99 protein-coding genes, 7 tRNA genes, 1 other RNA gene and 3 pseudogenes (2 of these 110 running past the window's edge) are annotated in these 115,343 nt (G+C 40.2%); 48 read left to right on the forward strand and 62 right to left on the reverse strand.

Annotated elements, in window-relative coordinates; genetic code table 11:
* From AC4CU0_RS10490 to AC4CU0_RS10500, 3 genes are all read left to right on the forward strand, one after another.
* Positions 1–566: the 3' portion of a hypothetical protein gene (locus AC4CU0_RS10490; RefSeq protein WP_490743105.1), read on the forward strand. Its footprint begins 202 nt before the window's first position; 566 of the gene's 768 nt are visible here — the last part of the coding sequence; the start codon falls outside the window, past its left edge; the stop codon is at positions 564–566.
* 65 nt (positions 567–631) lie between these two features.
* Positions 632–784 (forward strand): hypothetical protein, encoded by a 153-nt coding sequence (locus AC4CU0_RS10495; RefSeq protein ID WP_180036011.1) that lies wholly within the window; start codon positions 632–634, stop codon positions 782–784.
* Positions 785–912: 128 nt separating this feature from the next.
* Positions 913–2,340: an amino acid permease gene (locus AC4CU0_RS10500; RefSeq protein ID WP_490743106.1), complete on the forward strand. Its 1,428-nt coding sequence runs from the start codon at positions 913–915 to the stop codon at positions 2,338–2,340.
* 156 nt (positions 2,341–2,496) lie between these two features.
* On the opposite strand, the gene AC4CU0_RS10505 is transcribed toward AC4CU0_RS10500, so the two are convergent.
* Positions 2,497–3,189 carry a hypothetical protein gene (locus AC4CU0_RS10505; RefSeq protein WP_180108778.1) on the reverse strand — a complete coding sequence of 231 codons (693 nt, stop codon included), beginning with the start codon at positions 3,187–3,189 and terminating at the stop codon, positions 2,497–2,499.
* A gap of 107 nt (positions 3,190–3,296) precedes the next feature.
* On the opposite strand from AC4CU0_RS10505, the gene AC4CU0_RS10510 reads away from it, so the two are divergent.
* From AC4CU0_RS10510 to AC4CU0_RS10535, 6 genes are all read left to right on the forward strand, one after another.
* Positions 3,297–3,372 (forward strand) — tRNA-Glu (locus tag AC4CU0_RS10510).
* Between the two features lie 123 nt (positions 3,373–3,495).
* On the forward strand, positions 3,496–4,914 hold the full coding sequence (locus tag AC4CU0_RS10515; protein WP_078189154.1) for an amino acid permease: 1,419 nt from the start codon (positions 3,496–3,498) through the stop codon (positions 4,912–4,914).
* A gap of 109 nt (positions 4,915–5,023) precedes the next feature.
* Positions 5,024–5,929, forward strand: coding sequence for an alpha/beta fold hydrolase (locus AC4CU0_RS10520; protein WP_180074167.1), 906 nt, complete (start codon positions 5,024–5,026; stop codon positions 5,927–5,929).
* 132 nt (positions 5,930–6,061) lie between these two features.
* Positions 6,062–6,137: transfer RNA gene (locus AC4CU0_RS10525), tRNA-Glu, on the forward strand.
* Between the two features lie 24 nt (positions 6,138–6,161).
* A tRNA-Glu gene (locus tag AC4CU0_RS10530) sits at positions 6,162–6,237 on the forward strand.
* Positions 6,238–6,295: 58 nt separating this feature from the next.
* A tRNA-Glu gene (locus tag AC4CU0_RS10535) sits at positions 6,296–6,371 on the forward strand.
* Between the two features lie 66 nt (positions 6,372–6,437).
* On the opposite strand, the gene AC4CU0_RS10540 is transcribed toward AC4CU0_RS10535, so the two are convergent.
* From AC4CU0_RS10540 to AC4CU0_RS10570, 7 genes are all read right to left on the reverse strand, one after another.
* Entirely contained in the window at positions 6,438–7,082 is a 645-nt protein-coding gene (locus tag AC4CU0_RS10540) for a YiiX family permuted papain-like enzyme (RefSeq protein WP_306669437.1), read from the reverse strand.
* Positions 7,083–7,125: 43 nt separating this feature from the next.
* Positions 7,126–8,370: an NADH:flavin oxidoreductase/NADH oxidase family protein gene (locus AC4CU0_RS10545; RefSeq protein ID WP_490743107.1), complete on the reverse strand. Its 1,245-nt coding sequence runs from the start codon at positions 8,368–8,370 to the stop codon at positions 7,126–7,128.
* Between the two features lie 112 nt (positions 8,371–8,482).
* Positions 8,483–10,084 (reverse strand): ABC transporter ATP-binding protein, encoded by a 1,602-nt coding sequence (locus AC4CU0_RS10550; protein ID WP_490747088.1) that lies wholly within the window; start codon positions 10,082–10,084, stop codon positions 8,483–8,485.
* Complete coding sequence (locus AC4CU0_RS10555) at positions 10,059–11,072, reverse strand: ABC transporter permease (protein WP_490743108.1); 1,014 nt, start codon at positions 11,070–11,072, stop codon at positions 10,059–10,061. The genes AC4CU0_RS10550 and AC4CU0_RS10555 overlap by 26 nt, the downstream gene beginning before the upstream one ends.
* Positions 11,072–12,139 (reverse strand): microcin C ABC transporter permease YejB, encoded by a 1,068-nt coding sequence (locus AC4CU0_RS10560; RefSeq protein ID WP_490743109.1) that lies wholly within the window; start codon positions 12,137–12,139, stop codon positions 11,072–11,074. The genes AC4CU0_RS10555 and AC4CU0_RS10560 overlap by 1 nt, the downstream gene beginning before the upstream one ends.
* A 33-nt stretch (positions 12,140–12,172) precedes the next feature.
* Positions 12,173–13,975 carry an extracellular solute-binding protein gene (locus AC4CU0_RS10565; protein ID WP_490743496.1) on the reverse strand — a complete coding sequence of 601 codons (1,803 nt, stop codon included), beginning with the start codon at positions 13,973–13,975 and terminating at the stop codon, positions 12,173–12,175.
* A gap of 62 nt (positions 13,976–14,037) precedes the next feature.
* Complete coding sequence (locus AC4CU0_RS10570) at positions 14,038–17,364, reverse strand: LysM peptidoglycan-binding domain-containing protein (RefSeq protein ID WP_490743110.1); 3,327 nt, start codon at positions 17,362–17,364, stop codon at positions 14,038–14,040.
* A gap of 206 nt (positions 17,365–17,570) precedes the next feature.
* On the opposite strand from AC4CU0_RS10570, the gene dnaQ reads away from it, so the two are divergent.
* The 3 genes from dnaQ to nudC all read left to right on the forward strand — a co-directional run bounded on the left by dnaQ (position 17,571) and on the right by nudC (position 21,519).
* Positions 17,571–18,971 carry a DNA polymerase III subunit epsilon gene (dnaQ, locus tag AC4CU0_RS10575; RefSeq protein WP_490743111.1) on the forward strand — a complete coding sequence of 467 codons (1,401 nt, stop codon included), beginning with the start codon at positions 17,571–17,573 and terminating at the stop codon, positions 18,969–18,971.
* A 128-nt stretch (positions 18,972–19,099) separates the two neighbouring features.
* Positions 19,100–20,746, forward strand: a complete 1,647-nt coding sequence (locus tag AC4CU0_RS10580; RefSeq protein ID WP_490743112.1) for a chemotaxis protein — start codon at positions 19,100–19,102, stop codon at positions 20,744–20,746.
* Entirely contained in the window at positions 20,746–21,519 is a 774-nt protein-coding gene (gene nudC / locus AC4CU0_RS10585) for an NAD(+) diphosphatase (RefSeq protein ID WP_490743113.1), read from the forward strand. The genes AC4CU0_RS10580 and nudC overlap by 1 nt, the downstream gene beginning before the upstream one ends.
* Before the next feature lie 83 nt (positions 21,520–21,602).
* Here the strand turns inward: nudC and AC4CU0_RS10590 are convergent, their stop codons facing one another.
* From AC4CU0_RS10590 to AC4CU0_RS10605, 4 genes are read right to left on the reverse strand one after another with little or no spacing between them, the layout of a single operon-like run.
* A complete protein-coding gene (locus AC4CU0_RS10590; RefSeq protein WP_490743114.1) occupies positions 21,603–22,475 on the reverse strand; it encodes an alpha/beta hydrolase in 873 nt (290 codons plus the stop codon).
* A gap of 25 nt (positions 22,476–22,500) precedes the next feature.
* Positions 22,501–23,199, reverse strand: a complete 699-nt coding sequence (locus AC4CU0_RS10595; RefSeq protein WP_078192932.1) for a BON domain-containing protein — start codon at positions 23,197–23,199, stop codon at positions 22,501–22,503.
* A 60-nt stretch (positions 23,200–23,259) separates the two neighbouring features.
* On the reverse strand, positions 23,260–23,667 hold the full coding sequence (locus AC4CU0_RS10600; protein WP_078193291.1) for a YraN family protein: 408 nt from the start codon (positions 23,665–23,667) through the stop codon (positions 23,260–23,262).
* A 46-nt stretch (positions 23,668–23,713) separates the two neighbouring features.
* Positions 23,714–24,658 carry a penicillin-binding protein activator gene (locus AC4CU0_RS10605; protein ID WP_180170273.1) on the reverse strand — a complete coding sequence of 315 codons (945 nt, stop codon included), beginning with the start codon at positions 24,656–24,658 and terminating at the stop codon, positions 23,714–23,716.
* A 10-nt stretch (positions 24,659–24,668) separates the two neighbouring features.
* Here AC4CU0_RS10605 and rsmI point away from each other — a divergent pair, with 10 nt between their 5' ends.
* On the forward strand, positions 24,669–25,511 hold the full coding sequence (gene rsmI, locus AC4CU0_RS10610) for a 16S rRNA (cytidine(1402)-2'-O)-methyltransferase (RefSeq protein ID WP_078189168.1): 843 nt from the start codon (positions 24,669–24,671) through the stop codon (positions 25,509–25,511).
* Between the two features lie 105 nt (positions 25,512–25,616).
* The gene (locus AC4CU0_RS10615; RefSeq protein ID WP_490743115.1) at positions 25,617–26,039 is read left to right on the forward strand and encodes a hypothetical protein; all 423 of its coding nucleotides are present in this window, start codon (positions 25,617–25,619) and stop codon (positions 26,037–26,039) included.
* A gap of 113 nt (positions 26,040–26,152) precedes the next feature.
* On the opposite strand, the gene AC4CU0_RS10620 is transcribed toward AC4CU0_RS10615, so the two are convergent.
* The 6 genes from AC4CU0_RS10620 to AC4CU0_RS10645 form a co-directional block, all read right to left on the reverse strand.
* The gene (locus AC4CU0_RS10620) at positions 26,153–26,401 is read right to left on the reverse strand and encodes a hypothetical protein (RefSeq protein WP_078189169.1); all 249 of its coding nucleotides are present in this window, start codon (positions 26,399–26,401) and stop codon (positions 26,153–26,155) included.
* 174 nt (positions 26,402–26,575) lie between these two features.
* Positions 26,576–27,820 carry an FAD-dependent monooxygenase gene (locus tag AC4CU0_RS10625; RefSeq protein WP_490743116.1) on the reverse strand — a complete coding sequence of 415 codons (1,245 nt, stop codon included), beginning with the start codon at positions 27,818–27,820 and terminating at the stop codon, positions 26,576–26,578.
* On the reverse strand, positions 27,817–29,025 hold the full coding sequence (gene ubiH / locus AC4CU0_RS10630; protein ID WP_490743117.1) for a 2-octaprenyl-6-methoxyphenyl hydroxylase: 1,209 nt from the start codon (positions 29,023–29,025) through the stop codon (positions 27,817–27,819). Before ubiH ends, AC4CU0_RS10625 begins: the two co-directional genes overlap by 4 nt.
* A 382-nt stretch (positions 29,026–29,407) precedes the next feature.
* Positions 29,408–30,583, reverse strand: a complete 1,176-nt coding sequence (locus AC4CU0_RS10635; RefSeq protein ID WP_168378079.1) for a tetratricopeptide repeat protein — start codon at positions 30,581–30,583, stop codon at positions 29,408–29,410.
* Positions 30,584–30,791: 208 nt separating this feature from the next.
* A complete protein-coding gene (pepP, locus tag AC4CU0_RS10640) occupies positions 30,792–32,126 on the reverse strand; it encodes a Xaa-Pro aminopeptidase (RefSeq protein ID WP_490743118.1) in 1,335 nt (444 codons plus the stop codon).
* A 102-nt stretch (positions 32,127–32,228) separates the two neighbouring features.
* Positions 32,229–32,846, reverse strand: a complete 618-nt coding sequence (locus AC4CU0_RS10645) for a UPF0149 family protein (protein WP_490743119.1) — start codon at positions 32,844–32,846, stop codon at positions 32,229–32,231.
* 64 nt (positions 32,847–32,910) lie between these two features.
* Here AC4CU0_RS10645 and AC4CU0_RS10650 point away from each other — a divergent pair, with 64 nt between their 5' ends.
* The 3 genes from AC4CU0_RS10650 to ssrS all read left to right on the forward strand — a co-directional run bounded on the left by AC4CU0_RS10650 (position 32,911) and on the right by ssrS (position 34,034).
* Positions 32,911–33,462, forward strand: a complete 552-nt coding sequence (locus tag AC4CU0_RS10650; protein ID WP_180135624.1) for a hypothetical protein — start codon at positions 32,911–32,913, stop codon at positions 33,460–33,462.
* Between the two features lie 2 nt (positions 33,463–33,464).
* Positions 33,465–33,752 carry a cell division protein ZapA gene (locus AC4CU0_RS10655; protein WP_168378082.1) on the forward strand — a complete coding sequence of 96 codons (288 nt, stop codon included), beginning with the start codon at positions 33,465–33,467 and terminating at the stop codon, positions 33,750–33,752.
* A 99-nt stretch (positions 33,753–33,851) separates the two neighbouring features.
* Positions 33,852–34,034, forward strand: a non-coding RNA gene (gene ssrS, locus AC4CU0_RS10660) — 6S RNA.
* A 472-nt stretch (positions 34,035–34,506) separates the two neighbouring features.
* Here ssrS and AC4CU0_RS10665 read toward each other — a convergent pair.
* The 3 genes from AC4CU0_RS10665 to AC4CU0_RS10675 form a co-directional block, all read right to left on the reverse strand.
* Positions 34,507–34,974: a hypothetical protein gene (locus AC4CU0_RS10665; protein ID WP_490743120.1), complete on the reverse strand. Its 468-nt coding sequence runs from the start codon at positions 34,972–34,974 to the stop codon at positions 34,507–34,509.
* 85 nt (positions 34,975–35,059) lie between these two features.
* Positions 35,060–36,259, reverse strand: coding sequence for a YncE family protein (locus AC4CU0_RS10670; protein ID WP_490743121.1), 1,200 nt, complete (start codon positions 36,257–36,259; stop codon positions 35,060–35,062).
* A gap of 260 nt (positions 36,260–36,519) precedes the next feature.
* Positions 36,520–40,179 (reverse strand): cadherin-like domain-containing protein, encoded by a 3,660-nt coding sequence (locus tag AC4CU0_RS10675; RefSeq protein WP_490743122.1) that lies wholly within the window; start codon positions 40,177–40,179, stop codon positions 36,520–36,522.
* On the opposite strand from AC4CU0_RS10675, the gene AC4CU0_RS10680 reads away from it, so the two are divergent.
* The 3 genes from AC4CU0_RS10680 (at position 40,170) to lon (ending at position 44,351) form a co-directional block, all read left to right on the forward strand.
* A complete protein-coding gene (locus AC4CU0_RS10680) occupies positions 40,170–41,054 on the forward strand; it encodes an OmpA family protein (RefSeq protein WP_257227092.1) in 885 nt (294 codons plus the stop codon). The genes AC4CU0_RS10675 and AC4CU0_RS10680 overlap by 10 nt on opposite strands.
* Before the next feature lie 135 nt (positions 41,055–41,189).
* Positions 41,190–41,777 (forward strand): 5-formyltetrahydrofolate cyclo-ligase, encoded by a 588-nt coding sequence (locus AC4CU0_RS10685; RefSeq protein ID WP_490743123.1) that lies wholly within the window; start codon positions 41,190–41,192, stop codon positions 41,775–41,777.
* 147 nt (positions 41,778–41,924) lie between these two features.
* Entirely contained in the window at positions 41,925–44,351 is a 2,427-nt protein-coding gene (lon, locus tag AC4CU0_RS10690; RefSeq protein ID WP_233944388.1) for an endopeptidase La, read from the forward strand.
* Positions 44,352–44,768: 417 nt separating this feature from the next.
* On the opposite strand, the gene AC4CU0_RS10695 is transcribed toward lon, so the two are convergent.
* Positions 44,769–45,731, reverse strand: coding sequence for a M20/M25/M40 family metallo-hydrolase (locus tag AC4CU0_RS10695; RefSeq protein WP_180024149.1), 963 nt, complete (start codon positions 45,729–45,731; stop codon positions 44,769–44,771).
* A 152-nt stretch (positions 45,732–45,883) separates the two neighbouring features.
* On the opposite strand from AC4CU0_RS10695, the gene rlmH reads away from it, so the two are divergent.
* The 5 genes from rlmH to AC4CU0_RS10720 all read left to right on the forward strand — a co-directional run bounded on the left by rlmH (position 45,884) and on the right by AC4CU0_RS10720 (position 49,077).
* Complete coding sequence (rlmH, locus tag AC4CU0_RS10700; protein ID WP_078189858.1) at positions 45,884–46,366, forward strand: 23S rRNA (pseudouridine(1915)-N(3))-methyltransferase RlmH; 483 nt, start codon at positions 45,884–45,886, stop codon at positions 46,364–46,366.
* A gap of 136 nt (positions 46,367–46,502) precedes the next feature.
* The gene (locus tag AC4CU0_RS10705; RefSeq protein WP_180024148.1) at positions 46,503–47,279 is read left to right on the forward strand and encodes a dioxygenase family protein; all 777 of its coding nucleotides are present in this window, start codon (positions 46,503–46,505) and stop codon (positions 47,277–47,279) included.
* 168 nt (positions 47,280–47,447) lie between these two features.
* Positions 47,448–48,224, forward strand: coding sequence for an META and DUF4377 domain-containing protein (locus tag AC4CU0_RS10710; RefSeq protein ID WP_180024147.1), 777 nt, complete (start codon positions 47,448–47,450; stop codon positions 48,222–48,224).
* A gap of 78 nt (positions 48,225–48,302) precedes the next feature.
* On the forward strand, positions 48,303–48,875 hold the full coding sequence (locus tag AC4CU0_RS10715; protein WP_180024146.1) for an META domain-containing protein: 573 nt from the start codon (positions 48,303–48,305) through the stop codon (positions 48,873–48,875).
* 46 nt (positions 48,876–48,921) lie between these two features.
* Positions 48,922–49,077 carry a hypothetical protein gene (locus tag AC4CU0_RS10720; protein ID WP_490743124.1) on the forward strand — a complete coding sequence of 52 codons (156 nt, stop codon included), beginning with the start codon at positions 48,922–48,924 and terminating at the stop codon, positions 49,075–49,077.
* Between the two features lie 79 nt (positions 49,078–49,156).
* Here the strand turns inward: AC4CU0_RS10720 and gdhA are convergent, their stop codons facing one another.
* The gene (gene gdhA / locus AC4CU0_RS10725; RefSeq protein WP_227591817.1) at positions 49,157–50,503 is read right to left on the reverse strand and encodes an NADP-specific glutamate dehydrogenase; all 1,347 of its coding nucleotides are present in this window, start codon (positions 50,501–50,503) and stop codon (positions 49,157–49,159) included.
* 330 nt (positions 50,504–50,833) lie between these two features.
* Here gdhA and AC4CU0_RS10730 point away from each other — a divergent pair, with 330 nt between their 5' ends.
* Positions 50,834–51,628: an RnfABCDGE type electron transport complex subunit B gene (locus AC4CU0_RS10730; protein ID WP_490743125.1), complete on the forward strand. Its 795-nt coding sequence runs from the start codon at positions 50,834–50,836 to the stop codon at positions 51,626–51,628.
* Between the two features lie 2 nt (positions 51,629–51,630).
* Positions 51,631–52,320 (forward strand): endonuclease III, encoded by a 690-nt coding sequence (gene nth / locus AC4CU0_RS10735; RefSeq protein WP_490743126.1) that lies wholly within the window; start codon positions 51,631–51,633, stop codon positions 52,318–52,320.
* A 56-nt stretch (positions 52,321–52,376) separates the two neighbouring features.
* Here nth and AC4CU0_RS10740 read toward each other — a convergent pair whose 3' ends face one another.
* The 4 genes from AC4CU0_RS10740 to AC4CU0_RS10755 form a co-directional block, all read right to left on the reverse strand.
* Complete coding sequence (locus tag AC4CU0_RS10740) at positions 52,377–52,574, reverse strand: hypothetical protein (protein ID WP_180026662.1); 198 nt, start codon at positions 52,572–52,574, stop codon at positions 52,377–52,379.
* An 86-nt stretch (positions 52,575–52,660) separates the two neighbouring features.
* Positions 52,661–53,320, reverse strand: coding sequence for an adenylate kinase (gene adk / locus AC4CU0_RS10745; RefSeq protein WP_078189866.1), 660 nt, complete (start codon positions 53,318–53,320; stop codon positions 52,661–52,663).
* Between the two features lie 84 nt (positions 53,321–53,404).
* Complete coding sequence (locus tag AC4CU0_RS10750; protein ID WP_168378316.1) at positions 53,405–54,721, reverse strand: DUF445 domain-containing protein; 1,317 nt, start codon at positions 54,719–54,721, stop codon at positions 53,405–53,407.
* Between the two features lie 64 nt (positions 54,722–54,785).
* Complete coding sequence (locus AC4CU0_RS10755; RefSeq protein ID WP_490743127.1) at positions 54,786–55,304, reverse strand: hypothetical protein; 519 nt, start codon at positions 55,302–55,304, stop codon at positions 54,786–54,788.
* 234 nt (positions 55,305–55,538) lie between these two features.
* Here AC4CU0_RS10755 and mrdA point away from each other — a divergent pair, with 234 nt between their 5' ends.
* Together mrdA and rsmD are read left to right on the forward strand one after the other, a co-directional pair.
* Positions 55,539–57,581 (forward strand): penicillin-binding protein 2, encoded by a 2,043-nt coding sequence (gene mrdA, locus AC4CU0_RS10760; RefSeq protein WP_490743128.1) that lies wholly within the window; start codon positions 55,539–55,541, stop codon positions 57,579–57,581.
* 3 nt (positions 57,582–57,584) lie between these two features.
* Entirely contained in the window at positions 57,585–58,136 is a 552-nt protein-coding gene (rsmD, locus tag AC4CU0_RS10765; protein WP_078189870.1) for a 16S rRNA (guanine(966)-N(2))-methyltransferase RsmD, read from the forward strand.
* Between the two features lie 56 nt (positions 58,137–58,192).
* Here rsmD and AC4CU0_RS10770 read toward each other — a convergent pair whose 3' ends face one another.
* A complete protein-coding gene (locus AC4CU0_RS10770) occupies positions 58,193–58,675 on the reverse strand; it encodes a hypothetical protein (protein ID WP_490743129.1) in 483 nt (160 codons plus the stop codon).
* 199 nt (positions 58,676–58,874) lie between these two features.
* Here AC4CU0_RS10770 and AC4CU0_RS10775 point away from each other — a divergent pair, with 199 nt between their 5' ends.
* Both AC4CU0_RS10775 and AC4CU0_RS10780 read left to right on the forward strand, forming a co-directional pair.
* Positions 58,875–59,612, forward strand: a complete 738-nt coding sequence (locus tag AC4CU0_RS10775; RefSeq protein ID WP_180131111.1) for a sulfite exporter TauE/SafE family protein — start codon at positions 58,875–58,877, stop codon at positions 59,610–59,612.
* 190 nt (positions 59,613–59,802) lie between these two features.
* Positions 59,803–60,132 (forward strand): hypothetical protein, encoded by a 330-nt coding sequence (locus AC4CU0_RS10780; protein ID WP_490743130.1) that lies wholly within the window; start codon positions 59,803–59,805, stop codon positions 60,130–60,132.
* 94 nt (positions 60,133–60,226) lie between these two features.
* Here the strand turns inward: AC4CU0_RS10780 and AC4CU0_RS10785 are convergent, their stop codons facing one another.
* Positions 60,227–60,805, reverse strand: coding sequence for a 1-acyl-sn-glycerol-3-phosphate acyltransferase (locus AC4CU0_RS10785; protein ID WP_171262613.1), 579 nt, complete (start codon positions 60,803–60,805; stop codon positions 60,227–60,229).
* Between the two features lie 280 nt (positions 60,806–61,085).
* On the opposite strand from AC4CU0_RS10785, the gene AC4CU0_RS10790 reads away from it, so the two are divergent.
* On the forward strand, positions 61,086–61,568 hold the full coding sequence (locus AC4CU0_RS10790; RefSeq protein ID WP_490743131.1) for a copper resistance protein NlpE: 483 nt from the start codon (positions 61,086–61,088) through the stop codon (positions 61,566–61,568).
* Between the two features lie 79 nt (positions 61,569–61,647).
* Here AC4CU0_RS10790 and groL read toward each other — a convergent pair whose 3' ends face one another.
* The 4 genes from groL to AC4CU0_RS10810 form a co-directional block, all read right to left on the reverse strand.
* Positions 61,648–63,282 carry a chaperonin GroEL gene (gene groL / locus AC4CU0_RS10795; RefSeq protein ID WP_078192965.1) on the reverse strand — a complete coding sequence of 545 codons (1,635 nt, stop codon included), beginning with the start codon at positions 63,280–63,282 and terminating at the stop codon, positions 61,648–61,650.
* 60 nt (positions 63,283–63,342) lie between these two features.
* Positions 63,343–63,633 carry a co-chaperone GroES gene (locus AC4CU0_RS10800; RefSeq protein ID WP_078189876.1) on the reverse strand — a complete coding sequence of 97 codons (291 nt, stop codon included), beginning with the start codon at positions 63,631–63,633 and terminating at the stop codon, positions 63,343–63,345.
* A gap of 184 nt (positions 63,634–63,817) precedes the next feature.
* On the reverse strand, positions 63,818–64,603 hold the full coding sequence (locus tag AC4CU0_RS10805; protein ID WP_490743132.1) for a metallophosphoesterase family protein: 786 nt from the start codon (positions 64,601–64,603) through the stop codon (positions 63,818–63,820).
* On the reverse strand, positions 64,584–65,522 hold the full coding sequence (locus AC4CU0_RS10810) for a diacylglycerol/lipid kinase family protein (RefSeq protein WP_490743133.1): 939 nt from the start codon (positions 65,520–65,522) through the stop codon (positions 64,584–64,586). Before AC4CU0_RS10810 ends, AC4CU0_RS10805 begins: the two co-directional genes overlap by 20 nt.
* Before the next feature lie 412 nt (positions 65,523–65,934).
* Here AC4CU0_RS10810 and AC4CU0_RS10815 point away from each other — a divergent pair, with 412 nt between their 5' ends.
* Positions 65,935–67,767 (forward strand): phosphoenolpyruvate carboxykinase (GTP), encoded by a 1,833-nt coding sequence (locus AC4CU0_RS10815; RefSeq protein ID WP_078189879.1) that lies wholly within the window; start codon positions 65,935–65,937, stop codon positions 67,765–67,767.
* Positions 67,768–67,847: 80 nt separating this feature from the next.
* Here the strand turns inward: AC4CU0_RS10815 and glpD are convergent, their stop codons facing one another.
* Positions 67,848–69,365 carry a glycerol-3-phosphate dehydrogenase gene (glpD, locus tag AC4CU0_RS10820; RefSeq protein ID WP_472584939.1) on the reverse strand — a complete coding sequence of 506 codons (1,518 nt, stop codon included), beginning with the start codon at positions 69,363–69,365 and terminating at the stop codon, positions 67,848–67,850.
* A 354-nt stretch (positions 69,366–69,719) separates the two neighbouring features.
* Between glpD and AC4CU0_RS10825 the strand changes: the two are divergent.
* From AC4CU0_RS10825 to AC4CU0_RS10835, 3 genes and pseudogenes are all read left to right on the forward strand, one after another.
* A pseudogene (locus tag AC4CU0_RS10825) lies at positions 69,720–69,896 on the forward strand (alpha-ketoglutarate permease); the annotation flags it as partial.
* A gap of 287 nt (positions 69,897–70,183) precedes the next feature.
* A complete protein-coding gene (locus tag AC4CU0_RS10830; protein ID WP_078190125.1) occupies positions 70,184–71,503 on the forward strand; it encodes an MFS transporter in 1,320 nt (439 codons plus the stop codon).
* A 197-nt stretch (positions 71,504–71,700) separates the two neighbouring features.
* Positions 71,701–72,129 carry a hypothetical protein gene (locus tag AC4CU0_RS10835; protein WP_078193296.1) on the forward strand — a complete coding sequence of 143 codons (429 nt, stop codon included), beginning with the start codon at positions 71,701–71,703 and terminating at the stop codon, positions 72,127–72,129.
* Positions 72,130–72,193: 64 nt separating this feature from the next.
* On the opposite strand, the gene AC4CU0_RS10840 is transcribed toward AC4CU0_RS10835, so the two are convergent.
* Positions 72,194–72,862: a class I SAM-dependent methyltransferase gene (locus AC4CU0_RS10840; RefSeq protein ID WP_180020683.1), complete on the reverse strand. Its 669-nt coding sequence runs from the start codon at positions 72,860–72,862 to the stop codon at positions 72,194–72,196.
* Positions 72,863–73,058: 196 nt separating this feature from the next.
* Positions 73,059–73,907, reverse strand: a complete 849-nt coding sequence (gene folD / locus AC4CU0_RS10845) for a bifunctional methylenetetrahydrofolate dehydrogenase/methenyltetrahydrofolate cyclohydrolase FolD (RefSeq protein WP_078192972.1) — start codon at positions 73,905–73,907, stop codon at positions 73,059–73,061.
* A 152-nt stretch (positions 73,908–74,059) separates the two neighbouring features.
* Between folD and AC4CU0_RS10850 the strand changes: the two genes are divergently transcribed.
* Both AC4CU0_RS10850 and AC4CU0_RS10855 read left to right on the forward strand, forming a co-directional pair.
* A tRNA-Cys gene (locus AC4CU0_RS10850) sits at positions 74,060–74,133 on the forward strand.
* A gap of 10 nt (positions 74,134–74,143) precedes the next feature.
* Positions 74,144–74,229 (forward strand) — tRNA-Leu (locus tag AC4CU0_RS10855).
* A 498-nt stretch (positions 74,230–74,727) separates the two neighbouring features.
* On the opposite strand, the gene AC4CU0_RS10860 is transcribed toward AC4CU0_RS10855, so the two are convergent.
* Positions 74,728–75,720 carry an NAD(P)H-quinone oxidoreductase gene (locus tag AC4CU0_RS10860; protein ID WP_180116867.1) on the reverse strand — a complete coding sequence of 331 codons (993 nt, stop codon included), beginning with the start codon at positions 75,718–75,720 and terminating at the stop codon, positions 74,728–74,730.
* Between the two features lie 131 nt (positions 75,721–75,851).
* On the opposite strand from AC4CU0_RS10860, the gene AC4CU0_RS10865 reads away from it, so the two are divergent.
* Complete coding sequence (locus AC4CU0_RS10865; RefSeq protein WP_180041690.1) at positions 75,852–76,202, forward strand: thioredoxin family protein; 351 nt, start codon at positions 75,852–75,854, stop codon at positions 76,200–76,202.
* Between the two features lie 13 nt (positions 76,203–76,215).
* Here the strand turns inward: AC4CU0_RS10865 and AC4CU0_RS10870 are convergent, their stop codons facing one another.
* The 4 genes from AC4CU0_RS10870 to AC4CU0_RS10885 are packed head-to-tail and all read right to left on the reverse strand — an operon-like array spanning position 76,216 to position 78,081.
* Positions 76,216–76,476: a DUF2798 domain-containing protein gene (locus AC4CU0_RS10870; protein WP_111885646.1), complete on the reverse strand. Its 261-nt coding sequence runs from the start codon at positions 76,474–76,476 to the stop codon at positions 76,216–76,218.
* Between the two features lie 13 nt (positions 76,477–76,489).
* Positions 76,490–76,807 carry a DUF3861 domain-containing protein gene (locus AC4CU0_RS10875; RefSeq protein WP_180011006.1) on the reverse strand — a complete coding sequence of 106 codons (318 nt, stop codon included), beginning with the start codon at positions 76,805–76,807 and terminating at the stop codon, positions 76,490–76,492.
* Positions 76,804–77,325: a PadR family transcriptional regulator gene (locus tag AC4CU0_RS10880; protein WP_490743135.1), complete on the reverse strand. Its 522-nt coding sequence runs from the start codon at positions 77,323–77,325 to the stop codon at positions 76,804–76,806. Before AC4CU0_RS10880 ends, AC4CU0_RS10875 begins: the two co-directional genes overlap by 4 nt.
* A gap of 48 nt (positions 77,326–77,373) precedes the next feature.
* A complete protein-coding gene (locus AC4CU0_RS10885) occupies positions 77,374–78,081 on the reverse strand; it encodes an ATP-binding domain-containing protein (protein WP_490747081.1) in 708 nt (235 codons plus the stop codon).
* A 41-nt stretch (positions 78,082–78,122) separates the two neighbouring features.
* Between AC4CU0_RS10885 and AC4CU0_RS10890 the strand changes: the two genes are divergently transcribed.
* Positions 78,123–79,055, forward strand: a complete 933-nt coding sequence (locus tag AC4CU0_RS10890; RefSeq protein WP_004812228.1) for an IS5-like element ISAha3 family transposase — start codon at positions 78,123–78,125, stop codon at positions 79,053–79,055.
* Here the strand turns inward: AC4CU0_RS10890 and AC4CU0_RS10895 are convergent.
* From AC4CU0_RS10895 to cysD, 4 genes are all read right to left on the reverse strand, one after another.
* Positions 79,052–79,756 carry a UvrD-helicase domain-containing protein gene (locus AC4CU0_RS10895; RefSeq protein WP_490747082.1) on the reverse strand — a complete coding sequence of 235 codons (705 nt, stop codon included), beginning with the start codon at positions 79,754–79,756 and terminating at the stop codon, positions 79,052–79,054. The two genes, AC4CU0_RS10890 and AC4CU0_RS10895, sit on opposite strands and share 4 nt — an antisense overlap.
* Positions 79,744–81,474, reverse strand: coding sequence for an ATP-dependent nuclease (locus AC4CU0_RS10900; RefSeq protein WP_490743136.1), 1,731 nt, complete (start codon positions 81,472–81,474; stop codon positions 79,744–79,746). The genes AC4CU0_RS10895 and AC4CU0_RS10900 overlap by 13 nt, the downstream gene beginning before the upstream one ends.
* 104 nt (positions 81,475–81,578) lie before the next feature.
* Entirely contained in the window at positions 81,579–83,192 is a 1,614-nt protein-coding gene (gene cysN, locus AC4CU0_RS10905; protein ID WP_472584943.1) for a sulfate adenylyltransferase subunit CysN, read from the reverse strand.
* A gap of 152 nt (positions 83,193–83,344) precedes the next feature.
* On the reverse strand, positions 83,345–84,259 hold the full coding sequence (gene cysD / locus AC4CU0_RS10910) for a sulfate adenylyltransferase subunit CysD (protein WP_078189893.1): 915 nt from the start codon (positions 84,257–84,259) through the stop codon (positions 83,345–83,347).
* Between the two features lie 321 nt (positions 84,260–84,580).
* Here cysD and AC4CU0_RS10915 point away from each other — a divergent pair, with 321 nt between their 5' ends.
* The 3 genes from AC4CU0_RS10915 to AC4CU0_RS10925 all read left to right on the forward strand — a co-directional run bounded on the left by AC4CU0_RS10915 (position 84,581) and on the right by AC4CU0_RS10925 (position 88,116).
* On the forward strand, positions 84,581–85,123 hold the full coding sequence (locus AC4CU0_RS10915; RefSeq protein WP_111884395.1) for a hypothetical protein: 543 nt from the start codon (positions 84,581–84,583) through the stop codon (positions 85,121–85,123).
* Positions 85,124–85,588: 465 nt separating this feature from the next.
* Positions 85,589–86,227: a YqiJ family protein gene (locus tag AC4CU0_RS10920; protein ID WP_180007473.1), complete on the forward strand. Its 639-nt coding sequence runs from the start codon at positions 85,589–85,591 to the stop codon at positions 86,225–86,227.
* Positions 86,228–86,403: 176 nt separating this feature from the next.
* Positions 86,404–88,116: a flotillin family protein gene (locus AC4CU0_RS10925; protein WP_180011015.1), complete on the forward strand. Its 1,713-nt coding sequence runs from the start codon at positions 86,404–86,406 to the stop codon at positions 88,114–88,116.
* 1,012 nt (positions 88,117–89,128) lie between these two features.
* Here the strand turns inward: AC4CU0_RS10925 and sucD are convergent.
* The 9 genes from sucD to sdhC form a co-directional block, all read right to left on the reverse strand.
* The gene (gene sucD, locus AC4CU0_RS10930) at positions 89,129–90,019 is read right to left on the reverse strand and encodes a succinate--CoA ligase subunit alpha (RefSeq protein ID WP_168379215.1); all 891 of its coding nucleotides are present in this window, start codon (positions 90,017–90,019) and stop codon (positions 89,129–89,131) included.
* Between the two features lie 13 nt (positions 90,020–90,032).
* A complete protein-coding gene (gene sucC, locus AC4CU0_RS10935; RefSeq protein ID WP_078192988.1) occupies positions 90,033–91,199 on the reverse strand; it encodes an ADP-forming succinate--CoA ligase subunit beta in 1,167 nt (388 codons plus the stop codon).
* 180 nt (positions 91,200–91,379) lie between these two features.
* Positions 91,380–92,810, reverse strand: coding sequence for a dihydrolipoyl dehydrogenase (lpdA, locus tag AC4CU0_RS10940; protein WP_168379217.1), 1,431 nt, complete (start codon positions 92,808–92,810; stop codon positions 91,380–91,382).
* 61 nt (positions 92,811–92,871) lie between these two features.
* Entirely contained in the window at positions 92,872–94,089 is a 1,218-nt protein-coding gene (gene odhB, locus AC4CU0_RS10945; RefSeq protein WP_111884404.1) for a 2-oxoglutarate dehydrogenase complex dihydrolipoyllysine-residue succinyltransferase, read from the reverse strand.
* Between the two features lie 16 nt (positions 94,090–94,105).
* Positions 94,106–96,928 (reverse strand): 2-oxoglutarate dehydrogenase E1 component, encoded by a 2,823-nt coding sequence (locus tag AC4CU0_RS10950; protein WP_111884450.1) that lies wholly within the window; start codon positions 96,926–96,928, stop codon positions 94,106–94,108.
* 794 nt (positions 96,929–97,722) lie between these two features.
* Complete coding sequence (locus AC4CU0_RS10955) at positions 97,723–98,430, reverse strand: succinate dehydrogenase iron-sulfur subunit (protein WP_078189905.1); 708 nt, start codon at positions 98,428–98,430, stop codon at positions 97,723–97,725.
* Positions 98,431–98,444: 14 nt separating this feature from the next.
* Complete coding sequence (gene sdhA / locus AC4CU0_RS10960; RefSeq protein WP_490743137.1) at positions 98,445–100,343, reverse strand: succinate dehydrogenase flavoprotein subunit; 1,899 nt, start codon at positions 100,341–100,343, stop codon at positions 98,445–98,447.
* Positions 100,344–100,355: 12 nt separating this feature from the next.
* A complete protein-coding gene (gene sdhD, locus AC4CU0_RS10965) occupies positions 100,356–100,721 on the reverse strand; it encodes a succinate dehydrogenase, hydrophobic membrane anchor protein (protein WP_078189907.1) in 366 nt (121 codons plus the stop codon).
* A complete protein-coding gene (sdhC, locus tag AC4CU0_RS10970; protein WP_078192993.1) occupies positions 100,721–101,119 on the reverse strand; it encodes a succinate dehydrogenase, cytochrome b556 subunit in 399 nt (132 codons plus the stop codon). Before sdhC ends, sdhD begins: the two co-directional genes overlap by 1 nt.
* 1,027 nt (positions 101,120–102,146) lie before the next feature.
* Here sdhC and gltA point away from each other — a divergent pair.
* On the forward strand, positions 102,147–103,424 hold the full coding sequence (gene gltA, locus AC4CU0_RS10975; RefSeq protein ID WP_078189909.1) for a citrate synthase: 1,278 nt from the start codon (positions 102,147–102,149) through the stop codon (positions 103,422–103,424).
* A gap of 334 nt (positions 103,425–103,758) precedes the next feature.
* Here gltA and AC4CU0_RS10980 read toward each other — a convergent pair.
* From AC4CU0_RS10980 to AC4CU0_RS11000, 5 genes and pseudogenes are all read right to left on the reverse strand, one after another.
* A pseudogene (locus AC4CU0_RS10980) lies at positions 103,759–105,398 on the reverse strand (flavin-containing monooxygenase).
* Positions 105,395–106,259, reverse strand: a pseudogene (locus AC4CU0_RS10985) (SDR family NAD(P)-dependent oxidoreductase). Before AC4CU0_RS10985 ends, AC4CU0_RS10980 begins: the two co-directional pseudogenes overlap by 4 nt.
* Before the next feature lie 12 nt (positions 106,260–106,271).
* A complete protein-coding gene (locus tag AC4CU0_RS10990; RefSeq protein ID WP_111884407.1) occupies positions 106,272–107,228 on the reverse strand; it encodes a metal-dependent hydrolase in 957 nt (318 codons plus the stop codon).
* Between the two features lie 237 nt (positions 107,229–107,465).
* Positions 107,466–108,905: a VWA domain-containing protein gene (locus AC4CU0_RS10995; RefSeq protein WP_490743138.1), complete on the reverse strand. Its 1,440-nt coding sequence runs from the start codon at positions 108,903–108,905 to the stop codon at positions 107,466–107,468.
* A complete protein-coding gene (locus AC4CU0_RS11000; protein WP_490743139.1) occupies positions 108,893–110,578 on the reverse strand; it encodes an AAA family ATPase in 1,686 nt (561 codons plus the stop codon). The genes AC4CU0_RS10995 and AC4CU0_RS11000 overlap by 13 nt, the downstream gene beginning before the upstream one ends.
* Between AC4CU0_RS11000 and AC4CU0_RS11005 the strand changes: the two genes are divergently transcribed.
* Positions 110,561–111,073: a hypothetical protein gene (locus AC4CU0_RS11005; protein ID WP_180063458.1), complete on the forward strand. Its 513-nt coding sequence runs from the start codon at positions 110,561–110,563 to the stop codon at positions 111,071–111,073. The two genes, AC4CU0_RS11000 and AC4CU0_RS11005, sit on opposite strands and share 18 nt — an antisense overlap.
* 375 nt (positions 111,074–111,448) lie before the next feature.
* The gene (locus AC4CU0_RS11010) at positions 111,449–113,074 is read left to right on the forward strand and encodes an NAD+ synthase (protein WP_490743140.1); all 1,626 of its coding nucleotides are present in this window, start codon (positions 111,449–111,451) and stop codon (positions 113,072–113,074) included.
* Between the two features lie 267 nt (positions 113,075–113,341).
* On the opposite strand, the gene AC4CU0_RS11015 is transcribed toward AC4CU0_RS11010, so the two are convergent.
* Positions 113,342–113,418 (reverse strand) — tRNA-Met (locus tag AC4CU0_RS11015).
* Between the two features lie 167 nt (positions 113,419–113,585).
* Between AC4CU0_RS11015 and AC4CU0_RS11020 the strand changes: the two genes are divergently transcribed.
* Both AC4CU0_RS11020 and AC4CU0_RS11025 read left to right on the forward strand, forming a co-directional pair.
* On the forward strand, positions 113,586–114,002 hold the full coding sequence (locus AC4CU0_RS11020) for a hypothetical protein (RefSeq protein ID WP_490743141.1): 417 nt from the start codon (positions 113,586–113,588) through the stop codon (positions 114,000–114,002).
* Positions 114,003–114,296: 294 nt separating this feature from the next.
* Positions 114,297–114,737: a universal stress protein gene (locus AC4CU0_RS11025; protein ID WP_180177991.1), complete on the forward strand. Its 441-nt coding sequence runs from the start codon at positions 114,297–114,299 to the stop codon at positions 114,735–114,737.
* 105 nt (positions 114,738–114,842) lie between these two features.
* Here the strand turns inward: AC4CU0_RS11025 and AC4CU0_RS11030 are convergent, their stop codons facing one another.
* Positions 114,843–115,160, reverse strand: coding sequence for an MGMT family protein (locus tag AC4CU0_RS11030; RefSeq protein ID WP_180007462.1), 318 nt, complete (start codon positions 115,158–115,160; stop codon positions 114,843–114,845).
* A 72-nt stretch (positions 115,161–115,232) separates the two neighbouring features.
* Positions 115,233–115,343 carry the end of a BapA/Bap/LapF family large adhesin gene (locus tag AC4CU0_RS11035; RefSeq protein WP_490743142.1) on the reverse strand. It continues 8,832 nt past the right edge of the window, so the window shows 111 of its 8,943 coding nt (coding positions 8,833–8,943); its start codon lies beyond the right edge, outside the window; it ends in the stop codon at positions 115,233–115,235.

The following is a 115,343-nucleotide window of genomic DNA, read 5'->3' on the forward strand; positions in this document are numbered from 1 at the left end:
TTGAAAATAAAAATATTCAAAGCAGTAAAATGAAAAATAAAGAAATTAAAAAAATGTGTGACACAGCACATCTTATACTTCCACTTCAAGATATCAAGCGACTGATTGCTGCTGATTGCAAACCCAGCTCAAACGATGTGACTTTTAACACCATCAATAGGATTTTAAAAAATGGCGATGGTTCTATTAATGAACAAGAAATTATTGCTAAATTAGAATTTTATAATGCATTAGGATTATTAAAAACACATCAAACATACGGCCGTGGCTATCGTGCAGAAACATATAATTTACTCTACAAAGCTGCCGGTTTTGGTTTGCCTGATGTTTTTGATTATCTCCTGAATATCAGACTCACAGTAAAATATACCGATGGTAACTTACTGAATACACATTTTGATGGTCGCTCCCCACAGCTCGCGTTAACCCAAAAAATTTTAAAACTGGGTGTCGAGCCAAATGCCTCAACCATTACGATCATGCAACAACGGAACTTTAAACAACACTACCCTGACATTTACCAAGTCATCCTATCCAATCTAGAACAGAAAAACCGTAAACTTTAATTAATTACAGCCTGACTGGTTTTGTTTATACTTCAGCTTGATCTATTTTGATGTAAGAACACCCTATGTTTAAAAAGTTGCTCTTGGTTTTAGCCATCTTATTTCCATCTGCACTCTATCTGTATATTGTGAGCCGTGATGACACCAAAGCCCCTGTAGCTGAACAAACTCAAGTACCTGCAACTTCTGAAGCTGAGTATCAAACTCCTGACCATTAATCCAATGGTCAGTGCTAAAGATTTAAATTTTAGATCAGTATTATCACATTATAAGAAAAATTCGATTTATCAATTATTTCACTGCATTCAATCATAAAATATACTTTTCGTTCAATTTTCATTTCACTATGCAATCTCCCTCTGAACCTTCGCAACACTCGTCTGCTGAAGGTAAAAGTCCATCGCTTAAACGTGCGATGACGACTCGACACCTTGTGATGCTCTCACTTGGTGGTGCAATTGGTACTGGTTTGTTTATGGGTTCAGGTGAAGTTATTTCACAAGCTGGGCCTTTAGGCGCTGTTCTTGCCTATATTATTGGCGGTTTAATTGCCTACATGGTCATGCTCTGTTTGGGTGAACTTGCCGTACATTTACCTGTTTCTGGCTCTTTTGGTGCTTTTGCGACAAATTATATTGGCCCGGGTACCGGTTATATGGTGTCTTGGATGTACTGGTTGGGCTGGTCTGCCACCTTAGGTACAGAATTTACTGCGGCGGCTATTTTGATGCAGGAATGGTTTCCACAAACCTCTATTTGGTTATGGACACTGATCTTCGCTGCGGGTGTACTGATCTCTAATTTAAGCTCTACACGTGCATTCGCAGAGTCAGAATTTTGGTTATCCATGGTGAAAGTTGCAACAGTGTTGATTTTCATCATCCTTGGTTTTACCTGCATCTTTGGTTTCGTGCCTTTCCAAGGCTATGAATCAGCTCCAATGTTCCACAATTTGACTGAACATGGTTGGCTGCCAAATGGTTTGTTCCCACTGTTTGCCACATTATTGATTGTGAACTTTGCCTTTAACGGTACGGAGATGATTGGTATCGCTGCAGGTGAAACTGAAAACCCTGAAAAGAATGTGCCTAAAGCCATTCATGCTGCGGTATGGCGCTTAATCATTTTCTTTGTCGGCACTATTATCGTCATCAGTTCCCTGTTGACCTATACCGATGCAGGTTTAAATGTTGGTGGACATGGCGGCTTAAGTAGTAGTCCATTCGTTTCCGTATTTAACCTGATGGGCATTCCCTATGCAGAAGACTTGATTCGTTTTGTCATTATTACGGCTTTACTGTCTACAGCTAACTCTGGTTTATATGCTGCATCACGTATGATGTGGGCGCTGTCCGCACAAAAACAATTACCACGTGCTTTCGGCAAATTAAGCAAAACTGGTGTGCCTTATATTGCTGTATTGGTCACTATGATCGGTGGTTTACCAGGTCTATTGTCAGAACAATTTGGCGCAGATGTCATCTTCAAGAACTTGATGGGGGTTGCTGCCTTCACCATGGTGATCGTGTGGATGAGTATTTGCTGGAGTCAATTTAACTTCCGTCGCCAATGGCTGAAACAAGGTCATAGCGTGTCAGAACTTAAATTCCGTACACCATGGTTCCCGCTGGTTCCAATTCTTGGCTTTGTCTGCTGTACCGCAACAGGTTTAAGTATGGCTGCAGATCCTGAAATGCTTTCAGGCTTTATTGGCTGTCTGATCTTTATGGCGGCGTGTTATGCAGGTTATTATTGGTTATATCACGATAAATAAAATAGTTAAGGTGGCTCATTAGCCACCTTTTTTTATGAAACTATTTCTCTTCCCTATGAGAGAAAAATTAGGGTTTCCATATAAATTCAAAAATGATTTGTGGGAGCAGTTTAATCCACAAAAACCACTGTACAAATTATAATTTAAAGAAATAGTTCAACTGCTTTTCGTCAATGAGTTTTTATCCTCGCTCAACACCAAGATATAATCCCATACTTTCAACTCTAATGAGTCCTTTTCGGATTTTGCCCCTTTAGAAACATTAGCTAAAAGACACACAGCTACTATTGCTAGAAATATTTGGATAGATACTCTCAAACTTGTATTAGATATTAATTCAACAAAAGTAAAGTTAAAAACTATTAATGAAAGTGGCAAAAGCACCCGACTTGAATTCATCTGTTTTTTAAATTCAGGAAAATCACGATTAATAACCAATAAATCTTGTTTGTCTTTACTCCACAACATTGGCTCAAAACTTACATCCAATTTTTTTTCTAATTTTTCAAGTTCTACATCATCACTAGACAACTGATATCTTCGAACCTTTAAGATTAAATATAATTTAAAAAAGCTCTGGATATCTAAAAAATAATGAGAATCATCTAAAGATTTGAGGTGATTATACGTAATTCTACTTTCCCCATCTAAATCCCTAAATAAAAGTTCATCAATAATTCTTTCAAACCCTGATTTACTGATATACGAAGAAAAATTATTTGGATAAACTTCAAACCAATGCAAATAATTCAATAAAACTATATAGAATCTTTCATGGACTTTGCCCACATTAAATTGATTGATTTCAAATAAAATTCCAGAAATAAACTCATTAAAATTATTTTTCATTAAAAAAATTCTGTTTTTTGTTTCATTTATATACATTTAGAATATAACAATGAAACTCTATTTTGACAAATATAGATGGGCTATGTACTATACACCCACCTCAAAACGTCCCTATCGTCTAGAGGCCTAGGACATCGCCCTTTCACGGCGGTAACCGGGGTTCGAATCCCCGTAGGGACGCCAATTCTTCTGTCAGTTCTGACAAACTTAAAGTTTATTTATCTATAATTTATATTAATTGATTGCATCATCATTGCATTCTTCTCTACAATTACTCGCTTCATTATTTGATTCTCCTTTTTCTCTATGCAGTCATCACATTCTCCGAATGATGCTTCGCATCAGGGCAATTCTGCGCCGTTAAAACGCGCTATGAGTACTCGACATCTGGTGATGATTTCGCTTGGCGGCGCAATCGGTACTGGTTTATTTCTTGGTTCGGGTGAAGTCATTGCACAAACGGGGCCTGTAGGTGCCATTATTTCGTATTTTTTAGGCGGTATTATCGCCTATATGGTGATGCTTTGCTTAGGCGAGCTCGCTGTACATATGCCAGAATCTGGTTCATTTGGCGCTTATGCTAAACGCTATATCGGACCGGGTACGGGTTATACCATCACTTGGCTCTATTGGCTGACATGGTCAGTAACGCTAGGAACTGAATTTACCGCTGCTGCACTTTTAATGCAGGAATGGTTCCCAGACAGCTCTATGTGGATGTGGACCTTAATCTTTGGTGCTTTTGTATTCTGCTTGAATATGATTTCAACCAAATGGTTTGCTGAATCTGAATTTTGGCTAGCTTTAGTCAAAGTGATTACCGTTGTAGCCTTTATTATTTTAGGTCTATTGGCCATTTTTGGTGTTTTAGGCTATCGAGGCTATGAAGCTGCACCGCTGTTTAGCAACCTCACTGCACAAGGCTGGTTCCCTGAAGGTTTGTTCCCAATCTTCGCTACAATGTTGATTGTGAACTTTGCATTCTCAGGTACTGAACTGATTGGTGTTGCTGCGGGTGAAACCAAAGATCCAGCGAAAAATGTGCCTAAAGCCATTAACACGGCGATTTTCCGCTTGTTGATTTTCTTTGTAGGTACCATTGTTGTTATTACTGCATTATTGCCACACCAAGAAGCTGGCTTATCTGCCGAAGGTGTAAGTAGTTCACCTTTCGTAACAGTATTCCAGCACATTGGTATTCCTTATGCAGAAGACATCATCCGCTTTGTCATTATCACAGCCCTACTTTCTGCTGCAAACTCAGGTTTATTTGCTGCATCTCGAATGATGTGGTCATTGTCCTATAGTAAGCAATTACCTGCGGTGTTCTCTAAAGTGAACTCACGTGGTATTCCTTATGTTGCCGTGATTGTGACCATGATCGGTGGTATGCCGGGCTTACTTTCTGAGCAATTTGCACCAGAAACCATCTTCAAAAACTTGTTAGGTGTCGCGGCATTTACCATGGTGGTGGTATGGATGAGTATTTGTTTAAGCCAATTCAACTTCCGCCGTCAGTGGTATAAAGAAGGCAAAACTGCAAAAGATTTAGCTTTTGCTGCACCACTCTTCCCAATCGTGCCGATACTCGGTTTTGTATTTTGTCTGATTACCTGTATTAGTATGGTATTTGACCCAGAAATGTTAACTGGCTTTATCTGCTGTATGATCTTCATTGTGGCGTGTTATATCAGCTACTACACCTTGTATCACAACAAAGATTGATCTGCGTTGTCATACCAAACACGATAAAAGAGTAACTTCGGTTGCTCTTTTTTTATGGCTATATTTTAATAAAAGTAGAATAAAAACTGATCCGTCGATGAGGTGCAATATGCAGATCATCTTTATCCATGGCATGAATCAACAGCAACAAACTGCACGTTCGCTCGAACAGCATTGGCTTGCACTGTTGTCTCAAGGCTTAAAGCAAAGCCATCAAGAGACTTTTTTATCATATATACAGCACCATATGCGCATGCCTTTTTATGGAGATTTACTCACGCGTTATCATTTGCAGAATATGCTTCAAGCCAGCACCTTGACGCCTCAAACGTGGCCACATTTTCCGTTTATCCATCGCACTGAACTCCTAGAAAAATCACCAAAAGTACTTGAGCATCATGCCGTACAAAACAATCTACCTGACATCACCCTCAATGATGCTATTGGATTTAGTCAATCATTCAAATCGATCACTGCACTTGGCAAAGATCTTGCCCTACGCGATTTTGCAGTTTTAATGAATTATTTCCCAAAATTACATGCCACACTTTTGCATAAATTTTTGGTCGAAACTTATCTCTATTTATCCAATCCACACTTTATTCAGGCAGTTCATACTCGTCTGCATGAGCAATTACATCAAACGAAACCCACCCTGTTGATTGCACATTCGCTAGGTAGCGTGATTGCGTATCATTTTTTACTGTTACATCCTGAACTCAACATACAGCGCTTTATTACCTTGGGCTCACCTTTGGCTTTTCGTGTCATCCAAGCCCACTTACCTCAGCCTTTACAGCGACCTGATGCAATTTCAGGTGATTGGTTAAACTTTTATTCACATGATGATTTTCTCAGCGCTTTTCCACTGAGTCAGGCACCATTTGATTTTCAACCCGCCATTATCAACCAGCAAATTCAGACATCGATTGAACACCCACACGATATTGCTGGATATTTAACGCATCCAGAAGTTATTGCTACAATCTTACAAGTGTTGAAAAAACCGACATAAATAATGTATTTTTCAAACATTTTTAGCAAATTGTTTTAATTTTATGCACTCAACAACAAAAACTGAATTTATTTATAGAAAAGCGTTTGACACCCCCCGATTTTCACCCTAATATACGCCCACCTCTGAAACGTCCCTATCGTCTAGAGGCCTAGGACATCGCCCTTTCACGGCGGTAACCGGGGTTCGAATCCCCGTAGGGACGCCAATTTTCAGAAGTACATTTTATTAAGTCCCTATCGTCTAGAGGCCTAGGACATCGCCCTTTCACGGCGGTAACCGGGGTTCGAATCCCCGTAGGGACGCCATTATTTAGTCTAAAAACTTAGACTGAAATAAACGGTTTTAAAATTTGCTTTCTGTACTGTCCCTATCGTCTAGAGGCCTAGGACATCGCCCTTTCACGGCGGTAACCGGGGTTCGAATCCCCGTAGGGACGCCATATTCGAGTTGGTTTTAACCACTCATTAAAAAGCTCAAGCATTGCGACTTGGGCTTTTTTATTGCCTTAATTTCTAAATATTTCTTTTAAAAGTTTTGAATCATAAATGGCCTTAGGGGCAATCACCTGCTCATTTAGCGGAATATTTTGACCATAGCGCTGCCGCATTAGACGCTGCACTTCATATTGTTTTAAATCAAATTGTTTAAGTTGTTGTAACGGCGAAAGTTCGATTCCTAAAGCATGCTGATAAGCTTTCCAAACAATTTCAGAACAGTAAATTGCACGGTCATCCCATTCAAAATAAATATCATAGGGTTTGCCCAAGTACTTTTCTGCATTTTGTACTAGCTTCGTTTTCTGCGGCACATTTAAGGGTTGTTTGAGCCTTTTCACCACATAGTGAGCATTCTCCCCACGCGCGATCCATTGATTTAAAGCGGTATATTGCACAGGTTGAATAGCTTCAAGCACCCAAGTTTGGTTATTTTTATTTACGATCATGCCCATGTGACTATAAGGCGAATGTGTCGCCTTTTGAATGCTTAAACTTTGTTGTGACTTTGAGATATGAAAAATGATATCCCCCGTCTGAAATGTAGACTGGGCATAGAGAGCAGAACTGAGCCCCGAAAGAATGACTATTAATATTAAAATTTTAGACATTTTTATTGTAAGTAATATTGATATGAATGAAGGCAACCATAACATGGATGTATGCCGATTGCCCTTATTCTAATAATTCAATGATTGACTAAGCCGACTTACGTGAATTGACTTGCCCTTTAATGACCGCGGTTAAATTGCCTTTGAGATATTTAAAAAACACTTTTAACGGTGAAAGTTTAGGATTTGGCTGTTTTCCTTCACCAATCGATTTAAACTGAGCGGCATACCAAATAATTTCCATAATCGCCATTTTATCAATCATCGGTATGCCAGTTTTAATTTTGTCCACACCATAACGAACATCCTGACCCGCCAATAAACGATCAGCCAAATCGACTTCAACAGCGAAAGGACGTGCAATACCAATAAAATCACAAGCTCCACTGTCTAGTGCAGCATTCATGCCTTGGACGGTTCTAAACCCGCCGGTAACCATTAACGCGCATTTCACTTCTTTACGGATATTGTCCGCAAAATCGAGGAAATAAGCTTCACGAGCAATGGTACTGGCTTTACGTTTTTCTTCTTTAGCACCCGCCATCGCTGGCGCTTCATAGGAACCGCCCGAGATTTCAATCATATCAATCCCTGCGGCATCGATTGCCTTAAAAACCTCAATCACATCTGCTTCGCTAATTCCGCCGCGTTGGAAATCAGCAGAATTCAGTTTGACCGAAATGATAAAATCATCTGTCGTCGCAGCACGAACTGCCTTATAGATTTCAAGCAAAAAGCGCATGCGATTTTCATTTGAACCGCCCCACTGATCTTGACGTTTATTGGTCAGTGGCGACAAGAACTGACTAATTAAATAACCATGTGCACCATGCAATTGCACGCCTTCGAAGCCTGCCTTTTCACAAATGTGTGCGGCACGTGCAAAACGCTGAATAATATCTAAAATTTCATCTTCACGAAGTTCGCGCGGTGTTCCAAAAGTTGTAGCTAACATCGGACTAAATGGCACAGCAGATGGTGCAACCGTTTCTTTATTTAAACCTTTAGGACATTGACGGCCCGGATGTGAAAGTTGAACCAATTGCACCATGCCGTGCTTCTTACCTAACTCAGCCCACTGTGTTAACTGCGCCAAATCTCGCTCTGTTTCAGCGACCACAACCCCCGGCTCATTTTTAGCACAAAAATCCACCATGACATTACCGGTAATGGCACAGCCTAAACCACCCTTCGCCCAAGCTTCATATAATCCAAAATGTAAGTGATTGGGTTGGCCTGCAGTATTGGCCAATGCTTCACTCATTGCACCTTTAATGATGCGATTTTTAAATGTGGTATTACGAATTTTAAAGCTTTCAGCTAAATGGCTCATGGCAATGTCCAAAATGAAATAATAAGTCCTGAGTATTTACTCTAATTATTATTTTCTAAAGGTCAAGGATATTTTGACAATGACACTTGTCAAAATATCCATAAGTTTGATTTTAGTATTGGCTGGCTTCAATTAATTTACGGGTATAGTCCGTTTGTGGTCGTGCAAATAGATCTGCGGTGTCTTGAAATTCCATGACTTTGGCATGGCGCAGTACCAACACTTTTTGACACAGGGCTTTGACCACGTGTAAATCGTGACTGATAAATAAATAACTCATATTAAATTCTTGCTGCAAACGCCGTAGTAGCTTCACGATAGCTTTTTGTGTCGTCCGATCTAGTGCCGATGTGGGTTCATCGAGTATCAATAATTTAGGACGTAATACCAACGCACGCGCTAAGGCGACTCTCTGCCGTTGCCCACCGGATAACTCATGTGGATAACGCTGCTTAAATGAGCTGGCTAATTCGACTTTCTGCAAAGCTTCATCTATACGCTGTACAATTTCATTTGCAGATAAATGCTGTAAGGCCAGACCTTCGCCAATGGTTTGCTCTACATTGAGCCGTGGATTTAAACTACTGAATGGATCTTGAAAGACGATTTGAAATTCACGACGTAAAGGTCTGAGCTGTTTTTCTGAAAGTTGATGGATGGCGTGTTGATTTAACATAATTTCACCATCACTTTCTATGAGCCGAGCAATAGCCAGTGCTAAAGAGCTTTTCCCTGAACCACTCTCACCAACAATACCGATCGACTCACCTTCAGCCACTGTTAAATCCAAAGCTTCTACAGCAACGACATAATTTTTGATGCGGTTCAATAAGCCTTGTTTGACTGGGAATTTCACTCCTAACTGGCGTAATTCTAAAAGTTTTTGAGTTTGCGAAACCTGTATTGCTTTACCAAAATCATGGTCTAATAAATTTTGGGTATACGCCTGCTTCGGTTGCTCAAAAATTTCCTGAACATTACCTTGCTCCACCACTTGACCACGATTCATCACAATCACATGTTCGGCATAGCGCTTGACCAAATTCAGGTCATGGCTAATTAATATCATCGCCATATTACGCTGCTGTTGTAGCGACTTTAATAAATTTAAGATTTGCGCTTGCAAAGTGACATCTAAAGCCGTGGTTGGCTCATCAGCGATTAAAATATCAGGATCTAAGGCCAATGCCATGGCAATCATGACACGTTGTCGCTGCCCGCCTGATAACTCATGTGGATAGCGCCGTAACTTATCTTCAGCATCCGGAATACCCACATCATTTAATAATTCTATAACCCGCTGTCGTGTTTTTGCCTTCGACCATCCCTGTAACAACAGTGACTCACCAACAATCTTTTCCACACGATGTAAGGGATTTAAGGCCGTCATCGGCTCTTGAAAAATCATGGCAATTTTCTGTCCACGAATGTTTCGGTGCTGCTCAGGACTCAGTCCAAGAATATTTTGTCCATTCAGGCTGACGCTGCCTGTGACCTGCAGATCACTTGGCAACAAACCGAGTATAGCTAGGCTGCTAATCGATTTACCTGAACCGCTTTCTCCAACAATCGCTAAAGTTTCACCTGCATGCAATTTCAAATTCAGGTCTTCAACCAAGACCTGTGCTGCATGTGAAATATGTAAATGCTCAACCGCTAACACGATGGGAGGTACATTAACTTGATGATTATTGACGTCTAGGATCGAATGCATCACGTGTCGCCTCCCCAATGTAAATCAATAAAGACAGCACGATCGCTAAGGTAAAGAATCCCGACAAGGCCAACCATGGTGCATTCAGATTATTTTTCCCTTGAAGCAATAACTCACCTAATGACGCTGCATCAGGCGGTAAACCATAACCTAAGAAATCTAAGGCTGTCAGTGCAGTAATATTTGCCGTAAGCATGAAAGGTAGCTGTGACAAACTCGAACTCATCGCATTTGGTAAAATATGCCGAAACATAATCGTACTATCTGTGACGCCAAGACTTCGTGCTGCACGGACATAATCAAAATTACGAGCCCGTAAAAACTCTGCACGAACCAAGCCGACTAAAGTGGGCCAGCCAAACAACAGCATAATGACAAAAAGCCAATACACACTCGGCGTAAACATGCTGACCAAAATCATCACCATGAATAGCATCGGTAATCCACCCCAGACTTCCAAAATCCGTTGACCAATGAGGTCTACCCAGCCACCATAATAGCCCTGTATCGCCCCAACCATGATGCCCAATATTGCAGAAGCAAAAGTTAATGCGAAACCAAACAGGAGCGACACACGTAGTCCATATAAAATACGTGCGAACACATCACGCCCTTGGTCATCGGTACCAAGCCAATTTTGTGCAGTCGGTGCAGATGGCACGGGCACAGCCAGTTCTAAATTCGGTGTTTGGTAGGAAAATTTAATCAGTGGCCACACAGCCCAGCCTTTCTCTTCAATCAGTTGCTGCACTACAGGATCTTTATAATCTGCCTCAGTTTCGAATACACCACCGAAAGCTGTTTCTGGATAGCTTTTTAGTACGGGTACATATAAAGAATCATCGTATTTGACCAAGAGCGGCTTATCATTGGCAATGAATTCGACAGCTAGTGACAACATAAAAATCAAGGCAAAGCTGATAAAGCATGTAAAGCCTAATTTATTTTCTTTAAAACGTTGAAAACGTGCTTGCATGATCGGAGACATTATTTTGCCCCCTGCGAATCAAAATTAATTCGTGGATCAATCATTTGATACATGACATCACTGATTAATCTTAATATCAGCCCCATCAAGGTAAAAATAAACAAGGTGCCAAAAATCACTGGATAATCACGCTGTACAATGGCTTCAAATCCTAATAACCCCAGACCATCTAGATTGAAAATAATTTCAATAAATAGATTTCCCACAAAGAAGATGCCAATTAATGCTTCTGGTAGACCAGCAATAACAATGAGCATTGCATTACGAAATACATGCCCATACAGCACACGTGATTCGGTCAAACCTTTAGAACGAGCAGCAAGAACATATTGCTTATTTAATTCTTCCATAAAAGAGTATTTGGTCAGATAAGTTAAGCCAGCGAAACCACCAATTACCATAGCAAACAAAGGCAACACCATATGCCAAAAATAATCTGAAATTTTGCCAAATACACTTAACTCAGCAAAATTCTCTGAAACTAAACCTTGTAGAGGAAACCACTGAAAATATGAACCACCTGCAAAAAAGACAATGAGTAAAATGGCAAAGGCAAAAGCAGGAATGGCGTAGCCGATAGCCAATAAAATAGACGTACTTTTATCAAATAACAGACCATGTTGACGGGCTTTTTTAATGCCTAATGGAATAGACACCATATAGATCAGCAAGGTACTCCATAAGCCAAGGGATAAGGATACAGGCAGCTTTTCCCAAAGCAGCTGAGTCACAGGCTTATCTTTAAAGAAACTTGTACCAAAATCTAGCGTTACATAGCCCTTTAACATGAGCCAAAAACGTTCGAATAATGGTTTATCGAAACCATATTGCGCTTCGATTTTTGCCACCATTTCTTCACTGAGGCCTTTTGCACCTTGGTATTTACTGCCTGTCGTCGCAGTTTCACCACCATCTGTGTTTCCCATACCTTGAAAGGATTCTGCTTGCTGTATAGCTTGCTCAACAGGTCCTCCCGGCGCAATCTGAATCACGACAAAGTTAATCAGTAAAATGAAAAACAATGTTGGAATAATCAGGAGCAATCTTTTTAAAATATATGTGCCCATGTTGCTTTCACATTCCTTGTCATTCAGGTGTATTTATTGCTGCCGTAGATATTGTGTTATTTGCTTGGCTTGAGCTGCATCACTCCACCAATAGTCAATCCCTGCAGAAAGTTTAGGTTTGACATAAGGTTGCTTATACATATGCCAATAGGCAAACCAGTTCTCACTTTGCCCAAACATTGGAATTTGATAATAACCCGCTCTGAGCAGGCGGTCTAAAACACGCGTACGAATAATCAATTCCTCCCGATTTGGAGCATTGATCACCTGTTGAATGAGCTTATCGATCACAGGATTTTTAATCCCTGCATAATTATAATTACCCACTTGATCGGCTGCTTGACTGCCCCAAAGTTGAGCTTGCTCACCTGCTGGAGTGAGCGATTGAGGCATTTCATCCACGATCATATCAAAGTCAATATTTCGCATACGCTCGGTGTATTGCGGTCCATCTACTTGTCGCAATAGCACCTGAATACCTAAACGTTTCAAATTTCGTATAAATGGCATTAAGGTTCGCTGCAAATCTTGTTGCTGAATCAAGATTTCGAATTTCACAGGCCGAGATTTTGCATCCACCAATCGGCCGTCTTGATAAAGATAACCCGCATTCAATAACAGTTGGCGTGCATGCAGAAGGTTTTTTCGATTAAATCCACTGCCATCAGAAACGGGATATTGCCAATTGGATAAGACCCCCTGTCTTTGAATAGGATCAAGTTGCGATAACATCGGTTTTAAAATATCCAACTCTTGGATAGAGGGTTTCCCCTTCGCTTCTAGCACACTATTACTAAAATAACTCTGCAAACGCTGATACTGCCCATAAAATAATGCTTTATTTTGCCATTCAAAATCATAAGCAAAAGTTAAAGCTTGCCGAAAGCGAATATCCCTAAATGGCGCACGACGGGTATTAAATACGAGACTTTTTGTGGGAATCGGTCGTTCATGTTTAAAGCGATATTTGACAATTTTACCGTCTTTAAAAGCAGGAAAATTGTACGCTCCCACCCAATTACGTGCGGTCTTTTCCTCATATAACGTAAATTGACCCGCTTTAAAGCCTTCAAAGGCGATGTCTGGGCTGCGGTAATATACATATTTCAGATGGTTAAAATTATACCGACCACGATTGACAGCTAATTTCTGCCCCCAATAGTCAGGATTACGCTTATAGCGAATACTCCTACCTGCATCGATCTTCTCAATCGTGTAAGGGCCAGAGCCTAAGATGGGCTGCAATGTAATTTGAGTAAAATCTTTTTTTGCCCAATCTTTTTGGGAATAAATCGGCATTTGCGCCAAAATCATGGGCATATCAGTATTATGTCCAGATTTAAAACTCATCTTCACCTGATATTTAGATAAAACATCTGTTTTGTCCAAATCTGCTAAGTACATTTGTAGACCGGGATTTGATTTAGTTTGGAATGTATCAAAACTAAACTTCACATCATCTGCTGTTAAGGCACTCCCATCACTAAATCGTGCTTTGGGGTTTAAATGAAAAATAACAAAATTAGTTTTTTCCGGGTCAAATGTCACTTTTTCGGCAAGTAACGGATACATCACACCCGGCTCATCTAAAGATGAACTCATCAAACTATCAAATAGATAATTGATACCTTCAACAGAACGCCCTTTTCCATTCATGCTGTTTAAATTATCAAAACTACCAATACTCGAACTCGTGATATATCCCCCTTTATGAGCAAGAGGATTGGCATAAGGCATTGCCTGTAATTGATGATATTGAGGGCTACTATGTATGGCAAGAAAAGGCGTGGTCTGCAAAGCAGCCCACGCCCCTGTTGAAAGTATGCTCAAAGTCATACCAAACACGTAACGCGAAGTTGAAGCAGAATACATTCAACTTAACTCCTTAATGTTTGGACTCAGTTCGGTACTTTTATCACTTCACCAATACGTAACTGAGCAGACGGTTGCATATCATTCATTTCAGCGAGTTTTGATGTATCTAGTCCATAACGACTTGCTAAACCAATCAGCGTATCCCCACGTTTAATACGGTATTCACTGATGGTTTTAGGAACTTGTAAATTTTGACCAACACGAAGCCCAGCACGCGGGTTCAAGTTATTTAACTCAGCCAATGCTGCCACAGTTAAGCCTGTCCGACTAGCAATCGAATTTAAAGACTCGCCTGATTTCACAGTATAGCTTTCAGTATTTGTTGGTTTCACATTGCTCGTAGAGGATTTAGCTTCCGTTTTTTTGGTTTCAGTTGCTTTACTAGCTACATCAGCAGGTAGTTCACCATCTACTTTTAAACGCTGCCCTACACGAATCGCACTATTGGTATTTAGGCCATTTAATTCAGCTAAATAACGTAATTGAAGATGATATTTCTTCGCAATCACACCCAATGTTTCACCTGATTTCACCACATGAATATCGGTCGCATCAACGGAATTCGTTCGTGTATTGGTTTTGCTTTCAATTTTGGTCGCCTCAGCTTTGGTTTCTACTTTAACCGGTGCGACATCACCTGTTAATTTTAATTTCTGCCCAACGCGTAGACCAGAACTACGCTCTATACCATTTAAATTTGCGACATAGTCCATGCCTAAATCATAGCGACTAGCAATGCCTGTCAGTGTATCGCCAGACTGCACCACATATGTATCCGGAACAGTTGAACTTGCAGGAACTTTAATGCTTTGCCCAGCCATCAGCCCACTATTTACCGACATATCATTTAGACTCGCCAATTCTGACAAACTGATTTTTGACCGCGTCGCAATACTGTAAAGGGTATCACCACGCTGCACTTTATAGCTTTCAACTTTATACGCAGGATCAACTTTGACATTTTCAATGCGATTCACGACTTTGCTTTCGAGCTTCTCAACTTCTGCTACAGCTTGTAATGGCACATTAATTTTTTGCCCCACCATCAAGCTACTGCCAGCCGTTAAGCCAGTTGTTAAATCTGCCAACTCTTGATTTGACAGCGCATAACGATCTGCAATAAGTTTTAGATATTCACCACGTTTTACCGTGTAGGATTTGGTTTGAACTTTTGCAGGTTTTTCGACTACTTGAGCTGCTTTCTTGTCAGCTTCCAATTTTGCTTTAGATGCAGGCGTTTCTTTTAAGGATAATTTCTGCCCAACATATAAACCACTCGTGGTGGTTAAACCATTGTAGTCTGCGAGTTGCTTCGTACTTAAACCAAACTGACTCGCAACAGCTGTAAGACTGTCATTTGCTTTCACCACATAGCTATCTGCAATAGGCTTGGCTTTCGATTCTTCATTATTTTGCACAATCGGTTTCGCATCATATAAATAGATGGTCGTACCGACATACAAGGTCGAATCTGGCGAAATTTGGTTCCAAGCTGCAATATCACGCCAATTTACGCCATTTTTCATCGCGATCAACGCTAAAGTGTCACCTGCCAAAACTGTATAAGTACTGCGTTTACCTTTAGGTGGTACAACTACAATTTCAGAATCTGTACGAATGACATTTTTACCTTGGTTGCGTTTGGCTTCTTCGGAATCTGCACCTGTATTTTCAGCCACGCTTTTCGGGTAAGAGAAACCTTTGGTCAGTTCTTTACCTTGTTGGTCTGCAATTGATTGACTGGTCTGAATCGCAGTCAACTTAATCTTGCCATCGTAAGGATCGACAATTTCAGTGCCTTTCGGCGCAATAGCTTTAATTTCCTGAACGACTTCTTCTTGTTCTGCTTTAGTCGCTACTGGTTTTAATACCTCATCGACTGTTTTGGTCTCACCTTCAGCTTTAATAGCCGCCATGATTTGCTCACGCTCATTTGCGCTGAGTGGTGGCTCGACAGACACGGCTTTCACAGGAGTCGAAGGTGTTACAGCGACTGGTATACGCGGCGCACTTGGAATATCACTATTCGATGCAAAGGCAGCCAAAGCAGATGATCCTATTGGCGTTTTGCCTTTCGTTCCTGATGGAACACTTGGCATTACCGTTGCAGCGACTACAGGTTGTTTGGCAGAAGCTGTCACAGTCGGCTGTGCTGTCAGCGTAGGTGGCGTCACTTTAGCGGGCTGAATAGTTTTATTATTTAATTCCGGCGGAGTAACACGTGACGGTGTTATTTCAACATTATTTTTTGGTAAGTTATAAGTTGAATTACTTGCCCAATAACCTGATGAACCACCTGATTGTAATTTTTTCAAACGCGCATCGACTGATGGACTCACATCCGCAGGAATTAAAATCCGCATTGGGCTGCTGCTATCAATCACATCGCCACGATGACCAGGGTTTAGTGCATAGAGTTCTGCACGGCTTAAACCGGTAATAGATGCAATTTCATTTAAATTTGCAGGCCCTACAGCCACTTCACGAAAGTGTGGACGGTTGGCAATTGGCGGTAAACTTACGCCATAGGCACTTGGATTTTTAATAATTTGAGCAACTGCCAAGAAACGTGGGACATAGTTCATGGTTTCTTGGGGCAGTTTTAGCGACCAATAATCCGTTGGCAAACCTGCCGCACGGTTACGGTTAATCGCCTGTTGAATGCGGCCCGGCCCTGCATTATATGCAGCCAAAGCCAATTCCCACGAACCGAACTGGTTATGTAGCGCACCTAAAAACTCATAAGCTGCACGCGTTGATTCCACTACGTCACGACGACCATCATACATTGAGGTTTGTTTTAAGCCGTAAATACGTCCAGTACTTGGAATAAATTGCCATAAGCCTGCTGCGGCTGCACTTGAGGTTGCTGCTGGGTCATAAGAACTTTCAATCACTGGTAATAACGCCAACTCAGTCGGCAAACCACGACGTTCTGCTTCTTTAACCGTGTGATATAAATAACGGGACGCACGCGCACTTAAACGATCAATATATGGTTGACGTGAAATAAACCAACCACGCTGCGCTTCAATTCGCGTATCCCAGTGGTTCAAATCCATTTTGAAACCCACAGTCATACGCTTCCAGACATCACCATGCTTCAGTACTAAAAGGCGATCGCCTTCTACGGCACGCATGTCTGTTGCAGAAAGTAAATCTTCGAGTGAATCTAAACTATTGGCATCGAGAAAGTTTGAGCCAACTTGTTTACTTGCTGAGTTCTGCTTAGTCGTTTGCGATGAAGAACAGCCCGTCAGACCAAGAGCTGCGAACGCAGAACCCAAGACTGTAAATTTAAAAATTTGTGGTAACGTAGGCTGCCAGACAGTCGCAGTTGATTTATACATAAAAAAATCCAGACAACTCATATAAAATTTATTTTTTAGATATGCCATTGTAGTGAAGCAGAACACAGACACAAGGCGTTAATTTAACGCTATTTCAGTATAAATGTTACAAGAAATTAAAAAAATCGCCAAAAATGGATTTCTCTCTGTCATTTGCGTTATACAATATACGGTTCTGAATGCTTGTTTTTCTCCGGATTTGATTTATGTCTCAAACAATCACGCTTTATGTTGATGGTGCATGTAAAGGCAACCCTGGCTTAGGGGGTTGGGGGGCGTATATCATCCGTGAAACTGGAGAAGAAAAACTCTGCGGCGGCGAAGCTGAAACCACCAATAACCGTATGGAATTGACTGCTGCAATTGAAGGCATTCAACACTGTCCGTCCGATGCAAAACTGATTATTTGGACAGACTCTAACTATGTCAAACAAGGCATTACCGAGTGGATACATGGTTGGAAAAAGAAAAACTGGAAAGATGTTAAAAATCCTGATCTGTGGAAATTACTGGATACAACTTGTCAGGGTCGGGAAATTGAATGGAACTGGATTAAAGGGCATGCAGGCCATCCGGGAAATGAAATGGCTGATCAATTGGCCAATCTAGGCGCAGAAAAAACCCTCGAACGCATCAAACAAGCAGCATCTACAGCTGAAGCACCTAAAAAAAAAGCTGAACCTGACTGGCTATTAAATGATCCGTTTGGACTTGAATTTGCTGATAGCGAGGATGAAGCAGAAGAAATCTCTGCTGAGAAAACTATTGACGCAGAGCAGATTGATGACATTGCGATAGAACAACAAGCAACAGACACTGCTTCAACGTTGAATCCAGATGCTTCTACACAGTCTAAGCAAGCTGCTGAAATCCATCCAATGATTGTCATTACACCAGCAACCGTCGATGTATCTGGCCCACGACAATTAATTTTGGATACGGAAACCACAGGTTTCTATTTCCAAGATGGCGACCGTATTATTGAAGTCGGTGCGGTGGAAATGATTAACCGCAAACTGACCGGTAGCTCAATTCATATTTATATCAACCCGCAAAAACCTGTCGGTGAATCTGAAAATATTCACGGAATCAGTGATGACTTTCTAAAAGACAAACCACTGTATGCTGAAATTGCTGATGTCTTATTTGACTATCTAAAAGGCGCAGAAATCATTGCGCATAACGCAACCTTCGATATGAACTTCCTTGATATGGAGTTCAAACGTGCTGGTTTTGTGGCCTTATCTGAAGTTTGCGAAGTTACCGATACCTTGGCTATGGCCAAAGCCAAGCATCCAGGCCAGAAAAACTCACTCGATGCATTAGTGCGTCGTTACGAAATTCCACAACGTGACCGTACTTTCCATGGTGCCTTACTCGATGCGGAAATTCTGTCTGACGTATACCTAGCAATGACGGGCGGTCAGGTTTCCTTTGATATCGATGCCCTGACCCACTCGCAAAATGAAGATGGTTCGCAAACCCGCGCCGCTGTTGAAATAGAATTACCTGTGATTTTACCTTCAGCAGATGAACTTGAAGCCCATGAGACATGGGTCAAACAATTTGAAGAAAAACATGGTACACCTTGCCTTTTTGCGAAATAAAATCTAAATTTCGTGTTACTTTTTGTATATAAACAATTCTTACATACGCTATAGTAAAACCATAAACATGGACCGCCTTAAGGGGCGGTTAATAAACAAGATAAAACATCTAGGAAAGGTGCAGATACATGTCTTACCAAACCTCTATCCATTTTGATCCAACGGCTTTGCTGATAATAAAAAATGAGGTTGATAACTCAATCAAGTTAGTCGAATCAGCAGTCAGCACCTTAGTTGAAGATCAAACTTTACCTTTCGGGATTGATGATGCACTGATTCAATTTGAACAATGTGCTCAAGTACTAGCTTTAGTTGATATGCCAAGTTTGGCAAAAATCGCTCAATATTCAGCAGAGTTAATGCGCAAGATCATGGGGAATCCTGCGCAAATTAACACTCAAGAGGTCATCGCACTGAGCGAAGGCACGACCATGCTGAAACGCTATATCGAATTTATCTGCCTACGTGAAGTTAAAATTCCACAGTTCCTGCTGGACAGTCTTAATCGTCTAGAACTGTCTTTGGGTAAACCTCTAACGTCGGAAGGCCAACACATTGAGTCCCTACTCGATTGTATTACTCCTGACTTTGACTTACCTCAAGCTCCTGCACTTGAAAAATCAAAATACGTTCACCGTCTGTATAAGTTGGCGTTGAATAAATTGATTAAACAAGAAGAAACTGAGCTGGATTTGCAAGCGATTAAATTGGTCGGTACGTATTTAGCAGGTCTTTCAGATAAACATCCAAGCAAACAATACTGGAACTTGGTTTTTGTTGCGTTTAATCAAATTGATCAAATCTTAATTACCGATGCTCGTTTACGTACCTTGGTAAGCATTGAACGCAATATGGCTCAATATTTTGCAGGAACTGAGCGCTTTAAAGCATCCATTTCTGATTTAGCCAATGTCTTAAGTCTAAGCATTAGCCAAGAAGATGACATTTCTCATCATATTCGTGGCAAGTTAAATATCGGTGAAGACCTTCTTACCGACACCCAATTGCAAGTTTTCAGTCGTCATTTATATGGTCCTGACTTCGAAACCATGCATACCATTGGTGAATTGGTTACGACTGAAATGACGCAAATTCGTAATGATATTGAATTTAACTATCAAAATATGACGCCTGAAAAAACCCAAGAACTTCAAGCGAAATTGAACGAATTGGCAAATATTTTCAAAGTCTTGAACTTAAATGAAGCGTATAACGACTTGTCGCGTCAAGCCGCGTCATTAGGTAATGCTGAGATTTTACAAGATGAAAACTTTGCCCAGCAGTTGATGAACAATATCTTGTCTGCCATGAACTCGATTGGTGTGCTTGAGCGTCATCACACTTCTAGCCGCTTACAACTTCGTGTGAATAATATGAATATTTCACTCGACCGTTTAGATGAAGCACACGCTGCTCTGTTAAATGAGACCAAGGTTTTAATTGATGCTGCTAGCCAATCTTTGGTTCAGTATTTACAAAACCAAGATCTGACACAACTTGAAGCGACTGCAACTCAATTCCGTGAAATTGGTGGTGCAATGTTGTTCCTCAATGCAGATGCGGCTCAAAATGCACTAAACTCAACAGCTCAATTCATTTTGAAACGTGTTGAGTCTTCAACTGCGATTGAAGCAAATGAAGTGAATCAAGCATTAGATTCATTGGCAAGCGCAGATATGTTGATTGACAATTTAAAGAACAAACAACCTGTTTTACAGGGCATGTTTAAGGTAGCATTGGACAGTAGCGAAAAACTGAAATCAGCAGCAGCCTAATGTCTAAATTGTCACTTGCGTATATCTTCAAACAACAGCAATTGCTGGTCGATGAAAACTTTCAACTTCCCGAAGTTGAGCAACTCGCAAGTGATTTAAATATCGGCACGGGTGATCAAGTGATTGCCCGTGATCTACTTGAAAATGAGCCAATTCCTGAAGGCTTACAGCTCATCCCTATTCGTCAACTTTTACAACTTTGGAATGTTCAGCAATTTGAACAAGCCAGCCGTGCTATTCAACTCTTAGAATGGCGCCGTAATCATAAATTTTGTAGCCACTGCGGTACTGCAACTCAAGTCCATGCCACAGAATATGCCATGGTTTGTCCCGCTTGCGGTTATCACCAATACCCTCGTGTAAACCCCTGTGTCATTACCGTCATTACCCGTGGTGAAGATGAAATCTTATTGGCTAAAAATGCGAAAAATGTCCGGGCAATGTATGGGCTGATCGCAGGTTTTGTTGAAGTCGGTGAAACTCTAGAAGAAGCAGTTCGTCGTGAAACTGAAGAAGAAGTGGGTTTAAAGGTCAAAAATATTCAATATCTGGCAAGCCAACCTTGGCCTTTCCCAAGTAATTTAATGATCGCCTTTAAAGCAGAATATGCTTCAGGTGAGCTTCAATTACAAGAAGAAGAAATCAGTGATGCGGCTTTCTTTAAATTTGATGCATTACCTGAAATTCCGTTCAAAGGAAGTATCGCCCATTCGATGATTATGCATATCATCCATGGTTCTGCGGTTGCAGATGATACCCAAGCATGGTTGTAAACAGCTATTTTTAATAAAAAAGCAGTAAATAAAAAACCGCCATACTTGGCGGTTTTTTATTCTCAATCATTTAACCACAGACATTAAGGTGGACTAATTTCATCGAGTACACGCATGATTTCAGCTTTGGTTTTAAAGAAGCGACTAAATAAACTCGAAACTGAACCAATCATCGTGATATGCCCAACACGAGGGATTTGAATCAACTGACTGTGGTTGCCTGAGGCTTTTAATCGACGATCAAAATCTTCACTATTGCTATGGCCAACGATATTGTCTTTATCCGCAGTGAATAGATAATGCTTCACTTGATTTTGCTCAACAAAATAATATGGCATCACTTGTTGATACGGTACATTTTGATCAAAGGCATCTGCACAAATCGGATCACCTTTATAATCAAAATGATATGGCCCTGCCAATCCCACAATTGCACGAATATTCTCTTTCACTTGTAGCTGATAAGGCGTCGGATGATACAGTGCAGACATGACATTAAATGCCCCTGCCGAATGTCCCATTAACACCACATTTTCCACTTCAATCTGCAACTTATGCTGAGACTGCGTCAAATAGTTTAATGCAAGGCTAAGATCATCAATTGAAGCCGGAAAAATATACTCAGGTGCGAGATGGTAATTGATGACAGCAACATCGAAGCCTTCTTTTGCAAAAGCTTCACCAATGAATCCATAGTCCTTTTTGTCACCATGCATCCACGCTCCACCATGTACAAACACGATGAGTGGACGTTGCTGACGAGGTGCTGACGTGCGATACAAATCTAGGCGATGGCGCGCTTTTAGACCATAAGGGATATTGTGTTGAACATGATATCCTTGTTTGGGTGTCAGTCGATTTAATGCATAACTGCCAAAATCATATAACCGAAAATTTCGGTATAAAGATTTAGCCAAATCCATTTTTTGCTGAAGCCGCAGAGACCATTGATTCATATTTTACAGCATCATTTCCGACATTTTATTGAGCATTTGGATCAACAGCATCCGGATCTATCGCTACAGGCGTTTGTACTTCAGGTTGCACATTACCTACAGCAGGTGTGGTGTAACTTGAGTTAATTGAACGTGCCTGTGGATTTGGGTTCTGATCAATATTATCGATTAAAGTGACAATTCGCGTTACATTACCCACTTGTTGCAAGATTTGATTTAAGTCTGTGATTTCCGCACTGTTTAAACGGCCCATCACATAAAGAACAGCATCTTCAGTATGAATGTGTACTTTGCTGTCAGATACCACAGGCGCTTTCATAATCAAACCACGGGTATTCGCAGTGACCGCAGTATCTTGCATTATGGTGCTATAGCTGATCTGATTACCCACTGTAATATAGTTATGTACAGTTTTGACATCACTCATTGAACGGACATTTTCTTCTGCCAATTCTTTTAAATGATTATCTGGCACTTGCCCAGTCAATAAGACATTGCCATGAAAACTTTCAATATTGACACGTGACTGTTTAAAACGAGTATCTAATTTATATAAGTTAATTTTTGCTGTTCGAACAATGGAAGAGTCAATAAAAACTTGTCCCAATGAGCGTGCGCCGCTTTCAGTTCCTACAGGTGCTGATCCTGTTCCATTCGAAATAAAACTCGCACAGCCAGATAAACTTGCGACACAAAGCATCGTTATTGCAATACGCTTAACCACTCAGCACGACTCCTCAAATTTCCACACGTATTTTTCTATGCGTTTACACAGTTTGTTTTATCAAAGATTAATCAACTCTTGATCAAAAGTAAAAGCATTTTCAATCCATTGCTGATGATACGGGTATTTAGAAAAGTCTTGCTGTAGTGTTTTTGCAAAGTGCTGATAAAAATCAAAACAAATTGCATCAAAGCGACAATAATAATTTTGAAAATGTGACTGTTCATTTAAAAAATGCAACGCAGTCTTCATCATCTTACGTTGTTTATGAATAGAGATACTTTCGATGGCTTGAGCATAACGGGTATGAGAACGAGCTTTAACTTCGATAAACACCAATTCTTGACCACGTGTGACGATCAAATCAATTTCACCATAACGACTATGATAATTCTGTTGCACCTGTACATAGCCTTGCTGCTCAACCAAACGTAGCGCTTGCTGTTCTGCCCACTGTCCCAGATTCATCTGTCCTATATTCATCTGCTCTAAGTTTAGCTGCATCGTTTCATCCCTATAGTGAGATCGCTACGATGCCTTTTTTACTTCGCTCATAGCAGTGAGGAACACGCTGAATATTGTTTTGACTAATTTTGATTAGTCCTGTTCGCCCCTGAAATTCCATGCTTTTTAATTTCGGTTCTTGCAAATATTGTTTTGCGATATGCCATGTGTCTCCGCCAAAAGCTAAAAGACGTTGATATGGCATATCTACTGGGTTTTCCTCATAAGCTCGGATCAGGTCAGGCCAACGCGCGCCATGCAATGCAGGTGCATCACAAAATTTCAGCCCTACAGGAATGGGCTTTGTGGCTTCAATCGCATTGGCAACGGTATATAGTTTTGCTTTAGGTAGTTTTTTTTGACTGTTTAACCATTCATTATTGCCCAGCAACAGCACCCCTTGATTTTTGTCCAGCTTCGTTGGGAGCTGTTCAACCACATGAATCGGCACTGAACTTTGGCTGATTAAAGACATGAGCAATAATTCATGTTCTGCCTCAGTTGCAGGCTGACGTAACACTAACACTTGCGCTAATTTGTCTTTTTCGAAGACTTTTTGGAGTGCTAAAGCATCATCACGTTTTGATAGACTGTACTGCCAGACGTTTGGAATTTGGCTCGTCGTTTCATTTAAAGCCAACACGCGGACTTTAGGCTTTGCTTTTACAAGTGCTTCAACATCTTGGCGTGCTAAAGGGCCAATCACCAATTGAGTTTTTTTATTGACCTGTTGCTTCAATATCGCTTCAATTTGCTTTTGATTTGAATCTACAAACTTAATGGGTACTTTGTAGTCTGACGATTGATATGCACTATTGAAACCTTGCTTAATACTGGATGCGGCTCGCGCCATAGGGCCAGATTCAGGTAGAATGACCAAGACGTCTGCCTGTGCAGCAGTAAACAGACTGCTTAAAAGGCAAAGACCCAAAATTTTGTTCTTATTATCCAACATGGAGAAACCTATGAGTGCTCAGTTATTTGTTGTTGCAACTCCAATCGGGCACTTAGATGATATTAGTTATCGTGCAATTGAGGTATTGAAGTCGGTTAAAATTATTGCCGCCGAGGATACACGAACTTCAGCACAATTACTTAAACATTTTAGTATCAATACGCCTTTAACCGCCTGCCACGACCATAACGAAAGCAACAAAATAGACCAGCTCATTGAACGCCTCGAAAAGGGTGAAAATATGGCGCTAATTAGTGATGCAGGTACGCCCTTGATCAGTGACCCCGGCTTTAAATTGGTTCGTGCTGCACAAGAAAAAAATATTCGTGTCATTCCTGTGCCGGGTGCCTGTGCTGCCATTGCAGCTCTCAGTGCTGTCGGCCTACCCAGTGACCGTTTTAGTTTCGAAGGCTTTTTACCGTCTAAACAGTCACAACGTCTTTTAGCACTGGAAAAACTGAAAGACGAAACTCAAACCATGATTATTTATGAAGCGCCGCACCGTATTGTGGATTGCCTAAAAGATATGTCGAATGTCTTTGGTGCCGATCGTCCCGTGGGCTTTGCACGTGAAATTACCAAAACATTTGAAACCATTAAAAAAATGTCTTTAGGTGAATTGGTTCATTTTGTCGAATCTGATCACAATCAGCAAAAAGGCGAAATCGTTTTGGTAATTGGTGGTGCGACCGAAGAAAAAGACCTAGAGCAAGAAAAGTTAGACAAATTGTTGACGCGTTTACTTCAAGACTTGTCCGTTAAAGCTGCCTCTCAGTTGGCTGCAGATTTAACTGGGATTAAAAAGAAAGTGGCCTATCAACGCGCTTTAGAGTTAACCCAAGCGAACGATTAAGCTTAATTTTTTTTATTTTTAATTTGAACCGCTTATGGGACCTACGGGCTCTATAAGCTATCCCATACAATAATTTAAATAGAATGAAAAAAAGTTGCTTATAACATGTCCATAAATCTGTCTGTCAAAAAACCGCTGGTGTTCATTCTCTTTAATCTGGTTTGGCTCACGGCTCTTGCACATATTATTTATACTGGCATTCAACCCTATCCGCACTATATTAGTGGCGAGCAAATGACGGCCGATCATAGCGCGATTACGATGGTCTGTGGATATTGTTCCCTCTATTTTGTAGTCGGTAATTTACTCAAACTGAGCCAATTTTGGGATAGGCATAGCTATTGGGCTTATGTCATTTTAAGTGCGGTATTACTTTTTCAATCTTTTGTTGCTGCTGTGGCGGCCATGCATGCACCGCCGTATATTGCTGCATTCATTATCAATTGTATGTTTTTGCTATTACTGCATTTTGTGTTCTATCCTATTTACGCGATCAGTCGTAAATATATGAAGCCAAAGACGACTTAAAATAACTACACAACGTCATAACTAAACATGCTTAGTTTAAAAATGAATGACCTTCAGCCTCGCACAAGCGAATGAAGCAAAAAAACACCACATGACGTGGTGTTTTTTCATTTTTAATCTTTTGCCGATTCGTCTGGAGGGACTTCGGTAATACGACCACCACGCGCTAAGAACGCCGCAACTTCATCTTCAAGCGCCTGACGTTGTTTTAGTTTTGCAGTCACTGTTAATGTTTCAGCTTCAGAGGTGTCACCGTCAGAGGCAGAATCAGCTGCGTCACCTGCACCTTTTTCAGCTGCTTGTGCTTCATCTTCATCAACTACTGAATCTTCTGGATCATCATAATCGTTCATATCAGTCATTGTGTTCTCCCCGCGAATGACTTCTGTTTGCCAGCGAATGGCTGGTTTTAAATTAACAGAAATTTAGCAATCTCTGAGCATTTCGACTAGTACCCACAATCAAAAAATCGTATCTTTTTTAATCAAAATCGTAACCTTGTTTATACGACTGTCTAAAAAATATCAGACTTTGACCTAAGCTGCGTAGATTGTATCTTTTAAAATACTCAGACCATTGGCTTGAGTCATAAACGCATCTTTAAGAACAGTCTGATTTTCCACTTGTTTTAAACCAAAGTTTCGCGCCCACACCACAGGAGAAAAAGTAGTAGTTTCTAACCAACCAATTGCGGACATACTATGCATCATGGCATCGTTTTGCCCTTTACGACGATGTTCATAACGCTTCAAACTTTGTTCATGTGCCCATACACCCCGTTTTTTATCGGTCAAAAGCACATCGCAAAGCACTGCTGCATCTAAACAGCCAATATTCACGCCTTGTCCTGCAAGCGGATGAATCACATGGGCCGCATCTCCAATCAGCGCTAGACCATCATGAACGTATTGCTGTGCAGCTCGTGCCTTCAATGGAAATTTGGCACGTGGCGTTGCTTCTAAGACCTCGCCGAGCATGTGATGGCTTTCTCGAGTGAGCAACGCAGTAAATTCCACATCGGATAAAGCGACATATTCATCGACATAATCATCTGGTAAGGTCCACACAATGGATTGCCAATAACCGCTTTCTTCTTTTTTCAGACTCGCCATCGGCAAAAATGCCAAAGGCCCAGTTTCTAAGAAAATTTGACGCGCTACATGCTGATGCGGTTGGGCGGTTTTAATTGCACAGCTCACACCCGCCTGTTTATAGTCCAAGACATCTAGATCGATGAAAGCTTGCTCACGGACAAATGAGTTTGCACCATCTGCTCCAATCACCAGTTTTGTTTTGAGCTGGGTACCATCTGCGAGGTGAATGATCCATACACCAACGCCACGCTCAACTCGACTTACCTTGACTTGGGTTCGGTAGTCTTCTAGTTGTTCTAGCATTTTTTCTTGAATAGCTAAATTCAAAACACTTGGTTCGACCATTGAACCTAAAGCTTGCTCAACTGATGGCGTTTGCTCTGTAGCATGGCCAAAATTGATTTCGCCATAGCCATTTTTATTCCACACCTGCATGCCTGTATAAGGCTGCTGACGAGCAAGCTTTTCCCAAACACCCACGGTCTTGAGTAAATGAATAGTGGCTTGACTGAGCGCCAAAACTCGAGGATTCGCAATACTTTTGGTTTTTTCTGCATCCAATATAGGTGCCGCATCCAATACCGTAGCCTGCACACCGCCCTGCGCCAATAACAATGCCGTTAAACCACCGACCAAGCCACCGCCGACAATCACAGCATCCAGTACATCTGTTTGATTGAAACTCATGCTTTTAGCCCCATTGCATAATTCGCGACCAAAGGCTTGATCCCCGGAATGGTGTCAAAGGCAACTAATCCTGTATTGCGAATGAGTTTTAAAATTGGATTCTGGTTGCTAAAACCACGTACAACTGAATCACAGAATTTAATCACCCGCTGCTGATCGGTCAGGCGCGATTTTTCATAATCCAGCAACATAGCTGCATCACCCAAATCTGCACCTTGGGTACTTTGCTCTGTTAAATAACGGCGCAGTACATAGGCATCACGCATACATAAGTTAAAACCCTGACCCGCCACTGGATGAATGGTATGTGCAGCATTGCCCATCAGCACTACACGGCCGACAGCTTGTTTTTCTGCAAGCACTTGGGATAATGGGAAGCTGAAACGTTTACCCGTTTTTTGGAATTTACCTGCACGGTCGCCATAGGTTTCTTGTAAGGCATCTAAGAAGTGCTGATCATTTTCATCACCCATCCACTCGCCTTCAGTTCCTTTAGGAACAGGCCAAACCACTGAGCGGCGGTATTCACCCGGAAGTGGCAATAGCGCTAACGGGCCAAGTGGACTAAAGCGCTCGAAACCGACATGAGCATGCGGTTTAGAGGTTTGCACCGTAGTGACAATCGCCACTTGGTCATAATCATGCACCGATGCGCCAATACCTAAGGCTTTACGGCAGAATGAATCACGGCCATCGGCGGCAATCACAATTTTAGATTGTAGTTTGAGCTGTTCTTCAGCACGCTTTGCTTCAATATAGGCATGGTCTGCATCTTGCGTCAGTGAAGTCACTTGCACGCCATCAATTAATTCGATTAATGGTTGTTTTTTGACTTCTGTGAGCAACACACGACCGAGCCATGCATTTTCAATGACTTGTCCAAAGCTTTCGACTTTTTCTTGTTCTGCTTTTAGTCGTGCCTTACCAAAACTGCCTTGCTCTGTAATATTCACCTCTAAAATAGGCGTGGCATGTTCTTGCAAAGCATCCCACAGACCAAGTTCTTGATAAATCTGCACCGTACGGCGTGACAAGGCGCTGTTTCGCGCATCAAAACTAGAGTGATAAGGCGCAAGGTTTGCATCATCATAATTTGGGTATTTAATGGCTTCTAAAAGTTTTACGCCAATTTTGGCTTTGGCCAACATGAGTGCCAGACTTAAACCGACCATACCACCACCGACAATGATGACTTCTTGCTGCATGCTTACTTCCTTTTTTATCAAGTATTCGAATTTAGGAAATTCACTCGAAATACATATAATCTGTAATGGATTTTATCTTACATCAAGGGCATGATTTTTTATAATGAAATACAAATTTGTTGCGGGTATTTGCACTGAATAAATACAAAATAAATCATCTCTCGCCGTAAATATTCATCTCAAAAAATAGCGAATCACTTAAAATCACAATAAAAATGACTGAGCCGATTAAATTTCCGGCTCAACCACAGATCATTTTAATTTCAAGCATCAGCTTCCTCATTCAAATGATTCACATCGCCCTTCATAAAAAGTGCCTTGTTATTCTGCCTAACTGATGTTACGCAGTAACATCAGTAATTTAAATAAGGTGCTTAGGAAGTTAAGCATTAAAATACTGGATTAATTTCTGTAATCGAATTTCTGCATCTTGATTAAAAGCATTCGCCGCTTGGTGATACCAGCGCTTTGCTATCTTTAAGTCTAGATTTACACCATTACCCAGCTCATACATTAAACCAATTTTATAGGGGGCAATTGCACAGCCTTGTTTTGCCGATTGCTTGTACAAGTTCATAGCTAGATTATAATCTTGATCAAGAATTTCGCCCTTTTCATATATTTCAGCAAGGGCCGTTCTTGCGTTTATATTTCCCTTTTCCACTGACTGATTCAGTAGATCTAAAGCAATATGAACCTCTGTTTTACATGGTTTTTTGAACAACAGCGCTGCTAACTTCAGCATCGCCGCATCATCCCCTTGATCAACCGCTTTTTGATACCATCCTTGTGCTGTTAAATCATTTTTTTCGACGCCGCATCCCATTTCATACATTTCACCCAATTTAATTTGGGCTGCAATATCCCCTCTTGATGCTAAACTTAAATAATCATCATAAGTACGCTGATTGTTATACTTAAACTTTATTTTCTTTACTGGATTATAATCACTATCAAAGATTTCAAAACCGACATAGATTTTAAAGAGTTCAATCAATAACAGCCGAACCAATTGAGTATGATAAATTAAATGATCCTTTTCGCTAAAATAATAATATTGATAATAGCTTTCCAAATCTTCATTGATCTCTTCTTTTAAACTGTTTAAATCAGTCATCCATTTTTTTTGAATTTTGCCATTTTCAACATATTCGTATAAATATCTTGTTGAAAAGTTTAACCATTCTTTTTCAAAATCTTGTATTTGCCCATCCATGTAAAGTTCATCTTCTTCCGCTTGAATGACACATCTAATTTCTGCACCCTCTTTATAAAGCGCATAGCTATAGCTTGAATTTGTGTCTGCAAAATCAAAGAATATCATCCATTTAATCGGTAACCCACTGCTCAGCAAGCTGCTCCATTTTTCAGGTTCAGTAAAAGCAAAATGCGCTAATCCGGCACTATTGATACAAACAACATGATCCGTCAGCCACTCTATATCTAATGCAGATTTTGAGTTTTCTTCAAAATAAACCAGCCAATCATTTACCAGTCTTTCTATATCCTGTTGATTGCCATTAAAGGGAATAACCACCCCAGCTTTTCTAACGCCCATAATTATGATTAAAATAAAAAATTTATACGATTAATTTTAAAAGACTTATATCTAATTTTTGTAAAAACTTAACATCAGAAAATCAACTACATTGCTAATTAACATTGTCTGTATGATTAGTATTTATATGACTGCTTATAGATAAAAAAAAGCCGATCATCTGACCGGCTTTTTTACTGATGTTACTGCGTAACATCAGTGTATTAACTTAAGCAGCTTTAGCTTTCGTCATCAGTGCTTCAATCTCTTCTACAGATTTCACCACTGCAGCGGTTAATACACGTGGACCATTTTGAGTTGCTACAACATCATCTTCAATACGGATACCAATACCACGCCATTTTTCATCAACCGTTTCATCATCTGGCGCAATATAAAGACCCGGCTCAACAGTCACCACCATACCCTCTTCATAGGCACGCCATTCACCGTCTTGTTTATATGAACCAACGTCATGCACATCCATACCCAGCCAGTGACCTGTACCATGCATATAGAACTGACGGTAACTTTCTTTTGCGATGATTTCGTCAATATCGCCCTGCATGATGCCAAGATCCAGTAAGCCTTGAACTAAAATACGCACTGCAACGTTATGCGGTTCTTTATAAGAGTTACCGATACGCACGGCATCAATCGCCGCAATTTGCGAATCGAGCACAACATTATAAAGCGCTTTTTGTTCAGGGCTGAATTTACCGTTGACTGGGAAGGTACGGGTAATGTCTGAGGCATATAGCTGATATTCACACGCTGCATCAATCAGTACCAAATCACCATCTTTGAGTTCTTTGTCATTTTCCACATAGTGCAAAATGCAGCCATTTTCACCACCACCGACAATGCTGTTATATGACGGTACACAGCCGTTTTTACCAAAGACATAATTCAGTTCTGCTTCTAGTGCATATTCCATCATGCCCGGTTTAACCGTTTGCATGGCGCGGGTATGCGCTTCTGCTGAAATATCCGATGCGATTTGCATCATTTCAAGTTCATCTTCAGATTTGTGCAGACGCATTTCATCAATAATACGATCAAGCTGAATCACTTGTGCAGGCGCACTCGCACCTTTGCGTGATTCACCACTCGCTGTTGCAATCCACTTAGCAACACGTGCATCGAAATCAGCTTGCTGACCTATTCGATAGAACAATTTATCTTTATTTTGTAATTTTTCTAAAATTTCTTCATCAAGCAAATCAATTGCATAAGCTTCATCGGCTTCATAATCATCTACTGCCCCATCTACACCCACACGGTAACCATTCCAAATTTCCATTTCACGGTCACGTTCACGGCAGAATAAAGCGTAGCTATAACCTTCTTCTTCGCTATCAAAGGTTTCAATCACTGCAACCGCTTCAGGTTCAGCAAAACCTGTTAAATAAAAGAAACTACTATCAGCTCGAAATTTATAATCTGCGTCGCGATTACGCATGGCTTCTTTGCTCGTGGCAATAATTGCGATGCTGCGTAAGCCCATTTCACCTGCAAGGATGTCACGACGTTCCTGAAAATCTGCTTGAGTTAATTTCTTCATGGATATGCTTCTTATACGTTTGGACTATGATTGATTTAATAGGATGATGAACTCCTTAGATAGAGTCCATCATCTATTAATTATTAATGCAAAAAGAATGCCTTAACTTGGACGGTGTGGAGTGAACATTTCAACCACATTGCCCGCTTGAGCCGATGAATTTTTAGCACTCAGTTGTAGCAACGGTGTTTCTGAAACATCTACTTTGGTACGTCCCATAGACAGGCTTACTGGGATTAAACGAACAAATTCGTATAATTCCTGATAGCTTTCTTCACCTTCTTCATCATCATCTGAATCTTCAAATTCTACTGAAGCGACATCTTGTAAATGCTCAATCAATTCTTGTTCATTGGTACGCAGATGTCCTGCCGCTAAACCAAAACCAAGAACCACACCTGCACACCAGTCTGCCAAGGCTTGCACACGTTCACCAAGTAAGTGATCATCATCTGGTAATAAAGGAAGATAGTCGAGTTCATCATCTGAAAGAGAATGAGCTACATCTTCTGCTTCTTCAGTTAACAATGCCAATGCATCTTCATCTAATTCAGCAACATCAAGCGTTGCTAAAATTTGTTGCCACTCTTCACGACTCGGTGGTTGTGACACACAAACTATACCGGTGAGTAAACCATGTAACTCACTTGGGCTTGAAATTTCTTCAATTTTAGAAAAATTCTGGGACCAATCTGACCAACCTGAAATATCGTCTTGCATTCGCTTATCCAATCTCTATACTTCGTATATATTACCTTTGTTTGCAAGACTGTGCGACTACGTTATGTTAGAAGAATTACAGCGTCTCCAAGCGCATATTAGCGTTTTAAAAACGCGACTGGCGCAATTTGAAAGCGAAAATGGTGCCTTACAAGATGAGAAAAACTCATCTAATGAGCAGCATCATGCTCAAATTGTACATAAGAACGGTATTATCACCTCCAAACAAGAAGAAATTGAAACACTGAATGAGCAATTAACTGATTCACGTGCTCAACTTCAACAGCTAAATACTGATGCAACTGCTTTGGCTGACCGATACAGCCGCCTCGAAAAAAGCTGTACTGATCTAAAAAATCGTTTTCAGGAAATTTTAGCAGAGCGTAATGAGTTACGTATCGTTAAAGAAAAGATGCAAAATGAACAGCGTCATGCTCAACAAGAAATTCAAGGTTTGCAGCAAGAACGTGAACGTTTATTACAAAAAAATGAACATGCTAAAGCAAAAGTTGAAGCGATTATTCAACGTTTAGCTATTTTAGGTACAGCTCAAGATCAACATGCGCAAGAAATTCAACAATTGGCACATCCGACTGAAAGTAATGAGGAAGTTTGATCATGAGTGAACAAATTGCAGTTGATTTAAAAGTTCTAGGTCATAGTTTCCGTTTAGCGACGACCTCTGACCAACAAGCAGATTTAGAACGCGCAGCACAATTACTGAATGACAAATACGATGAATTTCGTCGTAAAGCGCCACGTATGGAACCGAGTAAGCTGATCATTATGGTCGCACTTGAGTTAATGCAAGAAGTCCTGTCAATGAATAAGAGTTTGCAAGAATATGCAAACTGCGAACTTTTGTTGCAAAATATTTTGGAACAAGTGGAAGAATTGACTGATTAATCGGTGGTTTAGTGATTATACTTTGCCCGATTGCTTCATTTTAAACACTTTGTCAGTGTTTGGTGATTTGCCAATAACGCTGAATTCGTTATACTGAGCACATCTCTGAGGTGTTCGCCAGCTAGGTCTAATCCCCTGCCGATACTTAAACTTATGGATGTGTTCTGTATATTCTGAGCGTATGCCCTCCTCGAGTGGGAAACCCAGCGAGTGTACGTCGCGTCCACCTTGAACTCATCGGGTTCAGGGTCACGACATTTGCAGCGGCATCTTCGGAGTGTTTATCTTCCAAGTCATTAAATGAATTTTCAGCATTCAACTCAATTCAAAAATATTCTAAAAAATTCACTATTCTATTTCTGCGCTATTCGACTCCTGTTCTTTTCTTAAAAACTGATGTTACGCACATAAAAGTAATTTCGCATTTTTAAAATAATTTTAAGCCTATTCGACGGAGTCTTACATCTAAGGATTAAATAAAGAGATTAGCCTTCGGCTGGAGATACTTTTGTTTCGGCAAAAGTACCCAAAACCATTGTCATCCGCAAAACTCGTTCACTACCGTCAAATTATTCAAAGCATCACAAAAACATTTTTGATTAGAAGTAGTCCTGTCTTAAACACTTGCGGATGACGTTACCGCGTATCGTTGTTTTATTTGAAGCAAATTGCGCTTTGATGTTACTGCGTAACATCAGTTAAAAATTTTTATTCAAGTTTGTTCACCTTCAAAAGCTTATTTAATCCGCCTTATTCAATCTTTAAGTTGTTCTAGTTTGGCTTGTTGCCCATCTAAAAATCGATCCATTTCAGGCAGTATTTGGCGTAAATATTGAATAGATGAAATGGCTTCATCCACGTTCACGACGCCTTTTTCAACCAATCTGTATTGTTGCTCGAGTAAAGCGAGTACTTGATTTTGATTCGGCTGCTGCCCCTGACTCATTTGCGTATTTATTTGCTGAAATTCTTGAAATACTTGTTCACGTTGTTGTAATAACTGGATGTGCGTTTCCTTATCTTGTCTTTCTTGTATTTGTTTTGAACTTTGATCATTTAAAGCATTTTTAGTGGTTTGTACTGTAAGCGGGTTAAGAACTTTTTGTTTATCTAGTTGAATCTGTTCCTGCTCTATGTGCTGTTGCCGTGGTTTTAAAAACTGAATCATCAACAATAAAATTAAGCTAACCATTAAGCCTAGAACAATCCATTTCTTATACATGATCCAATCTCTAAATATTCTTCAATTAAAAAATTCAGAGCCGATTTGACTCTGATTTTTCCATTTTCTTTTGATTTAAACTGTTTTACTGACTGCCCCATCCTGCTGGTGCATAACCTAAACGAACACGCTGTGGGTGATTGCCAACTGGAACTGTGATGACTTTTTCACCTGTTGCAAAATCAATCACGGTTACTGCATCTGTGGCACTTTCAGAAATGACACAGCGTTTTCCATCTGGGCTTTGCGTTGCCCAATACGGTTTACCTGCAGCAATCAATTTCGCCGCGGTCAAAGTTTTACGATCTACTATAGTGGCATAATCATCCATGGTTCCTGCGACACACAGTTTTTCACCATCACCACTGATTGAAAGCCCATGATGGCGTGAGTCATTCACCCATTTGGTGCGATCTGAGGCAATCGTTGTACTTCCCGGAAGCTGTGCAATGCGCGTGACTTTGTCTTGATTGAGATCATATTCGACCAGACCATTAAAAAATGAGACCTGAGCATAGATTTTGGATTCATCTTTACTAAATACAATCGGTCGAACTGAGTTAGACAGATCTTTTCGTCCCACGGCATCTAAAGCAGGTCTAAAATCGATTTTTTTAAGGACTTTATAATTTTGAGCATCTGCGATCGTGATATAGCGTTTGCCTTTAGTAAAATCTTGCCAAGATGCATCCATGGCTGTTTCGACATTTCCAATGGCTGAATTTAGAATTTTAGTACCGTTGGCAAAATAGATATTTTCATGTGGTTTATCGCCCGTCGCAAAACGTCCTAATTCTTTGCCCGTGTTGATATCGAGTACATGTACAACATTCCCTGAAGATGCTGAAACAGCAACTTGTTGCCCATCGGGTGAAACCGCCATATGGTCTGCTCGAAATCCTTCAACGGGTGTGCGCCAATTGATTTTCCCCGTTGCAATGTTAATCGAGACTACATCTGCATAACTTGGGCGTGATGCAACCACCGATTTGCCATCTGGTGTGGAATACATGTCATCGACCAATTGATCATTTCCCTCTCCTGCCGTATTACGAATATAGCTATAAGCGATTAATTTTACTGGGTTGAGGTAAATTTCAGTGAGGCGTTGTTTTTTGTCGGGCACCATATTGATGACACCAACTTTCTGATAGTTTTTTGCAGGATTGATCACTGTAACCGTACCATCCCAATTATTGCCGACAAAAAAGACTTGCTGGCTATTGGGTGGAACGGGTGCAGTGGTTGTCGCTGCGAAAATAAGTGGCGACACCGTAACTGTCATACAAAGAAGTGTCCTGATCCAGAGATTTTTTTCCATTTTTATTGTCCATTCATTTGTTTTTATGCATACCTTTTGAGCTACGTCATCAGATAAGTGTCGCTTTTTAAGCGCAAAGAAAGCTTATTAAATATACAAGTGTAGATATAGCGTATTTGTTTTAATTCCGATGAGTTGTTGATTCAAACCAAGTCTTCAATTGGCATTCACTTTTTCAAAGCATAAAAAAGCACCCGAAGGTGCTTTTTTAGTTCATCAAATGATTAGTAAATAATTTGATTATTGTTGATTAGGTCATCTAGTTCGACTTTGTTGGTTTGATTGAGCAAGACTACAAGATCTTGTGATTCATATTCCGTACCTGATGTGCCATCACGGTCAATTGAGATCACAGCTGAATCAGTTTCTTCGTCATATTCTACTGTTACAAACTCTGCGAGATTCGCTTCAGTTGCATCGTCAGAAAGTAATGATGAGATGTCGATTTGGTCAGCAATAGAAAAATCATTTACTGTTGTTAATGTATTACCACCCAAATTGTCGTCTGCAAGAAGGTCGAAAACAATATCATCACTAATAAGTAAACTTTCACTTTCTAATGAGAACATCGCAAACGATGCTGTCGCAGTCACTGTTTCCTGAATAGGAAGCACATTGTTACTGTTTCCTAACTCTGTTTCGAGCTGGGTTGTAAGTACATTTACATCTTGAATTGAGGTTTCAGGGACTATAAATTTCACGACAAAATCTTCAACTTGACTACTTGAAGTGCCTTGATAAGTATAATACCCATCTGAATCTTTGCTTACTGATATACCATTTACCGAAACTTTGGCATCAACTAAAGCATCAAGAGCAGCAGATTTAAATTTCACACCATTTACATTCACATTTGCCTCTGCATCATTTAAAACTTCTGCATGTAAAGTAAATTGTAAAACTTTCTCTGGAGTACCTGCTTCAGGAGCTACTACACCAAGTTGATCCTGTCCATTTTGATTTTTCTCACCTGTCTTAGCAATTTGAGTTCCATCTGCAAATAGTACACCTTCCAACATATTAATTTGGAAGCTATTTACATTTTGGACACCTGTAATGCTCAAGTTAAAACCATCAATATAGTTGGTCGTATCAGAGTTATTCAAGACCATTGAATTAACTGGATATTTTGCACCTGAATACGGTTCATCAAATACAATCCAATCACTCGGAGTACCTTTTTCACCTCCAAAGTCTTTAGGGAAACTATTTGAGAAATTAAGCCCAAGCTCATTCTGAGTCAGAACTTTGTTAATTTTCTCCCAATTGATAATAATAATTTCAGAAACGTTAATTTCACTTTTCAAATTAGTAAAGATTCTTAGCGCTTCGTTAATTTTATTGAAATCATTACCATACTGTGGATCATTGATAATAGCTTGCATCTGTGCAGCAATATCTACAATTTTCGCACCCGCAACAAGATCATCAGAAACATAATTACCTTCAGCATCTTTATAAATCGTACCTAGGTTTGGAACGTTAATCACTGAACTTGACGCACCACCACCAGTTCCACCTGATGTTGACCCTGATACCGAAATTTCACTTGTTAATGTTGCTTTTAACTCAATGAGTTCAGCATTGCCAGTTACAGGAGTTGTAACTTTACCATCAGTAACTTGAAGACTTATCGAAGGCAATACAGCACCTGAATTTAGCTGATCCGCACCTTTCTGAGTTAAGGTTACAGATTGATCAGCCACTGATAATTGATAGAAACCGTCGGCACTAACTGTCGAGCCATTAGCAAATGTCACAGTCAGACTGTCATTATCTGCATCCGATGCAGCATATGTAGCAATTTTTTGACCCGAAACAGCTGCACCAACAGTGACTACTTCTGGTTCAATTTCAATTTCAGGTGCAGCGTTTGTTACAGAAGCAGGATATAAAATTACACCGAACTCTAGTTCTGAACTTGCAGTTGAACCATTTGATTTTTCAGTTGCAATAGATTCAAGCTTCACATTCAACTTCAAAGAATTACCTGTAACAACCAAACTTGTTGGTGCAATCGCCACTAAGCTTGAACCTTCGATACTCATGCTATCAGCGACAAAACTTAAATTGCCATTTGTATCCGCAGTTCCAAGCAATACTCGAGTTCCATCTATAGTAACAGCGTAAATTTGCATTCCTTCAACCAAACCAGAGAAATTCAGTGTTAAGCTTTCTGAACTATCGAGATCATTCAAACTAGTATTAAGTAGACCAAGAGAAATATCCTGTCCAACTTCACCACTTAGGTTGAAATATGGTCTATGGAAACCATTTTCATCTTTATCGGTACTACTTCCTTGAATCAAGTCAGATACTTGCCATTCCACAGAAGGATTAGTCTGTTGATAAAAATTATTCAGATCTGATACAGCAGCATCAAGACTAGGATAATAACTTATCTTATCACCATGTGACTGATCGATTAATTGGAAATCATAGTTACCCTCACCTGCTTGGTTATGCATGTAGAAATCAAAGGTATAGAACCCTGACTCTTTAGCGGTAAAGCTAAGGTCTACCGATTGGCTCAAGCCTCCCCAACTCACAAATACAGGATCTTGGTTTCCAATAATCAACATACCACTATCATCTGCTTTACCTTTATAGCTATAAGTATGCCCAGCTTCCAAATACACATAACCTGTAATTGCAACGCCTTCATAGGTTGCTACACTTGAATCAACCAAACTTGTAGTTTCACTAGTGCTTGCAGGTGGAAGAGTTGTATTTTTCGAACTGGTTAAGTATTCAAAAACCGTTCTCAAGGTATCTGCTGGCATGCCATTACCATTACCTTGCAATAAATTATAAGATTTTCCATCAACAGTAACAGTTTTAAGATTATTCCAAGTTTGAATATTTAAATTAACTGCCGTTGGGCTCCAATCTAATAAATCTAATGTTAAAGAAGGCTTATCTGCCACTGCATCAACAACAATTTCCAATTCACCTGAAGTCACATGTTTACCATCAGAAACATTAAATTCTAGGCCTGCATATACTCCGCCGTCAGTTGCTGAAGCTTCGTTAGCATCTGGCGCAAATACAACTTTTCCGACATTAATATCAGCATAAGATAGTGTTTGACCCACGATGATTGGTGTTTTATTCCCAGCAGCATCTACGATTGTCAATACACCGTCTTTTGGCAGATTTGTTACCGTAATAACAAGCTGATCATTTGCTGTATTTGCATCTGAAATACCAAAATGCGCCCATGTTAATGTCACACTTTGATCTTCTATCGTAACCACTTGGGTTGTCTCAACTTCAGGAGCGATATTGTCCACTGGGACAGTTTTATCTACTTCCTCACCCGGACTACCTGATTTATCTTCATAGCTATCTGTAGGGACAGTTACCGTAACGTTACCATCAACACCCGGAGGTACTTCACCAGTCACCACATATGAGCCATCTGGTTGTTCCACTGGCGGCGTAAATGGTACTTCGATTGGACCATTTGGACCTTCAACAATGATTTTATCTTCTGTAATTGTCGATGGATCAACATCATCAGGATAAGTCACAGTGATCTTACCATCTGGTGTAATCGTCACTTCTGCTACAAGCGGAACCATATTGATGTTTTCGTTGCCTTTACCTGGTAGACCCAGGTTACCCGAAGTGTCTTCATATGAACCTTCTGGTACATTAACCGTAACTTTGCCTTCAACGTCCTCTGGCACTTTACCCGTTACCGTAATTGAACCGTCTGGTTGAGTCTCAGGTGTACCAAACTCAACCACAATGTCTTTGCCATTTGGATCTTTAACCGTAATTTGGTCAGGCGTAATTGTGGATGGATCGGTGTCATCAGGGTAAGTCTGTACGATGTCACCATTCGGTGTCATCAGGGTAAGTCTGTACGATGTCACCATTCGGTGTCACAGTCACTTCAACTTGTGGACGCTCAGTTGTCGCATGTTCAACTTTTCCTGGCGTAAATAAATATGCAAAACCAGATAATTTATTGTTTCAAAACAATATGATTGATGTATACAAAATACATGTTCAACGTGATGAAAAATTATGCGCAGATGATCAAGCTAAGAACCAAAAATGTGCAACTAAGCTCTATATAGATGACTTTAAAGCCGGTGATTTTTATATTAATAATTCTGCTGATTTTTATTTAAAAGAAGGTGAATACCAATTTAAGGTGAAAAATTGTACAAATCTTTGTGAAAATTATTCAGTTAGCTATTGTGTAAACGAAAATTCACTTTTGAATAACTTATTACTTACAGTTGATAATAATGGCAAACCTATTATATTAAATAATGATGGCACTACGATTAATAATTGCCTGATTAGAGAAAATGCTCTAAATAATGTGATAAAACCAATTGAACCGAGTTTAGATAATATAAATTTAGCTGCCGATTCTTTATTTAAATTTAATGGTGGCAAATTAACCGATTTACTTCCTGCTGGTAAATCAAGCTTGAATGAACTAGCAACTAAACTTAATAACCACTATGCACGTATTGATATGATTAAGCTTACCGGCCATACCGACCGTTTAGGCAGTGAAAAATATAATCAGCAACTTGCATTGCAACGTGCACTAACTGTCAAAAATTACTTAATGAACCAAGGGATTGCTGCTGATAAATTAAGTTTCGCTTCAGCAGGTGAAACTCAGCCTGTAACCAATGGTTGTTTTGATGTGCAAGATCGAAATGCCTTAAAAGCTTGCTTACAAGCAGACCGTCGTGTTGATGTGCAAATTCTTGGTATAAAAAAACTTTAAATAAGTCCGCGTTCCTTAAGCTAATTAGTGTTTAAGGAACGCTTTATATAAAAAAGATAAAACCTATTTTTTCGGACTTTTAAGCTTGAACGCGTTAAAATGCCTTGAGAATTTTGTGCTACTTTGAAATGAATCATGACTTTGAGCACCACCAGCCTTCGTAAACAACTCCGTAAGCAGCGTCGTAGCCTAAACCTATGGGCCCAACGACAAGCTGAACAACAAGTCCTACAGCGTTTAATCAGACTCAGTCATTTTCAGCGCAGTCAGCATATAGGCGTGTATTTACATGCATTCGGTGAAATTCACACTCAAAAGCTCATCCACTACTGTTTTACGCACCAAAAACAGGTGTATTTACCCATGATTTGCAACATGAATCAGCAACTGGTTTGGGTTGAAATCTCACGACATCAGTACATCAATAAACGTTTTTCTCATCACCCACTCGGCATGAAAGAGCCTATGGCAAGTCGTGGGAAGCATGTTTCTCATCTTGACCTTTTAATCATGCCCTTGCTGGCTTGCGACAAGTACGGCACACGTATTGGTATGGGGGGTGGCTTCTACGATAAAACATCAGCGACTGCACCAACAAAGCCCTACCGACTAGGTCTTGCACATGACTTTCAATTAATCAATGAAACACTAAAAAGAGAATCATGGGATCAGCCTTTAGATGCACTTTTAACCCCCTCCCATCTTTTACGTTTTAAGCGTTAATTTGATATTTTTGACACTGAGTTACACTTAAAAATCACATATTTAGTCATTTTTTACACATTTTAATTGGCATGACCCTTGTAATTTAAAAAATACACATCACTATAAAAAACATGGCAACACCGTTGTCACTCATTAGGAGTGCCCATGTCTGAGATTATTATGAATGAAGAAAGCTTGGAAACTACAATTCCGAGCGTATTACCGCTCTTAGCGCTACGAGATGTGGTTGTATATCCTCACATGCAAATTGCACTGTTTGTGGGTCGTGAAAAGTCGATCAATGCAGTCAATGTCGCACGTGACAGTGACAATCTTGTATTCGTAGTTGCACAAAAAGATTCGCTTACAGAAGAAATTGATCACGACAATTTATATCAATACGGTACTGTCGCGAAGATTGTGCAAGTTGTGAATCATGAGAATGATGAAAACTGTATAAAAGTACTGATTGAAGGCTTATATCGTGCCAAGTTAGAAAAAATTATCGATACCGATGATTACCTGACTGCCGAGCATTCATTAAGCCCAATGACGGTTTCTGTTGACTCAGAAACTCAGAATAATCGTGTGGAAGAATTACGCACCTTATTTGCTCAATATGCAGAAGCAAAATTGCGTAACGCACGTGAATTGATTGCAGCAGCCAATAAAATTGATGATTTGCTGCAATTATTATTCTTTGTAGCAACACGCGTGCCTTTGAATATTGATGTAAAGCAAAAATTCTTAGAGCATGATGAATTTGAAGCACATTTAGCTGAGCTGATGACGTATTTATTACAACAGTCAGAAGAACAGCAAATTGAGCAAACCTTACATGATTCTGTAAAACGCCAAATGGAAAAGAATCAGCGTGAATACTTCTTAAATGAAAAAATGAAGGTCATTCAACGCGAACTTTCTGACATGAATGGCGGTGGTGAGGATGACGTTGCAGAAATTGAAAAACGTCTAGCTGAAGCCGATTTACCTGAACATGTACGCAAGAAAGCTGAAAATGAGTTCCGTAAGCTAAAAGCAATGCAACCTGCTTCGAGCGAAGCTGCTGTCGTGCGTAACTATCTAGAAGTTATTTTAGATACGCCTTGGAACAAAGCCAGCAAAGTCAGCATTAACCTTGCGAAAGCTCAAGATATTCTTGATGCCGATCACTATGGTTTAGACGACGTGAAAGACCGCATCGTGGAATACCTTGCTGTTCAATCACGTGTGAAAAAACTTCGTGGTCCAATCCTGTGCTTAGTTGGTCCTCCAGGTGTTGGTAAAACTTCACTCGGTGAATCTGTTGCCAAAGCGACTGGTCGTGAATTTGTCCGTATGGCGCTGGGCGGCGTGCGTGATGAAGCTGAAATCCGTGGTCACCGTCGTACTTATATTGGTGCGATGCCAGGTAAAATTGTGCAATCTTTGTCTAAGGTTGGTGTAAAGAACCCTCTGTTCTTACTCGATGAAATTGACAAAATGGCGCAAGACTACCGTGGTGACCCTGCTTCAGCATTGCTTGAAGTCCTAGATCCATCACAAAACAGCAAGTTCAATGATCACTACTTAGATCTTGATCTCGACCTTTCTGAAGTGATGTTCATCTGTACTGCAAACAGCATGAATATTCCTGAAGCTTTGCTTGACCGTATGGAAGTGATTCGTCTACCGGGTTATACCGAAGATGAAAAAGTGAATATTGCTGAACGTTACCTCGTTCCAAAAGCCATCAAGAACAACGGTCTACGTGCGAAAGAATTAACCGTTCACGAAGAAGCCATCCGCGATATCGTACAACGTTATACACGTGAAGCCGGTGTCCGTAGCTTAGAACGTGAAGTGTCTAAAATTGCACGTAAAGTGGTAAAAGAAGCAGTGAGCAAGAAAGCGAAAAATCTTCAAATTGAAGTGAATTCGAAAAATCTTCCTGACTACTTAGGTCCACACAAATTCGACTTCGGTATGGCCGAAGAAGAAGCTGAAGTGGGTCGTGTAAATGGCTTGGCTTGGACATCTGTTGGTGGTGAACTACTAACAATTGAAGTTGCGGCAGTGAAAGGTAAAGGCAAGTTCATTACCACAGGTTCTCTTGGCGATGTCATGAAAGAATCGATCACAGCAGCGATGACCGTTGTACGTACCCGTGCAGATGAACTAGGTATTGAAGCGATTCGCTTTGAAGAAACAGATGTACACGTGCATTTACCAGAAGGTGCAACACCAAAAGATGGTCCATCTGCTGGTTTAGCCCTAACCACTGCTCTTGTTTCAGCGTTTACAGGCATTGCGATTCGTCCAGATATCGCAATGACTGGTGAAACCAGTCTGGGTGGCCGTGCAATGCGCATTGGTGGTTTAAAAGAGAAACTTCTCGCTGCTCACCGTGGTGGCATTAAGCTTGTCTTTATCCCACAAGACAACGTTCGTGACTTGGCTGAGATTCCAGACAATGTCAAAGAAGGTCTAGAAATTAAACCAGTGAAATCGATTGATGAGATTTTACCACTAGCCTTGGTTGATATGCCTAAACCTCTTGCAAAGACACCGATTGTCAAAGCAACTGAAGGTGGCAAAGCTGCTCGTCACTAAGCGCTAGCAACTCGCAATAAAAGAAAAAAAGCCCTGTTTCGACAGGGCTTTTTTACATCCATTATTTCATACTGCATATTCGAAAAATTTCATTCAAATCCTTCGCTATGACAAGACTCCAGACAACAGCTACAACTTTTGATTGGATTACTATTTCAAATTCGACATCAAGATCAATTATAGCCAATAAGAAAGTCTTACAAAATTTGAATGCTATTACTTGAAATATCGCCCTCTATCCCACATATATAGTAGAGAGATATACGCGCTGTATGTTTCTTTATTGGTTCCAATCACGTGTAAACGCGTGATGATCATTGGAACAAGATGGTCATCTACATCTCCAGGTAGATGACCTTTTATCGCAGTCCACAGGCTTTCGGGGCTGCGTTTTTTATGTCATGTTTTTAAAGACACTCATTTCAAATTTAAGATGGTTTTTACTAAACCATCGATCACTTGAGCCATTTTGTCTAAGTTTAATTTATCCAGGGTATCTTGCTCAGTGTGATAGTGCTTATTACGATAAAATGCCGTATCAGTGATCATCATCGCCGGCATATCAAATTGCCAATAATTCATATGGTCTGAAAAATCCACACCCTGAATAAATGAAGGAGAAATCAAGCGCTCACATTGTAGTTGCTTCAAAGACTCCATCGCCGCACAATACGTTGAGGTTAAGTCACGAGACTGAATATTCCCCACCGATGCAATAAAATTCGTATGAGATGGATAAATCCATTTCAGTCCAACTGGATAATCTTGAGTGACTTTGGGATCAAAATAACCAATCATTTCCAGAATATACACACCTGAAATTTTATCCTTTTCCTTTGCTACCGATTTTGCGTGAATAAAACTGCCCATCGACTCTGTTCTAAAATATGGTGGTTCTTCGAGGGTATAAAATACAAACTCAATATTTTGTTTTAAACGCGCTTTTTCAGCCGAAAGAATCCGAGCAGCTTCGAGTACACCTGCAACGCCAGAAGCATTATCATCGGCGCCATGCTGCTCCTCAAATACATCGTAGTGCGCGCCAATGATCACTCGGTTGCTATGCCCTGCATTTAAGGGACAGACCACATTACGGTATGGTTGGCTGTTTACGGTATAGGTTTGAAAACGACAATTCACACCAAATAAACGCATCTGCTCACGAATCCAAGCAGACACCCGGTTTAACTCTTGAATATTCTTATAGTTACGATATTCAGCTTCATTACCAATAATTTGCTCTAAATAGACTTTTAAATTATCTGGTTCAGCTGTTCTAATATTGTTGGCATACGCCGCAAATGAACACCATCCAAAAATTGAAAGCATTACTGCTTGCTTGAGCAAAAATAATTTACCGTCCTGCCATGTTTTTTTCATTGTTATTATTCCAATTTTCATCTTTGATCTAATCTGTTTATGCTGCGTATTTAAACAGCAAGCAGAACACGATTTCAATTGCAAATTGTGTCTGAACATACAAAGCGCAAGCGAACCGTTATAATGCTCTTTTGTATACTTTCAGGCGCTGTATGAAAATTCGTATTCTGACAATCGGTCAAAAAATGCCAGCATGGGTTCTGACGGGTTTTGAAGATTATTTCAAACGTATTCAGCCATTTGTTCAAACGCAGATCATTGAACTGCCTATGGCTAAACGTGGCAAGAACGACTCAGAAGCCGACATTTTAAAATACCGTCAAATTGAAGGTGACAGCATTTTAAATGCCATGAAATCGAATGAAGTGCTAATCGCCTTAGAAGTCGGTGGTCGTGAGTTCAGTACGGAAAAACTAGCTGAAACCATGAAAGGCTGGATGCTTGAAGGCAATGATGTGGTTTTAGCCATTGGTGGGCCAGATGGACATTCTGAAGCAGTACGTAAAGCTGCAGCATGGCATTGGTCTTTGTCTAAACTAACTTTGCCGCATCCAATGGTTCGTGTCATGCTCATCGAACAGCTATACCGTGCAATGAGTATTAATCATAATCACCCTTACCATCGTGCGGGTTAATCCGAACTGACTCCAGCATCTACAGCAATTACAGCGTTGCAACAATGAAACAAACCGTTGAAATTATCCGAATTGTTACGCTGAATAATTTAGTGCATGATCATCATATTCCTTTAAACAACCAGCGACGACCGCGATGAATTTACAAACACTTCCAGGTTTATTTATTTCCCATGGCTCACCTATGCTTGCCATCAATCCTGAGCAAGTCGGTCCTGCGTTGGAACGTTTAAGCCTGAATCTTCCAAAACCTGAAGCCATTGTTATCATGTCAGCACATTGGGAAAGTAACACACTAGAAGTAAGTACCAGTGCCCGTCCTGAAACTTGGCATGACTTCCGTGGTTTCCCAGCGGAACTTTATGATATTCGTTATCCAGCACCGGGTAACCCAGAGCTTGCAGAAGAAATCCTTCATTTGCTTGCCAATGCAGGATTATCGGCACATGCCAACAGCACTCGTCCACGCGATCATGGCGTTTGGATGCCGTTATTGCATATGTATCCTGATGCCGACATTCCTGTAATTGAAATATCACTGCCGATGACCATATCTGCGCAAGAGATCTATAAAATTGGACAAACGCTTGCACCTTTACGTGACAAGCAAATCCTGTTGATTGGATCGGGCAGTATTACTCATAACTTACGTGAATTGGCTTGGGATGGACGTGCAGCAACCGTGCCTGAGTGGGCGTCTACATTCCGTAATTTTGTGGTCAATAAGCTCACTCATCAAGATTTTGATGCAGTTCTCGATTGGCAAAATATCCCGTTTGTACAACGTAACCATCCGACCATTGAACATTTTGCACCCATCTTCTTTGCGATGGGTGCAGGCCCTCGCTTCTCTATTGTTCACAGTAGCTTTAGTATGGGTTCACTGGGTATGGATATTTATCGTTTTGATTAAACGTGAATAAAACGAAATAGTTTGACTTATTCATAATTTATATTAATAAGTTAACAAATTATTATTTATGGATACATTTTGCTACTTATTTGAGCTGAATGTATTCATATTTTTTTAAAATGAATGGGTTATGCTACAAGCTGAAATTCACTTAGAACAGTTAGCGTAATGAAATTAAAATATTTAGCGATCGCCCTCTTCCCTTTAGCCCTTGCAGCATGTCAATCAAGCGATATCCAAAAAGCTGGAGATTTAGCCGTGAGCGTATTACAACAACAAAATGCTGATAAAACTTTAGCTTCATATCAATGGAGCACCACCACTGAAAATGCGCCAAAACCTTTGGTTTTAAATTTTCTAGAAAATGGCACTTTGGGTATTTCAACCAGCTGTAATAGCATGTCAACCCAATGGAAAGTGGAACACAATACACTTGTAACAGGCAACATTGCATCTACCATGATGGCGTGTCCTGATCATGCGATGAAACAAGAAGGACTTGCATCTTCACTCTTTAGTGACCGTAAAGCACCTTTTGTTTTAAATACTACAGATCCACAAAATCCAACGTTAACCATTATCTCTGCAACAGGTGAGAAACTGGTGTTCACTGGAAAATTAACACCTGAAACTCAGTACAACTCGCAAGGCGAAACGATTTTCCTTGAAATCAGCCCTGAAACTAAACAATGTACAGGCGTTGCTCCACAAACTTGTTTGCAAGTACGTGAAGTGAAATACGATGAAAAAGGCCTAAAAACACAAGTTGATAAAGACTGGACTTTATTTTACGATCAAATTGAAGGCTTTAAGCACACTCCTGCAGAACGCCAAATTATTCGCGTAAAACGTTTTGAACGTAAAAACCCCGCTGCTGACCAATCAAAATATGCCTATATTTTTGATATGTCAGTCGAACGTGAAGCTGTAAAAGGTACGTTGTAAGTTACAGCCTATAAGAAAACCGAGGTCATCGCCTCGGTTTTTTTATATCCACAGTACGCTTTAGGATCTAGACTACCGATGAAAAATTTATTGTATTTTAGTATTTTATTCGGATTGTTTGGCTGTCAGAGTAATAGCGTATGGCAACCCAAACTTCAACACGAGACTTTTATCAGCCCAGCTTCAGATCAATTTCATCAAGTTTTACAGCACTATACATGGCAACATAATCCAACTGACAGCCGACAACCCTTTCTCATTAACTTTTCCGCACAACAGCTACACCTTTATGCGGGATGCAATTTAATCTCTAAACATTATCATTTAAATCAACAGCATTTGAAGACTGAATCTTCACAGCTGCAAACACTGATCGGCTGTTCAAAGCAATCAAATAACGATGTGCTGTTCAATCAACTCTTTCGCGATGTAAATCTAAAGCTACTTCAAAAGCAAAATGCCCTGCCTGAATTAATCGTGATGAATAATAATCAACAGACCTATATTTTTAAAGGCATACAGCGAATTGCTAATTTACGTGATTTTGAAGCAGAACAATTAACTCAAAAGACGTGGGTTCTCGTAGAGAATAAGGCTCTACCCGCCCAAATAACTCTCACATTCAACAATGTCCGTATGACATTTTTTTAGAGGCTGTAATCGCATTGGCCGCAATTATGTTGTTGAAAAGCATACTTTGCGTTTTACCGGAGATATAGGGAGTACTCTGACGTTCTGCACACAGTTACATCAGCTAGGGCTTCATATTAAACGTTTGCTCGACCAACCCTTAAATTTTCACTTCAGTGTTATGGATAGCGAAATCCAACTTACCCTGATGAGCACTAATTAACAATTCAATATATTCCAAAACATTAAGCCATAAAAAACCGAGGCAGAAGCCTCGGTTTTCAGTTCAACTTACGGAGAACTTAGTAAACGCCTTGAGCAAGCATTGCGTCAGCAACTTTTACGAAACCTGCAATGTTCGCACCATTTACGTAGTTCACAGTACCATCTTCTTCAGTACCGTATTTCACGCAGTTGCGGTGAATTTCTTTCATGATCGCGTGTAGACGCTCGTCAACTTCTTCGAAAGTCCAACCCAAACGAATTGCGTTTTGAGACATTTCAAGACCAGAAGTTGCAACACCACCCGCATTCGATGCTTTACCTGGTGCATAAAGAATTTTCGCTTCAACGAATTTCTCAACTGCAGCCAAAGTAGATGGCATGTTTGCGCCTTCAGCAACACAGATTACGCCATTAGCAAGAAGAGCTTCAGCATCAGCTTCATCTAATTCATTTTGAGTTGCACATGGCAGCGCGATATCACATTTGATTGACCAAGGGCGTTGACCTTCTAAATATTCAAAACCGTGCTTAGATGCAAATTCAGAAATACGGCCACGCTTAACGTTTTTCAATTCCATTACTTCAGCAAGAAGTTCAGTTGTGAAACCGTCTTTTACGTATACAGTACCTGCTGAGTCTGAAAGTGAAACCACTTTCGCACCCAAGTACATTGCTTTTTCAGCAGCGTATTGTGCAACGTTACCAGAACCCGAAATCGTTACAACTTTATCTTTAAAGCTATCGCCACGAGTTTTTAGCATTTCCTCAGCGAAATACACAGTACCGTAACCTGTTGCTTCAGGACGTGCAAGTGAACCACCGAAAGTTAAACCTTTACCAGTGAACACACATGCTGTGTCGTTGCTTAATTTTTTCATCATACCAGCCATGTAGCCCACTTCACGGCCACCTACACCGATGTCGCCCGCAGGGATGTCAGTGTTAGAACCAAGATGACGGTATAATTCGATCATTAATGCTTGACAGAAACGCATGATTTCGCCTTCAGATTTACCTTTAGGGTCAAAATCTGAACCACCTTTACCACCACCCATAGGAAGTGTAGTTAAGGCATTTTTGAAAGTTTGTTCAAAACCTAAGAATTTAAGAATTGAAAGGTTCACTGATGGGTGGAAACGCATACCACCTTTGAATGGACCAATTGCTGAGTTGTATTGAACACGGAAAGCACGGTTAACTTGAGTTTGACCTTTGTCATCTACCCATGAAACACGGAACTGAATTGCACGCTCAGGCTCAACAAGACGTTCTAGCAAACCGTAGTCAGCATATTGTGGGTTCTTTTCGATGAATGGCCAAAGGCTCGTCATCACTTCTTCAACAGCTTGAAGAAATTCAGGTTGATGTTCATCACGTGTTTTAACGTAGTCTAGGAAGTCGTTAAGGCTGTTATATTTCAACACTTAATCCTCAGCAGATGTATGGATCAAAATTGATCACAATTTTGATCAAAGATATATTTTGGCGCAAAATATTAAATATCTTTTGTAACTAATCAGCAATAGTTTTTTTAAAAAATCTTTAAATTCTTTAAAGAACAGCGATTTAAATTGATTACTCAGATATTTTAGTTATAAATATTATTACTTTTAGGAATATTTTAATGAATTATTTTGCTCATTTATGATGCATCTATAGACCCATTTTTGCGCACAGCAATTCATACTGAAACATGCTAGAATTCAACGTCCTCTTTGGTTTTTCTCTGCCTTCATTTGTACTCGCGACTACCCATGACTTCTGAAATTTCCCTCATCCAACAAATTGATGCCCTATTGCCACAAACTCAATGTGGACTTTGTGGACACCGAGACGGCTGCTTACCCTATGCCAAAGCCATCAGTGAAGGAGAAGAAGCCAATAAATGTATACCCGGTGGTCAACCTGTGGCAGATTCACTAGCAGCGTTATTAAATCGTCCACACTTAACAGCAGAAGCCAGCGTTTGGCCAATCCAAAGTGATGGACGCCCGCAACGGGTTAAAGCTGTGATTCGTGAGGATGAATGTATAGGTTGTACCAAATGTATTAGTGCCTGCCCTGTTGATGCCATTGTTGGCTCAGGCAAATTGATGCATACGGTCTTGACGGATTTATGTACGGGCTGCGAACTCTGCATCCCACCGTGTCCAGTGGATTGTATCGACCTAGTCGAAGAGCTTGATCAAGTGCCATCTGAACCTGTTCGAATCGCAGAACAGAATGATTTACGTCGCCGCTACTATGCACATATTCAGCGTGAGGAAAAGCGCCGAATTCATCGTAAAGGCCCTGTTGTACGCGCAGAAATTGATACGGAACTTTTTGCCCAATTTTCGACCCAGACAGACTCGGTGCCGGTCATTGAAGTCGTAGAAAAACCAACTACGCCAGTCGTGCAGCTCGATGCAAAAACCACCATTGAACTTGCTAAAATTCGAACACAAATTAAGAAATTAGAAAAACAACTGAGTGTTCGAGACGATGCAAAAAAACGTGAGTTACTCCATACGCTCACGCAACAATTAACACAACTGCAAGGGGCTTAATCATGGCTGTTAAAAACATGACTAAGAAGCAAATTCAAACTTTTTTTGAACGCTTACGTGAGCAACGCCCCAACCCGAAAACTGAACTCAATTATAGTAGTCCATTTGAACTTTTAGTGGCTGTTACCCTATCTGCTCAGGCCACAGATGTCAGTGTCAACAAAGCCACAGACAAGCTTTTTCCAGTGGCAAACACTCCTGAAGCTATCTATGCGCTAGGTGTTGACGGTCTGAAGGAATATATCAAAACCATTGGCCTGTATAACTCTAAAGCGGAAAATGTCATCAAAGCCTGCAAGATGCTGATTGATAAGCACAACAGCATCGTTCCGAATAATCGTGCAGATTTGGAAGCCTTACCCGGTGTCGGTCGTAAAACTGCAAATGTGGTGCTGAATACTGCTTTTGGTCAACCAACCATGGCCGTTGATACGCATATTTTTCGTTTAGGTAATCGTACAGGATTGGCTGTCGGCAAAAATGTTTTGGAAGTCGAACACCGACTCGTCAAAGTCATCCCTAAAGAGTTTATCGTCGATTCACATCATTGGCTGATTTTACATGGACGCTATTGTTGTATTGCCCGCAAACCCAAATGCGATGAATGTATCGTGTCTGATGTATGCAATTGGCCTGACCGTTTTGACTTTGGCGCATTAAGACCGATTAAAACCACCCAAATTGAAGATTAATCTCTTCAATTTCAGGCTAGATGAAATTTATAAGAATCAATTGATCGAGTTGATGCTTAATTTTTATCTTGTTCTTTGTTTTTTTTATCAAACTCTTGCTGCAGCTTTGGATGTAAGCGATATTGCTTCGGGTTCAGTTTAGCTTGCTCTGCTTCTTCCACTTGCACCTTACGCAACATTTTAAAGCTGACAAATAATAAGCCCAATAACACCGCCACAGCGATGATGACCATTATAACCAAAGCAAATTTCATAACAGATTCGCCCTAAAAGCCACATAAAAAAAGAGCCCCACTATGCAGTAGGACTCTTTGATTGTCAAAAATTCAAAAAAGCTGAATTATTTAGACTGATCTAAAATCGCGAACAAATCAGTTTGAACTTGATCGATTGGACGAAGACCATTTAATTTGTCATAAGTCGGTGCGTTTTCGCCAGAAGCTGCGCGACCTTGGTAGAAACCAACCAATTGCTCAGTTTCAGCGTGGTAAGAACCTAAACGCTTACGAATTGTTGCTTCTTGGTCATCCGGACGTTGAACAAGGTCTTCACCAGTTTCGTCATCTTTACCTTCCACTTTTGGTGGGTTGTAAACGGTGTGATATACACGACCAGATGCAGGGTGTTGACGACGACCAGATAAACGTTGAACGATTTCTTCGTCAGGTACATCGATTTCAATCACGTGATCGATGCTGATCCCTTCGTTTTCAAGCGCTTCAGCTTGTGGAATCGTACGCGGGAAACCGTCGAAAATGCAGCCGTTGACACAGTCAGGTTGAGCAATGCGTTCTTTTACAAGACCAATAATAAGCTCATCAGATACAAGGCCGCCATTATCCATGACGCTTTTAGCTTGTAGACCTAATTCAGTACCTTCACGAATCGCAGCACGGAGCATATCACCGGTTGAAATTTGTGGGATATCGTAGCGCTTACAGATCAACTGAGCTTGTGTACCTTTACCTGCTCCAGGTGGTCCGAGTAATATAATGCGCATAAAAAAACATCCTCATTTTAAACATTGTATATGACGCTATGTAGTGATCTGAACCCAAGATTCAGATCGTCTTCCAGCATCTAATTATAAGAAAGCCACAAACAAATGTATTGTACCCGCGATAAAACCGGTTACACCACCCAAGACAATTAAAATCCATTCGTCTTCCTGAAATGCAGGACGTAATAGATTTTGAAATTCTTTCGGTGTTAGCTCACGAATACGGTCTCTAAACATTTGAAAGATTTTCTGTGCACGGCTCGCATTAAACGCAGGGTCGCATACAGGCACCATCGTAATTTCAATTGAGCGATCGATCAAGTCTGTCTTGAGTTTTGCGTACTCTTTTGGACCTAAAGACAACTGTAATGAGGTACGAACCAGTGGAGACTCCATAATTTCATTAATATGACGTTTCACAATGCGACGAGTCTTATCTTTCTTCCCGCCATACATCATTTCAGTCATGATAGATTTTAACGTAATTAGGTCTTCTGTGACTACACTTGCGAATACATCCGAAACTTCTTCTTGGCGTTTCATAAACGCCCCTTGAACATTGTACGTTCCAATACGTGGAATCACAGGTTTAATCCAAGGGAATTTACGATCTTTAGTTAATTCAAATAATTGCAAATACTTTACGGGGTGCGGTTCAATGGGATTAAATACCATCCAGATGGCAATCCAGTTGGTCAAAAAGCCCCAGATTGCTGCCCAAAATGGAACCGTCCAATGCCAAGGCACCACAAACCAAACGATCATCTGGAAGATACCAAAGAACATCCCAATCAAGGCACTGATATGCCAAATAAAGTTGATTTCTTTTTGGCCAACTTTAAGAAACATACGCACCATCAAGAGACGATCTGCTTCCATTTGACTCACCACCATTTCACGCATATCAACAAGTGACTCTACGTTCATGGTCAGTTCGGTCACGAGTTCTTTTAAGGTATTTGGTAGCTGTTTGTGTGCTTGGGCATAAATACGACGTTTAATCGAATACGGTAGGTTTTCCCAAAGCACCGCATTTCGGTCTAGCATGACTTCATCAATCAAATGTTCAAGCTCAAAGCCAACTTGTTCACCAATGATGCGCGCCATGTCCTCAGGATCCATTGCATCCAAAAACTCACGCAAGGAACCCAATTTAGACAATGTATTATCCGTAATAATGCCAGAAATACGTCCAGCTTTTCTTGGCACAATCCCCTGCCATCCTACGGGTAATGGACCTAAATGGAATCCCCAGAAAGTAATCGGGTAAAACACCATTTTCAGTGCCATCCAAACGTGTGCCCAGGTAACGAATGCGGTAACGGGGATAATACTCAGCACAGCCCAAAAATCGGGACGTTGCAAAAAGGTTTGCCACAATTCGTTAACGTACTCAAGCATGCATAACTTCCATATTTAATTTTATTCAGTGAGTGCGGTTATAAAATAAAGTTGATTATTTTCACTACAAACCAAAACTTAAAGTATATGAGATTTGTAGTCTCGGTTCGGTTTCCACAATCACATTACCTGATTTGTCTTCTAATTTTTCACCCGCACCCAAGCCTACACTAAACGTACTAATACGCTCGGCACCCAACATCACATAAGCAAGATCGATACCACCACCTAAACGCGCTTCATCTTCACCATCTACTTTCTTGGAGTCGATGTGGCCCGCATAAGCTCCGATATAATAACCATTTTTATCTTTGCCAGTGAAATGAACTGGGTAACGAAAGCCGACTTGCCCACCAGGTGTTTTATCATCGTTCAAGAAAACACCAGCTTTTGCATAGGCAATGCCATATGGGTTTACCCACTCACCATTCACGTGAATAATTTTTTGAGTAAAACCTGCTCCAACATTCCATGGTTGATAACCCTTACCTGTTAACTTTGCCTCAGGTAAAAATGAATTGTCATTGGCATGTGCGATGCTTCCGAGCATCATAAATGCAAGCAATGGATATAATTTATTCATTGTTTTCACAAACTTCCTTAGTATTATTTTTTGGAATATTCCTTTTTTATACGTTTCGACTTTAGCAGAATAATATGAACTGTTATACACAAAGCCCCATATTTTTCATGTCTGCAAAGTCAAAATATAGACTGCAATCACAGCAGAGTCTTTTTTACTTATCAAAAAAATGTCAGTTGCGCTAGAATATGCCTCTTCCGTTATTTTAGCTCTCAGTCTTTAAGTCGATCGCGTATGAAGCAGCATTATCCTTTAAAAAATGTCCAGCAAGAAAAGCGGATTTATCGTAATCGCGTGGTGATTTCGATAGGGATTGTCTCCTTCTTTATGCTGTTGCTTGTGGCACGATATGCATATTTGCAAATCAAAAGTTATGAGACCTTTTCGACTGCTGCCGATCAAAACCGAATTCGATTGCAACCGCTTGCACCTTCTCGTGGTTATATCTATGACCGTAATGGTGTGTTATTAGCGGATAATTATCCGGTTTTCTCAGCAACCATGAGCCGTGCGGATGTTGAAGACATTGATGATACGGTAGAGCGCCTAACGCCTCTGTTAGAACTGACTGATGAAGACATCGAACGTTTCAAAAGTCGAATTAAAACCTCTAAAAAGACTGAACGCGTTTCGATTAAACTGAATTTAAATGAAAATGATATCGCCCGTTTTAGTGAGGTGAAATATCAATTCCCGGGTGTCAATATAGAGACCCAAATGACTCGCTATTATCCACATGGCGAACTGTTTGCCCATGTGATTGGTTATGTAGGTCGTATTAATGACAAAGAACTAAAATCGATTGATAAAGATTTATACGCTGGCTCAAACCTGATCGGTAAAATTGGCGTTGAAAAATCATACGAACAACTTTTACATGGTATGCCGGGGAATGAGTCGGTTGAAGCCGATGCCTTTGGTAATGTGTTACGACATCTAGGTCGTAAAGATCCGATTCGTGGTAATGACTTATATTTATCCCTAGATTATGGACTGCAAATGGTCGCGTCAGAGCAGCTTGCAGGTCGACGTGGTGCAATTGTTGCGATTGACCCACGTACTGGAGAAATTCTTGCTCTCGTTTCTAGTCCAAGTTTTAATCCTAACTTATTTGTTACCGGGATTAGCAGCAAAGATTATTCTGAACTGCGTGATAGCCTCGATCAGCCATTATATAACCGTGCCGTGCAAGGGGCTTATCCACCGGGTTCAACGATTAAGCCAATGTTTGGTCTAGGTGGTATTCATTATGGTCTAGTGGATTGGAGTACTGCCATTTCAGATCCGGGCTATTTCACGCTTCCGGGTGACAGCCATCGTTTCCGTGACCACAAAAAAACTGGTCATGGCTCAGTTAATTTACACAAAGCTCAAGTCATTTCCTGCGATACCTACTTCTATGTCTTGTCCTATCGCATGGGAATTGAAAAAATGAATACTTGGATGCGTCAGTTTGGTTTCGGTGAAAAAACCGGTGTAGATTTACCAAGTGAAAGTACGGGGCTATATCCAAATCCTGAATGGAAGCTCCGCACACGGAAGTCCAACTGGCTTAAAGGTGAAACCATTTCTGTCAGTATTGGTCAAGGTGCATTTACAGCAACACCATTACAACTGGCGATGGCGACTGCTATTACCGCCAATCAAGGCTCTCATGTTACACCTCACGTTTTGCGTGAAAGTAAAGGCGCAAAGGTTCATAAAGTTCATAACGCCCCGAATGGTCGCATTCAATTTAATGGTAAGCCAGATGATTGGATTAAAATGCGTGATGCCATGATTGATGTGGTACAAACAGGGACAGGTCGTGGTATTCGTACCCCAATGTATCAAATAGCAGGTAAAACAGGAACTGCACAGGTTAAAAGTATTGCCCAAGGTAAACGTTATAACGAGTCCTTATTGACAGAGCGTCAACTTGACCATGGTTTATTTGTTGGTTTTGCCCCTGCGGAAAAACCTGAAATTGCCATTGCCGTCGTTTGGGAAAATGGTCGTCACGGTGGTTCTGCTGCTCAAATTGCGAAACCAATGTTTGACTACTGGTTATTAACACGTAAAAAGAATCCAATTCGTCCTGCTAGCCATCAAATTAGCGGTGGTCTCATGACTGCGGGTCTAAAACCAAGTGAGTTGCCAAGTGGCTCGAATATTTTATCAGCCGATCCAAATGCGAGCCCAACTGCACAGCAGAATAATAGTGCAACTCAACAACCGAATAGTGCAAATACAACACCTCGTGCTGCCAGTGCCGCACATGCAACCGATGAGGAATAATTCATGAAAAATCAATTAAGAATCATTGGTGGTGAATGGAAGCGTCGTCAATTGCCTTTTGCCAGTATTGACGGTTTACGCCCCACACCTGACCGTGTCCGCGAGACATTATTTAACTGGCTCATGTGGGATGTTCAAAATGCCAAAGTTCTCGACCTGTGTACAGGTTCAGGTGCTTTGTCGTTTGAAGCACTCTCACGTGGTGCAGCAGAAGCCGTTTTAATTGAACCTGATCGCACCCAAGCGAAGTTTCTCATGGACAATTTAGAACTCTTAAGGGTGAGTAAACAACGTGTGCAACTCAAAAACATGACGGCACAACAAGCCATTCCTAACTTGAAAGATCAATTTGATCTGATTTTCTTAGATCCCCCTTATAGTCTTGATTTATGGCAAGAACTTGCTGAATTGGTCGATCCGTGCATTGCAGACAATGGTTTAATATATATCGAAGCTGACCGTGATCTTGCTCAGTTAAAACTCCCGAGCACTTGGCAGCAAATCAAACAAACCAAAGCTGGAACGGTGCGTGCAGGCTTATATAAAAAGGCTTAATGCAAATACACACAAAAAAGGACGCCAATGCGTCCTTTTTTATTACTTGAAAATCATTAAACCTGTGGTCGAAGTGGACGCTGGCTATTAAATCCACCCGGGGTTTTAGCTTTATCCACGGGCGTCACTTTTGGACGTTGTTGCTGTGGTTTTTGCTGCTGGGGCTTGCTTGTATTGGGTTTAGCTGGCGTCTGAGGCTTTGAGCTTGGACGCTGCACATTTGACGGATGCTGAGATGAAGGTTTCTGTACATTCGGTTTATGCGCATTTGGTTTATATATATCGTCTGGACGGCTATTCGAATTCGGTCGTGGTGAGTTTGGTCGATGTTGCGGGCTATTCACTCGACCATATGAACGGTCATAACGCTGACTTGAGTCATAGCGCTGTCCGTATGAACCACCATATTGACATGAATAACCATATTGATTTGCATAGCCATATCGATTCGATTGGTATCGGCCATCATCAAATGGCGCCACGACACACCCTGTAAATGTAACTGCAACCACAGATAGCAAAGCAACTTGTTTAAGCATGTGTAGCACTCCTCTTTGATGAAGAGCATTTTCACTTATCGAAATGAATTTAATTGGAAGTCTGTGTACATCTGCTGTATTTAAATATTCATGTTCTATTCATGATTTGATGTCCAATTTTGCTACATTTACTCAGTCAGCCACATTTATATAGAAAAATTCACTACAATAGCGCCACGTATTTCAAAGCTGTAATTTAATGACTTGGCTGATTTTTATTCTTGGTGCCATCTTTGCGGGATTCGTACAAGGATTAACAGGGTTTGCATTCGCCCTTATCGCAATGTCATTTTGGGTTTGGATACTCCCCCCGCAAATAGCAGCACCCTTGGTCGTCTGCGCTTCAATTTATAGCCACTTCATTTCATTATCATCAGAACGCAAAAGCATTCCGATCAATAAAAATATCATTTATCCCTATTTAATTGCAGGAATTTTAGGTGTGCCGCTAGGTACCTATTTATTAGACAGCATTAATCCAGATACATTTAAATTGGTTTTGGGCGCTTTTTTAATGTTTTGGTGCCCAATTTTATTTTTTAATCCAAAATTTTCATTCATCCAAAAGACAGGGAAATGGGCGGATTCTAGTATCGGATATATTGCTGGAATCTTGGGTGGTCTTGGAGGCTTTTGTGGTGCATTACCCTCTGCATGGCTCATGCTGAAAAATACACCCAAAGCAGAACAACGCTATATTTTGCGACATTTCAATTTAGCTATTCAGCTCGTCACACTCATTAGCTACCTGCTACAAGGGATCATCCATCGTGAACATCTCCCCTATTTAGCTGTGCTGTTGGTGATTATGGCTTTTCCCGTGATTTTTGGTGCCAAACTTTTTTATCACATTTCAGAACGCCAATTTAAACATATTGTATTAGGACTTTTATTTTCTTCAGGCTGCTTTTTGGTGACAATGAGTATCTTAAGCTGATAACTCAAAACCTAAAGATATTTATCCAAGTCATTCTAGAAAAACCCCTTCTCAGTTAGATATTCACATCTTGTAACAATGACACAGTTCACATTTAAATAAAAATTAGCCAAATGGTAAAAAAGTGATTAATTTTTTTGACGAAAATTAATAGAATATTGCACCTCATAATTTTGCTTAAAATAAAACCATGAAAAAGCTCATCCTGCTTGCAGGTGTGACTCTGCTTAGCGGCTGTATGTTTGGCACGTCCAGCGAAATTAAAAAAGCTGAAAAACTACTCTCACATTTTCAATGCAATAATATTGAAAGTTCACATATGACTCATAGCTCGATTACAAGTTTTCATGAAGAAAAACTGGCATCAAGTAAACAAAAGGTCGTGTCATATATCGACAGCTATAAAGAAGGCGAAAAATTATTTCGTATCCCGCTCATTGATGTAGTTGATCAGCAATACATTATTTATAAGGCGGCATGTCAAAATCTGGGCGGTATCCATCCCGACTTTAATGATTAAAATCAATATAAAAATCTAAACAGAAGAATCTAAATAGAAGAATCTAAACATAAAAAAGGACAGCCGATGCTGTCCTTTTTTTTGGATTGTTGGATTAGTGATAGCGTGTATCGACACTGAATTTTTCAGGAAATTTGGCATGTATTTGCGCGTAAAAATCCATGATTTCAGCCATATCTTTTTCATAATCGCCTGTAGGATAAACAATTTTACCCACCCCAGTCTTTTTCTGCGCATAGTCCATATAGGCTAAAGCAATCGGCACACCCGCTTGCATAGCAACATGGTAAAAACCAGTTTTCCACTTCTCTTGTTTGGCGCGTGTCCCTTCTGGCGTCACCAACATGACCAATTTTGGATGATGCTTGAACAAGTCAGCCATCAGCTCAACCATACTTTGACGAGCTTCACCATCTTGTTTTGGACGTCGATTAATACCAATTCCGCCCATGGCACGTACAAAAGGCCCAAACGGGAATTTCATATAACTGTCTTTAATCGTGATACGAACATTAACCCCTAAAGCTTTCAGGGCAAGGCGTGCATAAAGTGCATCCCAATTACTGGTATGTGGCGCTGCAATCATGACACATTGGTCGATATTTAAATCCCAATGGTTATCAATTTGCCACCCCATTAAGTTCAGACTTTTTTCCGCTGTTTTTTCAAACACAATTTGCACCGACAGTTTTTTCTATGCCACAGAGTTTAACAACGCAAAATAATTATAAAAGCCTATATTGTTCAGTAATCCACCAATTAATATATAAATGTCCTTTAGTGTTCACTTTTAGGTAAATCACCAATATTTCACTATTTACGAATTTTAAAAATCAAATGTCTGTTTTGATGTATTAACCAAACACACAATTGTTAACAGGAATAGGCTATTTTTCTTGCGCAATAAAAGTCACGCTTAGCATTATATTGGGTACATACGGTGTATAAATCTCATGAAAAAACTAATGCTCGCTCTCTATATGGTCAGTGCAACCCTAACGGCATGTTCAAAGACCAGCAATGAATCTGAAACTGCGACACCCCCAGATAATAATGTCATTGCCAATACGGACGCTGCCTCAGAAAGCCCGATTGCCACAGGTGATAACACCGAAAATACACTTGATTGGGCAGGTGAATATAAAGGGATTCTGCCTTGCCATGATTGCAAAGGGATTGAAACTGAGCTTGAACTCAAACTCGATAAAAGCTACGCGCTTAGCCAAGAGTTTTTAGGCAAACCTGCAAACACTGAAAATAAAGTAAAAGGCAGTTTTAAGTTTTTGCCAGATCAACCTGGGATGATTCAACTTGATGCCGAGGGCGACAATCGAATTTACTTTGTAGGTGAAAACTTTATTGAGCTTCGTGGTGATAAAGGTGAAAAACTAGAAATGCCTGAAGTAAATCTTAAACTCACCAAAAAGCTTGATTAGTGTTTTACTCTAACTAGGATTTTTATAAAAAAATCCCCGCAAGTAGCGGGGATTTTTTAGATCGGATGATCAGTATGAATTACATCATACCGCCCATACCACCCATGCCACCCATATCAGGCATAGCAGGTTTGTCTTCTGGGATTTCAGTAATCATACATTCAGTTGTAAGCATAAGACCTGCAACAGATGCAGCATGCTCAAGCGCAGAACGCGTTACTTTAGCTGGGTCAAGAATACCCATTTCAAGCATATCGCCATACTCTGAAGTTGCAGCGTTATAACCGAAGTTACCTTCACCGTTTTTCACAGCATTGATTACAACTGATGGCTCATCACCAGAGTTTGCAACGATTTGACGAAGCGGCGCTTCAATTGCACGACGTAAAATGTTGATACCAACATTTTGGTCATCATTAGCACCAGACACACCTTCAAGTGCTTTTGCAGCACGTACAAGTGCAACACCACCACCTGCTACAACACCTTCTTCAACTGCAGCACGAGTTGCATGAAGTGCATCGTCAACGCGATCTTTCTTCTCTTTCATTTCAACTTCAGTTGCAGCGCCGATTTTGATTACAGCAACACCGCCTGCCAATTTAGCAACGCGTTCTTGAAGTTTTTCTTTGTCGTATTCTGAAGTTGATTCTTCAATTTGAGCACGAATTTGAGTTACACGTTCAGCAATTTGCTCTGCAACACCTGCACCATCAACAATTACTGTGTTTTCCTTAGAAACAGTAACTTTATGAGCTGTACCTAAGTGCTCAAGTGTAGTTTGGTCTAAAGACATACCAACCTCTTCAGAAACTACAGTCGCGCCAGTTAAAATCGCGATGTCTTGAAGCATCGCTTTACGACGATCACCAAAACCAGGTGCTTTAACAGCACAAACTTTGATAATGCCACGCATGTTGTTTACAACAAGAGTTGCAAGTGCTTCACCTTCAACATCTTCAGCAATGATAAGAAGCGGTTTACCTGTTTTAGCAACAGCTTCAAGTACAGCAATTAATTCGCGGATGTTGCTGATTTTTTTATCAACAAGAAGAATGTATGGGTTTTCAAGTTCAGCTGTTAGTGTATCTTGTTTGTTTGCAAAGTACGGGCTGATGTAACCACGGTCAAACTGCATACCCTCTACAACATCTAGAGAATCTTCAAAGCCTGAACCCTCTTCAACTGTAATTACACCCTCTTTACCGACTTTTTCCATTGCTTGAGCAATAAGTTTACCAACAGTGGTATCAGAGTTTGCAGAGATCGAACCTACTTGTTCAATGGCTTTAGAGTCAGAAGCTGGTTTAGCAGTTGCTTTAATTTCAGCTACAACTGCTTTAACCGCGATGTCGATACCGCGTTTAAGATCCATTGGATTCATACCAGCAGTAACTGATTTGATCCCTTCGTTTAGGATTGCTTGAGCAAGTACAGTTGCAGTTGTTGTACCGTCACCCGCGATATCATTGGTTTTTGAAGACACTTCACGAACTAGTTGAGCGCCCATGTTTTCAAACTTGTCTTTTAATGTAATTTCTTTAGCAACAGAAACACCATCTTTAGTGATGTGCGGCGCACCGAAAGAACGGTCGATTACAACGTTACGGCCTTTAGGACCTAAAGTTACTTTTACAGCATCTGCAAGTACGTTTACGCCCGCGATCATTTTTGAACGCGCTGAATCACCAAATTTTACGTCTTTAGCTGACATGGTTTACTCCAAAATTTTTAATATATTTTTCAAATCGAATTCGGTTCGAAAGTTCTGAGATTAGCCTTCAAGTACAGCTAAAATGTCAGACTCTTTCATTACAAGAAGCTCTTCGCCGTCAACTTTAACTTTAGTGCCTGCATAAGCACCAAAAAGCACGTTGTCACCAACTTTAACGTCTAACGCACGAACACCGTTGTCAGTTACTTTGCCGTTACCTACAGCAATGATTTCACCTTGAGCTGGTTGTTCAGCAGCAGAAGTACTCAAGATTAAACCGCCAGCAGTTTTAGTTTCTTTCTCAACACGGCGGATAACGACGTTGTCATGTAAAGGACGAATCTTGCTCATTTCTAACTCCATAGACATTTAAAATGTCATTGATAACGATGTGAAGATGACTTCTTATTTCCTAGGTCATCGACAAAATTTTGATATGACACTTTTGTGGGGATGGAATAAAACGCTTCAAGGGCAAATTCTAAATTTTTTCATCTTTTTGTATTTTTTTTCTTCAAAATTTAAATTTAAATGGTTAAAGCTCATCTAAAACATGAGTGCTGAGATTTTCTTCAAATATTTTTAACTTTGAATGATAAAAATAATGTCGCACATTCATCTGCTCATCGATGACATTAAAACTGTTGGCAAGGTTCTCATGTAGGCGATATGACGTCGCTGTGCCTGCATGAATATCCCAAACTGGATGATCAACACCTAAAGCATAAATTTGATTGAGGTCATAGCTGGCTGGAACATGTAAATGTCCATGCAATAAACCATTCAAACCGTGTTGACTCCATTGCTCGAGTGCCAAATGCCCTTGAACAGGACAATCTTTCACACCATGTGGGTCATTGGGCGGTGTATAAAAAGGTTGATGCGCTATGATTAATTTCACTTTATTGGGAGGCGCATGTTTAAGTAACTCGTCGACATGATGTATTTGCTCGAGCGATACATGCCCTCGCGTATGGTAACGACGACGAATACTATTGATCCCAATTAAATAAAAATGTTCGGTTTCCAGTACATTTTCCATGGCACCAAAAAAAAGTTGATAACGTGCGAAAGGACTAAAAACACGGTTCCATAAATGATACAGCGGAATATCATGATTCCCTGGAACAACGATATAAGGCAGCTTTAAGCTTTCTAAAAATTGCTTACATGCATAAAACTGACGATAGCGCGCACGTTGGGTTAAGTCTCCACTGGCAACCACGGCTTCGATACGATTTTCACGACAAAATTGCTGAATCGCGCGCATACACTCTGGCTTTTCAGTGCCAAAATGCAGATCAGACAGATGCAGTATCATGTGGCACCCGTATCTTTAAGGCTTGTTTTTGCACTCGAATTTTAAGCGGCGGTTTCATTTCTACAATCTCACCATCCACAGCAACGGTCATTTTTTTTCGTTGAGTATGTATCGTGACTTCATTAGCGGCAAAACTATACACATCTGGCGCATTGTCGATATTGCCACGGATCAACTGCCATAAAATTTTAAATAAAGTTTTCTTATCACTTTTTGCGACCACCACACCTGCAACTTTACCTGCTGCTGCATCTTTAGCAATTTGCAAATTTAAATCGGCCAATTGCAATTGGTTATTACCAAAAAAGATCAAAGGCGTTTTGACTGGATAAATATGATGATCAACTTCTATTTCCAATTTCAACTCTTTACGATCTCGAATCAGCACATCCAAACCTGAGGTATAAGCATGCAATGGGAAACGACCAAACTTTTGATTATAAAACTCTCTTTTTTGTATAAATAAAGGATACAAGCCCAAACTGGCATTGTTTAAATAGATATGTTCATTGATTTGCGCCACATGTACCTGTCGATTATTGCCTATCGCAATGACCTGTGCTGCTTGAATTAAATCGAGAGGAATATTGAGTACGCGCGCCACATAATTAAATGTGCCTAAAGGTAAGATCCCCATTGGAATATCGGTATGCATCAACCGATGAGCAACTGCATTTAAGGTTCCATCACCACCTGCAGCAACGACAACGCCCAAATTATCAGGGTCTTGATGGCGCGCAAACACCTTGCTCATTAAAGTATCAAAACTCGCTTCCTGCCCAAGCTCAAATGACTGTATTTCGAAATTATGATCGGATAATATCCGCACAAGCTCCTCGTAGACTTCATCTTTATTTGCAGCATGAAATCCTGATTTTTTATTATAGATAATAGATAAAGGCTTGGCTTGTTTAATCACTTTTTATACATCTTGGCCGCTTAGTATTGTATTTTGTCGAATTTAACAGCAAATAATAGCGCCTTTATGTAAAAATCGAATTACCACCATTTATTTAATCAATAATAATTCTCAAATATCAATTGAATGCAACTTTTTGTTTTTATTAAAAATAAATATATAAAATATTGTCCATCACATTAATAAATAAAGTTAAAATTCGCCATAAAATCTATTAAGTTATTGTATTTTATTTATATTTAACTTAAAAAGCATTAACTACCAAAAAAAATCTACCACTTCTTTAGTCTTATTTTTTTTATGATTTTATGCTTTAATACAGCCACTTTTTTTCATCTTTTATCTGCATGATGTAACCCATGATGCAGATTATACTTTGTACGGTTAGTACATTTTTGAGATAGGCCTCACCATGACCCAAGTGAACGCACCAGAATTCGTTCGTCACCCTAAGCTAATTGCTTGGGTGGAAGAAATTGCCAAATTAACCAAACCAGCAAAAATCGAATGGTGTGACGGTAGCGCAGAAGAATATCAACGTTATATCGACTTGATGATCGCTAACGGCACTATGCAAGAACTTAACCAAGAAAAACATCCTGGTTCTTACCTTGCTAATTCTGATCCTTCTGACGTTGCTCGTGTTGAAGGTCGTACTTACATCTGTTCTGAAAAACAAGAAGATGCAGGCGCAACAAACAACTGGGAAGCTCCAGCTGAAATGCGTGCTCGTCTGAATGGTTTATTTGACGGTTCAATGAAAGGCCGTACTTTGTACGTAGTTCCTTTCTCTATGGGTCCTTTAGGTTCTCATATTGCTCACATCGGTATCGAACTTACTGATTCTCCTTACGTTGCTGTAAGTATGTCTAAAATGGCTCGTATGGGTAAAGCTGTTTATGACGTACTTGGTACTGACGGTGACTTCATTCCTTGCGTACACACTGTTGGTGCTCCGCTTGAAGAAGGTCAAAAAGACGTTGCTTGGCCTTGCAACCCTGAAAAATACATCGTTCATTACCCAGAAACTCGTGAAATCTGGTCTTACGGTTCTGGTTACGGCGGTAACGCATTGTTGGGTAAAAAATGCCTAGCTTTACGTATTGCATCTTCTATGGGTCGTCAACAAGGTTGGTTAGCTGAACACATGCTAATCCTTGGCGTGACTAACCCACAAGGCGAAAAACACTACATCGCAGCTGCATTCCCTTCTGCGTGTGGTAAAACAAACTTCGCGATGTTGATTCCACCAGCGGGTTACGAAGGTTGGAAAATTGAAACTGTAGGTGACGATATTGCTTGGATCAAACCAGGTGAAGATGGTCGCTTATACGCAATCAACCCTGAAGCTGGTTTCTTCGGTGTAGCACCTGGTACAAACACCAAGACTAACCCGAACTGTATGGCAACACTTCACAAAGACGTGATCTATACCAACGTTGCTGTAACTGACAACGGTGAAGTATGGTGGGAAGGTCTTTCTAAAGAAGCACCTGCTAACCTAACTAACTGGAAAGGTCAGCCACACGTTGCTGGTGAAAAAGCTGCGCATCCAAACGCTCGTTTCACAGTTTCAGCTGGTCAATGTCCTTCTATTGATGCTGACTGGGAAAATCCAGCAGGTGTTCCGATTTCTGCGTTCATCTTCGGTGGTCGTCGTGCAGACACAGTGCCTCTAATTTCAGAAGCATTTGACTGGGTTGACGGTGTTTACAAAGCTGCAACTATGGGCTCTGAAACAACTGCTGCTGCTGTTGGTCAACAAGGTATCGTTCGTCGTGACCCATTCGCAATGCTTCCATTCGCGGGTTACAACATGGCTGACTACTTCTCTCACTGGTTAGAGCTTGGTGAACAAGTTGCTGCTAAAGCTGAAGCTGCTGGCAACAAACTTCCTGGTATCTACAACGTGAACTGGTTCCGTCGTGATGCTGAAGGCAACTTCGTATGGCCAGGTTTCGGTCAAAACATGCGTGTTCTTGAGTGGATCATTGACCGTTGTGAAGGTCGTGCAACTGCTGTTGAAACTCCAATTGGCCGCGTACCGACTTACGAACAATTGAACTGGACTGGTTCAGACTTCACTAAAGAACAATTTGATCTTGTAACTTCACAAGACAAAGAACAGTGGATCAAAGAACTTGAAAGCCACACTGAATTGTTCAACAAACTTGGTGACCGTTTACCAAAAGCACTTAAAGCACGTCAAGACGAGCTTTTAGAAGCTGTAAAAAAATCTGCTTAATCCGCCTTTAATTTCCCTCTTTTAAAAGAGGGATTAAGGGAGATTTAAAAGACCGCCTTGTGCGGTCTTTTTTATATCAACTAAGCCACATCTTGAGCTTTTTGCTTTATTCGTATTGCCATTAAGTATTCATCCAAAGCATCAACTTCAGCTGCGCTGAATTGCAAATATAACTTTGTCCGTCTTTGCAAAATATCTTCAGAACTTCTCGCCCACTCATGTTCGACCAAATAATCCACTTCTTGAGCATACAAGCCATGTCCAAAGTTTTGCCCCAATTCATCAATCGAAGTTAAATGATTCAGCAAAATCCAGACACGTGTTCCATAAGCATGTGCCCAACGACTAGCTAAGCTGCTCGAAACCCCTCGCACTTTTTGTTGGATTTCAACCATCAACTGCTCTACCGATTCTAAATTTTCCGCACCAGGCAATGTTGCATCAGCAGTCCACGCTTTGGATCGATGATGAAAAACAGTTTTAAGCTGATCTAGCGCCGCTTCTGCGAGTTTTCGATAGGTGGTGAGCTTGCCACCAAAAATTGATAGCAATGCTGCACCTTCTACATCTGTCAGTGCCAAAGTATAATCTCGCGTGACTGCTGCTGGATTATCTGATTCATCATCACACAGCGGACGCACACCTGAATAGGTTGAAATGATGTCCGTTTGCGTCAATTGAGTTTTAAAGTGATCATTTGACACATCAAGCAAGTAATCGATTTCTTCTTGGCTTATCTTTACTCGATTTGGGTCTGCTTGATATTCACGATCTGTCGTGCCGATCAGGGTATATTGTTCTAAATAAGGAATCGCAAAGACAATGCGATGATCATCATTTTGCATAATAAAAGCTTTATCACCGTCAAAGAGCTTTGGCACAATAATATGGCTACCCTGTATCAGCCGTATACCATAAGGTGACTCTTGCTTTAACCCCTGTTTTATAAAGTCAGCAACCCAAGGACCTGCCGCATTCACCAATACTTTAGCCTGCACATTTTGCAAACCCTTGGCATTTTTTAAACATACCTGCCAAATACCCCCCTTACTATATGCATTTAAACATTCTGTTCGAGTCAGAATCTGTGCACCATGTTCTCGTGCTTGTATCGCATTCAGTACAACCAAACGTGCGTCATCTACTGCACAATCGGAATATTCGAACCCTCGGGTAAATTTGGATGCTAAAGGACTAGCTTCCACATCAAATTCAATACCATTTGAGCCTGAAAGCTGTTCTCGCTTACCCAAATAATCATAAAAGAATAATCCAGTCCGAATCAGCCAAGCCGGACGTAAGTGCGGTTCATGTGGCATGATAAAACGCATCGGTTGAATAATATGAGGGGCTTTTTTAAGGAGAACTTCGCGTTCTGCCAGTGCTTCACGTACCAAACGAAATTCTTTATGTTCCAAATAGCGCAGACCACCATGAATTAATTTGCTACTTGCAGATGAAGTGTGGCTCGCGAGATCGTCTTTTTCACAGAGCAAAACACTTAAACCCCGCCCCGCTGCATCACAGGCAATACCAACACCATTTATTCCACCACCAATGACCACCATGTCATATATTGATTGTTGTTGTGTATTCATCGCTCCCTCCCGCTATGTCTTTTTATTCAACAATGCTTCGTTTTCTTTGCTTTATTATTTTTCTCATTGATCATGCTTTTTTGATCAAGTACCTATTTTGATCAAGATATCTGTACGCTGAGTTTTTTATATCCTTCAATAAATGAGAAGTTATATTTTAAATGTACGTTTAAAAGCTTGCTGGCTCAAGCATGAAATCAATCATTTTAAAGTCAGAACCTATATTCAAAGCAAACATAATTACAAGCAGTTGATTTGTATTTTTTTCAACCTAATCTTTTTTAAAATTTTATTTCAAGCTTTTATATATTGCATGTTCAGCTGCAGAAGCCTTCAGTTTTGATGTACCCCGTTTATGCACTTGCAAATACCATCTTTGGTGGTACGGCAGAATTCTTTGCGCTAAGTTTTAAAGAAGCTGGTCACGAGTCTTGGTTCTTCATCTATGTGACCATCATGATTTTTATTTCGCTATTGGTCTACGTCTTTATGAAAGAGACCAAACACCATTCCAAAATTCAGGAGCATTGATCAGGTTCATTTGATGATGACTTATTGATCAAGCTGATCAAAAACAGCATGTTTTTCCAATCAAAGCCTCAATCGATGAGGCTTTGTTGTTTTCATTTAGTCGTGAAAAATGTATCTGGCCAAAAATATCGCATTTTATAGACTAAAGTCGCATGATTTTCTGCGACAACAGGAGTATAAATTAAATAAATATAGTTCCATCTCCCATTTCGACAAAATATATTGATTTAAACTTTTCCCAAAGAGTTTAAATGGATATGTTTTGCATTCATTCCTTGGAGAATGATGTGTCAAACTCATCTGAGCCAGTTGTTCCTGAACAATTGGATAGAAAAACTCGTGTCAAATCTATCCTCGGCGGATCTGCCGGCAACCTCGTTGAATGGTACGACTGGTATGTCTACGCTGCTTTTACCCTTTACTTTGCACCGCAATTTTTCCCTGACGGTGACAATACTGTAAAACTCTTACAAGCAGCTGCAGTCTTTGCACTCGGTTTCTTAATGCGTCCAATCGGCGCATGGGTCATGGGTATTTATGCGGACCGTAAAGGTCGTAAAGCAGGTTTGACGCTGTCTGTATCGTTGATGTGTGTCGGCTCACTGATGATCGCATGTGCGCCAACCTACGATTCTGTAGGGATGCTCGCACCCGCTATTCTACTTTTAGCGCGTTTACTCCAAGGCTTAAGTGTCGGCGGTGAATATGGCTCTAGTGCGACCTATTTGACTGAAATGGCAGGTAAAAACCACCGCGGTTTCTTCTCAAGTTTCCAATATGTCACACTGATTTCAGGTCAGCTATTGGCTCTTTGCGTTTTAATTATCCTACAACGCAATTTCTCAGAACAAGCTTTAACTGAATGGGGCTGGCGTGTTCCGTTCTTCATCGGTGCGTTGCTCGCTATAGTGGTGTTCTGGATTCGTCGCGGTTTAGTTGAAACTCAATCCTCTAAAGAAGCTCAAGAACAAGCTAAAAATGGTGGTCCAAAATCAGGTGCTTTAGCGTTATTTACCAAATACCCTAAACAAGCCTTTACTGTGATCATGTTGACTGCCGGTGGTACTTTAGCGTTCAACACCTTTACCACTTATTTACAAAAGTATTTGGTCAACACATCTGGCTTTGAAAAAACCACAGCTACTGAAATTACCACGGCTGCAATTTTCATCTTCATGCTTTTACAACCTGCTGTCGGTGCACTTTCAGACAAAATTGGTCGTAAGCCAATTATGATCGCCTTTGGTGTGCTTGGTGTGCTGTTTACCATTCCTATTTTCAATGGTATCGGTTCTACGACTAGCCCAACCACAGCATTTATGCTTTGCATGAGCGGTATGGTAATTGTCACTGGTTATACTGCGATTAATGCTGTAGTAAAAGCAGAGTTGTTCCCTGCACACATCCGTGCCCTAGGTGTTGCATTGCCTTATGCCATTGCAAATACACTCTTTGGTGGTACCGCAGAACTTGTAGCTTTGAGCTTCAAAAATGCAGGCCATGAAAACTACTTCTTCTACTACATTACATTCATGATTGGTTTATCTTTAATTACCTATGTCTTCATGAAAGATACGAAAAAACATAGCATGATCACTGACGATTAATTCGCTCAGCCCTGCTATTACACTTAAGCTCATCAAAGCCTATTTTGATGAGCTTTTTTTATATCAATTTCCATCTACTCATCGTTTCGGCTGCATCAAAGATTTAATCAAACTTCTTTTGCTTTCTTGGTTTTCCCATCGAGTCGACAGACGGACTATGGCATACTGAGCATACAAATACACACGGCGAATGAATGATGAAAAATATTTACAAAGTTTTAAGTTTGGGTATTGTTGCAATGTCGATGGCTGCTTGCCAAAGCACTCCACGTGCTTTTAATGGTCAAACAGGCTTTCAAATAGAGTCCAAATCTGCAGATAGCGCAACACTTGCATATACTTTAGCGGGTCGCCAAAACCAACAACTGGATGCCAATAAATTACAACGTGCTTGCCAAAAAGTATTAAATACGCAAAAGACCTATAAATTACAAATCTTAAGCGTGAACGAAATTGCAAATCCTGCTTTGGAAAATACCCAGTACGGCCGTCAAATTGGTAATACACGTGCGAACTTTGGACTGTCAAACACCCCAGACCTACGTAACTCTGAAAACTTAGGCGCACGTGATGCACTCGATGCTCGCCCTGCAACCTTACGTGTGGTTCGCTATACCTGTTCTTAATAAAATATGTTATTCAAAAGACAAAAAAAAGACGCTTTGAGCGTCTTTTTTATGAGTTCAATAATTATAGGGTTTTATAAAAACTCACATTTCGAAACTCAGGTGATTCATCCAAATCAGGCCATGTCGTCGCGCTTCGTTCATCGAGTTTTTCATATTTAGGATGACTAAAGTTTTTCACACGACTGTCTGCCACCCACACTTCTGGAGCAAACTTTAAAAATTCATCCAAAAAGAAACGGTTGCATTGGTCATATAGCACATCGGCAGCCAATAAAATATCGACTTGTTCGGCTTTATACAGATCATCCAAATATTCGAGTTCGACATTATTCAGCTCTGCATTGGCACGGCAGGCATCTAGGCTCACTTGGTCGATGTCACAGCAGATCACGCGTTTCGCCCCTGCCATTTTTGCTGCAATCGCCACCACACCTGAACCTGCACCAAAGTCCAACACCACTTTATCTTTGACATGATGGGGTTCAGCCAACAACCACTGCGCCATTGCAAGCCCTGAAGCCCAACAAAAAATCCAATACGGCGTATCATTCCATATACGACGAATGACTTCATTATCCAATTTATCGGTTGGAAATACCGGTGGGATCAACCATAAAGAAATCGGGGTTTCAGGCAACTGTTGAGCATGTAATTCACAATGTGGAATGACTTCATGCAGTGCTTTAAGTAAATGTTCAGGGGCTTTGGGAAATTGGAAAGTACAGCTCATTAGAATTTTATTTTTCGAATATGCAGAGTTTTAGTGTCATAAAAGCCTAAATTAAGATCGGAAGTTCCCTCTCCTGAGCAAAATTTAAAGCACTGCTTTTAAATTGAAGCGCAAGAGAGGGTTAGGGAGAGGATTATTTATAAAAAGCACCCTCATCCTAGCCTTCTCCCAGAGGGAGAAGGAAAAACCGACAACATTAACCTAAAGCTTTTTCAGCAGCTTCAACAGTTTGACGAATCAACGTTGTAATGGTCATAGGGCCTACACCACCCGGAACAGGTGTATACGCAGAAGCAACTTCTTCAATACCCACCAATTGGATATCACCTACACCGCCGCCATCACGTGGATGGAAGCCAGCGTCAACAACCACTGCACCTGGTTTGATCCAATCTTTTTGAATCAATTCAGCTTTACCTACCGCACCCACAATAATGTCAGCTTGTTTAACAAAGTCAGCCAAGTTTTGAGTACGTGAGTGGCAAGTAGTCACTGTTGCATTTGCTTCAAGCAGCATCGCAGACATTGGTTTACCCAAAATTGCAGAACGACCCACAACAACCGCATGTTTCCCTGCGATTTCAATGTTGTTTTCTTTTAAAATGGTCATGATGCCTGCAGGAGTCGCTGAACCATATGCTGCTTCACCCATTGCCATACGACCAAAACCTAAGCAAGTTACGCCATCTACGTCTTTTTCAAGTGAGATCGCATCGAAACAAGCACGCTCATCAATTTGAGCCGGTACTGGGTGTTGTAACAAAATACCGTGAACATCAGGGTTTGCATTCAATTTTTCAATTTCAGCAAGCAATTGCTCAGTTGTAGTTTCTTTAGGAAGCTCAACTTTTAATGAATCCATACCAACTCGGCGGCAAGCATTCCCTTTCATACGTACATAAGTTGCAGATGCACCATCGTCACCTACCAAAATAGTCGCAAGAATTGGGGTACGACCAGTTTTCTCTTTTAGCGCTTCTACGCGAGTCAACAAGTCAGCTTCAATTTTCTTCGCCAATGCACGACCATCTAAAACTAATGCCACGGCACTTCTCCAAGTGATGATATGAATCAATTTTGCACATAATACATGATTATTTTAAATTTTTTACCTTGTATGCTGCTTTTATGCTCATACAGATGAATCTGCTATTGTTTTTTTTTCAGAGCTTGCTAATATACGCATCAACAAGACATGGCGGGGTGGCAGAGTGGTCATGCAGCGGACTGCAACTCCGTGTACGCCGGTTCGATTCCGACCTCCGCCTCCAATCTTGTTAAGCCCGAGTGGTGAAATCGGTAGACACAGGGGATTTAAAATCCCCCGCCCACAAAGCGTGCCAGTTCGAGTCTGGCCTCGGGCACCATTCTTCTACTACTGAAGATGGTGTAATAAAGAACCCAGCGATAAGCTGGTTTTTTTATGCCTAAAATTTAGCAACAGATGTTACGCACGTAAAAGTAATTTCACATTATTTACCGATATTTAAATCTACTCGACAGAGTCTTACATCTAGGGATTGAATAAAGGGATTAGCCTTCGGCTGGAGGTACTTTTGTTTCGGCAAAATGAGAAGCGAAGCTTCGCAAGGAAACCATCTTGCGGTGCAATGCACCTCACCGACAAAACTCGTTCACTAGCGTCTACTTATTCAAAGTATTGCAAAAACATTTTTGATTAAAAACAACCCTGTCTCATACACTTGCGGATGACCTTACCGCGTATCATTCTTTTATTTGAATCAAATTGTGCTTTTGATGTTACTGCGTCAAATCAGATAGGAATACAATAAAAAAGAGGGACATTGCCCTCTTTAATTATTTTAAAACACCCTGCAAATACATCGCGTTTTAAAAATAATCCTTTAGATCACTTCAACCACAATCTTACCCACATGCTCGCCTGTATCCATGGCTGCATGTGCTTCTTGAATTTGGTCAAACTTAAATGTTTTGTAAATCATTGGCAGGCATTCACCTTTAGACCATAACGGAACAACATTTTCCTGAATGCCTTTGGCAATCTCTGCTTTTTCTGCAGTATTACGCGCACGCATGGTTGAGCCTGTAATGGTCAAACGCTTCATCATGATTTGACCCAGTTTTACTTCTTTGGCTTTTGCACCACCTAAGAAGGCTATATAGACCAAACGACCATCACGACGTAATAGATTGAGGTTCTGCGCCAAATACGGTGCGCCAACGATATCTAAAATAACATCTACACCTTGCTCATTGGTCGCTTCATTAATCACTTGCTCAAAGTCTTGGGTCTTGTAGTTAATCGCATGCGTGATATCAGAGATCGCTGCCACTTTTTCATCTGAACCGACTGTTGCAAAGGTTTTCATGCCTAAGGCATTACACAGCATGATTGCCGTGGTTCCAATACCACTGGTTCCACCATGTATCAGCACCGTTTCACCTGCTTTGGCTTTACCCATTTGGAATACATTCGCCCATACGGTAAAGAATGTTTCAGGAATTGCTGCTGCTTGGGTAAAGCTGACACCTTCAGGAATACGAATGGTTTGGCTTTCAGGCACCACGCAATACTCCGCATAACCGCCACCATTGGTCAGACCGCAGACTTTATCGCCCACTTGAAACAAAGTGACATCAGCACCGACAGCAACCACTTCACCCGCAACCTCTAAACCTGGTACTGGCGTTACGCCTTTCGGCATTGGGTATAAACCTTGACGCTGTAAAATGTCTGGACGGTTAATACCAAAGGCATGCACTTTAACCAACACTTCATCCGCTTTCGCATCTGGGATGGCAACGCTTTCATACGCCAGTTTATCGACACCGCCCGGTTCAGTAATAATGACCTGCTGCATGCTTTGCTGTGACATTGTTTTTCCTTTTCAATTATTGACTATTCATCTATCTATGTACTATTTGAACATAGAAAGCATACAGATTGAATAACAATGGACTTATGTATAATTGGCTGACTATTTAGCAAATTAATAATAGGCAGCACATGGTTCAGGTTGTTGAATATAACGAAGATAACGCCAGCGACTATGAATGGTTCGATGGTTTTGCCGTGATTCGTTTCTATGCAGACTGGTGCGCGCCCTGTGTGCAGAACTTCCCTGTATTTGAGCAGTGCGCAAGTCAAATGTCCGCACAGCATGCACAGCTCAAATTTGGCAAGGTAAATATTGATTCCTCACCGATACTAACCTTGCGCTATAACGTTTATGGACTACCTTCAACCTTAGTATTTTATCGCGGGCAAGTCATTCAACGTATTGCAGGAGTTAAATCGCTGACTGAATTAACAGCCATCATTCAAGATGCTATGCAGTCACATTCAACTCATGACTAAACGGATGTACCTTTTATTTGGATGCAGACTCATTCGGCAGGCGTACAAACTTCATTAACGTATTACGCACCAATGGCAACACGATCAAAATGAGCGGGAACGCCACCATCCATGACATACCCCAAGCGCGCAGCCAAATACCAAGAAAGCCTTCAACTAAGCCTTTATTCATCAGCATATTAAAGCAGGAAATTGAACCGCTCATAATGCCGGACAGAATTAGAGGCATCAGCCAAGTCATGTGTTTGGGATGAAATTTTGGGAGTTGATTCATCTGTAAATACCTATTATTCGTCTTGGGCTGCGTTCTGGGCTTTTACGGTTTGTTTTAGTGTTTTCATAAATTGGCCGAAATGCGGCATGAAATCTTTAAATAAAGGATGGTCTTTATTTTCCAACAAGGTTTCACCAAACAGTTTCAGACCCACAGCAAAGGCTTTGGTCTTTTCATCATCTAATAACTGCGCTTTGGTCAAATGCTCCAGCACCTTAAACATGTCATCATGGTTGTAGGCATTAAACTGCAACGCTTCGGTATAAGTCGAAGGATTGCCCTGCGCATCAGCAATGTGTTTGAGCGTGATTTCATATTGATGCTGTTTCATAGTGTCACCTCCATACGGCTGATTTCGACTGCCGCCTGATCGATTTTTTCTGCAATGGCATAGACCTGTTCAGGTGTTAGTTCACAGTGCTGAATTTTGATGCGCAGTGATGCTTTTAAGTTTTCCATCGCACGTTTGATGTCGACGTATTGTTCGTTGTTATGAATCTGCTTACGGGTATCAAAACGACACAGAATTTTCTCTACTGTGGCTTTTTCGGCATCCAGATGCGCTAAGCCTGACTGCGTAACGCTGTATTGTTTACGGTCTTCCGCATTTAGTTCTGCATGGATGTACTGCTGTTCTTCTAAATAGTTGAGCGTTGGGTAGATCGTACCTGTACTTGGGCTGTAACCGCCGCCAACGATTGCGCCGACATCTTTAATGATGTCGTAACTAAACTTAGGCGCTTGGGAGATAAGATGCAGCACCAATAGTTTCATGTGCCCTGCTTCAAACAGGCGTTTTCGGGTTTTGACAGGACTTTCGCTTAGTGCGAGAAGGTCTGAATTTAACATAGCAAAGATACACCTTAAGATTAATTAAGATATATCTTAAATTAGTTTTTAAAAAATTACAAATACCCTTTTTTTTGCTCTAGTCATGCTTACATAGTAATTAGTCTTTTGAAAATTATCGTTATGATATAAATCATCTACTCTGAGAATAACATTATCAAATTCCAATCCCTTCGAGGAGTGAATGGTCATAGTTACATGCTTATTAGTATTTTGAAAAAAATTTTTTGTTTCAACTAACTGTTCTAATGAGCGATATGTTTCATATATTTTATCCTTTAACTCATAAAATCCGATCAAACTGAAAACTTCATCCAAATTATCATCATTTTCAAAAATATACTTTTCAACCTTACATCTAATTAAATCAACTTCTTTTTTATTAAACTTATCAACATCAATATGTAATTCATCCAATAAACTGTAAAAATAATAATTTTCTTTGAATTTAATTTTCAAAAAGCAAATTACAATCCTCTTAGCCATATCATCTAAATCAGGTGAAAAAGAGATTTCCTTTAGGATAGAAAATTTACCATCATAATCAATTAAATCAAAATTAGTTTTTTTTAAAAAAACTATTGACTCGTTTTTTATTTTTTCAACAACTGCGTTTAATTGTTCTATTCTTATAACAAAATAACCCATACCATCCTGATGTACATGAGTTTCAGGAAAACTATAAGAATTAGCAATATCATTAATAATATGATGACATCGAAAGTTTCGTTTTAATTCATAATGGCTTTGTTGCACAAAGCTATTCTTGAAGGCTTCTTCAGTAATATAATTTCCAGATGAAGAAGCCTACACCTAAAATCTATCGTACAACCAATTGGTCCTCGTATAACCAAGCTTTAATCAAGCGAGGAAATATTTCAATCTGGTTTGATCCTAAGACGCAATGGTATGCACAACCACAAGGCAAGCAAGGACGAAATCAAACTTATTCCGATACAGCGATTCAATGCTGTTTAATGATCAAATCTCTATTCCGTCTTTCTTTACGTATGGTTACTGGCTTTGTTCAAAGCCTGATTAAACTCTGTGGCTTGAATTGGACAGCACCAGATTACTCCACCCTTTGTAGACGACAAAAGCATATTGATATTGCGATAAGCTATCAGAAAAGTCATGATGGGTTACACCTACTTGTCGACTCTACGGGTTTAAAGTTTTTAGGTGAAGGCGAATGGAAGCGTAAAAAACATCAGCCTGAATACCGTCGGCAATGGCGTAAACTGCATATTGGTATAGATGCTGAAACACTGCAAATACGTGCCGTTCAGCTTACTACAAATAATGTCAGTGATTCACAAGTACTAGGTGATTTACTGGATCAAATTCCACTAGATGAGCGAATAGATTCTGTCTATACCGATGGCGCGTACGACACGAAGTGCTGCAGAAAAGTGATTTCAGATCGTCAAGCACATGCAGTAATTCCACCCAGAAAGAATGCCAAGCCCTGGAAAGATTCTAAAATAAGTTCAATAGAACGAAATGAGTTACTTCAAACGGTTAAACATTTAGGTAGAACCCTATGGAAAAAATGGTCGGGTTATCACCGTCGTAGTTTGGTGGAAACCAAGATGCATTGCATCAAATTATTAGGTGATAGGCTGACGGCAAGACATTTTCAAAGTCAGGTCAATGAAATTCATGCGCGTGTGGCAGTTCTGAATAGATTTACGGAATTAGGTAGACCTCGCACCCAAGTTGTGTCTTAAATTTGAATGGATTGGGGAGAACTCAGCTTTTGAATGTTTATGCAACAAAGCCATTCATAATTAACAAATCTTTCATCATTAATATATTTATTAAAAGCACTAGTAGAAGCCCCCCTAAATTCATACAAAGTTTGATTTTCATCACCCACCATTAAAATCTTAATACCAAGCTGGATAAAAATTTCAACCAGTTGATATTGCTGAATATTATTATCCTGAGCTTCATCAATATATATGGCATGAAATCTAGATTTCAAAAATGATTGAACATTTTTCTTTTCACAAAGTTTTATTGCATGCTCCATAACAAAATCATTTTTTCCTTTTGAGCCAAGAATTAATTTTTTACTATACAGCCCATCCAACCACGAATCATAATTATCAACTTGATTTTTATACATATCTTTCAATTGATCACTGATTTTCAAATCAAACGGAAAAATATTTTCAAAAATAAAACTATGAAATGTTGAAATCAAAACTGAAGTATTTTCAATTCTTCCGATCAAGTCACTTTTAGATTTATTTGTAAATGTAAGAATAACTATTTTTTTCCACGGTTTACTAAATCTTAATTCTCTATTAGCTTTTTCAACTAAAGTTGAAGATTTCCCTGAACCAGCACATGCTGATATAATTATGTTATTATCAACACTATCTAACACTTTTTTTTGTTCTAAAGTAAATTCTATTGAAGACATTTTTTTATTTCCTTTAGAAATTCGAATCTATAATCATTAAATAGTATTGAAAATAGATTTTCATTTTGATTTAAAAACAAAAACATATTATGCCATTTTTTATCCTGAAGTTCTGACTTCAAATCTTGCAAATTAATCTGTTCATCGCCAATTAAACAATGTGTTATTTTCTTATCCTTCAAGGCATTTAATAAATCGTTTTCTAAATCAATCTCAGCTAAATAAATATCATGCTCAAGCTTTAATCTTTCTATACTTGGGCTAAATTCTTTACATAGCTTAATTTTTTTTTCATTTAATACTTCTTCACCTTCACTTTTAATTCCTTTTAAATATTCCGGAATATCATCTTCCATCTCTTCACCAATTAACCTTAAACACCTCTTTAAACCATGTATATCATTTTTATAGATATCATTATCAGTTCGAACTATTATTTTAATTCCTAATTTCATAAGAAGATTCCTATAAGGCTTAAAATTTGTTCCTAAAACTGGTAGTACATATATTTTTTGGAATTGATTTCTACTTAGTTGTGCCTTTAAAATTGCATCACATAAAAGTTTCTCAGAATACCCCTCAACCAATAGTACGCAGTCTGCAAAATATCCTTTACTTAAACTCTCTGCATACATCTTCTTTAATTCGTTATATTCTTTTACAATCTGTGCAGATTTACTTTCAGTTATTCTCTCAGTTTTATTAGGTTTTCTATATAGCCTTATTAAATTACAATCAATACCTATATGATATAAAAGTTCAGGTGAATGACTAGAGCAAAAAATATATTTTATATTAGAATCTTCAAACAATGTTTGTGACAAGTCTATTTGTGAAGTTAAAAATAAGTGATTCTCAGGCTCTTCTAAAATCAGCAAAGGAATTTTTGATTTAATTTCTTTTCCTAAAAAATAATGCAGCATTGCATACATTATTTTTTTCTGCCTACCATCTCCAGATGTAGGGTATAAATAATCATAGTCATTTTCTATAGTATAAATTTTAAGTTGTTTATATAAGTCGTCAACTACAGACTGTGAAGTAATTTTTACTTTATAAGTTTCATCAAATAACTGTAAGTTATCATTTATTTCATCCTCAATTTTCACAACCGACGATAACTTTTGGATATTTTCATTTACTTTCTCAAAATTTTCTTTAATTTCACTACCTATTTTTAAGTCATCTTCTGTTGAAACAATATCCTTCAAAATCTCCTTTTTGATTTCATTAAATACTTTTATAGTTTCAACATGTGATGGAATATATATAACACTAAAAACATCATCTAAAATTAAATAATTTATCCCTTTCGTTTTTATTTCTTTTAAACCATTTAAATCATCTCCCCAATAAAACTCTTTTAAAATACCCTCTTCTTTTCTTTTTTCAATTTTCAACTTAATATAAAAATTTTTAGAGTCTTCCTTTGTTACAGCATCATGTGCTTTGGCTTTTAGTTTTTGTACATCCTCCTTCTCATCCTGAGAAATATCCAATCCTATAACAATTTCAATTGGTTCTTTATCATTTTTATTGTGAAAATCTGTTGAATGAATATCTTCTAGTCTCAATTTCTTATCAAAAACCCATCTTAAGGCATGTAATAAATTACTTTTACCAACATCATTCAAACCCAAAATAATATTTTTATCTTTTAGTTCTATATTAATTTCTTCAAAATTTCTAAAATTCTTTAACCGTAAACTTTTAAACATAAAATTACCAATGCACAATTTTTATACATTATTCATTTTATATTTTTATTTTTCAACAAAAAGACCCGCATTAAGCGGGTCTTTTTTTAAATCAATTCAATCTATTACAGACGAACCAACTCAACAATTTTCTCAGCAACTTCTTCAGCGGTATCTACTGTGTAAGTCACATCAGTGCCTTCAGTCGCATCTGTAATCACAACCACACCAGTTTCACGAACTAGTGCAACTTGCTCTACAGTTAAACCTGCTTTCGCAATCGCAACCACACCTTGCTGAATCAACAAGCTTTCAATCGCTTGCGCATTTTCAAGGGCTTTTGCAGTCACAGTTACCGCAGCAGGTTTTTGACCTAAACGTGCAGCACGCGCTTCAGCAGTTACAGGCTCGTTGTGTGCAGTCCATTCAACCGCAGATTCAACCATACCCGCACCAACAGTTACGTTGTTTAAACGATCAATGAAGATAAATGAACCTGTGTAACGGCTGTCTTGATAGCGGTCAAATACCACTGGCGCATCAAACTCAATCGTTACATCTGCAATCGCATTCAGTTCAAGCTGTTCAACTTCCGTTTTTTCCAATGTGTTTACATTGGTACGGTAGTTAATTTTCGCAACTTTGGCAGGAATAGTTTGTGTACCAAACTTCACGTTATACAGTTTGCCAACCACTAAAGGCGCCTCTGTCATCCATACCACAGAGGCACGTGCAGAACGTGAAATTAATGGCTGTTCGCCTGCTTTAACCAACACGTTACCGCGTGAAATATCAATTTCATCATTTAACGTAAGTGTTACCGCTTGACCTGCAACAGCATTGTCTAAGTTACCGTCAAAAGTCACGATTTCTTTAACAGTCGAAGACTTACCAGATGGTAATGCAGTAATGGTATCGCCAACTTTTACTTCACCAAGTGCAATCGTACCGCAGAAGCCACGGAAGTCGAGGTTCGGACGGTTGACATATTGAACAGGGAAACGGAATTCGTGCTTGCTCGTATCATGCGAAATTTCAACAGTTTCCAAAGTCTCCATTAAAGTCTGACCTTGGTACCACGGCGTATTTGGCGATTTGTTTACAACGTTATCACCATTCAACGCAGAAATAGGCGTGAAGATAATGTTCGCAGGTTTACGGTCGCCCAATTGGTTTACGAACTCGTTGTACTCTGCTTGAATTTCATTAAAGCGCGCTTCAGAGAATTCAACCAAGTCCATTTTGTTCACTGCAACCACGATATTACGAATACCCAAAAGACTCGCAATAAATGAGTGACGACGAGTTTGCGTTTGAACGCCATAACGCGCATCAATCAAGATGATCGCAAGGTCGGCAGTCGACGCACCAGTTGCCATGTTACGTGTGTACTGCTCATGCCCTGGGGTGTCAGCAATGATGAACTTACGTTTTTCTGTAGAGAAATAACGGTAAGCCACGTCAATGGTAATACCCTGCTCACGTTCCGCTTGCAGACCATCTACAAGTAAAGCCAAGTCAGGCGCATCACCCGTAGTACCGACTTTTTTAGAGTCACGAGTCACGGCTTGCAATTGATCTTCATAAATCAATTTTGAATCGTAAAGTAAACGACCAATTAGAGTCGATTTACCATCATCCACGTTACCGCAAGTGAGGAAACGTAGAAGGTCTTTATTTTCGTGTTGTTTTAAATACGCCAAGATGTCTTGGCTAATTAAATCTGATTGATGAGACATTGCTCAAAGCTCCACATATTCTTTTGAAATCGGTTTCTGAATCTTTTTAATCCCTCTAAATCTCCCTTTAAGAAAGGGAGACTTTACTCCGTTCTTTCTCGGGAGTTCCCCCTCTTTAGTACAAAGGGGGTTAGGGGGAGATTATGAGATTCTTAGAAGTAACCTTCCTGCTTTTTCTTTTCCATCGAACCTGCTTCATCATGGTCGATCATACGGCCTTGACGTTCAGATGTGGTGGCTAAAAGCATCTCTTGGATAATTTCCGGTAAAGTTGTTGCAGTTGATTCAACCGCACCTGTAAGTGGGTAACAACCTAAAGTACGGAAACGCACCGATTTCATTTGTGGCACTTCACCTTCGTTTAAACGCATACGCTCATCATCAACCATGATCAGTGTACCGTTACGCTCAACCACTGGACGTTCAGCAGCCAAGTACAAAGGAACCAATTTAATATTTTCGAGGTAGATGTATTGCCAAATATCCAACTCAGTCCAGTTAGACAATGGGAACACACGAATACTTTCACCTTTGTTCACTTTACCGTTGTAAAGATTCCAAAGTTCAGGACGTTGGTTTTTAGGGTCCCAACGATGTTTGGTATCACGGAATGAGTAAACACGTTCTTTGGCACGAGATTTTTCTTCGTCACGGCGCGCACCACCGAAAGCCGCATCAAACTGATATTTATCAAGTGCTTGTTTTAAGCCTTGAGTTTTCATGATATCAGTATATTTTGAGCTCCCGTAATCGAACGGATTCACGCCTGCATCTTTACCTTCTTTGTTTTGATGCACGATCAAATCAAAGCCATGCTCTTTTGCCATGTTGTCACGGAAAGTAATCATGTCTTTAAATTTCCAACCCGTGTCTACATGCAGTAGTGGGAATGGAAGTTTGGCAGGATAGAATGCTTTTAAAGCAAGATGCAGCATGACCGCTGAATCTTTACCGATTGAATACAGCATGACTGGGTTTTCGAACTCAGCAGCAACTTCACGGATGATATGAATACTCTCAGCTTCAAGCTGTTTAAGATGAGTAAGTCTTTCCTCATTTAATGACATGGACAACACCAGCTTAGAATATGTGTACTTATTACACTTTTAAAGATATATATACATTATAGTGATTAAGCTTTCATAACGATTGCTTGTTTTGTGATATTGATATTCTTATTCGTCATATACAAATTGTCTGATACTGCTTATCAATTTTAATTAATTTAATACGATAGGCTTATCAATTTCATTATTATTCTAGTCCGAGATCCCTAAGTTTACGCAATTTTTTATCGATTAACTAATCGCTAAATCCTCTAAACAATCGGTATTCAAACTCGCTCAAATTACCTAAAGTAGCTATATCACTCTCCAATAGTTATTGATATGCCATATAGTCACTATACGCTTGAAACCTTAAAGTCGCTGATTGAAGCAGCAGGTCTTGCTGGCTATATTTATCAGCATTCTTCACACATGCTTGTGCTCCAAGAAGCCTTAAATGATGACGGCAGCCCGCTGAATAACTTTATCCAACATGAGCTGAGTGCTGACCAAATTGGCCTTCAGTTCGGCCTACGACTTTTGGACAATAAACTCGAATTTTTGATTGGGGTGACTCACAGTAACCAAGATCGCGGCTACGAAATTGGCGCTGGCAATTTAAAGGCCGATCAACGCGCATTTAATCTGCTCTATGCTTTTTATAATTTTCCCAAAGCATTTCACTTAATCCATTTCCCGCTCGCAGCCAATAGCACCCAGTTAGAAGAAGAGATCGAAAAGCAATTGTTTCAACTTGAAAGCATGGGCTTTTTAGACACTGCGATTAAAACCAATCCGATGGGCGAACAAGTGAAGTGGATGAAAACCTTTATTGTTCAAGCGGCTTTAGATATGAAAGTACGCATTCAAACTTCATTGTTATAAAAACGGTTAAAACCACCTAAAAATAGCTCTTTTGAACACCAGTTCAAATCTCCATATGACATCGAAAGTCACGGTAAAGCTCTCAGCACTGCCGTGACGGTTATAAATTTACATTTCCTAACATTGTTTTCTGTGCCTTTTAACAAGCCATTTTTCTCCGTTAAGCACGACCACTTATATATCTGCAATTAGACTGAAAATTTGATTGATCACAATGACTTAAATCTTAAATGGGTAAAGCAGAAATACTATTAACTTTAGATTTAGATAATCCTGACTTAATTGATCACCTATTTTTAAAGAAAAACTTAGTAATAGCTCACATAAAAGCCGACTTTTTGTTAATCTGATCTGTAATTTTTTTACACAATTTCGACAGATAATGTTATTTTATTTACTGAAAAAAATTCAGCCAGAATTATTTTTTTTTGATTTTTTATAAGCATAAATATAGAGATAAATATAATGTGGGAATTGTTTACTCACCCGTCTAATATCGTGTTTAGCATCAGTCTCTGTTTAATGTTCTTGTTTGGACTTTTTGAGATTGTGTTAACAATTTTAGGGGGTGGTTCTCAAGGCTTCTTAGATCAATTCCTACCTGAGGATGTTGGTCATAATGCAGAGCTAGGTGTAGATGCCGATGCAGGTATCGTGACACGTGTGCTCGATTGGTTGTATTTGGGTCGTATTCCACTGTTTGTATGGCTCATCATTTTCTTATGTGTCTATAGTTTATTGGGCTTTGCTATTCAAGCCATCGTTAACCAAATGACCAGTATGATGTTCAGTGCATGGATTATTGCACCAGCCTGTATTTTTCTGTGCATGCCCTTCGTACGTTTTAGCGCAATGCTCATTGCCCGTATTTTACCCCAAGATGAAACCACTGCCATTTATAGTGATGAATTGATCGGTAGAACGGCCACGATCATTTTGGGTGATGCACGACCCCAGTCTCCTGCTCAAGCCAAAGTCAAAGATCAACACGGATTGACCCATTATATTTTGGTTGAACCTGAACAAGATGAAATTTTCAGCCAAGGTCAATCAGTGGTTTTAACCCAAAAAACAAATGTAGGCTTTCAAGCCACCATGCTCTAAATTTTGAATGAATTGATGCTCGATCAGTTCTTCTAACACCATATAAATACATTTAACGCGTCATTCCTTCTGTAAATCTCGAAGTCATGATGAGTCAACAAAATACTGATTTTTAAACCAAACTTGTTAGCACTTTAGAGGGTTAGCTTGAACTACAACAAAAGAGATAAACGTCCATGTTAGACATTATTCCAAGCGGTATCCTTGTTTCAGTCGGGATAATTTTTGCCGCACTTATTTTTATTGGTTTTATTATTGCTCGACTTTATCGTCGCTCAAGTAAAGAAATTTCATTTGTGCGTACAGGCTTCGGCGGTGAAAAAGTGATTTTAGGTGGCGGTGCTATTGTGCTTCCTGTGCTGCATGAAATTATTCCAGTCAATATGAACACCCTACGTCTTGAAGTACGCCGTGCAGATGACCAAGCGCTGATTACACGTGACCGTATGCGTGTCGACGTGATGGCGGAGTTCTATGTCCGTGTGAAACCAACCGCAGATTCGATTGCTACCGCAGCACAAACGTTAGGTCAAAAGACCATGTCGCCAAATGAGTTAAAGAATTTGGTCGAAGGAAAATTTGTTGACTCATTGCGTGCAGTTGCCGCAGAAATGGCGATGGAAGAGTTGCATGAAAAACGTGTCGACTTCGTACAAAAAGTTCAGCAAGTGGTGTCTGAAGATTTACATAAAAACGGTTTGGAACTTGAAACTGTTTCATTAACTGGCTTAGACCAAACAGGCTTTAAATACTTTAACCCACAAAATGCGTTCGATGCTGAAGGTTTAACTAAACTGACAGAAACCATTGAAGACCGTCGTCGTAAACGTAATGCGATTGAACAAGATGCAGATCTTGCGATTAAGACCAAGAACTTAGAAGCAGAACAAGCACGTCTACAAATTTTGCGTGAAGAAGAATATGCAAAACTGCAACAAGAACGTGAAATTTCAGTTCGTCGTGCAGAACAGCTTGCAGAAATTGCATCACAAGAAGCTTCGAAAAAACGTGAAGCCGAAGAAGCGCGTATTGCTGCTGAACGTGAAGTTGACTTAAAGCGTATTACTGCTGCACGTGACGTTGAAAATCAAAATATTCAAAAGTCACAAATTATTCAGCAAGCCCAAGTGGAACAAAAGAAAACCATTGAGTTGGCTGAGCAAGACCGTGCCATTGCTATTGCAGAAAAATCTCGTGCTGAATCTGAAGCTAAAGCGCATGCCGATCAAGCCCGTGCTCAAGCGGTAAAAGCCGAAGAAGAAGTCATTACCGTTCGTCAAATCCAACAAGCTGAACGTCAAAAAGCTGTTGAATTGGTCTCTGCGAAAGAAAAAGCGGAGAAAGATGCGATTGCCATTACTGTCGCGGCTGAAGCGGGTAAACAAGCAGCCGCAGATGATGCAGAAGCGATTCGTATTGCAGCTGAAGCCGAAGCTGAAAAAGTTCGCTTAAAAGCCAAAGGTGAAGCTGACGCAAAAGTTCTCTTGGCTCAAGCGATGGAAAAACAATACCAAGTTGATGCTGAAGGTACACGTGCAGTGAACGAAGCAAACAACGTATTGTCATCTGAACAGGTTGAAATGCAAATTCGTTTAGCGATGCTGAAATACTTACCAGAAATCATTCGCGAAAGTGTTAAACCAATGGAAAACATTGATGACATTAAGATTTTGCAAGTAAATGGTCTAAATGGTGGTCATGCAGGTTCTTGCCAAGGTGATGCTCACCACGAAGGCAGCGGCAATGTTGCCTTATCAGACCAAGTGGTGAATAGTGCCTTACGCTACCGCAGCCAGGCCCCACTAATTGATAGCTTGATGAGTGAACTTGGTATCCAAGGTGGCGATATTAACGGTTTAACTCAGAGCTTAAAAACCAGCAAAAACTAAGTTTTTGATTGAGATAGGGCTCCATCAAATCTCTTTATTCAGAAGTGATTGCTTGAGCAACACATTCTAAATGAATTAAAAAAGCAGTGTCCGCACTGCTTTTTTATGGCTTAGATACTTGTACTTATGGGCATACAATCTCCCAAAGAAATGAACAACATTTTCTGTCTTATCAGAGCGCTTTTAATGGTTTCTGACATTTATATTTCGCATCACAGCCTGATGTTAAATCAATGAACAAATGGCGTATTTCATAAAATACTCATTTAGAAGCTATAGAGCAAACAGCATAAAATTATGAAACAAAATATTTAAAATCAATTAATTGATATATCCTTCTCATCTTACAGAATAAGATATTTACTTCTATATATTCAGCTCGATAACATTTTGTTCTATCTATTGTTTTTATAAAACTTGGAAATTGCTTATTAAATTGAAAATAGGGCCTAACAAGGTTTTTGCACTTCAAACCATCAATTAAAAAATAATAGCTGACTATAGATGTATATGCTCATGTAGATTTTCTTAAAAAAATTTCATCACTGAGATAGCAAATTTCACCAATTTTAAAGCTCCCCCTTCTCATATTCCTGATCTACCATCCTTTGTATAAGGCTTGAGAAAATTACAAATAAAATAATTTCTATTGAAAATATTAGGCTTCATCCAAGTAAAAAAGCTCTTTGATGATAAAGATCCATTAAAAATCTCAATTAAATTAGTTATTTTCCCTAAAATCAATATACTGCACGCTATACGAAATTATTTTTAAAAATCATAAACCTATGACCATCCCCGCAATCATCACATATTCGGATTATTATGTGTTCTTTACATTTCATAGTTATTGAACAACCAATATTCCATCCGTTTATGCAGCGTCACTGCACCCCAAAGCAGAACACATAGCCATGCCCTTATGGCTTTTGCATAGCGGCTGAAATACGCTTTTTTTTGCGTAAAAAAAAAGAGAATCCGAAGATTCTCTTTTGATGTTTAAGTATGGCGATTAAACCAAACCTTTGCCTTTCAGCACTTCGTACATGGTCGAACCTAATTCAGCAGGACTACGGGTATAAGCCATACCCGCTTTTTCAAAGGCAGCGAATTTCTCTTCAGCTGTGCCTTTACCGCCCGAAATGATTGCCCCTGCATGCCCCATACGTTTACCTTTAGGTGCAGTTACACCCGCGATATAACCAACAACAGGCTTTGTAACATTCGACTGGATATATTCAGCCGCTTCTTCTTCTGCTGTACCACCAATCTCACCAATCATGATGATCGCTTCAGTTTGAGGGTCATCTTGGAACAGCTTTAAGCAATCAATTTGGTTCATGCCCGGAATTGGATCTCCCCCAATACCGATACAAGTCGACTGACCTAGACCCAACTTCGTAGTTTGCGCTACAGCTTCATAGGTTAATGTCCCTGAACGCGAGATAATGCCGATTTTACCTGGCTGATGAATATGCCCCGGCATAATACCGATCTTACATTCACCTGGGGTAATAATCCCTGGACAGTTTGGCCCAATTAAGCGTGCGTTATTGCCATAGGTTTCTAGGTAACGTTTAGCTTTTAGCATATCGAGTGTCGGCACACCTTCAGTGATCACCACAATCAGCTCAACACCTGAATCAATCGATTCAATAATTGAATCTAGGACAAATGGTGCAGGTACATAAATCGAGGTTGCCGTTGCACCCGTTTCACGCACTGCTTCTTTCATGGTATTAAATACGGGCAGATTCAAATGTTGTGTGCCGCCTTTACCCGGAGTCACCCCACCGACCACTTTTGTGCCGTAAGCAATTGACTGTTCAGAATGGAATGTGCCGTTTTTACCGGTAAAACCTTGCACCAATACTTTGGTGTCTTTATTAACTAATACGCTCATGATCTCTACTCCCTTAGCCTTTTACCGCAGCAACAATTTTTTCTGCAGCATCAGCCAAGCCATTTGCAGAAATCAATTTCAAACCTGATTCATCAAGTAATTTTGCACCCAACTCTGCATTGTTCCCTTCTAGACGAACAACCACAGGTACAGTCACATTTACTTCTTGAACCGCTGCAATAATTGCTTCAGCAATCATGTCACAACGTACAATTCCGCCAAAAATATTAATTAATACACCCTGCACAGAACTATCCGCCAAAATGATTTTAAAGGCTTCAATTACGCGTTCTTTGGTCGCGCCACCGCCTACATCTAGGAAGTTTGCAGGTTGACCACCATATAGCTTGATGATGTCCATGGTTGCCATCGCTAGACCAGCACCATTCACCATACAGCCAATATTGCCTTCTAAGGCAACATAGTTCAGATCAAATTCTGATGCTTTCAGCTCACGCTCATTTTCTTGCGTTTTATCGCGTAGTGCTGCGATTTCTGGTAAGCGATATAAAGCATTTGAGTCGATACCAATTTTTGCATCCACACATAAAATCTCGCCATTTTCACGTACGGATAACGGGTTAATTTCAAATAAAGCAAAATCATTTTCAATGAATGCTTGATAAGCCGCAGACATGATTTTGACAAATTGATTCACTTGACCATCTTTTAGGTTTAAAGCAAACGCCACTTCACGTGCTTGGAATGGTAACAATCCCACTAGAGGATCTACTTCAACTTTAATAATTTTTTCAGGCGTTTCTTCTGCAACTTTCTCAATTTCAACACCGCCTTCAGTCGATGCCATAAAGGTCACACGACGGCTAGAACGGTCAACTACAGCACCTAGGTACAATTCACGCTCTACTGGATAAACATCTTCAGATACCAAAATACCGCTGACGGGTTGACCTAATGCATCTGTTTGATAAGTGACTAAGCGTGAGCCGACCATTTGGTTCACATAATCAGTGGCTTCTTGTGCAGATTTTACGACTTTAACGCCGCCTGCTTTACCACGACCACCTGCATGCACTTGGGCTTTGAGTACCGCAAACTTACCACCCAGTTGCTCAAAAGCTTTGACTGCTTCTTCTGCGGTAGTTACAAATACGCCTTCTTGGACTGGCATACCATATTTTTTTAATAACGCTTTAGCTTGATATTCGTGTAGATTCATTGAACAACCTTTTACTCTTTTTTCGCTTTGTTATGACCCATTAAAGCCCAGACATCCGTCAAAGCAGCTTTAACCTTTTTAAATCTTAAAATATTTCTTATCTTTATTTTTAGATGATTATTCAAATTAAAACAACCATCTGAAACAAAAAAGAGCGGCCTAAGCCGCTCTTTTTACATCTTATTTACGTTTACGCTGAATCGCGTGAATTGCACGCCCATCGACTGCAAGTGCAGCTTCGTGAACGACTTCAGAGAATGTCGGGTGACCGAAAGTCATTAACTGTAGGTCTTCAACACTTGATACGAACTCAAGTGCGATCATGCCTTGGTGTACGATGTCAGACGCAGCAGGTCCAATCACGTGCATACCGAGTAGACGATCTGTCTTCGCATCAGCAACAAACTTAACAAAGCCTGCGTTTTCACCAGCAGCCATTGCACGACCATTTGCAGCGAAACCAAATTGACCTGTTTTAACTTCGTGGCCTTTTTCTTTCGCTTGCTCTTCTGTTAAACCAACCCACGCCGCTTCTGGGTGTGTGTAAATTACAGAGATGATAGTGTCATAGTTCACTTGAGCTGCATGACCGTGGATACGCTCAACAGCCATTACGCCTTCTTCCATTGCTTTATGTGCAAGCATTGGACCACGTACCAAGTCACCAATTGCGTATACACCTTCAACTGAAGTTGCACACCAATCGTTTACTTCAACTAGACCGCGCTCAGTGAGTTTAATGCCTGAATCTTCAGCCAATAAACCTTCTGCATATGCTTTACGGCCCACACAAACGATCAATTTATCGAAAGTTTGAGTTTTATCTTCGCCGCCTTGAGTGTACTTAACAGTAACTTCACGGCCATTGACTTCTGTACCAGCAACTTTAGCGCCAACACGGATATCAAGGCCTTGTTTAGTCAATACTTTTTGGTAGTCTTTTGCCAAAGCTTTATCAGCCATTGGCAAGAATGCATCCATTGCTTCAAATACAACAACTTCAGAACCAAGACGACGCCATACTGAACCAAGTTCAAGACCAATTACACCCGCGCCGATTACGCCAAGACGTTTAGGCACTTCTGGGAACTCAAGCGCACCAGTAGAGTCAACAATAATGTCTTGGTCTACAGGAGCAACTGGAATATTGACTGGCACAGAACCCGATGCAAGGATTACATATTTAGGTTCTAAAATTTGAGTTTCACCTTCGTGAGATACAAACTCAACTTTCTTACCTGCAAGTAATTTACCTGTACCTTTTAACCATTCGATACCGTTGCCTTTAAGTAGGCCATCGATACCCATTGTTAACTGGTTAACAATTTTGTCTTTACGATCAAGCAATTTTGCAAGATCAAATTTCACTTCACCTGTTGTAATACCGTGGTCATCTAAGTGATGAACGGTATCTTCATAACGGTGAGATGAATCAAGTAATGCTTTAGATGGGATACAACCCACGTTTAAGCAAGTACCACCTAAAGATGGTTTACCTTTATGAATACGTTTTTCAATACAAGCTACTTTAAAGCCTAATTGAGCAGCGCGGATAGCAGCTTCATAACCACCAGGACCGCCACCAATAACAACTAAATCAAATTGAGACATGTGTATCTCCAAAAATGGGCTTAAGAGGATCGCTCTAAGCCCATTGCATTATTCTGAAGTATTAAAGATCAAGGATTAGCTTAGCTGGTTCTTCTAACAATTCTTTGATTGTTACAAGGAAGCCTACTGCTTCTTTACCATCGATTAGACGGTGGTCATAAGAAAGCGCTAAGTACATCATTGGCAAGATTTCAACTTGACCATTTACAGCCATAGGACGTTCTTGGATTTTATGCATACCCAAAATCGCAGTTTGTGGCGTATTTAAGATAGGTGTAGAAAGCAAAGAACCGAAAGTACCACCATTAGTAATAGTGAATGTACCGCCAGTCATATCTTCGATACCCAATTTACCATCACGCGCTTTACCAGCGTATGCACGGATACCATTTTCAACTTCAGCATAGTTCATGCGGTCAGTATCACGAAGAACTGGAACTACTAGACCACGGTCGCTTGATACAGCAACACCGATGTCGTAGAAACCGTGGTAAACGATGTCATTGCCATCAATTGAAGCGTTTACAGCTGGGTAGCGTTTAAGTGCTTCAGTTGCTGCTTTAACGAAGAATGACATGAAGCCAAGACGTGCACCATGACGCTTTTCAAAAGCATCTTTGTATTGCGCACGCATTTCCATGATTGGTTTCATGTTTACTTCGTTGAACGTAGTCAACATTGCAGTTTCTTGAGTTGCAGCAAGTAGACGTTCAGCAACACGCTTACGAAGACGAGTCATAGGAACACGTTTTTCGATACGTTCACCAACAGCAACGCTTAATGGCGCAGCAGCAGGAGCAGCTGGTTTAGCTTGATGGTTTGCAACATCTTCTTTAGTGATGCGACCGCCACGGCCAGTGCCAGCAACGTCAGCAGCAGCAATGCCAGACTCAGTCAATGCTTTACGCACTGCAGGAGCTTGATCAGCAACAGGTTGAGCACGTTCAACAACAGGAGCAGCGCCCGCTTGAGTTTGCGCAGCAGCTTGTTCTACTTTCTCTTCTGATTGAACAGCTTGAGTTTGAGCAGCGCCAGAAGCAGCACCTTCTTCAAAAGTCGCAATCACTTCAGCAGAAAGAACTGTATCGCCTTCGTTTTTAACGATTGCAGAAATCGTACCGTCAGCAGGAGCTACAACTTCTAAAACAACTTTATCTGTTTCAATATCACAAATCACTTCGTCACGTGATACTGCTTCACCTGGTTGTTTGTGCCAAGTTGCAACTGTACCGTCAGCAACTGACTCTGGGAATACCGGTGCTTTAATTTCGGTTGCCATTATTAAGAATCTCCTGTTATTCAGCTACGATAGCTAAAGCATCATTTACGAGCTGAGCTTGTTGTTTTGCGTGCAAATATGGTGAACCACAAGCCGGTGCAGCAGAAGCTTCACGACCTGCATAACTAATACGAACTTGTTTGCCCGCTTTCATCACGTCGTCATACAGACGCGGAGCGATGAATAACCATGCACCTTGGTTCTTCGGTTCTTCTTGAGCCCAAACCAATTCTTTAACGTTTGGATATTGTGCAAGAACTTCAGCAAGACGTGCTTCTGGGTACGGATACAATTGTTCAATACGAACGATTGCTGTGTTGTTCAATTCTTTTTCACGACGTTTTTCAAGTAAGTCGTAGTAAACCTTACCACCACAAAGCACTAAACGAGTTACGTCTGACTTGTTGATGTTGTCGATTTCGTCGATCACAGTTTGGAATGAACCATTTGCAAGTTCTTCTAATGTAGAGGTTGCAAGTTTGTGACGAAGAAGAGACTTCGGTGAAGTCACGATCATTGGTTTACGGATTGGACGAAGTGCTTGACGACGCATCGCATGGTAAATCTGCGCTGGTGTAGTCGGTGTGATCACTTGCATGTTTTCTTCAGCACATAGCTGTAAGAAACGCTCTAAACGAGCTGATGAATGCTCAGGACCTTGACCTTCAAAGCCATGTGGAAGAAGCATAGTCAGACCGCATACACGTTCCCACTTAGTTTCGCCAGACGCGATAAACTGATCGATTACAACCTGTGCACAGTTTGCGAAGTCACCAAATTGCGCTTCCCAAATGACAAGGCTCTTCGGAAGAGTCGTTGCATAACCGTATTCGAATGCAAGAACCGCCATTTCTGACAATAATGAGTCATAAATAGCTGTACGTGGTTGGTTTTCTTTCAAGTTACATAATGGAATGTAAGTTGAACCATCTACTTGGTTATGAAGTTTTGCATGACGGTGTGAGAATGTACCACGACCTACGTCTTCACCTGTTAAACGAACAAGGAAACCTTCATCTAGAAGAGACGCGTAAGCTAATGTTTCAGCAGCACCCCAGTTCAATGGCATTTCACCAGTCTGCATTTTCAGACGGTCATCAATCACTTTAGCAACCTGACGTTGCATCACGAAGCCTTCTGGAAGCTCGCGCATTTTCGCACCAAGCTCTTTTAGACGTTCGATTGGGAAAGTGGTATCCCATTTGTCTGTGTATTCGTGGCCTAGGTAAGGTTTCCAGTCCACAAACATTTTTGTATTTGGCTCAAGTACCAACGCATTTGCAACGTGTTTACCTGCTTCAAGGTCAGAACGATACTGTTCAACCATTGCATCAGCAGAAGCACGATCAAGAACACCTTCTTGTACAAGCTTGTCAGCATAAAGCGTACGTGTAGTCGCTTTTTTATTGATGATTTGATACATCATTGGCTGAGTTGCAGCTGGCTCGTCGGCTTCGTTATGACCACGACGACGGTAGCAGAACATATCGATTACAACGTCTTTACGGAATGTATGACGGAAATCGTGTGCCAATTGAGAAACAAATAATACAGATTCAGGATCATCACCGTTCACATGGAAGATCGGTGCTTGGATCATTTTCGCGATGTCAGTACAGTATTCTGTAGAACGCGCATCACGTGGGTCAGACGTTGTGAAACCAACTTGGTTGTTCACGACGATATGAACTGTACCACCCACGGTATAACCGCGAGTTTGTGACATTTGGAAAGTTTCTTGGTTTACACCTTGACCTGCAAATGCAGCATCACCGTGAACGATGATTGGTAATACATCATCACCACCAATATCTTTACGACGTACTTGACGTGCGCGTACAGAACCTTCTACTACAGGTCCAACGATTTCTAAGTGTGATGGGTTAAACGCTAATGCCAAGTGAACTTCGCCACCCGGAGTCATTACGTTTGAAGAGAAACCTTGGTGGTATTTAACGTCACCAGAGCCTTTTTTATGCAGAGATTTACCTTCGAACTCACCAAATAGATCAGCTGGGTTTTTACCCATGATGTTTACAAGAAGGTTTAAACGGCCACGGTGAGGCATACCGATAACCACTTCTTTACAGCCTACTGAACCTGCGCGTTGAATAAGTTCATTCACCATAGGAATGAAAGATTCACCACCCTCAACACCGAAACGTTTCGCACCAACGAATTTGTTACCAAGATATTTTTCTAGGCCTTCAGCTGCAGTTAGACGTTCAAGGATGTGTTTTTTCTGGTCTGCAGTGTAGCCAAATTGACCACGAGTACCTTCAAGGCGTTGTTGAATCCAACGTTTTTCTTTTGTATCAACAATGTGCATGTATTCAACACCAATTGAAGCAGTATAAGTTGCTTCCATTGCTTGAACCATTTCACCAAGTGTTGCTTCAGACTTACCGATTGCAAGGTTACCTGTATTAAACACAGTATCTAAGTCAGACTGCGTTAGACCATGCGCAGCAAGATCTAGATCAGGCACGATTTCACGTTTTGCAAGACCAAGTGGATCTAATTTTGCGTTTTGATGACCACGGTTACGGTATGCAGCGATCAACTGTAATACACCGATTTGACGGCGTTCATGCTCAGAACTTACTGCACTTTGCACTACTGGCTGAACACGGCTTGAATTACGGCCTAATAATAGGAATTGCTCACGTACATTGCTGTGTGGTTGATCACCTTTCGGGAATTTATCGAAGTATTCACGCCAATCAGCCTCTACTGAGTCTGGAGCCGTTAGATACTGCTCATAAAGTTCTTCAATATACGCTGCACTGTCAGCGCTAAGTTCAGTGTCAAGACGCAGTGCGTCAGCAACTTCTTGCATTTGTGGACCCATTTCCTATTGCAAAACATTTCAGGATGCTTTTTAAGCGAACCCATGATTAGTAATGTCAAATTGGTAATATGACATTAGTCCCCATTAGGCTTAAGCCTTGAGGCGTTATCACTACATTAGGATTACCCAATGTGATTAATGAACAATAACGCCCTCAGCGGCATCATTACTCATTGAGAAATACCCGACATAAATCGGGCAATTTTTGCAAATCATCTTAGAAAAAATAATTTTTTCGCAATTATCTTTTCTAAAACGACTTTATTAACATTTATATACCTTCTACAGCGCTTAAATTGTAGAAAAAATGTACCCAATTCAAAGTCATTTTTTACATATAGTGATACCTTAAATGCTAACACGTTCGAGCATTTCAATTGATTTTTTTGACACATACCTCTCATAAATTAGCGAAATACACTGTTTGTATTTTCATCTATGATATGGTGCTACATATAAAATGATCTTTCAATTAAGACAAAAGTCTACGTTCGATTTTTACCTCATCTCATATACAAAAACAAAAGAGAGCTGACATTCCTATCCTCTCTCTTTTTACTACGTTACATAATAACATCTTCTAATCCTTTTGACAGACTTGAACGAGCGTTTCATCAATAAATAACCATTTATCTATCACTTTATACTTTTAATTCACTACGTTTCTATGAAATCCATTTATAGCACTCTGCAATGACAGCGAATAACTTTCACTATCATCATTTTTATATATGACAAAAAAAGCGCACCCAATGGTGCGCTTCTTTTTACTGCTAAATCTATTAACCAAGATCTAAAAGCATATTACGGATGTGACCGATTGCTTTAGTTGGGTTAAGACCCTTAGGACATACAGATACACAGTTCATGATACCTTTACAACGGAACAATGAGAATGGGTCGTCAAGACGAGCCAAACGCTCTTGAGTTGCTGTATCACGAGAGTCAATGATGAAGCGATATGCGTTCAACAATGCTGAAGGACCCAAGAACTTGTCTGGGTTCCACCAGAATGATGGACATGAAGTTGAACAACATGCACAAAGAATACATTCGTACAAACCATCTAAATGTTCACGCTCTTCAGGAGACTGCAAACGCTCTTTAGGAGGCGCAGGCTGATTGTTGATTAGGAACGGATGGATTTTATTGTACTGATCGTAGAACTGATTCATATCTACAACCAAATCTTTAATTACTGGAAGACCTGGAAGTGGACGAATTGTGATCACTTCTGGTAAGTCGTTTAGGTTCCAAAGACACGCCAAACCATTTTTACCATTAATGTTTACACCATCAGAACCACAAATACCTTCACGACATGAACGACGGAATGTTAATGATTCGTCTTGAACTTTTAATGCTAGAAGTGCATCAAGCAACATACGATGCTTATCAGTCAACTCTAGTTTAAAAGTTTGCATGTACGGAGCTGCATCCTTATCAGGATCGTAGCGGTAGATATTAAATGTACGAGTACCTCTACTCATCTTACTTCTCCCAATTAGAATGTACGTGGTTTAGGCGGAATAGCATCTACAGATAAAGGCTTGTAACGTACTGGTTTGTACTCAAGACGGTTATCTACAGAGAACCATAAAGTGTGTTTCATCCACTCATCATCACGACGACCGTATGGGTAGTCAGCATGATCAGGTGGTAATTCAAAATCTACCACTGTATGCGCACCACGACATTCTTTACGTGCAGCCGCAGAAATCAGTGTCGCTTTCGCAACTTCATACAGGTTTTCAACTTCTAGAGCTTCAACACGCGCTGTGTTAAATACTTTAGATTTGTCTTTCAAGTGAATGTTACGTACACGTGGTTCGAGCGCAAGAATCTGTTTCACACCCTCTTCAAGAAGTGCAGATGTACGGAATACACCAGCGTGATCTTGAACGATGTCACGGATTGCATCTGCAACTTCTTGAGCATTTTCACCAGAAGTTGATTCATCAAGATGACGAACACGATTCAAAGTTTTTTCAAGAACAGTTGTAGGAAGCGGTGCATATTCATCACCGTGGTGTTTAGTTACATAGTCAACAATATGTTCACCAGCAGCTTTACCAAATACAACCAAGTCAAGCAATGAGTTTGTACCTAGACGGTTAGCACCGTGTACAGATACACATGAACATTCACCAATTGCATAGAAACCTTTCACTGGTTTAGTGAAATCACGGTCACCCGCATTGTGTGAGTACACACCAGTTTCTTTGTTGTAGTTCGCAACCAAAGCTTCAGTTTCACGAGATACAGGAACAACCACTTGACCATGAATATTTGTAGGAATACCACCCATTTGGTAATGGATTGTAGGTACTACAGGAATTGGCTCTTTAGTGATGTCAACGTTCGCGAATTTCTTACCAATCTCAAATACAGATGGAAGACGTTTCATGATTGTTTCAGCACCAAGATGCGTCATATCAAGCAAGATGTAGTCTTTCTTAGGACCACAGCCACGACCTTCTTTAATTTCTTGGTCCATAGAACGTGATACAAAGTCACGAGGTGCCAAGTCTTTCAGTGTCGGAGCATAACGCTCCATGAAAGGCTCACCAGCATCGTTACGAAGGATCGCACCTTCACCACGACAACCTTCTGTCAACAATACGCCTGCGCCCGCAACACCTGTTGGGTGGAATTGCCAGAATTCCATATCTTGTAATGGAATACCTGCACGAGCTGCCATACCAAGACCGTCACCAGTATTGATATAAGCGTTAGTAGATGCACGGTAAACACGACCAGCACCACCAGTAGCGAACAATGTTGCTTTACCTTGGAATACTGCAATTTTACCTGTTTCTTGGTCAATTGCTGTCACACCAAGCACATCACCCTCTTCATTACGGATCAAATCAAGTGCGATCCATTCAACGAAGAATTGAGTACCCATTTTCACGTTGCTTTGATAAAGCGTATGAAGAAGAGCATGACCTGTACGGTCGGCAGCAGCACATGCACGTGGAACTGGTTTTTCACCATAGTTCGCAGCATGACCACCAAACGGACGTTGGTAAATTGTACCGTCAGCATTACGGTCGAATGGCATACCTAGGTGTTCAAGCTCATATACAACTTGAGGCGCTTCACGAGTCATGAACTCAATTGCGTCTTGGTCACCTAACCAGTCAGAACCTTTAACTGTGTCGTAGAAGTGGTAGTGCCAGTTATCTTCTTGCATGTTACCAAGAGATGCACCAATACCACCCTGCGCTGCAACAGTGTGTGAACGAGTTGGGAATACTTTAGTCAGTACAGCAACTTTCAAACCAGCTTGAGCAAGTTGGTAAGAAGCACGCATACCTGAACCACCACCACCAACGATGACTGCATCGAAAGTTTGGTGTGGAATATTTGTGTAATCTTCTTTAGGGGTTATAGCGCCCATGATATCTTCCTATCAATTTGCCCAAAAAATCTGGATCGCCCAGATCGCGTATGCAAATACTGCAACAATCACTGCAGAAGTCAGCACTAAACGCAGACCGTTTGCTGAAGGACCCATTTGACGAGTAGTCACATAGTCAGTGAATACTTGCCACATACCAATCCAAGCATGCGCAACAAGAGATAAGACAGACAATAAAGATAAAATCTTCATTGGTGTTGTCATCATAAAGCCATACCATTGCTCAAAAGTGAATCCGCTATTGCAAAGGATCCAGCCCAGTACAACAATAGTATAAACAGCCAATACAACGGCACTTACACGTTGGATAAACCAATCGCGTGAACCTGATCCTGTTAAACCTGTAGCACTTTTCATTAGAGAACAATCCATACAAATGCTGCAACAATACCGATTGCAGACAAGATCAATGAAATAGTAGCTGCGATACGACCACTTTGAAGTTCTTCAGCAACGCCAAGATCTGCAAATAGATGCTTGATACCACCAATAAGGTGATAAATTAAGCCGGCTACAAATACCCATACGACAAAACGCACAATAAAGCTATCAAACACAGCTTGAACTTGCGCAAAACCTTCAGGTGAAGATAGAGATTTGTCTAAAATCCAAAGAAGGACCGGTACGAGTAAAAATACGATAACACCTGATAGACGGTGTAAAATTGATGCAATAGCCACAGGGGATTTTAAGTTTACGTCTAAAACTTGACCCATGGACAAATTGACAGGTCTGTTGCTTTTCACAGCGGGCATCCTGTAAGTAAAAACTCCATCCGGAGTTTGTTGGAATTAATTCGTAGGAAAGCTAGCATAGTCAGACATTACAATATAATAAACTCTGCAGCTGTCTGATCTTATAAACGACAGGGAATTATAAAACGTGAACTTTCAAAACACAAACGAAGACAATTAGGAATTTTGCAAAATATCCTCAAATAAGAATCATTAACAATAACTTTTCTAAAAACAAATACCTTATTTATCTAAAAAAATCAGACTATCTTGTTGGTTTTAATCAGTTAAATGTAAATTTCATTTATTGTTTTTGTGTGTATATGGTGATTTAAACTTTTAGACTAAAGATGAACAAATCTAAATCTTTCTTTTCCCACTACATTTTAAAATCTTCCAGCACATTCGCCAAGCCTTAATCATAAAAATAAATGTGCATCATTTTCTCAAATGATAAAACTCAAAGATCATGAAACGAAATAAGTACTTAGTCTGTGCATAAAAATCTCAGCAACAGCAAATCCGTTCAATAAAACACCATTATTTCCCATTCCAATGACAAAAATGATCATTTATTAGGCTGTTTAAGGCGTTTAATTAACTATTTTTTAACCAAACGAACTTTTTTTTAAGGGCGATTAAGTCGTTTTAATTATGAATAAGAAAACAGCAATTTAGAGCCACAGATGTGTGTAAGTTACGAAAATTATAATAATTTAATGAAATAGCGGTCTTGTAATTCATATTTGTTTCAGAGTTTTTAAGAATTAAAAATTGCTTACAATTAAGGCAATAGGCTTTTTTTAATCTGCACCTCCCCTGCAATTTGACTTATTATACTGCGTCGGCACTGTGATTTTACTCATTTTTTAAGCGGATGAATTGTGCTTCATTTCAATGAATGATCCTCAATTTATATCCATAAGTATAATTGACAAAATTTCAGTTCCCTCTAATCTTAGAGCAAATTTTTGATCCGTCTGATTCTCGCATTAAAAGATTAGTACTGAGTCAGATAAAACATTCACCAGGACAGGAGATCTATTGAATGTCTGAAGCAACTGGCAAAAAAGCCGTTTTACAGCTTGATGGCAAAGAAATTGACTTACCAATTTACAGTGGCACTCTAGGCCCAGATGTAATTGACGTTAAAGATGTGTTGGCCGCAGGTCACTTTACTTTTGATCCTGGTTTTGTCTCAACGGCTGCTTGTGAATCTAAAATCACTTTCATTGACGGCGGTAAAGGTGTTCTTCTACACCGTGGCTACCCAATCGACCAGCTTGCTACTAAAGCAGACTACTTAGAAACTTGCTACCTTCTTTTGAACGGCGAGCTTCCTACTGCTGAACAAAAACAAGAATTCGATGCTAAAGTTCGTAACCACACTATGGTTCACGATCAAGTTGGCCGTTTCTTCAATGGTTTCCGTCGTGACGCTCACCCTATGGCGATCATGTGTGGTGTTGTTGGTGCGCTTTCTGCGTTCTATCACAACGGTTTCGATGTTGAAAACATTGACCACCGCGAAATCACTGCTATTCGCTTAATCGCTAAAGTTCCTACTTTAGCTGCTTGGACTTACAAATACACAGTAGGCCAACCATTCGTTTACCCACGTAACGACTTAAGCTACGCAGAAAACTTCTTGTACATGATGTTTGCTACTCCTGCAGACCGTGATTACAAAGTTGACCCTATTCTTGCTAAAGCAATGGACCGTATCTTCACGCTTCATGCTGACCATGAACAAAACGCGTCTACTTCTACAGTACGTCTTGCTGGTTCTACTGGCGCTAACCCATACGCATGTATCGCTGCAGGTATCGCGGCTCTATGGGGACCTGCTCACGGCGGCGCGAACGAAGCTGTTCTTAAGATGCTTGATGAAATCGGCACTGTAGAAAACGTTGCTCCGTTCATGGAAAAAGTGAAAACTAAAGAAGTTAAACTTATGGGCTTCGGTCACCGAGTTTACAAAAACTTCGATCCACGTGCGAAAGTAATGAAAGAGACTTGTGACGAAGTGTTAACTGCACTTGGTATCAACGATCCACAACTTGCTTTGGCTATGGAACTTGAACGTATTGCGCTTTCTGACGAATACTTCATCAAACGTAACCTATACCCTAACGTAGACTTCTACTCAGGTATCATCCTTAAAGCGATTGGTATCCCAACAGAAATGTTTACTGTAATCTTCGCTCTTGCACGTACTGTTGGTTGGATCAGCCACTGGTTAGAAATGCACAGCGCACCTTACAAAATCGGTCGTCCTCGTCAGCTTTACACTGGCGAAACTCAACGCGATATCCAAGGTCGTTAATTCGGAAGAATTGTGTGAATCTAAAAACCGTCCCTTTGGGGCGGTTTTTTTATGCTACTAGATTTATTTTGCACTATTGAACAGACCCATCTGACTGAATTTTCCTGCTCAATCATTAGATAAAACGATGCCTCACAAGCTATAAAGTATGATGTATATTGCTTAATGTATTTTAAATCGCCATTTTCTAAAAAATCTCACACTTTTTCATCAGATATCATCATAAAAAAAGCCTAATTCCACGTAGAAATTAGGCTGTAAACAAAAGGTTTAAATATTGATGATGCTTCATTTTGGCTTATCGAGTTAAGCGACATTTATTAAACCAAAGTCTCTAAGCAACAGTCTCATAATCTGCCAAATCCACATGTTTAAGACGCTGCTTTAACTGTTTCAGTGACCACGGCCAAGCTGCAAAATTGCGCCCATTGGCATCTAAGTAATAGCTCTTACAGCCGCCACTATTAAAGACTGTCGTCTGTAGATGTGTCTGCACTTTTGCATTGTGATAGGCCAATACATTTGGCTTAATTTCAAGCCGTTGTATCTTCTCTTGTTTCATTTTTACCAAGGCATCGACGATATACCCAACCTGTGCTTCTGCAATCCCAATGAATGAGTCATAAACCAAAATATTTGGCCCGAGCACCAAGAAGGCATTAGGTACTTGCGCGATACTGGTACCCAAAAACGCTTCAGGAGAACTGTTTTTCCAAAGTTCTGACAATAACTCCCCTTTGGCATTTTTTACACGCTGCCCAATCGGCGGATGAGAAACTTCAAAACCTGTGCCCCAAATAATGACATCGACTTCATGACGTTCACCATTCGCAGCAATAACAGTATTACCTTCTATTTCAACTAAACCATGTGGTACAAGTTCGACATTGGCTTGCTGCAAAGCAGGATAAAATTATTGGCAAATAAAAGACGCTTACAACCAATAGAAAAGTTTGGTGTAACTTTTTCACGTAATTCAGCATCTTGAATTTGTGTTTTTAACAACTGACGACCCAAATAATTCACAGGCTCTAAAAGCGAAGGATTACGTAGTCCTAAATTAATACCATTTAATATACCGGCCACACTTTTGCGCCAAGTTTCTTGTACTGTTGGAAAGCGGGTAATGATGCCTTTCGCACGGTCATTCAGTGGTAAATCTGCTTTTGGCAATACCCATGGCGCGGTCCGTTGAAACACCACCACTTTTTTGGCAATAGGTTGAATCTGAGGAATAAACTGAATCGCAGATGCCCCCGTACCAATCACTGCAATACGTTTATCTTTTAAGTCATAGGCATGGTTCCATCGCGCAGAATGGAACATTTCACCTTCAAAGCTTTCAATACCTTTAATTTTTGGAATTTGAGGTTCAGTAATCGGCCCAGTGGAAAAAATTACCGTTCTCGCCGCATACTTACCTTTGCTCGTCTCCAATTGCCATTGTTTCAACTCCTCATTCCATTCCGCTGCAATCAATTCACAGTTGAACTGAATGTTGCGATAAAGCGCATGCTGCTCCGCAACATCTTCTAAATAATTCAGAATCTCAGGTTGCTTAGCAAATAAATGACTCCATTTATGACTCGGTGCAAATGAAAAAGAATACAAAGCCGAAGGGACATCACATCCACAACCTGGATAGGTGTTGTCGCGCCATGTACCTCCCACGCGATTGGCTTTTTCCAAAACCACATAATCGGTATAACCCCGTTCATTCATTTGATGAGCGGCAGCTAAACCGGATATCCCCGCACCAATCACAATGGTATCGTAGACACGCACTTGATTTTCTACGCTTGGTTTTTCTAGGCTAGGCTCTGACTCTGATTGGTCTTGTACTGCTTTTTTTGCTTTGGCAGAAGACGTTACAGTACGACGTACATTAGTTTGCGTTGTTGCCTTTTTAGTTTGAGTTTTCTCTTGATCTAATGCTTTTACATCTTCGTCATGTAATTGTGTCGGCATGTTCATGCTTTTGCTCCCGACTTTTTAATATAGTTGTTAAATAAGGGATAACCCCCCCAATAAGCGGGTATAGGTTTGCGGGGATAGACGCTTTAACCACCAAAATAATTTGGCATCAGGTTGCGGAATGGTATACAACTTCCCTGCATCTAAATTATTCAATGTCAAATCGACGACATCGTGGCTCGTCGTAAATGCATGATTCATCAGCAGTTGATCAGCCAAGCCTGAATATCGATTGGGCAAGCGACCATTTTTCATAATATTGGTTGGCACCAAGGTTGGGCACAGCACATTCACACGGATATTTGCCGATCTGAGCTCTGCCGATAAAGTTTCAGACAAAGCCAACACACTCGACTTCGTCACGTTATATGCTGTCATTTCTGGTGCAGCAGTATATGCCGCAGCAGAAGCAACATTAATAATCGCGCCCCCCTGCTTATTTTGTTTCAACTTGGGTACAAAATAATGGCAGCCATGCACCACACCCCACAAATTGACATGCATACACCACTGCCAGTCATCTAAACTCAGCTCATCAAATTTACCACCCAGCCCGACGCCTGCATTGTTGATCACCAAGGTCACAGCATGCCCCATCAACTGCTCAGCTTGCTCTGACAGTGCTTTAACTTCTTCAGCCTTACCTACATCACACTACACCGCATAAGCATTTGATGAGGTCGTGGATTGAATTTGATCCACCGTTTCTTGCGCTGCCTCTAAATGAATATCGGCACAGACCACTGTTCCGCCACGACGAGCCAACTCCAAAGCGGAACTTCGCCCAATACCACTGCCTGCACCAGTGACCACCACACAGGCATTTTCACTTGGCTTGTTCTTTTTTCCAAATAGACCCATGGTTTTGTCCTTTTATCGTTTTAATGCTGGGGTAAATTCTTTGACAAAATAAGGTGTTAACACACCATCAACAGGGTTCAGCAAACGCTTTTTGTAATATTCAAGAAATGCAGAAGTGTCATGATCATTTGGGTGAAAACTTGGTCGTAAATAATCAAAAATATGCCCGAGGCTGCTGCCATAAACACCATCTCTTAGACCAAAAATCAGTTGGAAACTGCGCGGAACATCTTTCCAGTAGCTTAGGCTAATCAAATTTGATGGCTTTCTGTAGAAAGGGACAATCGAAGCGCCTATCGAAATCAAACCCAAAATGGTAATTAATGCAGGGAAAAAGCCAGCAATACGTAAAGCATAATTACCTGATAATTCTTGATAAACATCATAGGCAATGTCTTTGTGTTCAGACTCTTCCAACATATGCCACATCCAAATAGCGCGCTGCTTTTCATCTATTGAATTAAAAAAGATTTCTTCATGATTCATCATGTATTCCGCAAGCACTGCGGTGAAATGCTCAATTGCTGCCATTAAGGATAACTTCATTGGCTGTGGCATACGTTCAAAACCATAGGCAAAGACGTAGTGTTCTAACTTTCTGAAAAATTGCACAGGCAGATTTCTTGCGCGATACGCTTCATTCATTTCTTCATGCATACGTGAATGAATGGCCTCTTGCCCAATCAACGACGTGACACGTTGTCTTAATACAGGATCTTGAATAAAGTCGCGATGATATCGAGCAGTATCAATCACCAAATCTTCGCCACGAGTTAAGAAAATAGATAAAGATGCAAAATAGGCACTGGCCAATTCTGCATTCATATAAAATTTTGGATCAATTTTTTCTGGTTCAAAATCAAATTTCATATGACGAATAGGAACAACGGCAGACTGTTTTGTTGGGTCAAAGACAGGGCCTGCAAATACGCGTGCTAACGTTTTTTTTATCGGTTGAAAAGCGCTCATGATTTTGCTCTCAATTTGGGTGTTTACCGTTCATTGACTTCATGTCGATTAAAGTAAAAACACATAGATTGAGGATCAAATTAAGTGAGATAGATCACTAGGCCATTAGTAAAACCGACCTCTAGATTTGCAAAAATGCTCAAATATTTTCTTTGTCAGACAATCTTTAAAACATCCATGCTGTATGGCTCAAAAGCTTGTCATTAAAGGTCATGGCGTATTTTGAGTGAGTGACGTTTATTGGATTTTTTGCATTTCACCAGTCGCAGATTGATAGACCCATTGATGATCAAACAGGCTTTCGTCTAAATGATCCAGTTTAAAATTACCGATAGCCACAGCATAGAATCCATTGCCCTGCTGCTTCAAATGTGTGATCTCTTGCATGAGTTCTTCAGTCAGTTGACCCATTATAAAGTCGGAAATCACCACCACATCGGCATGTACAAAATTCGGTTGTTTCAGCATGTCCACGGCATGATTCATCGCAGGGATAATATCTGTTCCCCCATGAAATGACTGCCCTAAAAAGTGAATGACATCATCCAAAGCGCTGTTACAGTGTAAATTCAGCGCGGTTAAATTGGTCGAGAAATTAACCAAATACATCGCTCGCTTTTCTTTTAGCGCTCGAATAGATAAATACAAACAAATCGCTTTGGAAATCAGTTCGGGTTGCCCATTCATTGAGCCACTGGTATCTAAGCAGACAATCATCGGGCCTTTTTGTCCGACTCGACGTTGTGTATGGCGTGGGTCTTCGATCACCCGTCCCTGTTGCTGACCTTGTCGATTAAAACTCATCAGGTTAGATTCTAAATATTTCAAATCAAATAAAACCTGCAAGTCTGGATCGGCTAATAGCGCCAACTCGCTAGGTAAAGCCATACTGATTTCTTGTGCCAATTTAATTCCAGTAATTTCCTCTTGCGCCATCGGGGTGTGAATAAGCTGCTGTGGTTCTTGTTCTAACTGAGCAGAAATCCGCTTACGTGGCATATTCGGCTGTGCGCTTCCGATCATTTGACATAGACGTTTAAGCGCCCGATCTTGCTCGAGATAATTCGCCCATTGCTCAAAGTTCTGTACATCATGCTCAGTTAATTGCCCTTTGGAATAGTCCAGAAAAATCCCAGTTTCAAACCCGACACTGTCATGGTGCTTGACCATTTTCGACAATATCGCGAGAAAATCTTTGATTTCATCTAAAAAGGCATCTCGTTGTAAACGGAGCTGCTCAAACTCCCAATGCGCAATGGCTTCGGTCAATTTACGCTGCCATTTGCCTTTGAATAGCTCTATTTGTAATTGACGCTGCTGCTCAGTCAGCAACGACTGTTGGCTCTGTTGCCACATTTCAGTGAATTCAGGAATCCCCAAGGTTTGCATGAAGGCGGCATATTCAGTGTGGAATTGTACAAAATGACCCTGTTCCCAATGCTTTAACGCAAGCCAATATTCCAATTGCTGCTGCGCCATTGCATAGGGATGCTGCTGATCTAAACTCGATTTTGCCTGAAAAGCCCATTCCTGAATTTTTTGATCGAGCTTTTTTGCCACTTTATGATCATCCAACCAATGTTTTAAGCTGGATTGTTTTAATTCATCATAAAGCTGCGAACTTAATTCATCGAGCGCCGATTGGGTTTGTTGTCGTGTCGGTTTTAATTGCGACATAACTGTTCCAAGCGCTCACAATCTTGCAACTGCAACTGATATCTCGCCAATTGCTGCTCAATAGATTGAATCAAATGTTCAATATCCTGTTCAGTGACAAAGACCGATTTAAACTGATGTTTTTGACTGTTAAATCGTTCCGTTAACAGTTCCAATTCTGTTTGAAACTGTGCTTTGAGCTGTTGAACTTCGTGTAACAGCTCATATTGGCTTTGTGCTGAAAGAGAGCTGCGTGGACTACCTTTGGTATGTTTTATATACGGCGTCACCACTTCTTCTAAGCCGTAATAGCCACCTTTTAACGTACACACTCTTGAACCATTAAAATTACATACGATGCCACGCACTTCTTCACCGGTATCATCTAAGGCAAAGAAGTCCTTTTTCGTATCCATTTTATCCAGTTCGAGATACAACAGTTTATCTTTATAGTGTCGATCTAGATTAGTCACTGCACGCAAGTAATCAGTGCCATGAATTAAATAACTCTCATAGACATCATCGGTATAATAAAAATGATTGAGCACCCGCTGTTCAAGTGCATCCTTCTCTGCCACATACTGTTCGAACTGCAACCCATAATTTAAGCCATTTTCAGCCAATACTTCATCTATCTGCTGTGAAACAAATGCAATGTCTTCAGGCTGATTCCATAAGCAATGTTTTAAAATTAATAAATCACTCAAAATCACCGATGAACGATCATTTAAAAATGCACAGGTTTTGACTAAATAAGCCACACGTTGCCAACGACGGTCAGAGACATAGACCACGTGATCTTCAAAATTATGATTGAGTCGAGTTTTAAGTTGATCAAACAGATTTAAAATCGATTCGGGTAATTCCACTTGATAAATCTGTTCCCGCCAATCTTGTAGCTCCGCTTTTTTTATTTTTAAAGTTGCATCGACTTCAACACTGACTCGACTCGGCTTGGCCTGTAATAGTGCATGAAAGTTTTCTGCAACGGCAATCGGCGGCACTTCTAAACGCAAAATAAAACGATCATATAAGGCATCCAAACCTTGATTCGGTTCGGGAATTTCATTCGATGCGCTGACCAAAACATTCAATGGAACTTTTTGGACAATATCACCATTTTTAAAACTCCGCTCATTCACCAAGGTCAGTAAAGTATTTAAAATCGCAGGGCTGGCTTTCCAAATTTCATCTAAAAATGCAAAATCTGCCCGTGGTAAATAATGTTCTGTTTTACGAATGTATTGATCTTCTTTTAAGGCTTTAATCGATACTGGGCCAAAAATTTCTTCCGGCGTACTGAAACGATTCATCAAATATTCAAAATAGTCATGGACTTCAAAAGCAGAGGCGATTCGACGTGAAATCAAACTTTTTGCAGTGCCAGGCAAACCATATAAAAAGGTATTCATACCCGCAACACCAGCCAGCAAACTCAAAGCAATAATCTGCTCACGTTCATACATATTTTTGCTGATTTCAGAAATTAAAGTATTGATCCGTGCTTGCATCTGACTATCTGTTTGACCGAAAACTAAATTGTAACGCCCTAACCGATTTTTCGCTGTAGCAGATGCAAAAATATCGCTTTTTAAATACAGCGCTACAGCGTGATGCCGTATTTTCAGGTTATAGTAAAAATGTACATTCCTTTGGAACAATAAACACTTTTCATCATGTTGCCTTTCTTTCACACACTCATTCGGCTGCTAAAACTTGAAGGCTTTAAATATCGATCACTCACGGCAGGTGAAATATCCATGTGTCGCAGTGTGTTTGGTGATTTGATTCAATATGAGCAAGTGAAAGTGATGAATCACCCTTTTTTACCTTGGCAATCGGCGCATGTGGTCATGGCGCCTCAAGGGTATATCCATGCAAGAAATTTACTGTTTAAAGCGGACTACGCCAAAGCGTCTTTAGGATATCGCGCCCTGTTTATTCATGAGATGGCCCATGTTTATCAATACCAGCAGCAGATCAATGTTTTGGGTCGGGGTGCTGTTTTACAGATGGCGTATTTCTTTAGTTTTAAAAAATATAATCCTTACCGCTATACCCTCAAACCACACAAAGCATTTTTTGACTACAACATTGAGCAACAAGGCGACATTGCTCGTGACATCTATTTAAAGCGAATTAAAAATATTATTTTATATCCAGAACTTGTTCATCAAATTGAGCTGTAAAGCGTCAATGCTCTGTGGCGAATATTTTTAGATAGAATTGAATATCGCCTGATCATTCTATTTCACACTTTTTCCAGGCCATTGACGCTATTTTAAGTACAAAAAAACAGCATTAATATTTACTTTATGGCACATAAGCTCAGCTAGGCTTTTAAAAGCTATGAATACCTCTAGTATCTCGCTTAAATTCAGATAAAATAGGCTCACCTTATTTTTTTGCTTTGCATCAAAACAAGTGAATTATCATACGATGATGGTGTTTTGTTTTCGCCTTTCGGCAGTATTTTTCGTATCTAAATACACTCGCTGAATAATCACAATAATACAAATCAGTGTGTTAAGTGTATTCACCTATAGGAATAGGATTTAGTTGGAATGAATAGTTTTAAAATTGCACTTGCTCAGTTCTCTCCGCATATTGGTAACCTAGAATCAAACGCAGCAAAAATGCTTCAACAAGCCAATGTTGCAAAAGAACAGAACGCAGATATTATTGTTTTTCCGGAACTTTCTACAGTTGGTTATCCTGCTGAAGATTTATTATTACGTCCAAGTTTAAATAAACGTACACAGCAAGCTTTTGAACAATTTGCGAGCATTAAGGACATCGTTTTAGTCTTTGGTTTTGTAAATCAAACTGAAGATGGTCAGCGCTATAACTCTGCTGCTGTCATGAAAAATGGTCAAGTTCTCGGGATTTACAATAAACAAAATCTTCCAAACTATAGCGTTTTTGATGAAAAACGTTATTTCAGTGAAGGTCATCAACACCTAGTCTTTGAATATTTAGGTCATAAGTTTGGTGTGTTGATTTGCGAAGATGTTTGGGCATTACCAACTGTTCAACAGCTTGCTCAGTTAAATGTTGAAACCGCTTTGGTTTTAAATGCTTCACCTTATGAAGTTGGTAAACCACAGCATCGCATTGAAACCATGGCTGCATTGACCAAACAATTGAACATCAATTTGGTTTACTGTAACCAAGTGGGCGGTCAAGATGACCTTGTCTTTGATGGCACAAGCTTTGTGATGAACAATTCAGGTGAAGTTGCATTGCAAGCACCGAGTTTTGTTGAAGATCTATATATCACAGAATACGATGCCGAACAAAAAGCCTTTAAAACAGGTGCAATCACCCCTGTATTAAATACCATGGCTGAAATCTACCAAAGCCTTGTAATCGCAACACGTGACTACGTACAACGTTCAGGCTTCCCTGGCGTGATTTTAGGTCTATCTGGTGGTATTGACTCAGCATTAACTTTAGCGATTGCTGCCGATGCGATTGGCACCGATAAAGTTCAAGCGGTCATGATGCCATATACCTATACCGCGCAAATCAGCGTTGAAGATGCTGCTGAACAAGCCAAGAATATGGGCGTGACTTTTGGTATTGCCGAAATCAATCCAATTGTGAATGGCTTTATGCAAACCTTATTCCCTTTCTTTGGCGATGCACCGACTGATGCGACTGAAGAAAACCTACAAGCGCGTTCTCGTGGTACGTTGCTAATGGCCTTATCGAACAAGTTCGGCAATTTAGTCCTTTCTACAGGGAACAAGTCTGAATTATCTGTTGGCTACTGTACATTGTACGGTGACATGGTCGGTGGCTTTGCGGTTCTTAAAGACGTCTATAAAACGATTGTATTTGAACTAGCAAAATACCGTAACAGCATTTCAGAAACACCAGTGATCCCTGAACGTGTAATTACTCGTCCACCTTCTGCGGAACTTCGTCCAGATCAGAAAGACCAAGACTCATTACCTGAATATGATGTATTAGATGCCATCTTATATGCGTATATCGAAGAAGACATGAGCCAAGATGACATCATTGCTAAAGGTTTTGATGCTGAAATTGTGAAAAAAGTCATCCGTTTGGTTGATCTAAACGAATACAAACGTCGCCAAGGCGCAATCGGTCCACGTATCAGCTCACGTGCATTTAGCCGTGAACGACGCTACCCGATCGTGAATGGTTGGAAACCGGGTATCTAATTACTCAATTCAAATCAAAAAAGCCCAGTTCTATCACTGGGCTTTTTTTTATAGGCGCAAAAAACACAGCAGTAAATATAAAAAGTAATTGAGATGTGTATTTCAAAAGTTAGGACATCAATTCATAACATCAAAGATTTGAGTTCTCTTTTTTTCTACATAAACATCGTAAATAGATCATTTTATTAGTGCTGTAATTATTTCAATCTATTTGACTTTTTCTAGGCACAAAAAAAGAGATCAAGCTGAGAGCTTGGTCTATAAAAATGGTGGCTATGACGAGACTTGAACTTGTGACCCCCGCATTATGAGTGCGGTGCTCTAACCAACTGAGCTACATAGCCGTAAACTGTGGTGGCATTATCTAGATTTCACACATTATCGTCAAGCATTTTTGTTTGTAATTGTTCAGAGTTTAAACAAGAAAAGTTCAAGATGTTACTATTTAAGCAAATCATGCTATTTTTAGCCCTAATTACTATATTTTTTGATTAAAAATTAGAGTTTTATCATGCAATTCAATTCGATAAAAAAAACCTGTCTGACCCTCAGCCTTGCTGTCATGACATTAACGGGCTGCCAAATCGTCTCGCCTATTTTTGTTGACTACAATGGCGTGCGACGTGATGTGGCGACTTGGATTAATAAACAGCCTTTATTAAGCATGCAACAAAAGCGCAGCATGGCTCAACTTAGCCGAGCACAGCAACCCATCATTCGACTCGACTTCACTGATCAGGAGAAGTTAGTTAGTGTTGCGCTCGCCAATGAAGCTGCGATGTATTGTGCCAATCAGCATTTATCAGCGCGACAAATTCAACGCCTGCAAAAACAGATCTTCCCTGAAGATGCGTTGCATAAATTAAGCTTGCTTGAGCAACAAGCATTGCATATTACCCTGACAGAGCAAGAGAAACAGTGTGATTAAAACCATGTCTGCTGTTGGATGAATTCATCTAGGCTCAATTTTTTCAGCACCAAATTGTCTTACAACCTAGACATAGCTGCTTACATTATTGAGCATTTTTGCTATCGCTAAGCGAGGTGAAAACAAGTCTATATTTTTGCAATATTTTTATTGCGAATTTCGCAATATCCTTATGAATTTACTTGGTTTTATTCCCAAATAAAAAAGCGTATGATGAAACTATGATCAATGTAAATAGCGCTTTTTTTCAGGTTTTTCCATCCAAATTCAATTGATCAGATAAGGAGAAATAAAATGGCTTTAAATAATATTTTAGTTCCAGTGGACGGTTCAGACACTTCTTATGCTGCGGTGGCTAAAGCTGTCGAGTTTGCAAAAACTTTTGGCAGTAAAATTACTGTGGTTCAAGTACTGACGCTCGATCCATATATTGCTGCAGAGTATATTTCAGCAGCACAAACCAATGATTTAATTGAACGTGCTCGTGCATCGATTTTAAATACACTTGAAGAAGCAAAAGCGAAATTTTCAACTGAAGGTGTCACTGTTGAAACTCGCTTACTTGAAGGTCAAGTGGTGCATACTGAACTGGTTAAAGCTGCAGAAGAAACACATGCGGACTTGATTATTATTGGTTCACATGGCCGTACAGGGATCAAAAAATTCTTCTTGGGCAGCGTAGCTCAAAGCGTACTAGGTGCTTCAGACATTCCTGTTTTGGTTGTACGCAAATAAGCCATTAGATTTATAGCTTAAAAAAGCCTTCTAATCCTAGAGGGCTTTTTATTGACTACTTCATCAATTATAAAATTAAAATTCTATGTTTAAGGCAAGGATTTTTTAAGGTATCCATTGATATTGTTTCAATGAGATGCGTCCATTCACTACAAAGACATTTTCGGCTTCCAGCTTCAACTGCTGGATATTTTCACCTTTTTCATTGCAACGCTGCGTGCTGATTTTTCCTTGCGCATTGACCACCCGATGCCATGGGATCGTTGATGTTGCATCTAGATGCTTGAGTACATAGCCAACCAGTCGTGCATGCTTCGGTAAACCCGCTAATTTGGCAATTTGTCCGTAAGTGGCAATCTTCGCCTGCGGTATCAATTGAATGACCGACAAAATTTGCGTTGCCAATTCATCACTCTGCTTCATCTGATCTCCTTTGAGCCGCATAAAAAAAGAGAACCCGAAGGTTCTCTTTGATTAATACTTAATTTTGACAGATTAGTACAGTAATTGGTTGTGATCGATTAGATCTTGTAGAGTCACATCGGTATTTTTCAAAGTGAGTAATTCAACTTTATCCCCAAATTTAGACCCTGTTCCATCACGATC

Source organism: Acinetobacter sp. LipI_15 (assembly GCF_058242865.1).

Bases quoted from the DNA above. Each gene is read 5' to 3' on its own strand.
- AC4CU0_RS10495 (WP_180036011.1), top strand. From the start codon at position 632: ATGTTTAAAAAGTTGCTCTTGGTTTTAGCCATCTTATTTCCATCTGCA.
- AC4CU0_RS10500 (WP_490743106.1), top strand. From the start codon at position 913: ATGCAATCTCCCTCTGAACCTTCGCAACACTCGTCTGCTGAAGGTAAA.
- AC4CU0_RS10505 (WP_180108778.1), bottom strand. From the start codon at position 3,189: ATGAAAAATAATTTTAATGAGTTTATTTCTGGAATTTTATTTGAAATC.
- AC4CU0_RS10515 (WP_078189154.1), top strand. From the start codon at position 3,496: ATGCAGTCATCACATTCTCCGAATGATGCTTCGCATCAGGGCAATTCT.
- AC4CU0_RS10520 (WP_180074167.1), top strand. From the start codon at position 5,024: ATGCAGATCATCTTTATCCATGGCATGAATCAACAGCAACAAACTGCA.
- AC4CU0_RS10540 (WP_306669437.1), bottom strand. From the start codon at position 7,082: ATGTTATGGTTGCCTTCATTCATATCAATATTACTTACAATAAAAATG.
- AC4CU0_RS10545 (WP_490743107.1), bottom strand. From the start codon at position 8,370: ATGAGCCATTTAGCTGAAAGCTTTAAAATTCGTAATACCACATTTAAA.
- AC4CU0_RS10550 (WP_490747088.1), bottom strand. From the start codon at position 10,084: ATGCATTCGATCCTAGACGTCAATAATCATCAAGTTAATGTACCTCCC.
- AC4CU0_RS10555 (WP_490743108.1), bottom strand. From the start codon at position 11,072: ATGTCTCCGATCATGCAAGCACGTTTTCAACGTTTTAAAGAAAATAAA.
- AC4CU0_RS10560 (WP_490743109.1), bottom strand. From the start codon at position 12,139: ATGGGCACATATATTTTAAAAAGATTGCTCCTGATTATTCCAACATTG.
- AC4CU0_RS10565 (WP_490743496.1), bottom strand. From the start codon at position 13,975: ATGACTTTGAGCATACTTTCAACAGGGGCGTGGGCTGCTTTGCAGACC.
- AC4CU0_RS10570 (WP_490743110.1), bottom strand. From the start codon at position 17,364: ATGTATAAATCAACTGCGACTGTCTGGCAGCCTACGTTACCACAAATT.
- dnaQ (WP_490743111.1), top strand. From the start codon at position 17,571: ATGTCTCAAACAATCACGCTTTATGTTGATGGTGCATGTAAAGGCAAC.
- AC4CU0_RS10580 (WP_490743112.1), top strand. From the start codon at position 19,100: ATGTCTTACCAAACCTCTATCCATTTTGATCCAACGGCTTTGCTGATA.
- nudC (WP_490743113.1), top strand. From the start codon at position 20,746: ATGTCTAAATTGTCACTTGCGTATATCTTCAAACAACAGCAATTGCTG.
- AC4CU0_RS10590 (WP_490743114.1), bottom strand. From the start codon at position 22,475: ATGAATCAATGGTCTCTGCGGCTTCAGCAAAAAATGGATTTGGCTAAA.
- AC4CU0_RS10600 (WP_078193291.1), bottom strand. From the start codon at position 23,667: ATGAATCTGGGACAGTGGGCAGAACAGCAAGCGCTACGTTTGGTTGAG.
- AC4CU0_RS10605 (WP_180170273.1), bottom strand. From the start codon at position 24,658: ATGTTGGATAATAAGAACAAAATTTTGGGTCTTTGCCTTTTAAGCAGT.
- rsmI (WP_078189168.1), top strand. From the start codon at position 24,669: ATGAGTGCTCAGTTATTTGTTGTTGCAACTCCAATCGGGCACTTAGAT.
- AC4CU0_RS10615 (WP_490743115.1), top strand. From the start codon at position 25,617: ATGTCCATAAATCTGTCTGTCAAAAAACCGCTGGTGTTCATTCTCTTT.
- AC4CU0_RS10620 (WP_078189169.1), bottom strand. From the start codon at position 26,401: ATGACTGATATGAACGATTATGATGATCCAGAAGATTCAGTAGTTGAT.
- AC4CU0_RS10625 (WP_490743116.1), bottom strand. From the start codon at position 27,820: ATGAGTTTCAATCAAACAGATGTACTGGATGCTGTGATTGTCGGCGGT.
- ubiH (WP_490743117.1), bottom strand. From the start codon at position 29,025: ATGCAGCAAGAAGTCATCATTGTCGGTGGTGGTATGGTCGGTTTAAGT.
- AC4CU0_RS10635 (WP_168378079.1), bottom strand. From the start codon at position 30,583: ATGGGCGTTAGAAAAGCTGGGGTGGTTATTCCCTTTAATGGCAATCAA.
- pepP (WP_490743118.1), bottom strand. From the start codon at position 32,126: ATGAAGAAATTAACTCAAGCAGATTTTCAGGAACGTCGTGACATCCTT.
- AC4CU0_RS10645 (WP_490743119.1), bottom strand. From the start codon at position 32,846: ATGCAAGACGATATTTCAGGTTGGTCAGATTGGTCCCAGAATTTTTCT.
- AC4CU0_RS10650 (WP_180135624.1), top strand. From the start codon at position 32,911: ATGTTAGAAGAATTACAGCGTCTCCAAGCGCATATTAGCGTTTTAAAA.
- AC4CU0_RS10655 (WP_168378082.1), top strand. From the start codon at position 33,465: ATGAGTGAACAAATTGCAGTTGATTTAAAAGTTCTAGGTCATAGTTTC.
- AC4CU0_RS10665 (WP_490743120.1), bottom strand. From the start codon at position 34,974: ATGTATAAGAAATGGATTGTTCTAGGCTTAATGGTTAGCTTAATTTTA.
- AC4CU0_RS10670 (WP_490743121.1), bottom strand. From the start codon at position 36,259: ATGACAGTTACGGTGTCGCCACTTATTTTCGCAGCGACAACCACTGCA.
- AC4CU0_RS10680 (WP_257227092.1), top strand. From the start codon at position 40,170: ATGTCACCATTCGGTGTCACAGTCACTTCAACTTGTGGACGCTCAGTT.
- AC4CU0_RS10675 (WP_490743122.1), bottom strand. From the start codon at position 40,179: ATGGTGACATCGTACAGACTTACCCTGATGACACCGAATGGTGACATC.
- AC4CU0_RS10685 (WP_490743123.1), top strand. From the start codon at position 41,190: ATGACTTTGAGCACCACCAGCCTTCGTAAACAACTCCGTAAGCAGCGT.
- lon (WP_233944388.1), top strand. From the start codon at position 41,925: ATGTCTGAGATTATTATGAATGAAGAAAGCTTGGAAACTACAATTCCG.
- AC4CU0_RS10695 (WP_180024149.1), bottom strand. From the start codon at position 45,731: ATGAAAAAAACATGGCAGGACGGTAAATTATTTTTGCTCAAGCAAGCA.
- rlmH (WP_078189858.1), top strand. From the start codon at position 45,884: ATGAAAATTCGTATTCTGACAATCGGTCAAAAAATGCCAGCATGGGTT.
- AC4CU0_RS10705 (WP_180024148.1), top strand. From the start codon at position 46,503: ATGAATTTACAAACACTTCCAGGTTTATTTATTTCCCATGGCTCACCT.
- AC4CU0_RS10710 (WP_180024147.1), top strand. From the start codon at position 47,448: ATGAAATTAAAATATTTAGCGATCGCCCTCTTCCCTTTAGCCCTTGCA.
- AC4CU0_RS10715 (WP_180024146.1), top strand. From the start codon at position 48,303: ATGAAAAATTTATTGTATTTTAGTATTTTATTCGGATTGTTTGGCTGT.
- AC4CU0_RS10730 (WP_490743125.1), top strand. From the start codon at position 50,834: ATGACTTCTGAAATTTCCCTCATCCAACAAATTGATGCCCTATTGCCA.
- nth (WP_490743126.1), top strand. From the start codon at position 51,631: ATGGCTGTTAAAAACATGACTAAGAAGCAAATTCAAACTTTTTTTGAA.
- AC4CU0_RS10740 (WP_180026662.1), bottom strand. From the start codon at position 52,574: ATGAAATTTGCTTTGGTTATAATGGTCATCATCGCTGTGGCGGTGTTA.
- adk (WP_078189866.1), bottom strand. From the start codon at position 53,320: ATGCGCATTATATTACTCGGACCACCTGGAGCAGGTAAAGGTACACAA.
- AC4CU0_RS10750 (WP_168378316.1), bottom strand. From the start codon at position 54,721: ATGCTTGAGTACGTTAACGAATTGTGGCAAACCTTTTTGCAACGTCCC.
- AC4CU0_RS10755 (WP_490743127.1), bottom strand. From the start codon at position 55,304: ATGAATAAATTATATCCATTGCTTGCATTTATGATGCTCGGAAGCATC.
- mrdA (WP_490743128.1), top strand. From the start codon at position 55,539: ATGAAGCAGCATTATCCTTTAAAAAATGTCCAGCAAGAAAAGCGGATT.
- rsmD (WP_078189870.1), top strand. From the start codon at position 57,585: ATGAAAAATCAATTAAGAATCATTGGTGGTGAATGGAAGCGTCGTCAA.
- AC4CU0_RS10770 (WP_490743129.1), bottom strand. From the start codon at position 58,675: ATGCTTAAACAAGTTGCTTTGCTATCTGTGGTTGCAGTTACATTTACA.
- AC4CU0_RS10775 (WP_180131111.1), top strand. From the start codon at position 58,875: ATGACTTGGCTGATTTTTATTCTTGGTGCCATCTTTGCGGGATTCGTA.
- AC4CU0_RS10780 (WP_490743130.1), top strand. From the start codon at position 59,803: ATGAAAAAGCTCATCCTGCTTGCAGGTGTGACTCTGCTTAGCGGCTGT.
- AC4CU0_RS10790 (WP_490743131.1), top strand. From the start codon at position 61,086: ATGAAAAAACTAATGCTCGCTCTCTATATGGTCAGTGCAACCCTAACG.
- groL (WP_078192965.1), bottom strand. From the start codon at position 63,282: ATGTCAGCTAAAGACGTAAAATTTGGTGATTCAGCGCGTTCAAAAATG.
- AC4CU0_RS10800 (WP_078189876.1), bottom strand. From the start codon at position 63,633: ATGAGCAAGATTCGTCCTTTACATGACAACGTCGTTATCCGCCGTGTT.
- AC4CU0_RS10805 (WP_490743132.1), bottom strand. From the start codon at position 64,603: ATGATACTGCATCTGTCTGATCTGCATTTTGGCACTGAAAAGCCAGAG.
- AC4CU0_RS10815 (WP_078189879.1), top strand. From the start codon at position 65,935: ATGACCCAAGTGAACGCACCAGAATTCGTTCGTCACCCTAAGCTAATT.
- glpD (WP_472584939.1), bottom strand. From the start codon at position 69,365: ATGAATACACAACAACAATCAATATATGACATGGTGGTCATTGGTGGT.
- AC4CU0_RS10835 (WP_078193296.1), top strand. From the start codon at position 71,701: ATGAAAAATATTTACAAAGTTTTAAGTTTGGGTATTGTTGCAATGTCG.
- AC4CU0_RS10840 (WP_180020683.1), bottom strand. From the start codon at position 72,862: ATGAGCTGTACTTTCCAATTTCCCAAAGCCCCTGAACATTTACTTAAA.
- AC4CU0_RS10860 (WP_180116867.1), bottom strand. From the start codon at position 75,720: ATGTCACAGCAAAGCATGCAGCAGGTCATTATTACTGAACCGGGCGGT.
- AC4CU0_RS10865 (WP_180041690.1), top strand. From the start codon at position 75,852: ATGGTTCAGGTTGTTGAATATAACGAAGATAACGCCAGCGACTATGAA.
- AC4CU0_RS10870 (WP_111885646.1), bottom strand. From the start codon at position 76,476: ATGAATCAACTCCCAAAATTTCATCCCAAACACATGACTTGGCTGATG.
- AC4CU0_RS10875 (WP_180011006.1), bottom strand. From the start codon at position 76,807: ATGAAACAGCATCAATATGAAATCACGCTCAAACACATTGCTGATGCG.
- AC4CU0_RS10880 (WP_490743135.1), bottom strand. From the start codon at position 77,325: ATGTTAAATTCAGACCTTCTCGCACTAAGCGAAAGTCCTGTCAAAACC.
- AC4CU0_RS10890 (WP_004812228.1), top strand. From the start codon at position 78,123: ATGAAGAAGCCTACACCTAAAATCTATCGTACAACCAATTGGTCCTCG.
- AC4CU0_RS10895 (WP_490747082.1), bottom strand. From the start codon at position 79,756: ATGTCTTCAATAGAATTTACTTTAGAACAAAAAAAAGTGTTAGATAGT.
- AC4CU0_RS10900 (WP_490743136.1), bottom strand. From the start codon at position 81,474: ATGTTTAAAAGTTTACGGTTAAAGAATTTTAGAAATTTTGAAGAAATT.
- cysN (WP_472584943.1), bottom strand. From the start codon at position 83,192: ATGTCTCATCAATCAGATTTAATTAGCCAAGACATCTTGGCGTATTTA.
- cysD (WP_078189893.1), bottom strand. From the start codon at position 84,259: ATGTCATTAAATGAGGAAAGACTTACTCATCTTAAACAGCTTGAAGCT.
- AC4CU0_RS10915 (WP_111884395.1), top strand. From the start codon at position 84,581: ATGCCATATAGTCACTATACGCTTGAAACCTTAAAGTCGCTGATTGAA.
- AC4CU0_RS10920 (WP_180007473.1), top strand. From the start codon at position 85,589: ATGTGGGAATTGTTTACTCACCCGTCTAATATCGTGTTTAGCATCAGT.
- AC4CU0_RS10925 (WP_180011015.1), top strand. From the start codon at position 86,404: ATGTTAGACATTATTCCAAGCGGTATCCTTGTTTCAGTCGGGATAATT.
- sucD (WP_168379215.1), bottom strand. From the start codon at position 90,019: ATGAGCGTATTAGTTAATAAAGACACCAAAGTATTGGTGCAAGGTTTT.
- sucC (WP_078192988.1), bottom strand. From the start codon at position 91,199: ATGAATCTACACGAATATCAAGCTAAAGCGTTATTAAAAAAATATGGT.
- lpdA (WP_168379217.1), bottom strand. From the start codon at position 92,810: ATGTCTCAATTTGATTTAGTTGTTATTGGTGGCGGTCCTGGTGGTTAT.
- odhB (WP_111884404.1), bottom strand. From the start codon at position 94,089: ATGGCAACCGAAATTAAAGCACCGGTATTCCCAGAGTCAGTTGCTGAC.
- AC4CU0_RS10950 (WP_111884450.1), bottom strand. From the start codon at position 96,928: ATGCAAGAAGTTGCTGACGCACTGCGTCTTGACACTGAACTTAGCGCT.
- AC4CU0_RS10955 (WP_078189905.1), bottom strand. From the start codon at position 98,430: ATGAGTAGAGGTACTCGTACATTTAATATCTACCGCTACGATCCTGAT.
- sdhA (WP_490743137.1), bottom strand. From the start codon at position 100,343: ATGGGCGCTATAACCCCTAAAGAAGATTACACAAATATTCCACACCAA.
- sdhD (WP_078189907.1), bottom strand. From the start codon at position 100,721: ATGAAAAGTGCTACAGGTTTAACAGGATCAGGTTCACGCGATTGGTTT.
- sdhC (WP_078192993.1), bottom strand. From the start codon at position 101,119: ATGCCCGCTGTGAAAAGCAACAGACCTGTCAATTTGTCCATGGGTCAA.
- gltA (WP_078189909.1), top strand. From the start codon at position 102,147: ATGTCTGAAGCAACTGGCAAAAAAGCCGTTTTACAGCTTGATGGCAAA.
- AC4CU0_RS10990 (WP_111884407.1), bottom strand. From the start codon at position 107,228: ATGAGCGCTTTTCAACCGATAAAAAAAACGTTAGCACGCGTATTTGCA.
- AC4CU0_RS10995 (WP_490743138.1), bottom strand. From the start codon at position 108,905: ATGTCGCAATTAAAACCGACACGACAACAAACCCAATCGGCGCTCGAT.
- AC4CU0_RS11005 (WP_180063458.1), top strand. From the start codon at position 110,561: ATGTTGCCTTTCTTTCACACACTCATTCGGCTGCTAAAACTTGAAGGC.
- AC4CU0_RS11010 (WP_490743140.1), top strand. From the start codon at position 111,449: ATGAATAGTTTTAAAATTGCACTTGCTCAGTTCTCTCCGCATATTGGT.
- AC4CU0_RS11020 (WP_490743141.1), top strand. From the start codon at position 113,586: ATGCAATTCAATTCGATAAAAAAAACCTGTCTGACCCTCAGCCTTGCT.
- AC4CU0_RS11025 (WP_180177991.1), top strand. From the start codon at position 114,297: ATGGCTTTAAATAATATTTTAGTTCCAGTGGACGGTTCAGACACTTCT.
- AC4CU0_RS11030 (WP_180007462.1), bottom strand. From the start codon at position 115,160: ATGAAGCAGAGTGATGAATTGGCAACGCAAATTTTGTCGGTCATTCAA.